The organism is Pseudomonas petroselini (genome assembly GCF_045037875.1).
GTDB lineage: Bacteria > Pseudomonadota > Gammaproteobacteria > Pseudomonadales > Pseudomonadaceae > Aquipseudomonas > Aquipseudomonas petroselini.
Map to the genome: position 1 here is coordinate 6,259,755 of NZ_CP173614.1, position 115,343 is coordinate 6,375,097.

The 115,343-nt window shown below is 60.4% G+C and carries 101 protein-coding genes, 2 tRNA genes and 1 pseudogene (2 of these 104 cut by a window edge); 51 read left to right on the forward strand and 53 right to left on the reverse strand.

All coding sequences use genetic code 11. From position 1 onward, the window contains the following. The 7 genes from ruvA to ACI512_RS28945 form a co-directional block, all read right to left on the reverse strand. Positions 1–278, reverse strand: the start of a protein-coding gene (ruvA, locus tag ACI512_RS28915; RefSeq protein ID WP_003175802.1) for a Holliday junction branch migration protein RuvA. It extends 334 nt beyond the left edge of the window; 278 of the gene's 612 nt are visible here — the first part of the coding sequence; it begins with the start codon at positions 276–278; its stop codon lies beyond the left edge, outside the window. 67 nt (positions 279–345) lie between these two features. After that, entirely contained in the window at positions 346–870 is a 525-nt protein-coding gene (gene ruvC, locus ACI512_RS28920) for a crossover junction endodeoxyribonuclease RuvC (protein WP_015885612.1), read from the reverse strand. 157 nt (positions 871–1,027) lie between these two features. Further along, positions 1,028–1,774 carry a YebC/PmpR family DNA-binding transcriptional regulator gene (locus ACI512_RS28925; RefSeq protein WP_064054616.1) on the reverse strand — a complete coding sequence of 249 codons (747 nt, stop codon included), beginning with the start codon at positions 1,772–1,774 and terminating at the stop codon, positions 1,028–1,030. A gap of 150 nt (positions 1,775–1,924) precedes the next feature. Then, positions 1,925–3,700 (reverse strand): aspartate--tRNA ligase, encoded by a 1,776-nt coding sequence (gene aspS, locus ACI512_RS28930; RefSeq protein WP_064054615.1) that lies wholly within the window; start codon positions 3,698–3,700, stop codon positions 1,925–1,927. A 107-nt stretch (positions 3,701–3,807) separates the two neighbouring features. Further along, a complete protein-coding gene (locus ACI512_RS28935) occupies positions 3,808–4,029 on the reverse strand; it encodes an FmdB family zinc ribbon protein (RefSeq protein ID WP_003193872.1) in 222 nt (73 codons plus the stop codon). A 316-nt stretch (positions 4,030–4,345) separates the two neighbouring features. Further along, entirely contained in the window at positions 4,346–4,690 is a 345-nt protein-coding gene (locus ACI512_RS28940; protein ID WP_064054614.1) for a ribbon-helix-helix domain-containing protein, read from the reverse strand. A 180-nt stretch (positions 4,691–4,870) separates the two neighbouring features. After that, positions 4,871–5,344: a Dps family protein gene (locus ACI512_RS28945; protein WP_003193874.1), complete on the reverse strand. Its 474-nt coding sequence runs from the start codon at positions 5,342–5,344 to the stop codon at positions 4,871–4,873. Positions 5,345–5,757: 413 nt separating this feature from the next. Between ACI512_RS28945 and ACI512_RS28950 the strand changes: the two genes are divergently transcribed. After that, positions 5,758–6,360, forward strand: coding sequence for a cold-shock protein (locus tag ACI512_RS28950; protein ID WP_025854767.1), 603 nt, complete (start codon positions 5,758–5,760; stop codon positions 6,358–6,360). Between the two features lie 70 nt (positions 6,361–6,430). On the opposite strand, the gene ACI512_RS28955 is transcribed toward ACI512_RS28950, so the two are convergent. Then, positions 6,431–6,637: a SlyX family protein gene (locus tag ACI512_RS28955; protein ID WP_015885618.1), complete on the reverse strand. Its 207-nt coding sequence runs from the start codon at positions 6,635–6,637 to the stop codon at positions 6,431–6,433. A 3-nt stretch (positions 6,638–6,640) separates the two neighbouring features. Beyond that, the gene (locus tag ACI512_RS28960; RefSeq protein WP_015885619.1) at positions 6,641–7,066 is read right to left on the reverse strand and encodes an HIT domain-containing protein; all 426 of its coding nucleotides are present in this window, start codon (positions 7,064–7,066) and stop codon (positions 6,641–6,643) included. An 872-nt stretch (positions 7,067–7,938) separates the two neighbouring features. Here ACI512_RS28960 and ACI512_RS28965 point away from each other — a divergent pair. Then, entirely contained in the window at positions 7,939–9,231 is a 1,293-nt protein-coding gene (locus tag ACI512_RS28965) for an OprD family porin (protein WP_236378979.1), read from the forward strand. Positions 9,232–9,423: 192 nt separating this feature from the next. Here the strand turns inward: ACI512_RS28965 and ACI512_RS28970 are convergent, their stop codons facing one another. Next, complete coding sequence (locus ACI512_RS28970) at positions 9,424–10,266, reverse strand: mechanosensitive ion channel family protein (RefSeq protein ID WP_064054612.1); 843 nt, start codon at positions 10,264–10,266, stop codon at positions 9,424–9,426. Between the two features lie 135 nt (positions 10,267–10,401). Continuing rightward, positions 10,402–10,887, reverse strand: a complete 486-nt coding sequence (locus ACI512_RS28975; RefSeq protein ID WP_003209785.1) for a YajQ family cyclic di-GMP-binding protein — start codon at positions 10,885–10,887, stop codon at positions 10,402–10,404. Between the two features lie 123 nt (positions 10,888–11,010). On the opposite strand from ACI512_RS28975, the gene ACI512_RS28980 reads away from it, so the two are divergent. Genes ACI512_RS28980 through ACI512_RS28990 form a run of 3 tightly spaced genes read left to right on the forward strand, consistent with a single transcriptional unit; the run spans position 11,011 to position 14,592 of the window. Continuing rightward, entirely contained in the window at positions 11,011–11,928 is a 918-nt protein-coding gene (locus ACI512_RS28980; RefSeq protein WP_236378982.1) for a putative 2-dehydropantoate 2-reductase, read from the forward strand. Positions 11,929–11,974: 46 nt separating this feature from the next. Then, a complete protein-coding gene (locus tag ACI512_RS28985) occupies positions 11,975–14,011 on the forward strand; it encodes an ATP-binding protein (protein WP_236378998.1) in 2,037 nt (678 codons plus the stop codon). Positions 14,012–14,013: 2 nt separating this feature from the next. Then, positions 14,014–14,592: a cob(I)yrinic acid a,c-diamide adenosyltransferase gene (locus ACI512_RS28990; RefSeq protein WP_015885624.1), complete on the forward strand. Its 579-nt coding sequence runs from the start codon at positions 14,014–14,016 to the stop codon at positions 14,590–14,592. A gap of 162 nt (positions 14,593–14,754) precedes the next feature. On the opposite strand, the gene ACI512_RS28995 is transcribed toward ACI512_RS28990, so the two are convergent. From ACI512_RS28995 to secA, 3 genes are all read right to left on the reverse strand, one after another. Next, positions 14,755–15,699: a Nudix family hydrolase gene (locus ACI512_RS28995; RefSeq protein WP_236378999.1), complete on the reverse strand. Its 945-nt coding sequence runs from the start codon at positions 15,697–15,699 to the stop codon at positions 14,755–14,757. 20 nt (positions 15,700–15,719) lie between these two features. Beyond that, positions 15,720–16,937, reverse strand: a complete 1,218-nt coding sequence (gene argJ / locus ACI512_RS29000; protein ID WP_064054609.1) for a bifunctional glutamate N-acetyltransferase/amino-acid acetyltransferase ArgJ — start codon at positions 16,935–16,937, stop codon at positions 15,720–15,722. A 123-nt stretch (positions 16,938–17,060) separates the two neighbouring features. Then, entirely contained in the window at positions 17,061–19,796 is a 2,736-nt protein-coding gene (gene secA, locus ACI512_RS29005) for a preprotein translocase subunit SecA (protein ID WP_043205822.1), read from the reverse strand. A gap of 305 nt (positions 19,797–20,101) precedes the next feature. Between secA and ACI512_RS29010 the strand changes: the two genes are divergently transcribed. Then, positions 20,102–20,557: a DUF721 domain-containing protein gene (locus ACI512_RS29010; protein ID WP_015885628.1), complete on the forward strand. Its 456-nt coding sequence runs from the start codon at positions 20,102–20,104 to the stop codon at positions 20,555–20,557. Between the two features lie 4 nt (positions 20,558–20,561). Here ACI512_RS29010 and ACI512_RS29015 read toward each other — a convergent pair whose 3' ends face one another. Beyond that, on the reverse strand, positions 20,562–22,040 hold the full coding sequence (locus ACI512_RS29015) for a helicase HerA-like domain-containing protein (RefSeq protein ID WP_015885629.1): 1,479 nt from the start codon (positions 22,038–22,040) through the stop codon (positions 20,562–20,564). A 204-nt stretch (positions 22,041–22,244) separates the two neighbouring features. On the opposite strand from ACI512_RS29015, the pseudogene ACI512_RS29020 reads away from it, so the two are divergent. Further along, positions 22,245–23,276, forward strand: a pseudogene (locus tag ACI512_RS29020) (cache domain-containing protein); the annotation flags it as partial. 93 nt (positions 23,277–23,369) lie between these two features. Further along, entirely contained in the window at positions 23,370–24,134 is a 765-nt protein-coding gene (locus ACI512_RS29025; RefSeq protein WP_370636119.1) for a methyl-accepting chemotaxis protein, read from the forward strand. A gap of 13 nt (positions 24,135–24,147) precedes the next feature. Here the strand turns inward: ACI512_RS29025 and ACI512_RS29030 are convergent, their stop codons facing one another. After that, on the reverse strand, positions 24,148–24,318 hold the full coding sequence (locus ACI512_RS29030) for a hypothetical protein (RefSeq protein ID WP_015885631.1): 171 nt from the start codon (positions 24,316–24,318) through the stop codon (positions 24,148–24,150). An 86-nt stretch (positions 24,319–24,404) separates the two neighbouring features. After that, complete coding sequence (purU, locus tag ACI512_RS29035; RefSeq protein ID WP_015885632.1) at positions 24,405–25,253, reverse strand: formyltetrahydrofolate deformylase; 849 nt, start codon at positions 25,251–25,253, stop codon at positions 24,405–24,407. 350 nt (positions 25,254–25,603) lie between these two features. Here purU and mvaT point away from each other — a divergent pair, with 350 nt between their 5' ends. Beyond that, positions 25,604–25,978, forward strand: coding sequence for a histone-like nucleoid-structuring protein MvaT (mvaT, locus tag ACI512_RS29040; protein ID WP_005790963.1), 375 nt, complete (start codon positions 25,604–25,606; stop codon positions 25,976–25,978). A 90-nt stretch (positions 25,979–26,068) separates the two neighbouring features. On the opposite strand, the gene sbcB is transcribed toward mvaT, so the two are convergent. Then, positions 26,069–27,496 (reverse strand): exodeoxyribonuclease I, encoded by a 1,428-nt coding sequence (gene sbcB / locus ACI512_RS29045; protein WP_064054608.1) that lies wholly within the window; start codon positions 27,494–27,496, stop codon positions 26,069–26,071. Positions 27,497–27,663: 167 nt separating this feature from the next. Here sbcB and ACI512_RS29050 point away from each other — a divergent pair, with 167 nt between their 5' ends. The 6 genes from ACI512_RS29050 to ACI512_RS29075 are packed head-to-tail and all read left to right on the forward strand — an operon-like array spanning position 27,664 to position 34,346. Further along, on the forward strand, positions 27,664–28,356 hold the full coding sequence (locus tag ACI512_RS29050; protein ID WP_043205827.1) for an RDD family protein: 693 nt from the start codon (positions 27,664–27,666) through the stop codon (positions 28,354–28,356). Continuing rightward, a complete protein-coding gene (locus ACI512_RS29055) occupies positions 28,353–29,333 on the forward strand; it encodes a stage II sporulation protein M (protein ID WP_015885635.1) in 981 nt (326 codons plus the stop codon). Before ACI512_RS29050 ends, ACI512_RS29055 begins: the two co-directional genes overlap by 4 nt. Then, positions 29,320–30,849, forward strand: a complete 1,530-nt coding sequence (locus tag ACI512_RS29060; RefSeq protein WP_236379001.1) for a DUF4129 domain-containing protein — start codon at positions 29,320–29,322, stop codon at positions 30,847–30,849. Before ACI512_RS29055 ends, ACI512_RS29060 begins: the two co-directional genes overlap by 14 nt. Next, positions 30,846–32,015: a DUF4350 domain-containing protein gene (locus ACI512_RS29065; protein ID WP_236379003.1), complete on the forward strand. Its 1,170-nt coding sequence runs from the start codon at positions 30,846–30,848 to the stop codon at positions 32,013–32,015. The genes ACI512_RS29060 and ACI512_RS29065 overlap by 4 nt, the downstream gene beginning before the upstream one ends. Then, positions 32,012–33,007 carry a MoxR family ATPase gene (locus tag ACI512_RS29070; RefSeq protein WP_236379005.1) on the forward strand — a complete coding sequence of 332 codons (996 nt, stop codon included), beginning with the start codon at positions 32,012–32,014 and terminating at the stop codon, positions 33,005–33,007. Before ACI512_RS29065 ends, ACI512_RS29070 begins: the two co-directional genes overlap by 4 nt. A gap of 7 nt (positions 33,008–33,014) precedes the next feature. After that, positions 33,015–34,346 (forward strand): DUF58 domain-containing protein, encoded by a 1,332-nt coding sequence (locus ACI512_RS29075; RefSeq protein WP_236379007.1) that lies wholly within the window; start codon positions 33,015–33,017, stop codon positions 34,344–34,346. A 77-nt stretch (positions 34,347–34,423) separates the two neighbouring features. Here ACI512_RS29075 and ACI512_RS29080 read toward each other — a convergent pair whose 3' ends face one another. Both ACI512_RS29080 and ACI512_RS29085 read right to left on the reverse strand, forming a co-directional pair. Beyond that, a complete protein-coding gene (locus ACI512_RS29080; RefSeq protein ID WP_015885640.1) occupies positions 34,424–34,783 on the reverse strand; it encodes a PilZ domain-containing protein in 360 nt (119 codons plus the stop codon). Positions 34,784–35,008: 225 nt separating this feature from the next. Beyond that, entirely contained in the window at positions 35,009–35,383 is a 375-nt protein-coding gene (locus ACI512_RS29085; RefSeq protein WP_015885641.1) for a hypothetical protein, read from the reverse strand. A gap of 173 nt (positions 35,384–35,556) precedes the next feature. Between ACI512_RS29085 and pyk the strand changes: the two genes are divergently transcribed. Continuing rightward, on the forward strand, positions 35,557–37,008 hold the full coding sequence (gene pyk, locus ACI512_RS29090) for a pyruvate kinase (RefSeq protein ID WP_015885642.1): 1,452 nt from the start codon (positions 35,557–35,559) through the stop codon (positions 37,006–37,008). A gap of 180 nt (positions 37,009–37,188) precedes the next feature. Here pyk and ACI512_RS29095 read toward each other — a convergent pair whose 3' ends face one another. Together ACI512_RS29095 and ACI512_RS29100 are read right to left on the reverse strand one after the other, a co-directional pair. Further along, entirely contained in the window at positions 37,189–37,938 is a 750-nt protein-coding gene (locus ACI512_RS29095) for an enoyl-CoA hydratase-related protein (protein ID WP_236379008.1), read from the reverse strand. A 30-nt stretch (positions 37,939–37,968) separates the two neighbouring features. Further along, a complete protein-coding gene (locus tag ACI512_RS29100) occupies positions 37,969–38,901 on the reverse strand; it encodes an iron-sulfur-binding ferredoxin reductase (RefSeq protein ID WP_236379010.1) in 933 nt (310 codons plus the stop codon). Positions 38,902–39,117: 216 nt separating this feature from the next. On the opposite strand from ACI512_RS29100, the gene ACI512_RS29105 reads away from it, so the two are divergent. The 4 genes from ACI512_RS29105 to ACI512_RS29120 all read left to right on the forward strand — a co-directional run bounded on the left by ACI512_RS29105 (position 39,118) and on the right by ACI512_RS29120 (position 45,601). Next, positions 39,118–40,641, forward strand: coding sequence for a fumarate hydratase (locus ACI512_RS29105; RefSeq protein WP_046035276.1), 1,524 nt, complete (start codon positions 39,118–39,120; stop codon positions 40,639–40,641). Between the two features lie 268 nt (positions 40,642–40,909). Beyond that, positions 40,910–42,676, forward strand: a complete 1,767-nt coding sequence (locus ACI512_RS29110) for an ATP-binding protein (protein WP_236379012.1) — start codon at positions 40,910–40,912, stop codon at positions 42,674–42,676. After that, a complete protein-coding gene (locus ACI512_RS29115; RefSeq protein ID WP_015885647.1) occupies positions 42,670–43,995 on the forward strand; it encodes a sigma-54 dependent transcriptional regulator in 1,326 nt (441 codons plus the stop codon). The genes ACI512_RS29110 and ACI512_RS29115 overlap by 7 nt, the downstream gene beginning before the upstream one ends. 286 nt (positions 43,996–44,281) lie before the next feature. Then, on the forward strand, positions 44,282–45,601 hold the full coding sequence (locus tag ACI512_RS29120; protein ID WP_015885648.1) for an MFS transporter: 1,320 nt from the start codon (positions 44,282–44,284) through the stop codon (positions 45,599–45,601). Positions 45,602–45,662: 61 nt separating this feature from the next. Here ACI512_RS29120 and ACI512_RS29125 read toward each other — a convergent pair whose 3' ends face one another. Then, entirely contained in the window at positions 45,663–46,418 is a 756-nt protein-coding gene (locus tag ACI512_RS29125; protein ID WP_093543218.1) for a hypothetical protein, read from the reverse strand. Positions 46,419–46,594: 176 nt separating this feature from the next. On the opposite strand from ACI512_RS29125, the gene ACI512_RS29130 reads away from it, so the two are divergent. Continuing rightward, positions 46,595–47,227 (forward strand): flavin reductase family protein, encoded by a 633-nt coding sequence (locus ACI512_RS29130; protein ID WP_015885650.1) that lies wholly within the window; start codon positions 46,595–46,597, stop codon positions 47,225–47,227. A 114-nt stretch (positions 47,228–47,341) separates the two neighbouring features. Here the strand turns inward: ACI512_RS29130 and ACI512_RS29135 are convergent, their stop codons facing one another. Both ACI512_RS29135 and ACI512_RS29140 read right to left on the reverse strand, forming a co-directional pair. Further along, a complete protein-coding gene (locus ACI512_RS29135) occupies positions 47,342–47,587 on the reverse strand; it encodes a hypothetical protein (RefSeq protein ID WP_043205829.1) in 246 nt (81 codons plus the stop codon). A gap of 44 nt (positions 47,588–47,631) precedes the next feature. Further along, positions 47,632–47,973: an antibiotic biosynthesis monooxygenase family protein gene (locus ACI512_RS29140; RefSeq protein ID WP_064054598.1), complete on the reverse strand. Its 342-nt coding sequence runs from the start codon at positions 47,971–47,973 to the stop codon at positions 47,632–47,634. A gap of 328 nt (positions 47,974–48,301) precedes the next feature. Here ACI512_RS29140 and ACI512_RS29145 point away from each other — a divergent pair, with 328 nt between their 5' ends. Next, positions 48,302–49,231 carry an AraC family transcriptional regulator gene (locus ACI512_RS29145; RefSeq protein WP_015885653.1) on the forward strand — a complete coding sequence of 310 codons (930 nt, stop codon included), beginning with the start codon at positions 48,302–48,304 and terminating at the stop codon, positions 49,229–49,231. 123 nt (positions 49,232–49,354) lie between these two features. Here ACI512_RS29145 and ACI512_RS29150 read toward each other — a convergent pair whose 3' ends face one another. From ACI512_RS29150 to edd, 4 genes are all read right to left on the reverse strand, one after another. Then, positions 49,355–50,782 (reverse strand): ATP-binding protein, encoded by a 1,428-nt coding sequence (locus ACI512_RS29150; protein ID WP_015885654.1) that lies wholly within the window; start codon positions 50,780–50,782, stop codon positions 49,355–49,357. Positions 50,783–50,813: 31 nt separating this feature from the next. Next, a complete protein-coding gene (locus ACI512_RS29155; protein ID WP_015885655.1) occupies positions 50,814–51,548 on the reverse strand; it encodes a response regulator in 735 nt (244 codons plus the stop codon). A gap of 126 nt (positions 51,549–51,674) precedes the next feature. After that, the gene (locus tag ACI512_RS29160; RefSeq protein ID WP_236382144.1) at positions 51,675–52,631 is read right to left on the reverse strand and encodes a glucokinase; all 957 of its coding nucleotides are present in this window, start codon (positions 52,629–52,631) and stop codon (positions 51,675–51,677) included. Then, a complete protein-coding gene (gene edd / locus ACI512_RS29165; protein WP_015885657.1) occupies positions 52,628–54,454 on the reverse strand; it encodes a phosphogluconate dehydratase in 1,827 nt (608 codons plus the stop codon). The genes ACI512_RS29160 and edd overlap by 4 nt, the downstream gene beginning before the upstream one ends. Before the next feature lie 221 nt (positions 54,455–54,675). Here edd and gap point away from each other — a divergent pair, with 221 nt between their 5' ends. From gap to ACI512_RS29200, 7 genes are all read left to right on the forward strand, one after another. Then, a complete protein-coding gene (gene gap, locus ACI512_RS29170; protein ID WP_015885658.1) occupies positions 54,676–55,677 on the forward strand; it encodes a type I glyceraldehyde-3-phosphate dehydrogenase in 1,002 nt (333 codons plus the stop codon). Positions 55,678–55,815: 138 nt separating this feature from the next. Continuing rightward, entirely contained in the window at positions 55,816–56,334 is a 519-nt protein-coding gene (locus ACI512_RS29175) for an RNA polymerase sigma factor (RefSeq protein ID WP_236382148.1), read from the forward strand. Positions 56,335–56,408: 74 nt separating this feature from the next. Then, a complete protein-coding gene (locus tag ACI512_RS29180) occupies positions 56,409–57,377 on the forward strand; it encodes a FecR domain-containing protein (protein WP_064054594.1) in 969 nt (322 codons plus the stop codon). A gap of 115 nt (positions 57,378–57,492) precedes the next feature. Beyond that, the gene (locus ACI512_RS29185) at positions 57,493–60,063 is read left to right on the forward strand and encodes a TonB-dependent receptor (protein WP_405121448.1); all 2,571 of its coding nucleotides are present in this window, start codon (positions 57,493–57,495) and stop codon (positions 60,061–60,063) included. 137 nt (positions 60,064–60,200) lie between these two features. Continuing rightward, on the forward strand, positions 60,201–60,809 hold the full coding sequence (locus tag ACI512_RS29190; RefSeq protein WP_231808075.1) for a biliverdin-producing heme oxygenase: 609 nt from the start codon (positions 60,201–60,203) through the stop codon (positions 60,807–60,809). Between the two features lie 86 nt (positions 60,810–60,895). Then, positions 60,896–61,297, forward strand: coding sequence for a YbaN family protein (locus ACI512_RS29195; RefSeq protein ID WP_015885663.1), 402 nt, complete (start codon positions 60,896–60,898; stop codon positions 61,295–61,297). A gap of 138 nt (positions 61,298–61,435) precedes the next feature. Next, positions 61,436–63,574 (forward strand): methyl-accepting chemotaxis protein, encoded by a 2,139-nt coding sequence (locus tag ACI512_RS29200; protein ID WP_405121922.1) that lies wholly within the window; start codon positions 61,436–61,438, stop codon positions 63,572–63,574. Between the two features lie 123 nt (positions 63,575–63,697). Here ACI512_RS29200 and ACI512_RS29205 read toward each other — a convergent pair whose 3' ends face one another. Next, positions 63,698–64,261: an NAD(P)H nitroreductase gene (locus ACI512_RS29205; protein WP_015885665.1), complete on the reverse strand. Its 564-nt coding sequence runs from the start codon at positions 64,259–64,261 to the stop codon at positions 63,698–63,700. Between the two features lie 139 nt (positions 64,262–64,400). On the opposite strand from ACI512_RS29205, the gene ACI512_RS29210 reads away from it, so the two are divergent. The 7 genes from ACI512_RS29210 to ACI512_RS29240 all read left to right on the forward strand — a co-directional run bounded on the left by ACI512_RS29210 (position 64,401) and on the right by ACI512_RS29240 (position 76,830). Beyond that, positions 64,401–65,828, forward strand: a complete 1,428-nt coding sequence (locus tag ACI512_RS29210; protein WP_236382154.1) for a di-heme oxidoredictase family protein — start codon at positions 64,401–64,403, stop codon at positions 65,826–65,828. Positions 65,829–65,859: 31 nt separating this feature from the next. Then, entirely contained in the window at positions 65,860–66,924 is a 1,065-nt protein-coding gene (locus ACI512_RS29215) for an imelysin family protein (RefSeq protein WP_064054588.1), read from the forward strand. A gap of 2 nt (positions 66,925–66,926) precedes the next feature. Beyond that, positions 66,927–68,024, forward strand: coding sequence for a DUF1513 domain-containing protein (locus ACI512_RS29220; protein ID WP_015885668.1), 1,098 nt, complete (start codon positions 66,927–66,929; stop codon positions 68,022–68,024). Between the two features lie 263 nt (positions 68,025–68,287). Further along, entirely contained in the window at positions 68,288–69,445 is a 1,158-nt protein-coding gene (locus ACI512_RS29225) for an efflux RND transporter periplasmic adaptor subunit (RefSeq protein ID WP_231808078.1), read from the forward strand. Beyond that, positions 69,442–72,501, forward strand: coding sequence for a multidrug efflux RND transporter permease subunit (locus ACI512_RS29230; RefSeq protein WP_405121449.1), 3,060 nt, complete (start codon positions 69,442–69,444; stop codon positions 72,499–72,501). The genes ACI512_RS29225 and ACI512_RS29230 overlap by 4 nt, the downstream gene beginning before the upstream one ends. A 168-nt stretch (positions 72,502–72,669) precedes the next feature. Next, complete coding sequence (locus tag ACI512_RS29235) at positions 72,670–73,800, forward strand: efflux RND transporter periplasmic adaptor subunit (RefSeq protein ID WP_046035263.1); 1,131 nt, start codon at positions 72,670–72,672, stop codon at positions 73,798–73,800. 3 nt (positions 73,801–73,803) lie between these two features. Then, positions 73,804–76,830: a multidrug efflux RND transporter permease subunit gene (locus ACI512_RS29240; RefSeq protein WP_405121450.1), complete on the forward strand. Its 3,027-nt coding sequence runs from the start codon at positions 73,804–73,806 to the stop codon at positions 76,828–76,830. A gap of 60 nt (positions 76,831–76,890) precedes the next feature. Here the strand turns inward: ACI512_RS29240 and ACI512_RS29245 are convergent, their stop codons facing one another. The 5 genes from ACI512_RS29245 to colR all read right to left on the reverse strand — a co-directional run bounded on the left by ACI512_RS29245 (position 76,891) and on the right by colR (position 80,660). Further along, a complete protein-coding gene (locus tag ACI512_RS29245; RefSeq protein ID WP_015885673.1) occupies positions 76,891–77,118 on the reverse strand; it encodes a hypothetical protein in 228 nt (75 codons plus the stop codon). Continuing rightward, positions 77,115–77,834, reverse strand: coding sequence for a lipopolysaccharide kinase InaA family protein (locus ACI512_RS29250; RefSeq protein WP_015885674.1), 720 nt, complete (start codon positions 77,832–77,834; stop codon positions 77,115–77,117). Before ACI512_RS29250 ends, ACI512_RS29245 begins: the two co-directional genes overlap by 4 nt. A gap of 4 nt (positions 77,835–77,838) precedes the next feature. Then, a complete protein-coding gene (locus ACI512_RS29255) occupies positions 77,839–78,519 on the reverse strand; it encodes a class I SAM-dependent methyltransferase (RefSeq protein WP_043205833.1) in 681 nt (226 codons plus the stop codon). Between the two features lie 187 nt (positions 78,520–78,706). Continuing rightward, positions 78,707–79,987: a HAMP domain-containing sensor histidine kinase gene (locus ACI512_RS29260; RefSeq protein ID WP_015885676.1), complete on the reverse strand. Its 1,281-nt coding sequence runs from the start codon at positions 79,985–79,987 to the stop codon at positions 78,707–78,709. After that, positions 79,977–80,660 carry a two-component system response regulator ColR gene (gene colR, locus ACI512_RS29265; protein WP_003175870.1) on the reverse strand — a complete coding sequence of 228 codons (684 nt, stop codon included), beginning with the start codon at positions 80,658–80,660 and terminating at the stop codon, positions 79,977–79,979. Before colR ends, ACI512_RS29260 begins: the two co-directional genes overlap by 11 nt. A 200-nt stretch (positions 80,661–80,860) precedes the next feature. On the opposite strand from colR, the gene ACI512_RS29270 reads away from it, so the two are divergent. Both ACI512_RS29270 and ACI512_RS29275 read left to right on the forward strand, forming a co-directional pair. Beyond that, positions 80,861–82,810: an LTA synthase family protein gene (locus ACI512_RS29270; RefSeq protein WP_236381945.1), complete on the forward strand. Its 1,950-nt coding sequence runs from the start codon at positions 80,861–80,863 to the stop codon at positions 82,808–82,810. A gap of 50 nt (positions 82,811–82,860) precedes the next feature. Next, positions 82,861–83,598, forward strand: coding sequence for a phosphatase PAP2 family protein (locus ACI512_RS29275; RefSeq protein WP_231808083.1), 738 nt, complete (start codon positions 82,861–82,863; stop codon positions 83,596–83,598). A gap of 102 nt (positions 83,599–83,700) precedes the next feature. On the opposite strand, the gene groL is transcribed toward ACI512_RS29275, so the two are convergent. The 5 genes from groL to ACI512_RS29300 form a co-directional block, all read right to left on the reverse strand. Beyond that, complete coding sequence (groL, locus tag ACI512_RS29280; RefSeq protein ID WP_015885679.1) at positions 83,701–85,347, reverse strand: chaperonin GroEL; 1,647 nt, start codon at positions 85,345–85,347, stop codon at positions 83,701–83,703. 50 nt (positions 85,348–85,397) lie between these two features. After that, entirely contained in the window at positions 85,398–85,694 is a 297-nt protein-coding gene (gene groES, locus ACI512_RS29285) for a co-chaperone GroES (protein WP_003175874.1), read from the reverse strand. Positions 85,695–85,941: 247 nt separating this feature from the next. Beyond that, a complete protein-coding gene (locus ACI512_RS29290; protein WP_064054580.1) occupies positions 85,942–86,418 on the reverse strand; it encodes an FxsA family protein in 477 nt (158 codons plus the stop codon). A gap of 66 nt (positions 86,419–86,484) precedes the next feature. Continuing rightward, a complete protein-coding gene (locus ACI512_RS29295) occupies positions 86,485–87,216 on the reverse strand; it encodes a HugZ family protein (protein ID WP_046035258.1) in 732 nt (243 codons plus the stop codon). A 117-nt stretch (positions 87,217–87,333) separates the two neighbouring features. Then, positions 87,334–88,341, reverse strand: a complete 1,008-nt coding sequence (locus ACI512_RS29300; protein ID WP_046035257.1) for a DUF481 domain-containing protein — start codon at positions 88,339–88,341, stop codon at positions 87,334–87,336. A gap of 201 nt (positions 88,342–88,542) precedes the next feature. Here ACI512_RS29300 and ACI512_RS29305 point away from each other — a divergent pair, with 201 nt between their 5' ends. From ACI512_RS29305 to ACI512_RS29320, 4 genes are all read left to right on the forward strand, one after another. Further along, complete coding sequence (locus tag ACI512_RS29305; protein WP_231808087.1) at positions 88,543–88,857, forward strand: MGMT family protein; 315 nt, start codon at positions 88,543–88,545, stop codon at positions 88,855–88,857. A gap of 43 nt (positions 88,858–88,900) precedes the next feature. Further along, positions 88,901–90,433, forward strand: coding sequence for an AmpG family muropeptide MFS transporter (locus tag ACI512_RS29310; protein WP_015885684.1), 1,533 nt, complete (start codon positions 88,901–88,903; stop codon positions 90,431–90,433). A 200-nt stretch (positions 90,434–90,633) separates the two neighbouring features. Beyond that, the gene (locus ACI512_RS29315) at positions 90,634–92,349 is read left to right on the forward strand and encodes a proline--tRNA ligase (RefSeq protein WP_064054578.1); all 1,716 of its coding nucleotides are present in this window, start codon (positions 90,634–90,636) and stop codon (positions 92,347–92,349) included. A 20-nt stretch (positions 92,350–92,369) separates the two neighbouring features. Beyond that, positions 92,370–93,323: a hypothetical protein gene (locus tag ACI512_RS29320; RefSeq protein ID WP_015885686.1), complete on the forward strand. Its 954-nt coding sequence runs from the start codon at positions 92,370–92,372 to the stop codon at positions 93,321–93,323. A gap of 68 nt (positions 93,324–93,391) precedes the next feature. Here the strand turns inward: ACI512_RS29320 and dinB are convergent, their stop codons facing one another. Beyond that, positions 93,392–94,450: a DNA polymerase IV gene (gene dinB / locus ACI512_RS29325; protein WP_064054577.1), complete on the reverse strand. Its 1,059-nt coding sequence runs from the start codon at positions 94,448–94,450 to the stop codon at positions 93,392–93,394. Between the two features lie 278 nt (positions 94,451–94,728). Here dinB and ACI512_RS29330 point away from each other — a divergent pair. The 4 genes from ACI512_RS29330 (at position 94,729) to ACI512_RS29345 (ending at position 99,490) form a co-directional block, all read left to right on the forward strand. Continuing rightward, a tRNA-Met gene (locus tag ACI512_RS29330) sits at positions 94,729–94,805 on the forward strand. A 400-nt stretch (positions 94,806–95,205) separates the two neighbouring features. Further along, positions 95,206–95,282 (forward strand) — tRNA-Met (locus tag ACI512_RS29335). A 279-nt stretch (positions 95,283–95,561) separates the two neighbouring features. After that, the gene (mprF, locus tag ACI512_RS29340) at positions 95,562–98,204 is read left to right on the forward strand and encodes a bifunctional lysylphosphatidylglycerol flippase/synthetase MprF (protein WP_064053734.1); all 2,643 of its coding nucleotides are present in this window, start codon (positions 95,562–95,564) and stop codon (positions 98,202–98,204) included. Continuing rightward, positions 98,204–99,490 carry a virulence factor family protein gene (locus ACI512_RS29345; protein WP_405121451.1) on the forward strand — a complete coding sequence of 429 codons (1,287 nt, stop codon included), beginning with the start codon at positions 98,204–98,206 and terminating at the stop codon, positions 99,488–99,490. The genes mprF and ACI512_RS29345 overlap by 1 nt, the downstream gene beginning before the upstream one ends. Positions 99,491–99,626: 136 nt before the next feature. On the opposite strand, the gene recJ is transcribed toward ACI512_RS29345, so the two are convergent. Both recJ and ACI512_RS29355 read right to left on the reverse strand, forming a co-directional pair. Further along, entirely contained in the window at positions 99,627–101,336 is a 1,710-nt protein-coding gene (gene recJ, locus ACI512_RS29350; protein WP_405121452.1) for a single-stranded-DNA-specific exonuclease RecJ, read from the reverse strand. Between the two features lie 157 nt (positions 101,337–101,493). Further along, positions 101,494–102,036, reverse strand: coding sequence for a YaeQ family protein (locus ACI512_RS29355; RefSeq protein WP_003193952.1), 543 nt, complete (start codon positions 102,034–102,036; stop codon positions 101,494–101,496). A 148-nt stretch (positions 102,037–102,184) separates the two neighbouring features. Between ACI512_RS29355 and ACI512_RS29360 the strand changes: the two genes are divergently transcribed. Both ACI512_RS29360 and ACI512_RS29365 read left to right on the forward strand, forming a co-directional pair. Further along, the gene (locus tag ACI512_RS29360; protein ID WP_015885691.1) at positions 102,185–103,384 is read left to right on the forward strand and encodes a CaiB/BaiF CoA-transferase family protein; all 1,200 of its coding nucleotides are present in this window, start codon (positions 102,185–102,187) and stop codon (positions 103,382–103,384) included. Further along, positions 103,384–104,256 carry a TIGR02285 family protein gene (locus tag ACI512_RS29365; RefSeq protein WP_405121453.1) on the forward strand — a complete coding sequence of 291 codons (873 nt, stop codon included), beginning with the start codon at positions 103,384–103,386 and terminating at the stop codon, positions 104,254–104,256. The genes ACI512_RS29360 and ACI512_RS29365 overlap by 1 nt, the downstream gene beginning before the upstream one ends. Before the next feature lie 170 nt (positions 104,257–104,426). Here ACI512_RS29365 and ACI512_RS29370 read toward each other — a convergent pair whose 3' ends face one another. Then, positions 104,427–104,711, reverse strand: a complete 285-nt coding sequence (locus ACI512_RS29370) for a DUF3509 domain-containing protein (RefSeq protein WP_043205838.1) — start codon at positions 104,709–104,711, stop codon at positions 104,427–104,429. 318 nt (positions 104,712–105,029) lie between these two features. Between ACI512_RS29370 and ACI512_RS29375 the strand changes: the two genes are divergently transcribed. Further along, positions 105,030–105,230 (forward strand): hypothetical protein, encoded by a 201-nt coding sequence (locus ACI512_RS29375; protein ID WP_043205840.1) that lies wholly within the window; start codon positions 105,030–105,032, stop codon positions 105,228–105,230. Positions 105,231–105,317: 87 nt separating this feature from the next. Here the strand turns inward: ACI512_RS29375 and thrC are convergent, their stop codons facing one another. From thrC to ffh, 9 genes are all read right to left on the reverse strand, one after another. Continuing rightward, positions 105,318–106,727, reverse strand: coding sequence for a threonine synthase (thrC, locus tag ACI512_RS29380; RefSeq protein ID WP_102060845.1), 1,410 nt, complete (start codon positions 106,725–106,727; stop codon positions 105,318–105,320). Between the two features lie 67 nt (positions 106,728–106,794). Then, positions 106,795–108,099, reverse strand: coding sequence for a homoserine dehydrogenase (locus ACI512_RS29385; RefSeq protein WP_025854832.1), 1,305 nt, complete (start codon positions 108,097–108,099; stop codon positions 106,795–106,797). A 129-nt stretch (positions 108,100–108,228) separates the two neighbouring features. Further along, a complete protein-coding gene (locus tag ACI512_RS29390; protein WP_064053737.1) occupies positions 108,229–108,960 on the reverse strand; it encodes a thioredoxin fold domain-containing protein in 732 nt (243 codons plus the stop codon). 141 nt (positions 108,961–109,101) lie between these two features. Next, positions 109,102–109,998, reverse strand: a complete 897-nt coding sequence (gene xerD, locus ACI512_RS29395; RefSeq protein ID WP_015885697.1) for a site-specific tyrosine recombinase XerD — start codon at positions 109,996–109,998, stop codon at positions 109,102–109,104. 373 nt (positions 109,999–110,371) lie between these two features. Continuing rightward, positions 110,372–110,722, reverse strand: coding sequence for a 50S ribosomal protein L19 (gene rplS, locus ACI512_RS29400; protein WP_003175895.1), 351 nt, complete (start codon positions 110,720–110,722; stop codon positions 110,372–110,374). 45 nt (positions 110,723–110,767) lie between these two features. Then, positions 110,768–111,541 carry a tRNA (guanosine(37)-N1)-methyltransferase TrmD gene (trmD, locus tag ACI512_RS29405; protein WP_173390389.1) on the reverse strand — a complete coding sequence of 258 codons (774 nt, stop codon included), beginning with the start codon at positions 111,539–111,541 and terminating at the stop codon, positions 110,768–110,770. Further along, complete coding sequence (gene rimM, locus ACI512_RS29410; RefSeq protein WP_015885699.1) at positions 111,523–112,059, reverse strand: ribosome maturation factor RimM; 537 nt, start codon at positions 112,057–112,059, stop codon at positions 111,523–111,525. Before rimM ends, trmD begins: the two co-directional genes overlap by 19 nt. Before the next feature lie 5 nt (positions 112,060–112,064). Beyond that, a complete protein-coding gene (gene rpsP / locus ACI512_RS29415; RefSeq protein WP_003175899.1) occupies positions 112,065–112,316 on the reverse strand; it encodes a 30S ribosomal protein S16 in 252 nt (83 codons plus the stop codon). 251 nt (positions 112,317–112,567) lie between these two features. Beyond that, positions 112,568–113,944 carry a signal recognition particle protein gene (gene ffh, locus ACI512_RS29420; RefSeq protein WP_010207982.1) on the reverse strand — a complete coding sequence of 459 codons (1,377 nt, stop codon included), beginning with the start codon at positions 113,942–113,944 and terminating at the stop codon, positions 112,568–112,570. A 234-nt stretch (positions 113,945–114,178) separates the two neighbouring features. Here ffh and ACI512_RS29425 point away from each other — a divergent pair, with 234 nt between their 5' ends. Both ACI512_RS29425 and ACI512_RS29430 read left to right on the forward strand, forming a co-directional pair. Beyond that, positions 114,179–114,991 (forward strand): inner membrane protein YpjD, encoded by an 813-nt coding sequence (locus ACI512_RS29425; protein WP_405121454.1) that lies wholly within the window; start codon positions 114,179–114,181, stop codon positions 114,989–114,991. Positions 114,992–115,003: 12 nt separating this feature from the next. Beyond that, positions 115,004–115,343 carry the 5' end (the start) of a transporter associated domain-containing protein gene (locus ACI512_RS29430; protein ID WP_015885701.1) on the forward strand. 899 nt of this gene lie beyond the right edge of the window, so only the first 340 of its 1,239 coding nucleotides appear in the window; the start codon lies at positions 115,004–115,006; the stop codon falls past the right edge of the window.

The window sequence follows — 115,343 nt, forward strand, 5'->3', positions numbered from 1 at the left end:
AGGCTCGACATCAACGCCAGGGCCAATTTCGGACCCACGCCATTGAGGCGGATCAGCTCGCGAAAGAAGTCGCGGTCGCGCTTGCCAATGAAACCATAGAGGAGTTGCGCATCCTCGCGCACCACCAAGTGCGTGTGCAGCGTTATCGGCTCACCGACCGACGGTAGGCGATACAGGGTGGTCATGGGCACTTCCAGCTCATACCCCAGCCCGTTCACATCCAGAATCAGGTGCGGCGGCTGTTTCTCAGCCAGAGTGCCGCGCAAACGTCCAATCACGGTTCAGATCCTTAAAGCTTGGGGTCAGATCAAGGCCTGACCGGAAATAACGATTGCGCTGATGCTATCAGAGACGCAGGCGCCCGCCACGACTGCGTGCCGCCCCCAGGCCATGCGGCAGCAGGCTGGAGCGGGTGTGCGCATGGCAAATGGCAATGGCCAGGGCGTCGGACGCATCGATCTGCGGTTTTGAGGTGAGCTTGAGCATGTGCATGACCATCATCTGCACTTGCTCTTTGTTGGCGGCACCGGTGCCAACCACGGCCTGCTTAACCTGGGTCGCAGTGTATTCGGCGATTTCCATGCCCTCTTCGGCGCCGGCAACGATGGCGGCACCACGGGCCTGACCCAGCTTCAGGGCGGAGTCCGCGTTCTTCGCCATAAACACCTTTTCGATGCCCATAGTGACCGGCCCGTACGTCTGGATCACTTCACGCACGCCGCGATAGACGATCTGCAGGCGCTCGGCCAACTCGCCCGCACCCGTGCGGATGCAGCCCGAGGCGACGTAGACACAGCCGCGCGGGGTCTGTTGCACCACGCCAAAACCGGTGATGCGCGAACCGGGGTCGATACCTAGGATTAAAGTCATAACGCCTGCGGGTTGGGTAAAAACAATTTTTGATACAGAGAAGACCCCATGTGGGAGGGGGCTTGCCCCCGATAGCGGTGAATCAGTCGATTTATACGTAACTGACACACTGTCATCGGGGGCAAGCCCCCTCCCACTTTTTGATCTACATCGCCCTTCAGCCTAGCTGTTCGGCTACTGACTCAGGGATGTCGGCGTTGGAATACACGTTCTGAACATCATCCAGGTCTTCAAGCATGTCCAGCATCTTCAGCACTTTCTGCGCGCCGTCCAGGTCCAGCTCGGCACTGGTGGTCGGCAGCATGACGATTTCTGCATCGGTGCCCTTGAAACCGGCGGCTTCCAACGCATTGCGCACGGCATAGAACCCGGCAAACGACGTGAATACATCAATGGAGCCATCTTCATTGGTCACCACGTCGTCGGCATCGGCCTCCATTGCGGCTTCCATCAGTGCATCCTCATCCGTGCCCGGCGCGAAGGAGATCTGCCCCTTGCGCTCGAACAAGTAGGCCACCGAACCATCAGTACCGAGGTTACCGCCGCACTTGCTGAACGCATGGCGCACGGCTGCCGCGGTGCGGTTACGGTTGTCGGTCATGCACTCGACCATCACCGCTACCCCACCCGGGCCGTAGCCTTCGTAGGTCAGTTCGACCATGTCGTCGGTGTCGGCGGCACCGGCGCCACGGGCCACGGCGCGATCAATGATGTCGCGGCTCATGTTGGCGCCAAGGGCCTTGTCCAGTGCCAGGCGCAGACGCGGGTTGGAGCCTGGGTCACCGCCACCTTGGCGTGCGGCGACGGTCAGTTCGCGGATCCACTTGGTAAAGATCTTGCCTTTCTTGGCATCCTGACGCTCTTTGCGGTGCTTGATGTTCGCCCACTTGGAATGGCCAGCCATAACACAACTCCGAAATTCTGTAGAAACCTTATCAATCCCGCCCCAGGCAGGACTTCTCTCTTTAAAACACAACCCTTGTAACGCAAAGGCGCATCCGAAGATGCGCCTTTTTAGACTGCGTAAACCTCAGTGCGCTTTCACGCAGCAGCCTTACTCAGCCTTCGGCGTCTCGCGCAGGCGGATGTGCAGCTCGCGCAGCGCCTTGGCATCCACCACACCCGGAGCCTGGGTCATGACGTCCGCAGCGCTCTGGGTTTTCGGGAAGGCAATCACTTCACGGATCGACTGGGCGCCGGTCATCAACATCACCAGGCGGTCCAGGCCGAACGCCAAGCCACCGTGCGGCGGCGCGCCGTATTTCAGGGCGTCGAGCAGGAAGCCGAACTTCTCTTCCTGTTCCGCTTCGTTGATGCCCAACAGGCGGAAGACCGCTTGCTGCATCTCTTTGCGGTGGATACGGATCGAACCGCCACCCAGCTCGGTGCCGTTGAGCACCATGTCGTAGGCGCGGGACAGGGCGCCGGCCGGGTTGGCTTCCAGCTCGGCCGGCGAGCACTTCGGCGCGGTGAACGGGTGGTGCAAGGCGCTGAAGCTGCCGTCGTCGTTCTCTTCGAACATCGGGAAGTCAACGACCCACATCGGGGCCCATTCGCAGGTCAGCAGGTTCAGGTCGTGACCCAGCTTGATCCGCAGCGCGCCCAAGGCTTCGCTGACGATCTTGGCCTTGTCGGCGCCGAAGAACACGATGTCGCCGTCGACTGCACCGACGCGGTCGAGGATCGCGTTCAGGTTGTCCAACGGAATGTTTTTCACGATCGGCGATTGCAGGCCATCAACACCGTTGGCGCGCTCGTTGACCTTGATGTACGCCAGGCCCTTGGCACCGTAGATACCGACGAACTTGGTGTAGTCGTCGATCTGCTTGCGCGGCATGCTCGCGCCGCCAGGCACGCGCAGGGCGGCGATGCGGCATTTCGGGTCGTTGGCCGGGCCGCTGAACACCTTGAAGTCGACGTCCTTGAGCTGGTCGGCCACGTCCACCAGTTCCAGCGGGTTACGCAGGTCTGGCTTGTCGGAACCGTAGCGGCGCATGGCTTCTTCGAAGGTCATGTGCGGGAAGTCGCCGAATTCCAAGTCCAGCACTTCCTTGAACAGGTTGCGGATCATTTGTTCGGTGAGGCCCATGATCTCTTTTTCATCGAGGAAACTGGTCTCGATGTCGATCTGGGTGAATTCCGGCTGGCGGTCAGCGCGCAGGTCTTCGTCGCGGAAGCACTTGGCGATCTGGTAGTAACGGTCGAAGCCGGCCACCATCAGCAATTGCTTGAACAGTTGCGGCGATTGCGGCAGGGCAAAGAAAGAACCGGGGTGGGTACGGCTAGGCACCAGGTAGTCACGCGCGCCTTCCGGGGTGGCCCGGGTCAGGATCGGGGTTTCGACATCCAGGAAGCCGTTCTCGTCGAGGAAACGACGGATGCTGGTGGTCATGCGCGAACGCAGACGCAGCTTCTCGGCCATTTCCGGACGACGCAGGTCCAGGAAGCGATAGCGCAGGCGGGTTTCTTCGCCCACGTCGGAGTATTCGTTGAGTGGGAACGGCGGGGTTTCCGATTCGTTCAGCACTTCCAGCTCATAACCCAGCACTTCGATGCCGCCGGACGCCATGTTCTTGTTCACGGCACCCGCCGGACGCAGGCGAACCTTACCGGTGATCTTCACGACGTACTCGCTGCGCACGCGGTCAGCGGCGGCGAAGCTCTCGGCGCGGTCAGGGTCGAACACCACTTGGGCCAGACCATCACGATCACGGATATCGAGGAAGATCACCCCGCCGTGGTCGCGGCGACGGTGAACCCATCCGCAAAGGGTGATTTCCTGACCTTCCAGGGTCTCGTTCAGTTGGCCGCAATAATGGCTGCGCATCATGGTAGTGGTTTCACTTCTCGTAATTCGAAATTCGGTGGAGGCCTGCCTCGTCACCGTACATTAAAGCAGGGGACGGATAATGCAGGAGCCTGCGCGTAGAGTTCAACTCAGTCTGCTTTGTCGCCGCCGGCGAGGTTCTTCTTGGCGCCGGTCTTGAAGTCGGTCTCATACCAGCCGCTGCCGCTCAGGCGGAAGCCCGGCATGGACAACATCTTCTTGAGCTCCGGTGCCTGGCAGGCAGGGCAATCGACCAGCGGCGCGGCGCTGATCTTCTGAATGGCTTCCAACTGATGACCACAGGAAGCACATTGATAGTCGTACATGGGCATGGAGATGTCTCGGCGATCAGATCGTTACTGCGCCACGCCTGCCCTAGGGGTTCCGCAGCATGCGTAGCAAAGCGCGGGATTATATCTGGTAAATCGAGGCAGCGCAGCCGGCTTTCTGCCGGAGCCTTGCCCATCTCGACCATGTAGTGAGCGGGCTTGCCCCGCGTTGGGTGGCGAAGCCGCGCCAATGAAGCCACCCCAATAAGGACACTGTGAGGTCCAGGATAGGCCTGGGTCGCCTGGTTTTGGGGCCGCTACGCAGCCCAGCGCGGGGCAAGCCCGCTCACTACAAGGGCCGGCGCCGTTGCTCAATGCACTATTCCGGTGAACAGGATGGCTCAACACCCCCTTTCAAGGCGTGAACCACACAGACCACCCTGACCAACCCACTGAAGTTTTTCACACCGCCATAACGCAAGTGCACTTCCCGGTCGACATAGGACAGCAACGCACTGACTGAACAGGCGTTGATCCTGGCTATCTCCGTGAGGATATTCCAGTAGATCTGCTCCAATCGCAGGCAGGTGGAAAACCCGTTGAGCCTTACCGACCGGGACAATGGCTTGGCCAGCCCCATATCGAACCCTTTCGCAAAAGGGTCGATCTTTATCCTATGAAAACCAGCGGTTTCCATCACTCCATTACCCACTCCGCGTGACATACACCTGACACTCCATTGCCAAACAGCAGCCCATGGGTTGTCCCATTGGGCGATGGCCTTATAAAACCGCAGGCAGAGGCAGGCAGCCAGAAGACGGGGAGTTGATAGACGTAGGACAACGCCAGGAAACGCGCGGAAACAAGCGAGCGGCGCCAGGAAGGCGCCACTCAGGGCAGGTGTCTACTGATTTTCGAGCAGGGAGCGCAGCATCCACGCGGTTTTCTCGTGAACCTGCATACGCTGGGTCAGCAGGTCGGCCGTCGGCTCATCGCTGACCTTGTCGAGCAGCGGGAAGATGCCACGTGCGGTGCGAGTGACCGCTTCCTGGCCTGCCACCAACTGCTTGATCATCTCTTCTGCGCTGGGCACGCCTTCTTCTTCCTTGATGGAAGACAGACGGGCATAGATGGAATAGGCACCCGGTGCCGGGAAACCCAGGGCACGGATACGCTCGGCAATGGAGTCCACTGCCAGCGCCAGCTCGTTGTACTGCTCCTCGAACATCAAGTGCAGCGTACGGAACATGGGGCCCGTGACGTTCCAATGGAAGTTGTGGGTCTTCAGATACAGTACATAGGTATCGGAAAGCAGCCGTGAAAGCCCGTCGACGATGGATTTACGATCTTCTTCACTGATACCGATATCGATTGCCATGTTTATCCCCTTCAATTGACAAGCATTCATTGATCAGGTGCACGACCACTCTAGCAAGAGTGCCGGTGATGCGCAGCCCGGCGCGGCAATTCGCCCCGGCGTGGCCGTTCAAACGGTGCGGCCGGGCCTCTGGCCCAAGTAGGAAATATCCCTGCAACCCGTTTGAAAAGCCTGCACGTGTCTAGGACAAGCGTTTGACACAGAAATGCCGTCATCCTTGCAACACCCCGAAATGCTTGATTTGAGTAGGCACAGCCTTTGCTGTTAAATAGGCGGCGTGTCGTCGCCGTTACTTTCTGCGGCAGCGGCATAGGCTGATACCCCGCGCACGTGCCCAACGCCTCCCATTGTTCAGAAGCGAACCGTGCCAGTCAGCTCTTCCTCGTGATCCGTCTTAAAGTGAGTTAATCAAAATGTTGAAAATCGTCCACCTGCTAACGGGCGTTGCAGCGTTGCTGCTGTCCTTTATACCGAGCTTGCAACAGGGAAGCCCTCCCTACCTGGAACAACACGACGCTCTGTACCTGGCCTTGTTCGGCCTTCTTAACCTGACGCTGGCACCGGTGATCCCTTACTGGAACAAAGGCACACGTCATCAACTGCAAAACCTGGTCAGCGCGCTGCTGGTACTGACCGTGGTCGTACAAACCCTCACCCTCCTGGCACCTATGCCTGAAGTCGGCGGCCACCCGGCCATCCTGCTCAGCCTGGTGATTGCTGTGGTCGCCATCGTTCTTCACCTGGCCATCAGCTTCTACCGTTCCTCCCCTGCGGCCTCGTCGCAAACCTACGACATGACCAATCGGGATACCGGTACCGTCAAGTGGTTCAACACCTCCAAAGGCTTCGGCTTTATTTCCCGTGATTCGGGCGACGACATTTTCGTCCACTTCCGGGCCATTCGCGGCGAAGGCCATCGCGTCCTGGTGGAAGGCCAGCGCGTGGAATTCTCCGTCATGAATCGCGACAAAGGCCTGCAGGCCGAAGACGTGATCGCTGCACTGCCGCGTCGCTGATACCTGCGCTCGCAGCAAAAAAAAACCGCGATCCAGCTTGGCTGGGTCGCGGTTTTTTTATGCACGCCTGTTAATAATGAGGCGGCGGCGCTTCTTCTTCGGAGGTTTCGAATTGGCCGCCCATTTCTTCCTGGCGTTTAAGTAGCGCGGTCATCTGCAATTGCAGGCGCTCGACAGCACGCTGCTGGGTGACGAGGATGTCATTGAGGGTCTCAATGGTGTCGTCCTGGAAGGCCAGGCGGCTTTCCAGGTCGGTGACGCGGTCTTGCAGATCCATGATTCAACCCTGGGTAAAGATGAAGTCGGCGGGCAACAACTCGCGCAGACGGCCGCGGATGGCTGCCACTTGCGCATCGGTGTAAGGCTGCGCCGGATGTTTGCCCCATACCGGCGCCGGCCAGGCGGCATCGTCACGCTTGCGCACGATCACATGCACGTGCAGCTGGCTGACCACATTGCCCAGGGCGCCGATGTTCATTTTGTCGGCGCAGAAACCGCCATTCAGCGACTGGGCCAGGGCCGTCGTCTCTTGCCACAACCTCTGCTGATCGGCGACATCCAGCTGAAACACTTCGCTGATAGCGTTGATACGCGGCACCAGAATGAACCAAGGGTAATTCGAGTCATTGGACAGCAGCAGGCGGCACAGGGGGAAATCCCCCATGACCAGCGTGTCTTGTTGAAGGCGTTGATCTAAAGCGAACACCGCAGGCACTCCGTTCGGCAGGTCAGGTTCAAGGCCCCCAGCATACCTGCGAATCGCCCACGCTTCACGCCAGCGCCTGGGCGCATGAACATGGCGCAATGAAAAAAAATGCACCATTTAGAGACAGACGAATATTTCAACTACGCTGAATGACCCATCCTGCTGCGATTGGCCAAACACTGATCAAAAGATTATGGCGAGACCCGCGACACAGAGGCCTCAAGAAACAAGGCATTGAGCCATCACCGCAATCAAGCGATATCTGGGGGCCTGCACCAAAATGACCCATTTATGCCTCAAAGAGATCCGCCGTCTACCCACCGACTGGGGTGAATGGGTAACGTTTTCTCCAGATTCAGGATGTGCGCACCTTTACACAGAGGCGGAACATGGGCGTCCGGGCCAAACCAATCGGCGTAAAAACCCCGTGCTTATGCGGTTTTCACGGAGCGACGACGTTTTTCACGAAAAAATGACATTCGGTTTGCGGTTTGGGCACGCTTGCTGCATTCATCCTCTTATCGTCGGCAACGGCACCAGAAGGGAATCAGGTGTTTCGCGATGAAAACAACAGCGGTTCAATGCGCGACAAGGACGATTTCAAACTTTTAAATTAACGTTTTTTACGCTCTTTTAACGGTTTAGAAACAGTATTGAAGTTGTCAGTCTCGTTACAGTGAGGCTGTGAATTTGCGACATGGATATAGCAATCTACGACAAGCTCGTAAAGAAGCTGAAAGGAAAGTTGGGCAAGTATCGCCAATATTGTCAGCGTGATATAACTTTGCGCCGACACAAAAAGAAAGAGCCGCCCAGACAAAAATACAGGTGGGACGGCAGTACTCTTCCTAAAACCAAAGGAGCAAATCACGATGCGCGTGATGAAGTGGAGCATGATCGCCCTGGCTGTTTCAGCAGGCACCTCGCAGTTCGCAATGGCGTCCGCCCAGGACGATTCCAAGGGCTTTATCGAAGACAGTACCGCCAGCATTCTGACGCGTGCCTTGTACTTCAGCCGTGACCGCCGTAACCAAGGTGCGGAGCAAAGCCGTATCGAAGAAACCGGTCTGGGCTTCCACGGTCTCTTCAGCTCGGGCTACACCCAAGGCACCATCGGTGTCGGTGTCGATGTCATCGGCCTGCTGGGCGTCAAACTCGACAGCGGCAAGGGCCGCGCCGGTACCGGTCTGTTCCCAGAGGGTTCCGACGGCCGTTCGCAGGACGACTATTCCAAAGCAGGCGCTGCCGTGAAGTTCCGTATTTCCAATACGGTCCTCAAGGTCGGTGATCAATACACTACCGCTCCAGTGTTCGCCTCCGATGACAGCCGCTTGCTGCCGGAACTGCCGCAAGGCGTTTCCATCACCAGCAACGAAATCAAAAACCTGAAACTGGAAGCCGGTCACTTCACCTCGATCGTTGCCCAGGATCAAACCTACCGCGACAGTATCGGCAGCTCCGAACCAGGCTCGAAACGTGGCCTGCGTGACGCCAACTTCGTGGGCGGCGTTTACAGCTGGACGCCAGAGATCACCACCAGCCTCTACTACTCCAAAGTGGAAGACTACTGGAAGAAGCTCTACGCCAACGTGAACTGGACCCACGCACTTAGCGATGACCAATCCGTGGCTGTCGACTTCAACATCTACGACACCAAGAGCGACGGCGCCGGCCTGGTACGTGCTGACAAAGACAGCACGACCAAACTCGACAACCGTGCGTTCAGCTTGCAAGGTGCGTACACCATTGGCGCTCACACCTTCACCCTGGCGGCGCAGAAAGTCAGCGGCGACGGCCAATACGGTTATGGCGTAGACGGCGGCGGCACGATTTTCCTGGCCAACTCCATCGCTCGTTCCGACTTCAACGCTGAAGACGAGAAGTCCTACCAGGCTCGCTATGACCTGAACATGGCAACCTTTGGCATTCCGGGCCTGAGCTTCATGACTCGTTATGTGAAAGGTACCGGCGCCAACACCTCTACCACTAACAACGGTAAAGAGTGGGAGCGCGATATCGAAGCCAAATACGTGATCCAGAGCGGCCCAGCCAAAGACCTGAGCTTGCGCGTACGTCAAGCGACCTATCGCTCGTCTGATCAGGTTTACTCGGGTTCTCTCGACGAACTGCGTCTGATCGCGCAATACCCGCTGAACATCTTGTAATTGACGGTTTGATTACAACGATGACTTGAGGCCTCGGCCTTAAATAAAAAGCCGCTCCTTTGTTTAACAAGGGAGCGGCTTTTTTATGGCTGTATTGTTTCAGCGGCAAAATAACTAGCAAGCTAACTAACGAGATTAACCTGTGCACCTTGAACCTGACCTAACGGCCAAGTTCAAGACTATGACTTCCCATTACTTGGCGACTGTTTCCTGCATCACACGAATAACCCGCTGCGGAAATGGAATATCAATCCCCGCCGCTTTTAAACGATCACGTGCAAGTTCGTTCAGCATAAACACCACGTCCCAATAATCCGACGTCTTGGTCCAGCAACGCAGGGATACGGTGATCGAACTGTCGCCCAAGGTCGACACCACCGCCACAGCGGCCGGGTCTGCCAACACACGCGGGTCTTTCGACAGTTCCAGCAACACCTCACGGGCTTTCTGCAGGTCGGCCTCGTAGTCCACACCCACGTCAAACACCACCTTGCGAGTCGGCTGGCGGTTGGTGTTGGTGATAATGCCGTTGGACAGGATGCCGTTCGGCACGATCACGGTCTTGTTGTCGCCGGTACGCAGCACGGTGTGGAAGATCTGGATGCTATCGACGGTACCCGAAGTGCCCTGGGCTTCGATCCAGTCACCAAGGCGGAACGGGCGGAACAACAGAATCAGCACGCCACCGGCGAAGTTCGCCAGGCTGCCTTGCAATGCCATGCCGATGGCCAGGGTGGCGGCACCGATCGCCGCAATGAACGAGGTGGTTGCCACACCGATCATCGAAGCCACGTTGACCACCAGCATGATTTTGAGCGCAATGTTCGCAAGTCTGGTAATGAAATGTTGCAGCGCCATGTCGGCATTACGCAGTGCAAGCAAGCGCCCTACCCGGTGGGTCAACACGTTGATCAGCCACCAACCGATGACCAGGGTGACCATGGCCAGCAAAAACCGGCTGCCGTATTCCATGATCATCGGGAGCCACGATTCTGAGGTCTTGATCAGGTGATCCATTTCAGCGTTCAAATCCATCTACATTCTCCTGTTTACCGGATGTTCGGTGTATTGAGTGGCCATAAATGCAATTGAGCCCCGTAGGGCTCAATCGTGGGAGCAGGTGCTGGGGCGTGGGACGTCGAAAACACCCCCAGGTTCCCCAAAGTGCCATCAGTCGCGGAAGTTATTGAACTGCAGCGGCATGTCGAACGTCTTGGCGCGCAGGGCCGCAATGGCCTCTTGCAGGTCGTCACGTTTCTTGCCCGTGATACGCACCTGTTCACCCTGGATGGCGGCCTGGACTTTGAGCTTGGCATCCTTGACGTGGGCAACGATCTTCTTCGCCAGCTCCTTGTCGATACCTTCCTTGAGCACGGCTTCCTGCTTCATCAGCTTGCCGGAGGCGTAGGCGTCCTTGATTTCAAGGCACTGCGCGTCGATCTTGCGCTTGACCAGCGACAGCTTGAGGATCTCGATCATCGCTTCCAGCTGGAAATCGGCTTCAGCGGTCAGGTTGACGGTCAGTTCCTTTTCCTTGAATTCGAAGCTGCCCTTGCCTTTCAAGTCATAGCGACGGTCCAGTTCCTTGACGGCGTTCTCGACGGCGTTGGTGACTTCGTGTTTGTCCAGTTCGGATACCACGTCGAACGAAGGCATGTCATTTCTCCAATATAAGGGGCGGGCTCAGTAGAGATGGAGCGCGCCCGAGCTAAAATGCCGGGGCATTATAGCGGTTCTTTCGCCCCATTCACTGTGAGCGACCCCACGGAGCACAAACTGATGTCGACCACCTGGCATATTCTCGGCGCCGGCAGCCTGGGCACACTCTGGGCCACGCGCCTGGCGCGCGCGGGCGTCCCTGTCAGGTTGATCCTGCGTGATAAGGCGCGTCTGGCCAACTACCAGACCACCCAGGGTCTGACCTTGGTAGAGCACGGTGTAGCACAGACCTACCCGGTGATCGCAGAAACGCCTGACAGCCCCGAGCCGATTCATCGCCTGCTGGTGGCGTGCAAGGCCTACGACGCCCAAAGCGCCGTCGCACAGTTACAACGGCGACTGGCGCACGACGCGGAACTGATTCTGCTGCAGAACGGCCTCGGCAGCCAGGACGCGGTCGCTGCACAAATGCCCCAGGCCCGTTGCATCTTTGCCTCCAGCACCGAGGGCGCGTTTCGCGACGGCGACTGGCGCGTGGTGTTTGCCGGCCATGGCTACACCTGGCTGGGGGATGCGAGCCACCCTACCCCGCCACTCTGGCTGGATGACTTGCAGGCGGCTGGCATTCCCCACGATTGGAGCGCCGATATCCTCACGCGGTTGTGGCGCAAGCTGGCGCTCAACTGCGCCATCAACCCACTGACCGTGCTGTATCAGTGCCGTAATGGCGAGCTGCAAGCCCATCACTGCGAAGTCGCCACCCTGTGCGCTGAACTCGGTGAACTGCTGGAATGCTGCGGCCAGCCCGCCGCCGCGCTGGATCTGCAGCACGAAGTGGAACGGGTGATCCTGGCCACGGCGGCCAATTACTCTTCCATGTACCAGGATGTGGCCGCTGGCCGCCGCACCGAAATCAGCTACCTATTGGGCTATGCTTGCCAGGCGGCCGCCCGTCATCAGCTGAACCTGCCGCATTTAAACCAACTGCAAGTACGCTTGGTCGAACAGCTGCTCGCACGCGGATTGCCCCGCGACTGAGCCACGCGCTACCCTGCCCGCCTGTCTATCACCTGGGAAAACCCTGATGCCGCTGCGCCAGCGTCTTGAAAACCTACCCGTCGGGCAGAAATTGCTGGCCGCCCTGCTGGTGCTGTTGACCACTGTATTGCTGGTGGCCAACCTGACTTTTATCAGCGCCGCCTACTGGATCTCCCAGGAAAGCATGGCCCCCCAGGCCTTGCAGGCCATTGGTCGCCTGGTGTCCAACCCCGCGCTCGCCGCCGAGGCCCTCGAATCACCCGCCAAGGCTGACGCCCTGCTCAATGAGCTGACCAGCTATTCACCCTTGCGCGCCGCCGCCCTGTACGACGGCGAAGGCAACCGCCTGGCGCAGATGCAACACGGTGACCGCCTGCACCTGCCCGACAACTACCGGCATATCGAAGCGTGGCGCGTGACCGAGTTTCGCAGCAACCAGGTCATCACCCTGCCCCGTGCGGGCCAGCCGTCCGGTCATCTGCTGCTGGTGGCCAGCAGCGAGCTGCCGGTGGCGTTCTACACCGGCACGCTGACCGCCAGCCTGGGCATCCTGATTTTCAGCGTGTTGCTGTGGCTGATCATCGCCCGCCAGATCAAACGCCTGATCACCCGGCCGATCCATGAACTGGAAGAGCTGTCGCGCCAAGTCACCCGTGAAGAGAACTACGCCCTGCGCGCCGGTCGTGGCAACCACGATGAAATCGGCAGCCTGGCAGAAGCCTTCAACACCATGCTGTCGCGCATCGAAGCCCGCGAGCAGCAGCTCAAGCGTGCACGTGACGACTCCCAGGCCGCCTACGATCAGGCCCAAGGCTTGGCCGAAGAGACACGCCACACCAACCGCAAGCTGGAACTGGAAGTCCAGGTCCGCAGCAAGATCGAGAAAAAACTCACCGGCTTTCAGAATTACCTGAACAGCATCATCGACTCGATGCCCTCGGCACTGATCGCCCTGGATGAACAGCTCTACGTCACGCAGTGGAACCAGGAGGCCAGCGCGCTTTCCGGCACGCGACTGGATGAAGCCCTGAACCAGCCGATCTACCTCGCCTTCCTGCCACTCAAGCCGTATCTGCCGCAGATCAGGGCGGCGGTCGAGCAACACACCGTGGAGCGCATCGAACGTGTCACGTGGTTCAAGGAAGATGAACCCAAGCATTACGCCCTGACGTTCTACCCACTGATGGGCGGCGCCGGGCGTGGCGTGGTGATCCGTATCGATGACATCACTCAACGGCTGTCCCTGGAAGAAATGATGGTGCAGTCGGAGAAGATGCTCTCCGTGGGTGGCTTGGCCGCCGGCATGGCCCATGAGATCAACAACCCGCTGGGGGCAATCCTGCATAACGTGCAGAACATCCGTCGCCGGTTGTCTCCCGACCTGCCCAAGAACCTGGAACACGCCGAACAGGCGGGCATCGAGCTGGAAACCGTCAACCGCTACCTGCAAAGTCGTGAAGTGCCGCAACTGCTCGATGGTATCCAGCAGGCCGGGGCACGGGCGGCGAAGATCGTCACCCATATGCTCAGCTTCAGCCGCCGCAGCAACCGGCAGATGGCACCGTGCGACTTGCCGGCGCTGATTGACCAGGCGGTGGAAATCGCCGGTAACGACTTCGACCTGGCCATCGGCTTTGACTTCAAGGGCCAGGCAATCATCCGCCAATTCGACCCGCAGCTGGGCCCGGTACCCGGCACCGCCAACGAACTGGAACAGGTGCTGCTCAACCTGCTTAAAAATGCCGCCCAGGCCATCCACCTGCGCGAAGACGACAGCGAGCCGGGGCGCATTATCCTGCGCACCCGCCTCAACCCGCCGTGGGCGGAGATCCAGGTGGAAGACAATGGCATCGGCATGAGCGAGAACGTGCGTAAACGTACGTTCGAGCCCTTCTTCACCACCAAGGAAATCGGCCAGGGCACCGGGCTTGGGCTGTCGGTGTCGTATTTCATCATCACCAATAACCACAAGGGCCAGATGGAAGTGCACTCCACCCTCGGCCAAGGCACTTGCTTTACCTTGCGCCTGCCCTTGGCCGGCAGCCAACTGCCGCCTTACGAACTTACCCAACTGGAGCAATGACCATGGGCTTTCGCCTGTCGAAAATCTACACGCGCACCGGCGACAAGGGCGAAACCGGCCTGGGCGACGGCCGCCGCGTGCCCAAGGACCACCCACGTGTGGAAGCCATTGGCGAAGTGGATACGCTGAACAGTCAGCTCGGCTTGCTGCTGGCCTATCTCGAAGCACTCGGCGGACAGCATCCGGGCTTGCAGGATGTGATCGAGGTACTGACGCCTTGCCAGCATCGATTGTTCGATCTGGGCGGCGAGCTGGCGATGCCAGAGTACAAAGCCTTGAATGCGGCGGAAGTGGATCGGCTGGAAGCGGCGATTGATCGCTGGAATGAAGAAGTGGGGCCGCTGGAGAACTTCATCCTGCCGGGTGGCTCGGCGCTGATCGCCCAAGCCCATGTGTGCCGTAGCCTGGCGCGCAGTGCGGAGCGTCGGTGTCAGCAGTTGAATGCGCTGGAGCCGCTGGAAGGCGTGGGGTTGGCGTATATCAATCGGTTGTCGGATTTACTCTTTGTGGCCGCCAGGGTGATCGCCAAGCGCCAGGGTGTAGCCGAAGTGTTGTGGCAGGCAGCAGCGAAGCCCCACTAACCCAATAAAAACGCCAAACCTGTAGTGAGCGGGCTTGCCCCGCGCTGGGCTGCAAAGCAGCCCCCAACAGGCCGCCGCGTAGGCTCAGACACAACACGCCGTCTGGTTTTGGGGCTGCTTCGCAGCCCAGCGCGGGGCAAGCCCGCTCACTACAGGTCCGCGTTAAGTTTGCGGCCAGAACGCGCGAATGCCCGCCACACCTTGAGCGCCAGCTTCCCAAGCCTGTTCCCGCTCGGCAGGTCCTACCCCGCCCAACAGAAACACCGGCTTGCTGAACCCACGGATCAACTCCGCCGCCTGCGCCCAACCCAACGGCTGCGCGTCAGGATGGGTCTGAGTCGGCTGCACCGGCGACAGCGTGACAAAATCCACGTCCATCATTTGCGCCAACGCCAGCTCTTCAGCGTTGTGGCACGAAGCCGCCAGCCAGCGATCCTTCGGCAGTGGGCGGCCCTTACTCGCGTATTTACGCAGTTGCGCCGCCGTCATGTGCCAGCCGGCTGCAGGAAAGTCCCCCAACCATTCAAACGGTCCCTTGAGCATCAGCTGGGCCTTGCCCGCGCACAGGCCCACCGCGTCGACCGCAAGGTCGCGGTATTTGGGGTCGTAGCCGTTGGGCGCGCGCAGCTGCACCAGCTTGATGCCACCCGCGATGGCTTTCTGGATGCCACGCAACAACGCCGGGGTTTCCAGCTCGCCTGGCGTGATCAGGTACTCGGCAGGCAAGCGCGCCGCCGCAACGATCGGTGCATTGGCCGCCGGAAACGCATAGTTGATCAGGTCCCGAGGGGCAACCCACTCCAGCGGTTGTCCTTCGACACCCTGCGGTTCGCCGGTAAACGCCGAAACCTCCCAGACATCCAGCAACACCTGCTTGTCCGGGTAGTCATGCTGCACCTTGATCAGCGGCCGTGCCGTGGTGACCTGGATACCCAGCTCTTCCTGCAGTTCGCGGGACAGAGCGCTGGCGACCGATTCATCGGCCTCCACCTTGCCACCGGGAAACTCCCAGAGACCGCCCTGGTGCTGGGTATCGGCGCGGCGCGCCAGCAGAATCCTGCCGTCGACACCGCGGATCACCGCTGCTGCTACATGCACTCGTTTCACCGCGATTTTCCTCTTGTCTGTCAGGTACGGTATTCCGCGTTGATCTTCACGTACTCGTGGGACAGGTCGGTGGTCCAGATGGTTTCGCTGCACTCGCCGCGACCCAGCTCGATGCGGATGGTGATTTCTTCCTGCTGCATCACCGCCGAGCCCTGCACTTCGGTGTAGGTCTCAGCACGGGCGCCACGGCTGGCGATGCACACATCACCTAGGAACACATCGATCTTGCTCACGTCCAGGTCCGGCACGCCGGCACGGCCGACGGCTGCCAGGATACGGCCCCAGTTCGGGTCAGAGGCGAACAGCGCAGTCTTGATCAGCGGCGAGTGAGCCACGGTGTAACCCACGTCCAGGCATTCCTGATGGTTGCCGCCACCGTTGACTTCAACCGTCACAAATTTGGTCGCGCCCTCGCCGTCACGCACGATGGCCTGGGCCACATCCATGCACACTTCGAACACGGCCTGCTTCAACGCCGCGAACAGCGGGCCGCTGGAGGAGGTAATTTCCGGCAGGTTGGCCTGGCCGGTGGCGATCAGCATGCAGCAGTCATTGGTCGAGGTGTCGCCATCGATGGTGATGCGGTTGAACGACTTGTTGGCGCCGTCCAGGATCAGGCTGTGCAGCACATCGCGGGAGACTTTGGCGTCGGTGGCGATGTAACCGAGCATGGTGGCCATGTTCGGGCGGATCATGCCCGCGCCCTTGCTGATGCCGGTGACCGTGACGGTCACGCCATCGTGCACGAACTGGCGGCTCGCGCCTTTTGGCAGGGTGTCGGTGGTCATGATGCCGGTGGCGGCCGCTGCCCAGTTATCCACAGACAGGTCGTCCAGCGCGGCTTGCAGTGCGCCTTCGATTTTTTCCACAGGCAGCGGCTCACCGATGACACCGGTGGAGTACGGCAGCACTTGGCTAGCGTCGACGCCGGTCAACTGGGCCAACTTGGCGCAGGTGCGCGCGGCGGCCACCAGGCCCGGCTCGCCGGTGCCGGCGTTGGCATTGCCGGTGTTGGTCAGCAGGTAACGGATCGTGCCGGCCACGCGTTGCTTGGCCAGGATCACCGGCGCGGCGCAGAACGCGTTGAGGGTGAACACACCGGCGACGGTCGAGCCTTCGGCACAGCGCATCACCACCACATCCTTGCGCCCCGGGCGTTTGATGCCGGCCGAAGCGATACCGAGTTCAAAACCGGCAACCGGGTGCAACGTGGGCAAAGGACCAAGACCAACAGCCATGAATGCGCTCCTTAAAAATAGGTGATGTCTGTGCCGTCGTGAACGACGGTGAAATTAATGGCAAAACGCCGCGACGGCAGAGGCCGGTCGCGGCGCGGGGTGTTACAGCGTCAGGCGGAAATCTTATTCGATCTGGCCGTGGCAGTGCTTGAACTTCTTGCCCGAACCGCAATAGCACAGCTCGTTACGGCCCAGCTTCTGATCGTTGCGAACCGGGGTTTGAGCCAAGGCCACATCGATCTCTTCGCCCAATACTTCAGGAGCGTCCAGACCCGGTGCTTCATCGTGCTGGAACTGCATGCGCGCAGCCAGTGCCTCGGCTTCCTGGCGCAGGCGGGCTTCTTCCTCGATCGGGTCTTCGCGACGCACCTGAACGTGGGACAGCACGCGAATCGAATCGCGCTTGATCGAATCCAGCAGTTCGGAGAACAGCGTGAACGACTCGCGCTTGTACTCCTGCTTCGGGTTCTTCTGGGCGTAGCCACGCAGGTGGATGCCGTGACGCAGGTGATCCATGGTCGACAGGTGGTCTTTCCACAGGTCGTCCAGCACGCGCAGTACGATTTGCTTCTCGAAGGTGCGCAGTGCTTCGGCACTCGCCTGCTCTTCTTTTTCGTTGTACGCCGCCAGCAGCTCGGTCATGAGCTTCTCGCGCAGGGTCTCTTCGTAGAGGTGATCGTCCTCGTCCAGCCACTGCTGAACCGGCAACTCGACACCGAAGTCGTTCTTCAACGCGGCTTCCAGGCCGGCAACATCCCACTGCTCAGGCAGGGACTGTGGCGGAATGTGCGCGCTGACGGTGGCGTTGAGCACGTCCTGACGGAAATCGGCGATGGTTTCGCCAATGTTGTCAGCGGCCAGCAACGTGTTACGCATGTGATAGATCACTTTACGCTGTTCGTTGTTGACGTCATCGAACTCGAGCAGTTGCTTACGGATGTCGAAGTTGCGGCCTTCAACCTTGCGCTGCGCCTTCTCGATGGCGTTGGTCACCATGCGGTGCTCGATCGCTTCACCGGACTGCATCCCCAGGGCCTTCATGAAGTTCTTCACGCGGTCCGAGGCGAAGATACGCATCAGGCTGTCTTCCAGCGACAGGTAGAAGCGGCTGGAACCGGCGTCACCCTGACGACCGGCACGACCCCGCAGCTGGTTGTCGATACGGCGCGATTCGTGACGCTCGGAAGCGATCACCTGCAGGCCACCGGATTCCAGCACGGCCTGGTGGCGTTTCTGCCAATCAGCCTTGATCTGAGCGATCTGCTCAGGCGTCGGGTTGTCCAGGGAGGCCACTTCCACTTCCCAGTTACCGCCCAGCAGGATGTCGGTACCACGACCGGCCATGTTGGTGGCGATGGTCAGTGCGCCTGGGCGACCGGCCTGGGCGATGATTTCGGCTTCTTTTTCGTGGAACTTGGCGTTGAGGACCTTGTGCTCGATGCCTTCCTTATTGAGCAGGTTGGACACGTGCTCGGACGTTTCGATAGTGGCGGTACCTACCAGGATCGGGCGCCCCTGGGCCATGCCATCCTTGATGTCGTTTATGATCGCCGCGTATTTCTCTTCGGCGGTCAGGAACACCAGGTCGTTGAAGTCTTTACGCGCCAGCGGTTTGTTCGGTGGGATAACCACGACCGACAGACCGTAGATCTGGTGGAATTCGAACGCTTCGGTGTCGGCCGTACCGGTCATGCCGGACAGTTTGTTGTACAGACGGAAGTAGTTCTGGAAGGTGGTGGAGGCCAACGTCTGACTTTCAGCCTGGATGTTGAGCACTTCCTTGGCTTCGATGGCCTGGTGCAGGCCTTCGGACAAGCGACGACCCGGCATGGTACGGCCGGTGTGCTCGTCAACCAGCACCACCTGCCCGTCCTGCACGATGTACTCGACGTTGCGATGGAACAGCTTGTGCGCACGCAGGCCGGCATACACGTGGGTCAGCAGGCCCAGGTTGTGGGCCGAGTACAGGCTTTCGCCTTCAGCCAGCAGGCCGATCTGGGTCAGCATGTCTTCGACGAACTGGTGACCGGCTTCGTTGAGCTCGACCTGGCGGGTCTTCTCGTCGATGGTGAAGTGACCTTCTTTGGTCACCACGCCTTCCACTTCCTCGATGTGCTGCTCAAGACGCGGGATCAACTTGTTGATCTCGGTGTACAGGCGCGAGCTGTCTTCAGCCTGGCCGGAGATGATCAGCGGGGTACGGGCTTCGTCGATGAGGATGGAGTCGACTTCGTCGATCACGGCAAAGTTGAGTTCGCGCTGGAATTTTTCTTCCATGCTGAACGCCATGTTGTCGCGCAGGTAGTCGAAACCGAATTCGTTGTTGGTACCGTAGGTGATGTCGGCAGCGTAGGCAGCGCGCTTCTCTTCCGGCGGCTGGAACGGCGTTACCACGCCGACGGTCAGGCCGAGGAATTCATACAGCGGGCGCATCCAGTTGGCATCCCGGCGAGCCAGGTAGTCGTTCACCGTCACAACGTGCACGCCCTTGCCGGACAGTGCGTTGAGGTAAACACCCAAGGTTGCTACCAGGGTCTTGCCTTCACCGGTACGCATTTCGGCAATCATGCCTTCATGCAAGGTCATGCCGCCGATCAACTGGACGTCGAAGTGGCGCATGCCCATGACACGCTTACCGGCTTCACGGGCGACCGCAAAGGCTTCGGGAAGCAGCTTGTCGAGGGTCTCACCTTTAGCTATGCGGGCCTTGAACTCTTCGGTCTTGGCGCGCAATTGCTCGTCCGAAAGGGCAACCATCTGCTCTTCGAAGGCATTGACCAGCTGCACCGTCTTGAGCATGCGTTTGACTTCGCGCTCATTCTTGCTTCCAAAAAGTTTCTTTAACAAAGGCGCAAACATATCGGCAGGTTCTTCCACACATAGGGATGGAGGGCGCACCGTCAGTGGCCCGAGCAGCCCTCACGGCCGCATGCGAACGCGCATTCTACCCGGAATCGTGGGTGAGGAAAGTGGCGTTATTCCCTGATGCTGGCATGAGGCGGTGAGAGGGCTTGTTTAAAATAAGGGCTTTTGCTGGAACTTCAACCCATGGAGGGCAGAAGTTACCAATTGATTTCACGAACAAAACCCCAGAAAGGCATGGCCTGGGGGCGTAGAGGTGCTTTCTGCTAAGATGGCCGCTCTGTTACTTTAGGTGTCCAATAATGGCATTTCGCCCCCTGACAGCCCGCGCTCCTGCCGTGTTGCTTCGCGATGCCAAGCCGTTGAAAGCCATCTTTGGCCATGCGCAACGCTTGGGCCATCTGCAACGCCTGCTCGAAAGCCAGCTGCAACCGGCTGCGCGCGAACATTGCCGCGTGGCGTCCTGGCGCGAAGGCAACCTGCTGCTAATTGTCACAGATGGCCACTGGGCAACGCGTTTGCGCTATCAGCAAAAACGCCTGCAACGTCAATTGATGGCGTTTGATGAATTTGCCGGCCTGACCCGGGTCCAGTTCAAAGTACAACCGCCCACTACGCTGCCGGCGGTGGCTGAGCATACTCACGATCTATCGACGAATGCGGCCGAAACCATTCAGGCAACGGCCGAGGGCATCAGCAACCCGGGCTTGCGCGCGGCGCTTGAAAGGCTCGCAGCCCACGCCAAGCCCAAGCCCTGACGCGCTATTTGCGCTTGCTACCGCCCAACAGCGACCCCAACAAACCCCGCACCAGTTGCCGCCCCATCTGGTTGGCGGCTTGTTGCATCGCTGACTTCAGCGCCTTGCCGGCCGTGGTGCCCAGAAACGCTCCCGCCTTGTCGGTGAAACTCGGCTCGTCGCTGGCCGACTTGGCGTCCTCGGTCGGCCCCAGTTCCTTGCGTGACATCAGCACTTCATAGGCGGATTCGCGATCGATCGGCTTGTCATAACGCCCTTGCAACGGTGAACGGGCCACCAACGCGGCACGTTCGGCGTCGCTGAGCGGCCCGATCCGCGATTGCGGCGGTGCGACCAATACACGCTGCACGACTTCCGGCGTGCCCTTTTCCTGCAAAGTGCCCACCAAGGCCTCACCCGTGCCCAATTCGGTCAATACCGACAACGCATCAAATGCCGGGTTTGGTCGAAAACCCTCAGCCACGGCGCGCAGGGATTTTTGCTCTTTGGTGGTGAACGCCCGCAGGCCATGCTGGATACGCAGGCCGAGTTGGGCCAGTACGCTGTCCGGCAGGTCGCCGGGCGATTGAGTGACAAAATACACACCCACGCCTTTGGAACGAATCAGCCGCACTACCTGTTCAAGACGATCCTGCAACGCCTTGGGCGTGTCGGCGAACAGCAAATGCGCCTCATCGAAAAACAGCGCCAGCAGCGGTTTGTCGGCGTCACCGCGCTCGGGCAGTTGCTCGAACAATTCCGCCAACAACCACAGCAGGAACGTCGCGTACACCTTGGGTGCCTCGTGCACCAGGCGGCTGGCGTCCAACAGATGAATGCGCCCGCGCCCGTCACCGGTGGGCTGCAAGATATCTTCCAACTGCAAGGCTGGTTCGCCAAACAACGCTTCGGCGCCCTGCTGTTCCAGCACCGCCAGGCGGCGCAACAGTGCCTGGCTGGAACCGGTGGTCATCAGTGCCGCGTCTTCCCCCAACAACTCCGGGTGATAGCGCAGGTGGTTGAGCAGTGCCTTGAGGTCCTTGAGGTCCAGCAGCAACAGGCCTTCGCGATCCGCCACCTTGAACGCGGCATAAAGGGCCGACTGCTGGCTGTCGGTGAGTTCCAGCAGGCTGCCGAGCAACAACGGGCCCATTTCGCTGATGGTGGTACGCAGTGGATGACCGGATTGCCCGTGAATATCCCACAGCGTGACCGGATAAGCCTTGGCGGTGTAATTGAGGAACGGCATGCCGGCGATACGTTCGGCAACCTTGCCTTGAGGGTTCGCCGCAGCACCCAGGCCGCACAGGTCACCCTTGATGTCCGCGGCAAACACCGCCACGCCCGCATCACTGAAGGCCTCTGCCAGGCGTTGCAACGTGACGGTCTTGCCCGTGCCGGTGGCGCCGGCGATCAACCCGTGACGGTTGGCCAGGCGCATGGCCTGGGCGATGGGCTGGCCGGAAAGGTCTGCACCGATAAGGAGTTGCGTGGAGTCAGGCATTTCGTCACCCATGGTTAATCTTTAGTGTCGCCAAGTCGATACAGGCTTATGTGAGACCCACAAAGTCCAAAAATAGGTCAGGTAGTTCCTACAGGGACCCACAGAACTATCACAAGAAGTATCACACCTTTTTTGACGCTGCCATTTTGCGCATCCCATAAGGACGCGCTTCGGATATTAAGACCTTAGCGGACCCTACAAGCCATGAATAAAAATCTGCGCTTCAGCCATAAAATCCTGCTTGCAGCCTCCCTTATCGTCATCGCCGCATTCGCGCTGTTTACCCTCTATAACGACTACCTGCAACGCAATGCCATTCGCGACGACCTCAACAACTACCTGCATGAAATGGGTGATGTCACCGCCAGCAACATTCAAACCTGGCTGACAGGGCGCATTGCCCTGGTGGAAAACGCCGCGCAAAACATCGCCATCAACCCCGAGCCTTCCGTGGTTGCCGGCCTGCTGGAACAGAAAGCGCTGACCTCTGCCTTCATGGCGACCTACGTCGGCGACAGCAAAGGCGCCTTCACCATCCGCCCTGATACCAAAATGCCAGACGGCTTCGACCCGCGCGTCCGCCCCTGGTACAAGGGCGCCCAGAGCAGCAACGGCTCAACCCTGACAGAACCCTATATCGATGCCGCCACCGGCAAGCTGATCATTTCCGTTGCCACTCCCAGCACCCAAGGCACCCAGAGCATCGGCGTGGTCGGTGGCGACCTGAGCCTGCAAACCCTGGTGGATAACATCGGCGCGCTGAATTTCGGCGGCATGGGCTATGCGTTCCTGGTCAGTGCCGATGGCAAAGTATTGGTACACCCGGACAAAAACCTGGTGATGAAGACCCTGGCCGACGTGTATCCAAAAAACACCCCGAAGATCAGCCCGGACTTCAGCGAAGTCGAGGCCAACGGCAAGGACACTATCGTGACCTTTATACCGATCAAGGGCCTGCCTTCCGTGAACTGGTACCTCGGCATTGCAGTGGATAAAGACAAATCCTTCGCCATGCTCAGCGAATTCCGCACTTCGGCGGTCATCGCCACGCTCATTGCCGTGGTGATCATCATCGCCCTGCTCGGCATGCTGATCCGCATCCTGTTGCAACCACTGCATGTGATGACCCGCGCCATGCAGGACATCGCCGACGGCGAAGGCGACCTGACCCGACGCCTGACGATCCAGAATCACGATGAATTCGGCACGCTGGGTAACGCCTTCAACCGCTTCGTGGAGCGGATTCATACGTCGATCCGCGAAGTATCCTCGGCCACTGAACAGGTCAATGAGGTGGCACTGCGCGTGGTCAGTGCCTCCAACTCGTCGATGGTCAACTCCGACGAGCAGGCCAACCGCACCAGCAGCGTCGCCGCTGCCATCAACGAATTGGGGGCTGCGGCCCAGGAAATCGCGCGCAATGCCGCGCAAGCCTCCCATCAAGCCAGCGATGCACGGCATCTGGCTGAAGACGGCCAGCACGTGGTCGAGCGCAATATCCAGGCGATGAACCAGCTGTCAGCGATGATCAGTGCTTCCAGCAGCAACATCGAAGCGCTCAATAGCAAAACCGTGAACATCGGACAGATTCTTGAGGTGATCACCAGTATTTCCCAACAGACCAACCTGCTGGCGCTGAACGCAGCCATTGAAGCGGCTCGCGCAGGCGAAGCCGGACGTGGGTTTGCGGTGGTCGCGGACGAAGTGCGCAACTTGGCGCATCGCACTCAGGAATCAGCGCAACAAGTGCAAAAGATGATCGAGGAACTGCAAGTCGGTGCCCGGGAGTCGGTCAGCACCATGAGTGAAAGCCAGCGTCACAGCCTCGACAGTGTGGACATCGCCAACCTGGCCGGTGAACGCCTGAACAGTGTGACCCAGCGCATCGGCGAGATCGATGGCATGAACCAGTCAGTCGCCACCGCCACTGAAGAGCAAACCTCGGTGGTCGAGTCGATCAACATGGACATCACCGAGATCAACACCCTTAATCAGGAAGGCGTGGAAAACCTGCAGTCCACGCTGCGCGCCTGTGCCGACCTCGAGCAACAGGCCGCGCGATTGAAGCAATTGGTCGGTAGCTTCCGAATCTGATCCTGGCGGGCAGTTACTCGCCCTCGGGCTCGGGTTTACGCTGCTCCCGCTCCCACAATTGGGCGGCACCGGGAAAATCGGTGCCGTCCTCACTGTCCAGGTCATCCGGATCAAATCGACTCAAACACCCCTCGCCCACCGTCGCTGGGGCTTTTGATGTGGCTTTGTCCAGCGGATCACTCATTGCTCACTCCTCAACGGCACGCAAAGAAAAAGGGCCTGGGACGATTTAACGCCCAGGCCCTTCATTCTTCAATCACAACGCGTCGGTCAGAACACCACCGTCTTGTTGCCGTGCACCAGCACGCGGTCTTCCAAGTGGTAACGCAGGCCACGGGCCAGCACCATCTTCTCGACGTCACGGCCGAAACGCACCATGTCTTCAATGCTGTCGCTGTGGCTGACACGCACCACGTCCTGCTCGATGATCGGGCCGGCGTCCAGCTCCTCGGTGACGTAGTGGCACGTCGCGCCGATCAGCTTCACGCCACGCAGGGAAGCCTGATGGTAAGGCTTGGCGCCCACGAACGACGGCAAGAAGCTGTGGTGAATGTTGATCACCTTGCCGGCGTATTCGCGGCACAGCTCCGGCGGCAGGATTTGCATGTAGCGCGCAAGCACCACGACATCGGCTTCGTGCTGCTTGACCAGGCGGGAGACTTCGGCGAAGGCCGGCTCCTTGTCCTGCGGGTTGACCGGCACGTGGTAATACGGGATGCCATGCCACTCAACCATGCTGCGCAAGTCGTCGTGGTTGGAAATCACGCAAGCGATCTCGCAATCCAGTTCATCACTGTGCCAGCGGTGCAGCAGGTCAGCCAGGCAGTGGGATTCACGACTGGCCATCAACACCACGCGTTTTTTCTGCTCGGTGTCGGTGATGTGCCAGGTCATCGAAAACTCTTCGGCGATCGGCGCAAATGCCTCGCGGAAAGCCTCAAGGCCGAAGGGCAGCGTATCGGCACGGATCTCATGACGCATGAAGAACCAACCACTGAGATTGTCCGAGTGATGACTCGCCTCGGTGATCCAACCGTTGTGGGACGCCAGAAAGTTACTGACTTTGGCAACGATGCCGACCCGGTCCGGGCAAGCAATCACCAGCCGAAAAGTGCGCATTAGGGGGAAACTCCAGAACTTCGCAAAGGCCGCCATTCTAGCGATTGCGCAGGAAAACTGCAGTATCCGTTAACGCTTATTCTGATCGCCGGCCCACGCCTTGCCCCTTAAGACGCTAAGGTTTTACCACCTTTATATGAATCTATTTTGCCACCCTACGGTTGTTCCGCGCATTTCAGGAGAATTGTCTTTAGGTCTACGCCCTTGTAATTAACTCGAATGCATAGCATTGCTACAAACATTTAAAGTAATTCACATAAATGCGACCTTAAATGTTTACTTGGGCATACCGCCTGACTATTATTGGGCCACTATCCCTGTCAATCAGCGCTCTACATAAGGTAGTCCACATGTCTCTGATCAACGAATACCGTGCCACCGAAGAAGCTATCAAAGAGCTGCAAGCCCGTTTGAAGAACCTGTCCCAAGACGACAAACTGCAAACCGAGCTGGAATTCGAAGGCAAACTGCGCACCCTGATGGGTGAATACTCCAAATCCCTGCGTGACATCATCGCGCTGCTGGATCCAGAGTCGAAAGTTAAAGCACCGCGCGGCGCTGTGAAAACTACCGGCACCAAGCGTGCTCGCAAGGTCAAACAATACAAGAACCCGCACAACGGCGAAGTGATTGAAACCAAAGGTGGCAACCACAAAACGCTGAAAGAGTGGAAAGCCAAGTGGGGCGGTGACGTGGTTGAAGGTTGGGCTACCCTGCTGGGCTAAGCCTCGCCAGGCTTGCGCCTGATACGCGACACATAAAAAAACGCCAGCCTGCTGGCGTTTTTTATTGCCTGTCTATTCTGTGAACCCCGATTACAGATTCATCCTCGCGGCGAGAGTGTCCGCATATTCCTGCCATTGCTCCAGCACCCCATGCTGAAACGACGTCGCACTAACGGCAAACTCCTGCCGAGCCTGATTAAATGCGTCAAGGGTATTCGGTGCGCCCCATTCCGGGCTGGACAAACGTTGCTGACAAAAAAGTTTCCAGCGTTGTTGCTCCTCGCTGTTCAAGGTATCGGGGAAGTTACGTGCACGGTAGCGAAATAATAATTCAGGCAAACGGTGATCATCAAATGGCCACTGCTGGCGTGCTAATTGCGCAGGCTCGGCCGTGCGGACTTGTTCACATAAACGCCGATCCCGGTCCCCGATAAAACCGTCGTAAAGCTGTTGTTCCGGGTCAGCACTCGCCGCGAAATCCTCTTCGGCGTAAATGGCCGCTAACTTATCGCGCCAAACTTCCTGTGCGTCAGTTAGCCGCAGCGCTCGCTCCTGATAAATATTCATGTCCAAGTGCAGGCGTTCACGATCTTCTGCCCGTAGCACATTCAGGGGAGCAACCACCGGGCAGCGATTGATATGCACCAGTTTGAGCGGTACCGGCAGTTCGCCCTCCGACAGCGCTTCACGGCGGGTATAAAGACGTTGGCGCAGCGTGTCGGCATCAAGGTCCAGCAACCCTTGCGGGTCGAGCCCAAGGTCGCAGACGATCAAGGCATTGCGATTGCGCGGGTGCCATGCCAGCGGCAGCACAACCCCCAGGTAATGACGCTCGGCGGAAAAGCGCCCGGAGATGTGCACCATCGGTTGCAGCAAGCGCACCTGGTCCATCACCCGTTGCTTGCTGCGCAGCTGAAACAACCATTCATACAGCTTGGGTTGTTTCTCACGAACCCGTCGAGCCAGGGCAATCGTGGCGCGTACGTCGGACAACGCATCGTGCGCCTGACCATGGTCGATACCGTTGGCTTCGGTCAGGCGTTCCAACTTGAGCGTGACGCGCCCATCCTGCTGTGGCCATTCAATCCCCTCGGGGCGCAGGGCGTAGGCCGTGCGGACGACATCGATCAAATCCCAGCGACTGTTACCGCCCTGCCATTCCCGTGCGTAAGGATCAAAGAAATTGCGATACAGGCTGTAGCGCGTCATTTCATCGTCGAACCGCAAGGTGTTGTAACCCGCGCCGCAGGTCCCCGGGGCGGCCAGTTCAGTGTGCACCCGCGTCATGAAGTCGGCCTCGGCCAAGCCTTTTTCCGCGAGTATCGCGGGGGTGATACCGGTAATCGCACAGGCGACAGGATGGGGCAGGATATCGTCGCTGGGCTGGCAATAAAGATTGACCGGCGCGCCGATCTCGTTGAGTTCGAGGTCCGTACGAATGCCGGCTACCTGAAGTGGGCGGTCGCTGCGCGGGTTGATACCGGTGGTTTCATAGTCGTACCAGAAAATGGAGGTCACGGGCTTTTCCTGTACTGAAGATCGTCAAAGTCTAGGCGTTGAACAACCCCCGCGACCAGCACCAAATGCACTGTACAAACATCCAGCAAAACCTTGAATGGTTGCTTCCATCGCCGACACTGCTAGCATCCGTGTCTTCCAGCCACTCTGCACTGCCAAGGATCGCGATGCCGTCAGCCCCATTGGACACCCGCTACCAGATCGAGACCCCGGAGGGCATCGACCTGCCACTGCGCCCGGCCGGCCTGGTGCCACGCGTGCTGGCCTTCGCCTTTGACTTGGGTTTGCGCGGAGTCATCATGGGTATTCTGTTGGTACCGCTGGCCTTGCTGGGCAACGTCGGTATCGGCCTGGGCTCGCTGCTGCTGTTCCTGATCAGTTGGTGGTACATGGTGCTGTTCGAGGTGCTTAACCAGGGATGCTCGCCCGGCAAACAGGTCATGGGGTTACGTGTCGTACAAGATGACGGCACCCCGATTAGCTGGTCCGCGTCACTGATCCGTAACCTGCTGCGATTTGTCGACATGCTGCCATTCGGCTATTTCCTCGGCGCTATCAGTTGCCTGCAGCATGTCCACTTCAAGCGCCTGGGCGACCTGGCCGCCGGCACACTGGTGATTTACCGAGAGCAGCCGTTGGAGCGCCCCCAGATACCTCAAGCTGCAGCCTTGCGCCTGCCCTTTGCCCTGGACTTGAGCGAACAACGGGCCATCCTTGCCTTCGCGGAACGCCAGACTGAACTGTCCACCGAGCGCGTTCACGAGCTGGCTTCGATTCTCGCCACCCCTTTGCAGGTATCCCCGGCTCGCGCTGTTGAGCAACTCAACGGCGTGGCCCGTGGCCTGTTGGGGCCAACATGAAGCAGAGCCTTTTCGAAAGCCGCCACCAGCCCCAGTGGCAGGCCTTTGCCGAACACCTGAAACAGTTGGAGCAAGGTAAGGCCAAGCCCGGCGACGTGGCTGACTTCCCCCATCAGTACCGACGCCTGTGCCAGCACCTGGCCCTGGCCCAGGAGCGTGGCTACAGCAGCTACCTGGTAGACCCACTGCAGCAATTGGCCCTGCGCGGCCATCAACAACTTTACCGCCATCGCAGCCAATTGGCGGCCAATGTACTGGGGTTCGTACTCGCCGATTTTCCTCGGTTAGTGCGGGAACAGTGGCGTTTCGTGCTGATAGCAAGCCTGCTGTTCTTTGGCAGCCTGATCGGTATCGCGCTGCTGGTGTACCTGTTTCCGGACCTGATCTACAGCATCGTCAGCCCCCAGCAAGTGGCCGAGATGCAGGGCATGTATGACCCCGACGCCAGCCGCCTGGGCCGCGCCGCCGAGCGAGCATCGAGCGAAGACTGGATGATGTTCGGCTACTACGTGATGCACAACATCGGTATCGCGTTCCAGACATTTGCCGCCGGCTTATTGTTCGGCCTGGGCAGCGTGTTCTTTCTGATTTTCAACGGTCTGGTCATCGGTGCAGTCTCCGGGCACCTGACCGAAATCGGCTATGGCCAGACCTTCTGGTCATTCGTCATCGGCCATGGCGCATTCGAACTGACCGCGATCGCCCTCGCCGGTGCCGCCGGTTTGCAGTTGGGCTGGGCGCTGATCGCTCCACGACAGTTGACCCGTGGTGAATCCTTACGGCTGGCGGCGCGCAAAAGCGTGCAAATGTTGTGCGGCGTCATGATCTTCCTACTGATCGCTGCCTTCATCGAGGCCTACTGGTCATCCACCACTGCGATAACCCCTTGGGTCAAATACCTGGTGGGCGCTGTCCTGTGGCTGCTGGTGATCGTTTACCTGAGCGTTGCCGGAAGGACCCACCATGCGCCTGAGTGATGCCAGCGTGGTAATCCGCCCCCGTACTGCCTGGGAGGCCATGGACCTTGGCGTACTAATGGCACGGGAACACCGCCTGCTATTGATGAGCAGTTGGGCGTTGGTCACTCTGCCAGTGTTTGCCTTACTCACTGCCCTGCTGTGGCAGTACCCGTCTACTGCGATATTCCTGTTCTGGTGGCTCAAGCCCGCCTTTGACCGCTTGCCGCTGTACATCCTGTCCAAGGCCTTGTTTGGCGAAACGCCCAGCGTCAAGCAGGCGGTGCGCCAGTGGCCAAGCCTGCTCAAAGGCCAGCTGCTGGCCAGCCTGACCTGGCGACGGCTCAGCCTGAGCCGAAGCTTTTTAATGCCTGTGAGCCAACTCGAAGGCCTGGATGGCCCAGCACGCCAAAAACGCCTGGGCGTACTGCAGCAACGCAACGCCGGCGCCGCACGTTGGCTGACCACCGTCGGGGTGCACCTGGAAATCGGCCTGTGGTTTGGTTGCATGGCGCTGTTCTATTTCTTTATTCCCCAAAACATCGAGACGGATTGGGACTGGCAACGCCTGGCACTGGCGACAAGCGCGGAAGGGCTTTGGTTGGAACACCTGGGCAACGCCTTCTATGCCTTGATCCTGGTGTTTTGGGAGCCGATCTACGTCGCCTGCGGTTTCAGCCTCTACCTTAACCGCCGCACCGCACTGGAAGCCTGGGACTTGGAGTTGGTCTTCCGACGTCTTCGCCAACGCCTGAGCAGTGTGGTGCCGTTGCTATTACTGATGATCGGGTTAACGTTGCTGCCATTCAGTCAGCCCGTCATGGCCGATCCTTCCAGTCCCCCCAAGCCGCTGAGCACCCAGAGTGCGAGCCAGTCCGTAAAGGTGATACTGGACAAGCCGCCCTTCAAAAACCCGGAAACCGTCACCCGCTATCGCTTCGGCGAAGAACAACCCGCCACTAAAAACAAGGCTCACAGTGATGGCAGACTTCCGGCCTGGCTGAAGGCGCTGCTGGACAACCTCAACAGCAATACCTTCAAACACATCGCCCAGGGTTTGGAAGTCCTGTTGTGGGGGCTTCTGATCGGTAGCCTGATCATGCTCGCGTGGCGGTATCGCGAATGGTTGCGCACCTTCGTCACTCGGCGGGGGCCTCGCAAACCGAAAACCGTCGCCCCCCTACCTGCGCAACTGTTCGGCCTTGAACTGGGCGTCGAGACCTTGCCCGACGATGTCGCCAGCACTGCGGAACAGCTGTGGGCCACCCAACCCAGGGAAGCCCTCGGCCTGCTGTATCGGGGCCTTCTCAGCCGACTGCTGCATGACTTCAGCCTGCCGCTGAAAAGCGCTGACACCGAAGGTCAGGTCCTGGCACGTGTAAACCAATTGCAGCAGCCGCAATTGCTGGCTTTCAGCGATGAGCTGACTCGGCACTGGCAAAACCTCGCCTATGGCCATCGCCTTCCCCCCCTCACCGCCCAGCAAAAACTGTGCAGTGACTGGCGCACCCTGTTCAACTCAGGGAGCCAGCCATGAACCGGCCATTACTGTGGGTTGGGTTATTGCTGGCGTGCCTGCTTGGAGCGGGTGGTTACTACGCCTGGAGCAAGGCGATTCCCTACGATGAAGTCGTGGACCGTGGCCCTTCCCCGGAAGCCTTGGCCAACCCCTACCTGGCGGCCGAACACTTTCTGCGCCAACAAGGCCTGACAGTTGAACAGGCCAATAGCCTGGAACGGCTGACGGCCCTGCCGGCCAAGGGCAACAGCCTATTGCTGCTCGGCGAACGCAGTAACATGTCGCCGCGCCAGGTGGAGCAACTGCTGGGATGGGCAAAATCCGGCGGCCACCTGCTACTGGTGGCCGAAGCACTCTGGGATGAAGAGACCGGCAAAAGCGGCGACCTGCTGCTCGATCGTCTGCCTATCCACCAGACCTTGAGTGACGAGCCTGACGAGCTCGCCCCCACCCGTGAAAAGCCGCCTAAAAAGAAAGCCCCGGACCTGACCAAGCTCTATGTCGACAATGAAACCGCACCGGCGTATTTCAGTTTCGACACGGACTTCAACCTCACCGACCCCAAGCATCTGGCGCAATTTTCCGCCAATAGCGCAAAGTCGACTCACCTGATGCAACTCCACCTCGGGGAAGGCAGCGTCACGGTCATCACCGACAGCGACCTGTGGAAAACCCCGGACATAGGCAAGCACGATAATGCCTGGCTGCTGTGGTACCTGAACCAGGGCACCGCCGTGACCTTGCTGTTCAACAGTGACTTCGACGACCTGTTCACCTTATTGCTACGGTATTTCCCCCAAGCCCTGGTGGCACTCATTGCCTTGGTCGCCCTGGCACTTTGGCGGGCCGGTATGCGTCATGGCCCGATCCAGCCACCCGCCTCCAACGCCCGTCGCCAATTGCAGGAACACCTGAAAGCCAGCGCCGACTTCCTGTTGCGCCGTAGCGGCCATGGCACGCTGCTGCATGCCCTACAGCGCGATATCTTGCGCACCGCACGGCGCCGTCACCCAGGTTTTGAACACCTCGACAACGCAGAACAGTGGCGGGTGCTTGAACACCTGACGCGTCAACCTTCTCACGTGATCAGCCAGGCCCTTGGCCCACTCCCGGCAAAACGGCTCTCCAGCGCCGATTTCAGCCGGCAGGTGGCATGCCTGCAAACCCTCAGGAATGCCCTATGAGCGAATTTCCAAGCGCCACCGCCTTGCCCCGCGAAACCTTGCAACGCGCCAGCGGACAAGCCCAGGCCCTACGCACTGAGTTACGCAAGGCGGTGATTGGCCAGGACGCGGTGATCGACGATGTCTTGACCGCACTGATCGCCGGCGGCCATGTGCTGCTGGAAGGTGTGCCAGGGCTGGGCAAAACCTTGTTGGTACGAGCCCTGGCGCGTTGCTTTGATGGCGATTTCGCGCGTATCCAGTTCACCCCGGACCTGATGCCCAGCGATGTCACCGGCCACGCCGTGTACGACCTTCACACCGAACAGTTCAAGCTACGCAAGGGACCGGTGTTCACCCACTTGTTGCTGGCCGACGAAATCAACCGCGCGCCGGCGAAGACCCAGGCAGCCTTGCTCGAGGCCATGCAGGAGCGGCAGGTCACCCTCGAAGGCGAGCCGCTGCCCATCGGCCAACCGTTCATGGTACTGGCGACCCAGAACCCCATCGAACAGGAAGGCACCTACCCCCTGCCGGAAGCGGAACTGGATCGTTTCATGCTCAAGGTGCGCATGGATTACCCCGACGCACAGCAGGAATTGGACATGGTGCGCGAAGTCACGCGCTCGTCGCGGGCCGACATGCTGGATGTACACCCATTGCGCACGGTGTTGCAGGCCGGGGACGTGCTGCAGTTGCAGCAGATTGCCAGTGACCTGGCCCTGGACGAACACGTGCTCGATTATGCCGTACGCCTGGCACGGGCCACCCGTAGCTGGCCGGGGCTGGCGATCGGCGCCGGGCCTCGTGCCTCGATCGACCTGGTACGCGGCGCCCGCGCCCGCGCGTTGTTGCGCGGTGGTGAATTCGTCACCCCGGACGATATCAAGGGATGTGCCCTGGCAGTACTGCGCCATCGGGTGCGTATCGCGCCCGAGCTGGATATAGAGGGGCTGGAGGTCGATCAGGTGCTCAAGCAACTGCTCGATCAGATCCCGGCTCCCCGGCAATGACTCGCCCATGAAACCGACCCGTCTGCTGTTGAACTGGCTCGGCGTATTGCTGGCCCTGGGCATCCTGCTGGGCACTGCAGCAGCATTGCAGTTCAAAGTGCCCGACACCTTGCACTCCGTGACGTGGGGATTGCTCCTGGCGCTGTTGCTGCTGGCCATGCTGGATGCGATGCGCCTGCGTCGCCGCCCATCTCCCCGCGTACACCGACAGATGCCCGCAAGCCTGGCACTTGGACGGTGGGGCGAGGTACGCCTGGCCTTGGAGCATGACTTCCCACAGCCGCTGACAGTGCAGGTATTCGATCATGTCCCCGACGGGTTGACCGTGGAAAACATGCCCCAGTCCATAAACCTGCGCCCCGGTGAACGCAGTGAGCTGGGTTATCGTCTGCGCCCACTGCGGCGGGGACACTTCAGTTTCAGCCGCTGTGAAATTCTGCTGCCCAGCCCAATGGGGCTGTGGTCAGCGCGGCGCTTTATCGAGGTGAGCGATGCCACCCGCGTCTACCCGGATTTCGCCCGACTCTACGGCGCACAGCTGCTGGGCGTGGACAACTGGCTGAGCCAACTGGGTGTGCGTCAACGTCAACGCCGAGGGTTGGGGCTGGAGTTTCATCAGTTGCGCGAGTTTCGCGACGGCGACAGCCTGCGGCAAATCGACTGGAAGGCCACCGCGCGGCAGCGCACCCCCATCGCCCGTGAATACCAGGATGAACGCGACCAACAGATCGTGTTCATGCTTGATTGCGGCCGACGCATGCGCAGCCAGGATGACGAGCTGTCGCATTTTGACCATGCCCTCAATGCCTGCCTGTTGCTCAGCTACGTCGCCTTGCGTGAGGGTGATGCGGTGGGACTGTGCACCTTTGCCAGTGACCAGCCGCGCTACCTCGCGCCAGTGAAGGGCAGTAGCCAGTTGAACCTGTTGCTCAACGCGGTATACGACCTGGACACCACTCGACGGACTGCCGATTATCAGGCTGCGGCCAGCCAACTGCTGGCTCGGCAAAAGCGCCGTGCATTGGTGGTCGTGGTGACTAACCTGCGGGATGAGGACGATGAGGCGCTGCTGACGGCCGTCAAGCGCATCAGCCGACAGCATAGGGTGATGGTGGCCAGTTTACGCGAGGAAGTGCTCGATCAATTGCGCCAGGCTCCCGTGCAAACCTTGTCCGAAGCCTTGGCCTACAGCGGCACCATCGACTACCTCAATACCCGCGATGAGCTGCACGACCGCCTAGGCGCCCAAGGGTTATCCGTATTGGACACCTTGCCATCTGAACTGGGACCGGCCCTGGTGACACGTTACCTGGGCTGGAAGAAAGCCGGGGTTTTCTGACAAAAGCCCCCTTGAAACAGCGCACGGCCACAACAGGGGCTGCACTACCCCGGAACGGCTCGACCAGGCGCTGTGATTCAGGCCGAAGCCTGTAAGGGATCAAAACTGAAGTAGTGCAATAAGACGCTGATCAACTGCCCATATTCCTCGGAGGCCTTGAGCACGCTGAACCCGGAATCATAATGCTGCGGGTTGATATCTTCGTGGCTCCACAAACAGGTTGCCGTGAGATCAATCGGATGGAAGGTGCCGTCAGCACCGGGAATTTTCAGGCGCAGCTCGAAATCCACGTCGACCATCATGGGCAATTGGCTGATTAACATCAGTCCGTCTTCCGAGACATTGCCTAGAAAACCGATGGGCTTATCGGTGAGGCGGTTAAACACTTGCAGAAAATAAGGTAGCTGATGCCGCTCGATCCGTCGGTCGGTAAACATGGTGAGATCGCCATCCAATGGCCATTACTGCGGCCGTGCCAGTGATTCGGAACAGGCCAAAACGCCCGCTCTCCCTGGATCTCGGTGTGATAACAGGCAATATTTTGCCGCCAAACAACCACCAAGTCCGGGCCCCACATCGTTTGCGCTTGAAACTTGTACAAACGAACGTCTAAAGAATAGCCCAAGACTGGCAACGGGCCAGTTATGAAATGACGAATATCATCATAACGAGGCTGGACGCGGCCGAGCGACGCTTGCGCCAGGGTAATGCCCCAGTTGTTGCAGGGTGTCGAGCCGCGCACGCGCACGATAGGCGTACTCACTCGAGGGGTACTGATTGATGATGAATTGGTAGGTCTGCACCGCATCGACGAACAGCTTTTGCCGCTCCAGGCATTGCCCGCGCAACATCGAAACCTCTGGCTGCACATAACGTCGGGTGCGACTTTCGCGGTCGACCTGGGACAATTCCAGGGTGACACGCTCACAATCACCGACCTTGTAGGCGCGGTAGGCGTTGTTCAAATGGTGGTCCATCGACCAACGGGTGCAGCCGACAACACTGACGGCCAGGGCAGCAATGAGCAAAATTCGCATGAGGGTTCTCCTGTCTTGTGCAGTGTATCGACCCCTCGTCGAAAATCTTCAAGGATGTTCGTATTCCACCGCAGCGAAAACAAGTCAATCATCGATAAGTAGTGCAAACGAACAATGACTACAACGAAAGAGCATAGTAGCCTTCCTCAGCGCTTGAACTCAGGAGTCTGTGCATGTCCGTCCGTCGTACCAAAATCGTCGCCACCCTTGGCCCGGCCAGCAACTCGCCGGAAGTCCTCGAACAGCTGATTCTGGCTGGTTTGGACGTTGCCCGTCTGAACTTCTCCCACGGCACCCCGGACGAGCACAAGGCTCGCGCCAAGCTGGTGCGTGAACTGGCTGCCAAGCACGGCCGCTTCGTGGCCCTGCTGGGTGACCTGCAAGGCCCGAAGATCCGTATCGCCAAATTCGCCAACAAGCGGATCGAGCTGAAAATCGGTGACACCTTCACCTTTTCCACCAGCCACCCGCTGACCGAGGGCAACCAGCACGTCGTGGGTATCGACTACCCGGACCTGGTCAAGGACTGCGGCGTCGGTGACGAGTTGCTGCTGGACGATGGCCGCGTGGTCATGCGCGTCGACACCGCCACCGGCACCGAGCTGATCTGCACCGTGACCATCGGCGGCCCACTGTCCGACCACAAAGGCATCAACCGTCGTGGCGGCGGCCTGACGGCCCCGGCATTGACGGAAAAAGACAAGGCTGACATCAAGCTCGCCGCCGAAATGGAAGTGGACTACCTCGCCGTGTCCTTCCCGCGCGACGCCGCCGACATGGAATACGCCCGTAAACTGCGCGACGAAGCCGGCGGCACCGCCTGGCTGGTCGCGAAGATCGAACGCGCCGAAGCCGTGGCCGACGACGAAACCCTCGACGGCCTGATCAAGGCTTCCGACGCGGTGATGGTTGCCCGTGGCGACCTCGGCGTGGAAATCGGTGATGCCGAGCTGATCGGTATCCAGAAGAAGATCATCCTGCACGCACGCCGCCACAACAAAGCGGTGATCGTGGCGACCCAGATGATGGAGTCGATGATCCAGAACCCGATGCCGACCCGTGCCGAAGTGTCCGACGTGGCCAACGCCGTGCTCGACTACACCGACGCCGTGATGCTCTCGGCTGAAAGTGCCGCCGGCCCGTATCCGCTGGAAGCCGTGCAAGCCATGGCGCGTATCTGCATCGGCGCTGAAAAGCACCCGACCAGCAAGACCTCCAGCCACCGTATCGGCAAAGAGTTCGAAAGCTGCGACCAGAGTATCGCCCTGGCGGCCATGTACACCGCCAACCACTTCCCAGGTGTGAAGGCGATCATTGCGTTGACCGAAAGTGGCTACACGCCATTGATCATGTCGCGCATCCGTTCGTCGGTGCCGATCTACGCGTTCTCCCCGCACCGCGAAACCCAGGCCCGCGCGGCCATGTTCCGTGGTGTGTACACCGTCCCGTTCGACCCGGCCTCGTTGCCGCCGCACGAAGTCAGCCAGGCTGCCATTGATGAGCTGATCAAGCGTGGCGTTGTAGAGAAAGGCGACTGGGTCATCCTGACCAAGGGCGACAGCTACCACACCATCGGCGGTACCAACGGCATGAAGATTCTGCACGTTGGCGACCCAATGGTCTGAGTGACACGCTGAAAAACAAAAGCCCCGCCCTGTGAATGGCGGGGCTTTTTGCATTTCAGATCAGAGTGACCTGCTGGCTCTCAGGGCCTCATCGCGGGCAAGCCCGGCTCCCACATTGGAACGCGGTCAACTGTGGGAGCCGGGCTTGCCCGCGATGAGGCCAGACCAATCGACTTACCTTCAGCGACTGCTGATAAACCCCGACAACGCCGCAATCGCCTCAGGCGACCTCAACCGCTGGGTAAACAATGCCCCCTCCTCCTCGATCACCTGCCGCAACTGTTCGCGGTCCACGCTTTTCATCAACTGCTTGGTCACCTGCACCGCCCCCGGCGCCAGGGTTTCAAAACGCTCGGCCACTTCCCGCGCCTTGGCCAGCGCCGCCTCACCACTGCCCAACGCCTCGGTGGCAATGCCCCAGGCAGCCGCCTGTTCACCGGTGAACCCCTCACCCAGCAATAGCAACTCAGCCGCCTTGGCATGCCCCAACAAGCGCGGCAGGATCAAACTCGAGCCAAATTCGGGACACAGTCCCAAATTGACGAACGGCATGCGCAACCGCGCATCGTGGCTGACATACACCAGGTCGCAATGCAGCAACAGGGTCGTGCCGATGCCCACCGCCGCACCCGCCACCGCAGCAATCACTGGTTTTCGACAGTTGAGCAGGCTCTTCATGAAGTGGAACGGCGGGGCATCAAGATCGCTGGGCGGATGGTCGAGAAAATCGCTAATGTCGTTGCCGGCAGTGAAGCACTCACTGCTGCCCTGGATCAGTACGCAGCGAATCTCCCCGTCCGCATCGGCCTGCTCCAACGCCTCGGCCAGTTGTGTGTACATGGCGCGGGTCAGGGCGTTCTTTTTGTCAGGGCGATTGAGCTGCAGGGTCAGCAGCCCACGTTCGCGCTGCTGTTGGATGGCGTCAGTCATGGTCAATCTCGCGACTGTAGAGTTCAGCGCTCAACCACGGGGCAGGAACACATCGGCCAGCAGTTGATTGCGCGGCAGTCCCGCCAGGAACAAACGCTTGGAAAACGCTTCCACGCTGGCAGGGTGCCCGCAGAGTAAGGCCAGAGTTTGCCGCGAAACAAGCCGCAGTTGCGCCAATGCCTGGGCCGACTCGGCCGCCGTCCATAGCTCCACCGACAGGTTGGGGTACTGCGCGGCCAGCGCCGCCAAGGGTTCGGCCAGATAATGGCCATCGGCATCATGGGCCAGGTGAATCACACGGATGGCCCCCTGATGATCCTGGCGCAGCGCTTCACGCAACACGCCCCACAACGGCCCCAACCCGGTACCGGATGCCAGCAGCCACAACGGCCGGGATTGCCAGTCAGGATCATATTGCAGTGCGCCACCGCGTAATTCGCCCAAACGCAATCGGTCACCCACCGACAGCGCCCGCGCCGCATCGCTGAATTCGCCCGGTTGACGGCAATCGATATGAAACTCCAGAAAGGCATCCTCCTGGGGCAAGCTCGCCAGGGAATACGGGCGCGCCACCGACCCCGCCCACAGCACCAGGTGCTGCCCGGCACGGTAGCGCAGACTGCGCTCCGGTTGCAGGCGCAGGCGCAATACCGTCGAGTTCAACCACTCGATGCCCACCACCTCGGCCGGCAAACCGTCACGCAGCGGGTCAAACGTTTCGACACGCAGATCCCCACGGACCTGGCACTGGCACGCCAAGCGCCAACCCTCCTGGCGTTGCGCCGCGCTCAAAGCCTCGGGCTGCTTATCTTCGACCTCGCCCTGGCACCGCACCAGGCACGCGTGGCAACTGCCGGCGCGGCAACTGTAAGGCACGGCCACACCCGCCTGGTTCAAGGCATCCAGCAGATTACTGCCGGCCGTTACCGACCAATGGCGTTCGCCGACGTACAGTTCAGGCATATAAGGACTCAATCACAAAGGGCGCGCACAGGGAATCATGCCTGCGACAGTTTGACCATAGTCGGGTGTATCGGCCACCGCGCCGGGTTATACTGCCGCGCCTTTTTAGCGTCGCGCCTGCACCACTTTGGCGTGCCTTGGAAAGGTGAGCTCAGCCGACCGATGCAACACTGGGCTCACCTTTATTGAATGTTCCCTTATAGAGGAGCGCGACTCATGACCGTGATCAAGCAAGACGACCTGATTCAGAGCGTTGCCGACGCCCTGCAATTCATTTCCTACTACCACCCCGTTGATTTCATCCAGGCCATGCACGAAGCCTACCTGCGCGAAGAATCGCCAGCGGCGCGTGATTCCATCGCCCAGATCCTGATCAACTCGCGCATGTGCGCCACCGGCCATCGCCCGATCTGCCAGGACACCGGTATCGTTACCGTGTTCGTGCGCGTGGGCATGGACGTGCGTTGGGATGGCGCCACCATGGGCCTGGACGACATGATCAACGAAGGCGTGCGTCGCGCCTACAACCTGCCGGAAAACGTCCTGCGTGCCTCCATCCTCGCCGACCCGGCAGGCGCGCGTAAAAACACCAAGGACAACACCCCAGCGGTCATCCACTACTCCATCGTCCCGGGTAACACCGTGGAAGTGGACGTGGCGGCCAAGGGCGGCGGTTCCGAGAACAAGTCGAAAATGGCCATGCTCAACCCGTCCGACTCGATCGTTGACTGGGTGCTCAAGACCGTTCCGACCATGGGCGCCGGCTGGTGCCCACCGGGCATGCTCGGCATCGGCATCGGCGGCACCGCCGAGAAAGCCGCGGTGATGGCCAAGGAAGTGTTGATGGAGTCCATCGACATCCACGAGCTGAAAAAGCGCGGCCCGCAGAACCGTATCGAAGAGATGCGCCTGGAGCTGTTCGAGAAGGTCAACCAACTGGGCATCGGCGCCCAGGGCCTGGGTGGCCTGACCACCGTGCTCGACGTGAAGATCATGGACTACCCGACCCACGCCGCCTCGCTGCCGGTGTGCATGATCCCCAACTGCGCCGCCACCCGTCACGCGCACTTTGTGCTCGACGGCTCGGGCCCGGCGTCGCTGGAAGCGCCACCGCTGGACGCCTACCCGGAAATCGTCTGGGAAGCCGGCCCTTCGGCCCGCCGCGTCAACCTCGACACCCTCACCCCGGAAGAAGTGCAGAGCTGGAAGCCGGGCGAAACCGTGTTGCTCAACGGCAAGATGCTCACCGGTCGCGACGCCGCGCACAAGCGCATGGTCGAGATGCTGAACAAGGGCGAAAGCCTGCCGGTGGACCTCAAGGGCCGCTTCATCTACTACGTCGGCCCGGTTGATCCGGTGCGCGAAGAAGTGGTTGGCCCAGCGGGCCCGACCACCGCGACGCGGATGGACAAGTTCACCCGTCAGATCCTCGAGCAGACCGGCCTGTTGGGCATGATCGGCAAATCCGAGCGCGGTCCGACCGCCATCGAAGCGATCAAGGACCACAAAGCCGTGTACCTGATGGCCGTCGGTGGTGCCGCTTACCTGGTGGCGCAAGCCATCAAGAAGTCGCGCGTTGTCGCCTTCGCCGAACTGGGCATGGAAGCGATCTACGAGTTCGATGTGAAAGACATGCCGGTCACCGTGGCGGTGGACAGCAAGGGCGAATCCGTCCACATCACCGGTCCTGCCATCTGGCAGAAAAAGATCAGTGACAGCCTGGCGGTAGAAGTGCAGTAAGCATTTCCCCTGCAAGGATAGGCGACTGCGGCCTTGGGCCTAGTCGCCTTTTTATTGCCTGCTGGTTTCTCTGTAGTGAGCGGGCTTGCCCCGCGCTGCGCGGCGAAGCCGCCCCATCATTTTGCCAAACAGAACGCGGTGTCAGGTTTTAGGGCGGCTTCGCCACCCAGCGCGGGGCAAGCCCGCTCACTACACAACCCCGCTCGCCACAACGATAACGTCGTGCATGCTATGGTGCACTCCCCTTTCTGCGCCTGCCCATCACCGTATGATCGTGATCCCTCGCCCCCTGCGCTTGACGTTCTACTCCCTGCTGATCATCGCCGGTGCCGTGCTGGCTGCCGCCTTGGCCACGCGCCATGCCGAACGCCAAGCCCTGGTGGACGATGCCGCCCGCGCCAATCAGCAGCTTGCGTTGTATGCCAACTCGCTGCACACCCTGATCGAACGCTACCGCGCCCTGCCCGCCGTGCTGGCGCTGGACTCGGAGATGATCAACGCCTTAAAGGGCCCGCTGGATCCCTCCACCCAGGACCTGCTCAACCGCAAGCTCGAACGCATCAACGGGGCTGCGCAGTCTTCCACGCTGGAGTTGATGGACCGCACCGGCCTGGCCGTGGCCGCCAGCAACTGGAACCTGCCGAGCAGTTACGTGGGGCATAACTATGCGTTCCGACCGTACTTCAGCCAGACGTTGAGCCAGGGCACCGGGCGCTTTTATGCGGTGGGCGTAACCACCGGGATCCCCGGTTACTTCCTCTCCAGCGCGGTGCTGGATGAACACGAGCAGTTCCTCGGCGCCATGGTGGTCAAGCTGGAGTTCCCCGAGCTTGAGCGCGAGTGGGCCCAAGGCAATGACTTACTGCTGGTCAGTGATGCGCGTGGCATCGTGTTTATCGCCAATCAACCCGGCTGGCGTTATCGCAACCTGCGGCCGCTGTCGGCCAGCGACCTTGCCGAACTCAAGGCCACCCGCCAATACGACAAAAAACAACTGCTGCCGCTGGATGCCCAGTCACTGCAGCGCTTTGGCGAAAACAGCCATTTGATGCGCGTCAACGGCCCGGAGGGCAGCGCCAACTACATCTGGGAGTCCTTGCCGCTGAAAGCCGAAGGCTGGACCCTGCACCTGCTGCGCAAGCCCCAGTTCGCCTTTGAGGATCAACGCAACGCCGGGCTGGCCGCCGCCGGTTCCTGGCTGGCGCTGGTGTTCCTGGTGTTGTTTCTGACCCAACGCTGGCGCCTGGCCCGTTTGCGCCAGCGCAGTCGCGAGGAGCTTGAACAACTGGTGGAAGAACGCACCCAGGCGCTGCGCACCGCCCAAGATGGCCTGGTGCAATCGGCCAAGTTGGCAGCGCTGGGGCAGATGTCCGCCGCCCTCGCCCACGAAATCAATCAGCCACTGACGGCCCAGCGCATGCAGTTGGCCACGTTGCGCCTACTGCTCGATCACGGCCGCGTCGACGACGCCTACAAGGCGCTCACCCCGCTGGACGACATGCTCACGCGCATGGCCGCGCTCACCGGTCACCTCAAGACCTTCGCGCGCAAAAGCCCGAGCGGCCTGCGTGAACGCCTGGACTTGGCCACGGTGGTGGACCAGTCCCTGCATCTTCTGGATGCACGCCTGCGCGATGAAGCCATCGGCGTAGTGCTGGACCTGACCCGCCCCGCCTGGGTCCGCGGCGATGCAATTCGCCTGGAGCAGGTGCTGATCAACCTGCTGCGCAACGCCTTGGACGCCATGGCCGATAAGCCGCGCAAACGCCTGGAAATCCGCCTGCAGGCCGATCAACAGCTGTGGCAGCTGACCGTCAGCGACTCCGGCGGCGGGATTGCCGACGACCACCTGAACAGTGTGTTCGACCCGTTCTTCACCACCAAGCCCGTGGGTGACGGGCTCGGCTTGGGGTTGGCGGTTTCCTACGCTATCGTGCACGAACTGGGCGGACGCCTGAGCGCCGGCAACCGGGGCGACGGCGCGGTATTCACCCTGACCTTGCCTATCGCGCTGGAGACGCCCGAACCATGCTGAACGCGGTGATTGTGGTCGATGACGAAGCCAGTATTCGCACAGCCGTCGAGCAATGGTTGAGCCTGTCGGGGTTTGAGGTGCAATTGTTCAGCCGCGCCGACGAATGCCTGGCGCGACTGCCTAAGGACTTCCCCGGGGTGATCCTGAGCGACGTGCGCATGCCCGGCCTCAGCGGCCTGGAACTGTTGGCCGAGGTGCAGCGCCGCGACGCGGATTTGCCGGTCATCCTGCTCACCGGCCACGGCGATGTGCCGATGGCCGTTGAGGCCATGCGTGACGGTGCCTACGACTTCCTGGAAAAACCCTTCAGCCCCGATGCCTTGCTCAACAGCCTGCGCCGTGCCTTGGACAAGCGTGGCTTGATTCTCGAAAACCGACGCCTGCATCAACAGGCCGATCATCGGGCGCAGTTGGAATCGACGCTGCTGGGCGTGTCCCGGGGTTTGCAAACCTTGCGCCGCCAGGTGCTGGACCTGGCGAGCCTGCCGGTCAACGTGCTGATCCGTGGCGAGACCGGCAGCGGCAAGGAGCTGGTCGCCCGCTGCCTGCATGATTTTGGCCCGCGCGCGAAAAAGCCGTTTGTGGCACTCAATTGCGCCGCGATTCCCGAGCAATTGTTCGAGGCCGAACTGTTTGGCCACGAAAGCGGCGCGTTCACCGGGGCCCAGGGCAAGCGCATCGGCAAGCTGGAGTACGCCCACGGTGGCACGCTGTTCCTCGATGAAATCGAAAGCATGCCGCTGGCCCAGCAGGTGAAACTGCTGCGCGTGCTGCAGGAGCAGAAGCTGGAACGGCTGGGCTCCAACCACAGTATTCACGTGGACCTGCGCATCATCGCCGCCACCAAGCCGGACCTGCTGGAAGAGGCCCGCGCCGGGCGTTTTCGCGAAGACTTGGCCTACCGCTTGAACGTCGCGCAATTGCGCCTGCCGCCTTTGCGTGAGCGCCGCGAGGATATCCCGTTGCTGTTCGACCACTTCACCCACAGTGCCGCCGATCGCCTGGGCCGCACCGTCGAACCGCTGAGCGGCGCGCAATTGGGACGCCTGCTCAGTCACGACTGGCCGGGCAATGTGCGTGAGCTGGCTAACGTCGCCGAGCGCCAGGTGCTGGGGCTTGGCGACCCGGAACCGGAAGGCGTCGAGGCCGGGCAATCCCTGGCGGCGCAGCAGGAGGCGTTCGAGGCTCATTGCTTGAAGGCCGCGTTGACCCGGCATAAAGGCGATATCAAGGCGGTGCTGGCGGAGTTGCAACTGCCGCGCAGAACCTTGAATGAAAAGATGCAGCGGCATGGGTTGGTGCGGGAGATGTTTCTCTAGGCCCATCGTTGTGTTGACTGGCAGGCCGCTATCGGGGGCAAGCCCCCTCCCACATTTTGATTTGTGAACACGCTCAAGTGTGGGAGGGGGCTTGCTCCCGATGAGGACAGCAGCCATAAGCGGATTTCCGCTCATCACCTGAAAATCATCAGCAACTTTCCGCTCAATAAAATCTTGTAACCCTTCTATTCCGGGCCTTCACCCACCTGGCACAGCTCCTGCTATAGCCCCAGCCAGGCAGTGCTCAAGCACGCTCCATAAAAACAACTAGATGAAGGATCCTTCAATGGATAACTCCAACTCCCTGCCTCTGGGGTCGGCGGCTGCGCCGGCGAAAGAGCGCACCACGTCCAGCCGGATCAAATCGATTTTCAGCGGATCGGTCGGCAACATGGTCGAGTGGTACGACTGGTACGTCTACGCCGCTTTCTCGCTGTACTTCGCCAAAGCCTTCTTCCCGAAAGGCGACACCACCGCCCAACTGCTCAACACCGCCGCGATCTTCGCCGTGGGCTTCCTGATGCGCCCGATCGGTGGCTGGCTGATGGGCCTGTATGCCGACAAAGTCGGACGTAAAAAGGCCTTGATGGCCTCCGTCTACCTGATGTGCTTCGGCTCGCTGCTGATTGCCCTGAGCCCAGGCTATGAAATTATCGGTATCGGTGCGCCGATCCTGCTGGTATTTGCCCGTTTGCTGCAGGGCCTGTCGGTCGGCGGCGAATACGGCACCTCCGCCACTTACCTCAGCGAGATGGCGACCAAGGAACGTCGCGGTTTCTACTCCAGCTTCCAGTACGTGACCCTGATCTCCGGCCAGCTCATCGCCCTGGCGGTACTGATCGTGCTGCAACAAGTGCTGACCACCGAGCAACTGTATGCCTGGGGCTGGCGTATCCCGTTCGCCATCGGCGCCCTGTGTGCGGTGGTCGCGCTGTACCTGCGTCGCGGCATGGAAGAAACCGAGTCGTTCACCAAAAAGGAAAAAGCCAAGGAAAGCGCCATGCGCACCTTGATGCGCCACCCCAAGGAACTGCTGACCGTGGTCGGCCTGACCATGGGCGGTACGCTGGCGTTCTACACCTACACCACCTACATGCAGAAATACCTGGTGAACACCGTCGGCATGAGCATTTCCGACTCCACCACCATCTCGGCGGCGACGCTGTTCCTGTTCATGTGCCTGCAACCGATCGTCGGTGGGCTGTCGGACAAGGTAGGCCGTCGGCCGATCCTGATCGCCTTCGGTATCCTCGGCACGCTGTTCACCGTGCCGATCCTCACCACCCTGCACACCATCCAGTCCTGGTGGGGCGCGTTCTTCCTGATCATGGCTGCGCTGATCATCGTCAGCGGCTACACCTCGATCAACGCCGTGGTGAAAGCCGAACTGTTCCCGACCGAAATCCGCGCCCTGGGCGTGGGCCTGCCGTATGCGCTGACGGTGTCGATCTTCGGCGGTACCGCTGAATACATCGCGCTGTGGTTCAAGAGCATCGGCATGGAGACCGGCTACTACTGGTATGTGACCGCATGCATCGCGGTGTCGCTGGTGGTCTACGTGACCATGAAGGACACGCGCAAGCATTCACGTATCACCACTGACTAACGCTTCGCCAGTCCTGCAAAAAGGGCTGTGTCAGCAGATGACACAGCCCTTTTTTGTGAGATCAGGACAGTTCCGCAACCTCACGCTGCCCATACCGCCGCTGCGCATACGATGCAGCCACAATCATCACCAGCAACACACCCGCCAACACCGCCGACGACCCCACCGTGCCAAAGTCCAATCCGCCCTTTTCATGGGGCTTGGTGAGAAAGTCCCCCAGTGTTGCGCCGAATGGCCGCGTCAACACAAACGCCACCCAGAACAACAGCACCGACGAGATCCGGGTGAAGTACTTGAGCGCCACCACCGCGGCGATGGTCGAGCCGATCAACAAGGCGCCACCGGCAAAACCAAGCCCCGAATCGTCCGCGAGGAAATCGCCCAAGGCCGTGCCCAAGGTGTTGGAGAACAGGATCGCCATCCAGTAGAACAACTCACCTCGGAAGGTCTGCACCTTGTTCACGTTCAGCGAGTCACCACTGAGGTGCCACACGGCAAAGATGATCATCAGGATCACAATCAGGATCATCGACCCCGTGGCGTAGCCCAGGCCGAGGGTGCGGTCCATGAAGTCCGACATCGTAGTGCCGGCGGTGCTGGTAGACAGGATCACGATCCAGTAGAGCACGGGGTTGTAGGTTTTGGACCAGAGTTGCGTCACCAAGGTGACCAGGAACACGCTGATCAGGATCATTGAGCTGATGGCATAACCGACATTCAGCGTCATCGACAGCAAATCCCCGGCGGTTTCGCCCAGGGTGGTTGCGCAGATTTTCATGACCCAGAACGCGAGGGTGATCTGAGGAAGTTTGTTCATGCGGTAGAAGGCTCCAAGGTTCAGTCTTATGGGGGTGTCGACCTTGGGCGCAGACTGAACGGGGAACTGTGAAAAATAGGTGGGCGAGGAATGAAAATTCCATATCGCCGATGGAAATTAGCCGCCTTGGGTTGCAGTATGGCCACCTCAACGAAGCCAACAGCAGGAACCCGGCCATGTCCGACGATATCCACTTCTACGAACCCGCCAACGGCCACGGCCTGCCCCATGACCCGTTCAATGCCATCGTCGGGCCACGGCCGATCGGCTGGATTTCGTCACACGACAGTGAAGGCCGCCTGAACCTGGCGCCCTACAGCTTCTTCAATGCGTTCAACTACATTCCGCCGATCATCGGGTTTTCCAGTGTCGGGCGCAAAGACAGCCTGAACAACATCGAACAGACCGGCGAGTTTGTGTGGAACCTGGCGACCCGCCCGCTGGCCGAGCAGATGAACCAGAGTTGCGCCGCCGTTTCCCCCGAGGTCAACGAGTTCGAGTTGTCCGGCCTGACGCCGGTGGCTTCCAAGATCGTTGGCGTGCCACGGGTGGGCGAGAGCCCGGTGTCGTTCGAGTGCAAGGTGACGCAGATCATCCAGTTGCAACGTGCGGACAAGGCGTTGGTGCCGAGTTGGCTGGTGCTGGGCGAGGTGGTCGCGGTGCACATCGCCAAGTGGCTGCTCAAGGATGGGGTCTACGACACCGCCGCCGCCGAGCCGATTTTGCGCGGTGGTGGCCCGGCGGATTACTTCCAGTTGGGGCCGGAGGCGCTGTTCAAGATGTACCGGCCAGGCGCCACCAAACCCTGACTGAAAATGCCGTCAACACTGTGGGAGGGGGCTTGCTCCCGATAGCAGGGGGTCAATCAGCAAACCTTTAGCTGATACACCGCTATCGGGAGCAAGCCCCCTCCCACGTGTGGTTTAGTTTGCGGCGGCTGCCCAGGTCAGTTGACCGTCTTCGTCCACATCGACCAATCGCTCCAATTGCACCGTCGCTGCATCGTCGGCGTCGGAAGCGGTCTTGAACGTCTGTCCATCAAGGATCTTGTGAAACTTCGGTGCGCCCATGCCATCCAGTGCCTTGACGGCGACGGCGGCGCTGTAGCCACCTTCACCCGGTACTACGGCGGATACGGCTTCGTGGTGGGCAAATTGTTTACGTGCCATGTTGCAGGTCCTGGCCAATGGAAAGTCGGCCATTCTAAACCTGATCAGCCGGCGAGTTGCAGGTACTCGCCGTAGGCATTCGCGGCGGATGCATCGGTGAAGGTCTGGAAGTCCATGCTGCGCACGACCATGTCGTTCAACAGCTCGGTAAAGATCATCAGGGCCGGAGAGTCGAAGTAGGCGCTCATCGCCTGCTCGCTGCTCCAGAAACCGGAGATCAGCCAGACATCAGGGTCGACCTGGGAATGCTGCAACGAGAATTGCAGGCAACCCTGAGCCTGGCGGCCCGGTTCGATCAAACTGCTCAAGCGTGCACCGAGTTCGGTGCTGCACCCGGTGCGGGCGCGGATAAAGGCCATATGGCTCGCGGGAATGGGGGTGGACATGTTCGACTCTCCCGTTGAGAAGTGATGCTCGGCAAGCACTGTGAGGGTGTGTTGCCACAGGATCAAAGATAACGGCGCGGGTGAGCACGCGGTTAGTCGATTCCTGCCGGCTTATTGCACAATCCTGCGAGAAGCGTAGAGAGGACGTTCGGCCCAGGGCTTTATTCCACGGACAAACGCCGTGTTTCAGGGAGATGACAGGCCCGCTGCTTGCCTGATTCACGATATGGCGCAGGATCAGGCAAGGATTGTGCAGAATCGACGTAACACTGTTTGAACCGTCGCCGCTAAGCTTGCCCCCATCACCGCAGCCTGTAGAGGACGCCCCATGCCGTCGCCCGAATCCAAATCCATCCCCCTCGATGCCGAGATGGAAAAACAGCGCGCCGAGCTGGCCAGTATCGTGCACCGGCATACCTGGGAAGAAGGCTCCTACGGCACGGCCATCACGACGCTGTACCTGAACCGCCACAACACGCCGCGCGACTTCATGCCGGTACTGGTCGAGCCGGCCCTGTGCATTCTGGCCAGCGGCAGCAAGGAAGTGCGCCTGGCTGACGAAATCTTCGCCTACGACCCGCTCAACTATTTAGTCTTTTCGGTGGCCATGCCAGTGGCCGGGCGGATCATTGATGCCACCCCGCAAGACCCGAACCTGTCGGTACGCATCAACATCGACCCGGCCCAGCTCACCGCCTTGATTGCCGAAGCCGGCCCGATGGGCGTGCCGACGCGTCCAACCTCCCGTGGCATGTACGTGGACCGTATCGACACCCAATTGCTCGACGCCGTGCTGCGCCTGGCGCGCCTACTCGATACGCCCAAAGACATCGCCATGCTCGCGCCATTGATCAACCGGGAAATTCTCTATCGCCTGTTGCGGGGCCCGCAGGGTTATCGGCTGTATGAAATTGCCGTGGCCAACAGTCAGAGCCATCGCGTCAGCCAGGCGATCAAGTGGTTGAATGGCAACTACGAACAACCGCTGCGCATCGATGACCTGGCCAAGGAAGTGAACCTGAGCGTCTCGACCTTGCACCACCGCTTCAAAGCAATCACCGCCATGAGTCCGCTGCAATATCAGAAGCAACTGCGCTTGCAGGAGGCCCGGCGATTGATGATTGCCGAAGGGTTGGAAGCGTCGGCGGCGGGGTATCGCGTGGGGTATGAAAGCCCGTCGCAGTTCAGCCGGGAATACAGCCGATTGTTTGGGGCGCCGCCGTTGCGTGACCTGGCGCGGTTGCGCCAGAGCATCTGACCCAATGAAGATCAAAATGTGGGAGGGGGCTTGCCCTCGATTGCGGTGGGTCAGCTACAGACTAAGCTGACTGACATACTGTCATCGGGGGCAAGCCCCCTCCCACACGTTGACCGCTTGTGTTCAGTCTAAGCCGCGCGGTAGTTGCAGGGTCACCCGCAACCCACCCTCGCGCAGATTCTGCAAACTCACTTCGCCGCCATGGCTATGCGCAATGTTGCGCGCTATCCCCAAGCCCAAGCCGTAACCCTGCTGCTGCCCGGCCAGGCGGAAGTGCGGTTCGAACACCTGCTCCAACCGCTGCTCCGGCACGCCGGGGCCTTCGTCATCCACGTGCAGGATGAACTCCGCGCCATCGTCCTCGATGTGCAAATGCGCGTTCTGCCCGTACTTCAAGGCGTTGTCGATCAAGTTGCCGATGCAACGCTTGAGCGCCAGCGGCTTGCCCGGATAAGTGGTCAGGGCGCGGCCATGTTGAGTCACGCGGCCATTTCCGTTAGGCGCCAGATACGGCTCCACCAGGCAGTCGAGCACGTGGTTGAGGTCGACCGGCTCGATGTTTTCGTGGATATCGGTGTCTTTCACACATTGCAGCGCGCCCTTCACCAGCAACTCCAACTCATCCAGGTCGCGGCCAAACTTGGCTTGCAGGTTTTCGTCTTCAAGCAATTCCACGCGCAGGCGCAGGCGGGTGATCGGCGTGCGCAAGTCGTGGGAGATCGCACTGAACAATTGGCTGCGTTCGGTCAGGTAGCGGCTGATGCGCTCGCGCATGGCATTGAACGCACGCCCTACTTCCACCACTTCGCTGCCGCCGCCTTCGGCCACCGGCTCAACATCGGCCCCCAGGGACATGTCCCGCGCCGCCCGCGCCAGGCGCTTGAGCGGCCGGCTCTGCCAGTGCACCAGCAACCCGATAAACAGCAGCAGGAAACCGCTGGTCAGCACGATAAACCACACTTGCTGGGACGGCAGGCCTTGTTCTTCAAGGCTGGTGTAGGGCTCGGGCAACAGCGAGGCGATGTACAGCCATTCGCCCTGGGCGAGTTGGATCTGGGTGACCAGCACCGGCGGGTTCACCGGTTCCAGGGTCAGGGCGTAGTGCGCCCAGGAGCGCGGCAGTTCATCGAGTTTCAGGCCGGCGTTGAAGATACGCAGGTCTTCGGCGCTGACGAACTCCACCGACATGTGCACATCGGCGCCGAGGGTTTGTTTCAACACCTCGTCCACCGCCTCGAGCACCGCCTGTTTACGCGGGGTCTGCGGCAGGATGGCCATGTCCAGCGGACGATCATTGAGGGTCACCACAAAACGCGTGCCGCCCATGCTGCGCAATTGGTCCAGCACCAACGGCCGATACGCCACCGGCAACGAACGGAAGTAACTCACGCTGGCGGTCATCGAATGCGCCAGGCTGCGGGCGCTGGTGACCAGCCCTTCGAGCTGGGTGGCACGCAACTGCGACACCCAGATCACACTGGACAGCGCCTGGGCAAACAACACGGCCAGCAGCGTCAGCAGCAGCATGCGCCCCAACAGCGAGCGCGGCACCGGGAAGCGCCGACGGCGCTCGGTCAATGGTTCAGTGGGCATTGCCGGCAACCACGCTGGCTGCCAGTTGATACCCACTGCCGCGCACCGTACGGATCAGCCTCGGCGGTTTTTCGGTATCGCGCAGGCGTTGGCGCAGGCGGCTGACGGCCATGTCGACGATACGGTCCAGCGGCATCAGGTCGCGGCCACGGGTGGCGTTGCCGATGGTGTCGCGGTCGAGGATCTGTTGCGGGTGGTCGAGAAATAATTTGAGCAGGGCAAAGTCGGCGCCGGAGAGGATCACCTCTTCGCCATCCACGTGGAACAGGCGGTGGCTGATCATATCCAGGCGCCACTCATCAAACACCAGCACATCGCCGCCACTGCTGCGCTCCTGGCCGAACTGGCAACGGCGCAACAAGGCCTTGATCCGCGCCTGCAGCTCGCGGGGGCTGAAAGGCTTGCCGATGTAGTCATCGGCGCCCAGCTCCAGGCCGATCACGCGGTCGGCCTCGTCGGAACTGGCGGTGAGCATGATGATCGGCACCTGCGCCTGGCGCGGGTGCTGGCGGATCCAGCGGCAGAGGCTGAAACCGTCTTCGTCCGGCAACATCACATCAAGGATGACCAGGTCGCAGGGCGCCTCGTTCATCGCCTGGCGGAACCCCGCGCCATCCGGCACGCCACGCACCTGGAAGCCGGCGCGACTGAGGTAGGTCTGCAGCAATTCGCGGATTTCCTGGTCGTCGTCGACGAGGAGAATCGATTTACTGATTACGCTCACGGGGTCCTCCTTGTTGTTATCGGTGTACTTGATGGCCTCATCGAGGGCAAGCCCCCTCCCACACTTTGAATGTATTCACACATCAAAATGTGGGACGGGGCTTGCCCCCGACAGGGCCATCACTGCCTATGCAAAAGCCTGTTCGAGCGCCACACCCGCCCCGGTCAACCCGGAATACGGCGCCGTCACCAACCACACCGGAATGCCCTTGAAGTAGTCGCTCATGCAGCCTTTGTCACTGAAGCTCTTGGCAAAGCCACTGTGGATAAAGAAGTCGGCAAACCTCGGTATCACCCCGCCCACGATATACACACCTGCGCGTCCACCGGTGGTCAGCACATTGTTGCCTGCGACGCGGCCCAGCCAGATGCTGAACTGGTCCAATACTTCCATCGCCACCGGGTCACCGGCCAGGCCGGCGGCCGTGATGGCCTCGGGCGTTTCCAGGACCGGTGCGTGGCCATCAACCGCACAAATCGCCCGGTACAGACGCGGCAACCCGGCACCGCTCAACGCGGTTTCCGCACTGACGTGGCCGATCTCGCTGTAGATGTGCTGCCACAACTGGGTTTCCCGTGGGCTGCTCAGCGGCAAATCGACATGCCCGCCCTCCCCCGGCAACGCCGCAAAGCGGCCAGCGCCGAGGTCCAGCAACGTACCGACACCCAGGCCGGTGCCCGGGCCGATCACCACCGCCGGGCGCAACGGCTCCGGCGTGCCTGCGCAGACCACGCGGAATTCGTCGGGCTTGAGACGGGTCATGCCCAGGGCCATGGCCGAGAAGTCATTGACCAGCAGCAGTTCATCCACTTGCAGGGTTTTGCAGAAGGCAGTCTTGCTCAGGCGCCAGTGATTGTTGGTGAATTTAAATTCATCCCCGCTCACTGGCCCGGCGACTGACAGGCACACCGCGCCGATGTCCCCGATTTCCAGGCCTTCCTCGTTGAGGTAGACCTTGATCGCCTCTTCAGGACTCGTGTGATCCGCGGTGGCATGCACACGGATCGAATGCAGTTCCTGATCCCGCCACAACGCAAAACGGGCATTGGTGCCCCCGATGTCACCGACCAGCGCTAACTTCACTTAAGCGTCTCCAAGGCAGAGGTAAAGGCGCTGGCGCCCTGCTCTGCGGAGCTTGCGGCCATGCGCATAAATGCAAACAGCTCGCGACCGGCCCCCACGTTATTGCCCAACAGGCCCGTGGCAGGCGCGCGCGCTGCAAACTCTTCGGCGTCCACCTTAAGCTCCAAGGTGCCCTTCACGCCATCCACGCGAATGATATCGCCATCGCGCACGCGCGCCAGTGGCCCGCCGCTCTGGGCTTCGGGGTTGACGTGAATCGCGGCGGGGATCTTACCCGACGCGCCGGACATCCGCCCGTCTGTTACCAGCGCGACCTTGAAGCCGCGGTCCTGCAGCACGCCAAGGAACGGCGTCATCTTGTGCAATTCGGGCATGCCGTTGGACCGTGGGCCCTGGAAGCGCATGACCGCGACAAAGTCTTTTTCCAGTTGCCCGGCCTTGAAGGCGTCAGCCAGGTCCTGCTGATCCTGGAACACCACGGCAGGAGCTTCGACGATCTGGTGCTCCGGCGCCACGGCCGAGACTTTCATCACGCCACGGCCAAGGTTGCCTTCCATCACGCGCAAGCCGCCTTCGGGCGAGAACGCACGGGCCACGGGGCGCAGGATGGTTTCGTCGAGGCTTTCGATGGGGCCGTCGCGCCAGATCAGCTCGCCGTCGACCAGGAACGGTTCCTGGGTGTAACGGCTCAGGCCCTTGCCGGCCACGGTGTTGACGTCTTCATGGAGCAGGCCGGCTTCGAGCAATTCGCGGATCAGGAACGACATGCCGCCCGCCGCCTGGAAGTGGTTGATGTCGGCCTTGCCGTTTGGATACACGTGGGACAGGGTCGGCACCACCTCGGAGAGGTCGGCCATGTCGTCCCAGGTGAGGATGATGCCTGCCGACATCGCGATGGCCGGCATGTGCAGGGTGTGGTTGGTGGACCCGCCGGTGGCATTGAGCGCGATGATCGAGTTGACGATGGATTTCTCGTCGACGATCTCGCCGATCGGCGTGAAGTTGCCGTTGGCCTTGGTCAGGCGCGTGACCTGGTGTGCGGCTTCGCGGGTCAGCGCATCACGCAGCGGTGTGTACGGGTTGACGAACGAGGCGCCCGGCAAGTGCAGGCCCATCACTTCCATCAACAGCTGGTTGGTGTTGGCAGTGCCGTAGAAGGTGCAGGTGCCGGGGCTGTGGTAGGACTTCATCTCCGATTCCAGCAGCTCTTCGCGGGTGGCCTTGCCTTCGGCGTAGCGCTGGCGCACGTCGGCCTTCTGTTTGTTGGAAATACCCGACGGCATTGGCCCGCCCGGTACGAAGATCATCGGCAGGTGGCCGTAGCGCAGCGCCCCCATCATCAGGCCGGGGACGATCTTGTCGCAGATGCCCAGCATCAGCGCGGCGTCGAACATGTTGTGGGACAGCGCTACCGCCGTGGACATGGCAATCACTTCGCGGCTGAGCAGGCTCAGCTCCATGCCGGGCTCGCCCTGGGTCACGCCGTCGCACATCGCCGGGGTGCCGCCGGCGAACTGGCCGACCGAGCCGACTTCGCGCAGGGCTTTCTTGATCTGTTCCGGGAAATGTTCGTACGGCTGGTGCGCCGAGAGCATGTCGTTATATGAAGAAACAATTGCCACGTTGGCGGCATTCATCATGCGCAGGCTGTTTTTGTCTTCGGTGCCGCAACCGGCCACGCCATGGGCGAAGTTGGCGCATTGCAGCTTGCCGCGCATCGGACCGTCGCTGGCTGCGCCGCGAATGAGCGCAAGGTAAGCCTCGCGGGTGGCGCGGCTGCGGGCGATAAGCCGTTCGGTGACCTCAAGGACGCGGGGATGCATGTGTAGAACTCCAGGCTAACGGATGTGGCGACCTGAGTGTCTATGCTGATCAAACGCCCGCAGCGCATGGGATGGCAGGGAGTCGTTTGGATCATCGGACCAGTTGATTCAGGTCACTCGTTGTAGATTGAACAAAATATTGCCACTAAAAAGGCTTGTTTTCTATTTTTATGCGAATAATCTTGTAATTCTTACAACAAATCGACGACAGGCACTTTCCAATGACTCTTCGTATCGCAATCAATGGTTTTGGCCGTATCGGCCGTAATGTCCTGCGCGCACTGTATACCCAAGGCTACCGCCAGGATTTGCAGATCGTCGCCATCAATGATCTGGGCGACAGTTCGATCAATGCCCATCTCCTCAAATACGACACCGTACATGGCACTTTCGAAGCAGAGGTCGCCCACGATCAGGAAAGCCTGACCGTCAATGGTGACCGGATTGCCGTGAGTGCCATCCGCAACCCGGCCGACCTGCCGTGGGCCGCGCACAAGATCGACGTGGTGTTTGAATGCACCGGCCTGTTCACCGACCGTGACAAGGCTGCCGCCCATATTACCGCCGGCGCACGCAAGGTGATCATCTCGGCACCGGCCAAGGGCGCGGACGCCACGGTGGTCTACGGCGTCAACCATGACATTTTGCGTCAATCGCACCAGATCATCTCCAACGCCTCGTGCACCACCAACTGCCTGGCGCCGGTCGCCCAGGTGCTGCACCGCGAGTTGGGCATCGAAAGCGGTTTGATGACCACGATTCACGCCTACACCAACGACCAGAACCTCACCGATGTCTACCACACCGACCCGTACCGCGCGCGTTCGGCCACCCAGAACATGATCCCGAGCAAGACCGGCGCCGCCGAAGCGGTCGGCCTGGTGCTGCCGGAACTGGCGGGCAAGCTGACCGGCATGGCCGTGCGGGTACCGGTGATCAACGTGTCGCTGGTGGACCTCACCGTGCAGTTGAAGAAAGAAGCCACTGCCGAAGAAGTCAACGCGCTGCTGAAAGAAGCCAGCCAACACTCGAAGATCCTCGGCTACAACACCCTGCCGCTGGTTTCCAGTGACTTCAACCACAACCCGCTGTCGTCGATCTTCGATGCCAATCACACCAAAGTCAGCGGCAAATTGCTGAAAGTGCTGGCCTGGTATGACAACGAGTGGGGCTTCTCGAACCGTATGCTGGATAACTGCCTGGCGCTGTGCAACGCGGAATAATTTGAGTTGTGCAGGGCTTGTGTGGGAGGGGGCTTGCCTCCTCTCACATTTGATCGATACAGGCTCACAGCAATAGCCACTTGCCATTTGAGTTTATGATAAGCATTATCATTAACTGCAAACCGGTCTGGTATCACTGTGAGCCAATCTCGCTTCAACCACGTCTTTATCACCCAACGGGTGATTCTGCTTCGCACCTTGCAGCGGATGGTGAATAACCACAGCACCGCCGAGGACCTGTTGCAGGAAACCTACCTGCGCGTCACCCGGGCCCTCAGTGAGCGGCCGATCGATCACCTTGAGCCCTTCGTCTATCAAACTGCGCGCAACCTCGCGCTGGATCATCTGCGCGCGCGTAGGATCCAGGCCCGTACGCTGCAGGAAGATGTTCCGCTGGACGTCCTGCAAAGCGTCGCCGCGCCCATCAGCCCCCCCGAAGACGCCACTCAGGCCGAGCAGATGCTTGAAGCCCTGAGCGTCAGCCTCGGCCAGTTGAGCGCCCGCCAACAGCAGATTTTCATCCTCAGCCGCCTGCACGGTTGCAGTTACCAGGAGATCGCCGATCAGTTGGAAGTGTCCTTGAGCACCGTGCAAAAGGAACTGAAATTGATCATGGCCATCTGTGTAGGTGTGGCCGAACGGCTGGATCGGCCTTAAGCTTCTCCCGACAGAAACGTCGACCCAAGCTGTAGGAAAGTTGAATAGAACGTGACGAAGACCCGAGGAACACCGTGACGGACCCGAATAAACTGCGCCCCCATGAGCTGGCTCATGAGGTGTTGCAAGACACGGCTATGGACCAAGCCCTCGACTGGCTGATCGCCCTGCAGTGCCCGCTGCCTGGGCAGCAGGCTGAATTCGAAGCCTGGCTGGCCAGCGACCCCGCGCATGTCCACGCGTTCGGCAAGGCCCAAGCCGCCTGGGGTGGCGCGCCGGTCCACAGCGCTGCTGTCGCACTGGCCGCGCCGCGCAAACCCAGCGCCTGGCGCCGGGTCAAGCCGCATTGGAAACCGCTGGCCACTGCCGCCGTGTTGTTGATCGGCCTGTTCAGCTTCAGCAACCTGCCGATACGCCTGCAAGCCGACCACCTCACCGTGGTGGGCGAACGCCAGCGCCTGCAATTGGACGATGGCTCCAAAGTGCTGCTCAACACCAACTCGGCGTTTTCCAGCCGCATCAAGGACCACCAGCGCATCGCCCGCCTGTACCAGGGCGAAGCGTTTTTCGACGTCGTGCCCAGCCATGGCCTGCCCCTGGAGATCGACGCCGGCCCCGTACGCGCCAGCGTGCGCGATACCGCCTTCGCCGTGCGCTACCTCAATGGCGAAGCGCAGGTGCAAGTGCAACGCGGCGATGTGGACCTGAGCAATACCTTCGACGATGCCCGTGTGCGCCTGAGCGCCGGTGAAAGTATCCGCATCGGGCCCAAGGGCTTTGGCCAACCCGCCAAACTGGACGCCAACAAGGACTTGGCCTGGGTGCAAGGCCGGCTGATCTTCGAAAACTGCCCGATGAGCGAAGTGCTCGCCGAGCTGCGTCGCTATTACCCCGGCTGGATCGTCAACACCAACGACCAACTCGCCAGCGTCGCCGTCACCGGCAATTACCGCCTCGACCAGCCCCTGGACGTGGTGCGTTCGCTGGCGCACATCACCTCGGCCAAGCTGTCGGAATACCCGGCGCTGGTGATCTTGAACTAAATGAGAATTATTTTTACTCGATAGCTGTCGGTGGTACGTCTCGTCTTAGCCAATGCAACTGATTCCTATTTGTCTCAGTTCGCAACTATAAGACTCGTACCCCGGAGCGCTCTCGATGTCCTCTTGTTTCAACCGCCGGTCCTCTTCGCCCGTCCTGTCCTTGCTGGCGGCAGCCATCCTGCTGGCCGCTGCGCCAGTGATGACCGCCACCGCCGCCGAACCTGCCCCGCGCAGCCACGGCAATTACACCTTCAGTATCGAGCAGCAGCCGCTGGTTTCGGCACTGAACGCCTTTACCGCCGTGACCGGCTGGCAAGTCGGCCTGCCGGCGGAACTGGGCCAGGGTGTATCGTCCCCTGGCGTAAGCGGCCCGTTGTCGCCGGAAAAAGCCCTGGACCGGCTGTTGGTGGGGACCAACCTGAGCTACCGCAAACTGGGCAGCAACAGCATCGTCCTGGAAAAGCGCGCAGCGGGCGGCGCCCTCAACCTGCAACAGGTGACCATCAGCGCCACCCGTAACGAGCAGGATGTGAGCAGCGTGCCGAGCACCGTCAGCGTGCATGAGCGCGAAGCGCTGGACCGCCAGAACGTCAACACCATTCGCGAACTGGTGCGCTACGAGCCTGGCGTTTCAGTCGGCGGCGCCGGCACCCGTGCGGGTAACGCCGGTTTCAACATTCGCGGCATCGACGGCGACCGCATCCTCACCCAGGTGGACGGCGTGGAAGTGCCGGACAACTTCTTCAACGGCCCCTACGCCAAGACCCGTCGCAACTACGTCGACCCGGAAATCGTCAAGCGCGTGGAGATCCTGCGCGGCCCGGCGTCGGCCCTGTACGGCAGCAGCGCGATTGGTGGCGCGGTGAGTTACTTCACCCTCGATCCGGACGACATCATCAAGCCCGGCCAGGACGTCGGCGCGCGCCTGAAGACCGGCTACAGCTCCGCCGACGAAAGCTGGCTGACCTCCGGCACCGTCGCCGGCCGTGTGCAGGACGTCGACGGCTTGCTGCACCTGAGCCAGCGCAATGGCCACGAGATGGAGTCCTACGACGGCAACAACGCCACCGGCCTGGCCCGCACCGGCGCCAACCCGGAAGACGCACGTACGACCAATATCCTGGCCAAGCTCGGTTGGAACTACGGCGATGACAACCGCCTGGGCCTGACGTATGAAAAGTACAAGGATGATCGCGACACCAATCTCAAGAACGCCGTGGGCGGCCCGTTCAACGCCGGCCCCTTCGTCTCGAACTGGTACCGTGCCCGTACCGGCAACGACACCATTACCCGTGAACGCTTCGGCCTGGAAAACAGCATTGCCCTCGAGTCGCCGATTGCCGACCGCATCAAGACCAGCCTCAACTACCAGATTGCCAAGACCGACCAGACGACGGCCGAAATCTACCAGCCAAGTCGCCGCGTCTTACGTACCCGCGAGACCTTGTACCAAGAACGGCAATGGGTGTTCGACGCACAGCTGGACAAGGCGTTCAGCCTCGGCGAAACCGATCACCACGTCACGTACGGCACCACCCTCAAGCAGCAGAAAGTCACCGGTTCGCGCGAAGGCGCCGCCACCTGCCTGGCCGTCGGCAGCGGTTGCACGGCCATCGGCGCACCCAGCCCCTCGGCCGGTGACAGCGTGCGCAAGGCCAGCGACTTCCCGGACCCGACCATCAACACCTACTCGCTGTTTGCCCAGGACCAGATCGCCTGGAACAACTGGACCTTCCTGCCCAGCGTTCGCTACGACTACACCCAGCTCAAGCCCAAGCTGACCGAGGACTTCCTCAACGCTACCGACCCGACCCGCATTTACCCCCACGACGACAGCACCAAGACCTGGCACCGGGTCTCGCCGAAATTCGGCCTGACCTACGCGCTGACCGATCACTACACCTGGTTCGGCCAATACGCCGAAGGCTTCCGCACGCCGTCGGCCAAGGCGTTGTACGGTCGCTTTGAAAACCTCCAGCAAGGTTACGTGGTCGAGCCCAACGCGGACCTTAAGCCGGAAACCAGCAAAGGCATCGAGACCGGGATTCGCGGCAACTTCGACGCGGGCAACTTCGATGTCGCGGTGTTCTACAACAAGTACAAGGACTTCATCGACGAGGACAACACCTCGGTAAGTCCGACCGGCACGATCTTCCGACCCTTCAACATCAAACGCGCCACCATCAAGGGCATTGAAGCCAAGGGCCGCATGAACCTGGACGCCTTCGGCGCACCACAGGGTCTGTATACACAGGGCGCCGTGGCCTACGCCTACGGCCGTAACGACGAAACCGGCCAGCCGCTCAACAGTGTCAACCCACTCAAGGGCGTGTTCGGCCTGGGTTATGACCAGGAGCAATATGGCGCCCTGGTCAGTTGGACCCTGGTCAAGAAACAGAACCGCGTCGACAAAAATACGTTCTTCTCGCCCGACGGCAACACCACCAGTGCCCCGTTCAAGACCCCAGGCTTCGGCATCGTCGACCTGACCGGTTTCTACAAGGTCACCCACGACGTGACCGTCAACGGCGGCCTCTACAACCTGACCGACAAGAAGTACTGGAACTGGGACGACGTGCGCAGCTACGACGGCGTCGGCGAAGCCGGTGTGACCTCCCCGGCCAACCTCGACCGCCTGACCCAGCCAGGTCGCAACTTTGCGATCAACGTGATCTGGGACATCTGATGAAACCCGCCTCACCCCGGCGTAATTATTCAGCGCCGGGGTGAGGATTTTTTACTGTGCCGCGTCTTCTTGTTCGTCTAGTTGATAACAGCTCTCTTTCGGGCACCCAGGCGCTTCCCTTCTCAAGGACTTTTTTCATGACCGCTTCCCCTACCGCTGAACGCCCAAGCCTGCGCTCCCAGCGCCTGAACCAGATCACCCACGAGCCACACACCAAGCTCGACGCACTGGTGAAGGCTCATGCCCCGTTTGAAACCCAAGCCAACTTCGCCCGTTTCGTGGTGGCGCAATACCTGTTCCAATCGGAACTGGTGGCCCTGTACAACGATGCCGAACTGATCAATATCGTGCCGGACCTGGCCGAGCGCTGCCGCGCCGAAGCCGCCAAGCTGGACCTGGGCGACCTGGACACCGACGTGCCTGCACCGGTCGCCGGCGCCGTGAAAAACCCGAGCAAGGCCGAAGCCCTGGGCTGGCTGTTTGTGTCAGAAGGTTCCAAGCTGGGCGCCGCGTTCCTGATCAAGCGCGCCGTGGGCCTGGGCCTGAGTGAAACCTTCGGTGCCCGCCACCTGGGTGAGCCGGCCGGTGGTCGTGCCGAAGGCTGGAAAAGCTTCACGCGCACCCTCGACGCCCTGCCATTCACCGCCGAAGAAGAAGCTGCTGTGGAAAAAGGCGCGATCGACGCGTTTGTACGCTTCACCGTATTGCTGGAACAGGCGTACGCTAGCGCCCCTGAATTGGCCTGACCTCCAGATTGAAATGCCATCAACTGTGGGAGGGGGCTTGCCCCCTCCCACAGTTGGCGCTCACTTCGCGACGTTACAAATAAACCATGACCCGCAAAACCCCATCCACCTCGAAAATCGCCCGGATCCTCTTCGGCCTGCTGGCCTACGTCAGCCTGGGCATCGGGTTGGTGGCGATTGTCATACCGGGTTTGCCCACCACCGAATTCATCCTGCTGGCCGCCTGGGCCGCCACCAAAAGCTCGCCGCGCCTCAGCGCCTGGCTGGAAAACCATCGGCTGTTCGGGCCGATCCTGTCCAACTGGCGCAACGGCAAGATCATCGCCCGGCGGGCCAAGGTCAGCGCCACCGTGAGCATGCTGCTCTGCGCCACGCTGATGCTGGTGATGCTCGACCACGGCTGGCCGATCTACCTGGCGATTGCCGGGATGAGCTTGGGCAACCTGTGGATCTGGTCACGCCCCGAACGGCTCGCACAGCCCGTATAACGGCGCGTACAGGCGCTTGCGCGCCGTTCATCGCCTGCCTCTCATGTATTGATTTATGACGCCGATGTTTCAGACATAGCGCTGAATGGACTTGGCTCTGGTGCTTGCATACCCATGAGTCCATTCGTGAGTGAACCTATGTTCAACACCCTCTCCATCCGCTTGAAAATTGTGCTGCTGTCCGGTCTTTGCCTGTTGGGGGTGATCGCGCTGGTCGTCAGCATCAATATCTACAACACCACCCAGAATGATCAGTTGGTCAGCGACTCAAGCTCGCGCATGCTCACTGCCAGCGTCGAACAACTGCTGCAAGCCAGGGCGGCCGAACAGGCGGTGCAGTTGCAGAAAACCTTCGGTGACAGCCTGATGGCGCTGACCGCACTGGCCGACCAAATCAAGGATTTGCGCATCATGGCCAGCAAGCGTGGCCTGGAAGCCGGCGCGCTGCGCGAAGAAATCAACCAGAGCTTGAAAACCACGTTTGATCGCAACAGCAAAGTGCTGGGTTTCTGGCTGTCATTCGAACCCAACGGCCTCGACGGCAAGGACAGCGAATTCGTCGATGACAAGGCGCGCGTCTCCAACGAAAAAGGGCGCTTCTCCAGCTACTGGAGCCGTGCCGGCGGCGAAGGCGTGAACACCATCATGGTCGAAGAAGACCTGAACAAGACCACCCTCACCCTCAACGGTACGCCCTACAACATCTGGTACACCTGCCCACGGGACACCCGCAATACCTGCCTGCTGGACCCGTATGAAGACACGGTGGCCGGCAAAAAGGTATTGATGACCACCATCGCCTCGCCGCTGATCGTGGAGGGCAAACTCATCGGCGTCGTCGGTGTCGACATCGCCCTCACCGCCCTGCAAGCAACCGCCGACGCTGCACAGAAGGACCTGTTCAACGGCGCAGCACACTTGGAGATTCTCTCCAGCACCGGTTTAATTGCCGCCTACAGCGGCGAGCCGGCGAAGGTCGGCAAGAACCTGATCGACACCCTCGGCGCCGAAGGCAAGGAAATCGTGCAACTGTTGGCGAGCGACAACCGCATGATCCGCGAACAGGACGGCACCATTCGCGCCGTGTACCCGGTCAAGCCGATTGCCGAGGCCAAATCCTGGGGCGTGGTGATCAAGCTGCCAAAAGCCGTGATGCTGGCCGATAACGTCGCGTTGCAAGGGGTACTCGATAAAGCCCAGGCGGCCGGCACCCTCAAGGCACTGCTGGTGGCCGCTGCCGCCGGCCTGCTAGGCCTGCTGCTGATCTGGCTGACCGCCACCGGCGTGACCCGCCCGATCAACGGCGTGGCGGCCATGCTCAAGGACATCGCCAGCGGCGAAGGCGACCTCACCCAACGCCTGGCGTACGCAAAGAAAGATGAACTGGGCGAACTGGTGAACTGGTTCAACCGCTTCCTCGACAAGCTGCAACCGACCATCGCCCAGATCAAGCAGAGCATCACCGAAGCCCGGGGCACGGCGGACCAGTCTTCCGCCATCGCGCGCCAGACCAGTGAAGGCATGCAGGTGCAGTTCCGCGAAATCGACCAAGTGGCCACCGCGTCCAATGAAATGAGCGCCACCGCCCACGACGTCGCCAACAGCGCCTCGAATGCTGCCAACGCGGCACGCGGTGCCGATCAATCGGCACGCGAAGGCATGCAAATCATTGAACAGAGCACACGGGATATCACGACCCTGGCCGAGGAAGTCAGCAAGGCGGTGACGGAAGTCGAAGCCCTGGCGGTCAATAGCGAGCAGATCGGCTCAGTGCTGGAAGTGATCCGCAGCATTGCCGAGCAGACCAACCTGCTGGCCCTCAACGCCGCCATCGAAGCGGCGCGCGCCGGGGAAAGTGGCCGTGGGTTTGCGGTGGTGGCCGACGAAGTGCGCAACCTGGCCAAGCGCACCCAGGATTCGGTGGAGGAAATCCGCCTGGTGATCGAACGCATCCAGAGCGGCACCCGTGGCGTGGTGGCCACCATGCATTCGAGCCAAAGCCAGGCCCAGAGCAATGCAGGGCAGATCCATCAAGCGGTGCAGGCGCTGGGCAAGATCAGCGATGCCGTCACCGTGATCAGCGACATGAACCTGCAGATCGCCAGCGCCGCCGAACAACAAAGCGCGGTGGCCGAAGAGGTCAACCGCAATGTCTCGGCGATCCGCACCGTGACCGAAACCCTGACCGGGCAGGCGACTGAGTCGGCGGCCATCAGCAGCCAACTCAATGCCTTGGCCAGCCAGCAGATGAAACTCATGGATCAGTTCAAGGTTTAAATAACACCAAAGGAGCAATGTGGGAGGGGGCTTGCTCCCGATGGCAGAGTATCAGTCTACTTATCTGTAGCTGACACACCGCTATCGGGGGCAAGCCCCCTCCCACATTAGGTCCACGAACGGCTAAAGACCCTGCCAGGCCTGGACGAACGCCGCCACATCTTCCTTAGCCGCCGTGCGCGGCGGGTTTTGTGGTGTACCCAAATAGAGGAAGCCAATCACTTCCTCATCCGCCGTCAGCCCAAGGCCTTTGGCGACGTGGGCCGAGTAGGACAGTTCGCCGGTGCGCCACACCGCACCAATGCCCTGGGCATACGCGGCCAGCAGGATGCCGTGCGCCGCGCAGGCGGCGGCCAGCCGTTGTTCGGACTTGGGCACCTTGAAGTGTTCCTGCAGACGGGCAATCACCACCACCACCAGCGGCGCACGCAGCGGGCCGTTCTGGGCCTTGTCGATGGCGGCTTGCGGTGCGTCCGCGTCTTGCAGGCGCGCAGCCTCGGCCAGCAACGTGCCCATCTGCTCACGGGCAGCCCCTTCAACCGTCAGGAAACGCCAAGGGCGCAGCTGGCCGTGATCGGGTGCACGCATGGCGGCGGCGAACAGCACGTCGCGCTGCTCCTGGGTCGGTGCCGGTTCCAGCAGGCGCGGCACGGAAACACGGTTGAGCAAAGCGTCGAGAGCCTGCATTGGCCACCTCCAGAAAAAAATGTGCGGTCATTCTAGCGGGAATGAATCGGATACCACCAAACGATAATTGCTCTTATTCATTGCGCCCCGCCCTGTTAGACTTTGCGCCCCTATTTTGCGCCTTCACTCAGGAAACCCGATGTTCCGTTCGCTTTTTCGCCTGTCCGCGGGGTTGCTGGCCTTGAGCCTGACTGCCTGCGATGACGCGCCCAGGTTTACCAAGGCCGAGCCGGGTGAATCACGGGCGGGCGGCGCTGCGACGGTGAACAAGCGCGACCAGAACGCGTTTTCCTTGCCCTCGGCGAACCTGTCGCCCACGCGGCGCCTGGACTTCAGCGTCGGCAACAGCTTCTTTCGCAGCCCGTGGGTGATCGCCCCGTCCACCACCACGGCGCGTGATGGCCTGGGCCCGTTGTTTAACACCAACGCCTGCCAGAACTGCCATATCAAGGACGGCCGTGGGCATCCGCCGTTGCCCGACGCACCCAATGCGGTGTCGATGCTGGTGCGCCTGTCGATTCCGGACGCTGCGCCCTATGCCACACTCATCGAACAGATCGGCGTAGTGCCCGAGCCGGTCTACGGCGGGCAACTGCAGGACATGGCGGTGCCGGGCGTAGTGCCCGAAGGCAAGGTGCGCATGGACTACACACCGGTCAACGTGACGTTCAAGGACGGCACCGTGGTCGAGTTACGCAAGCCGGACCTGCAAATCACCCAACTCGGCTACGGCCCGATGCATCCGGACACACGCTTCTCCGCGCGCATCGCCCCGCCGATGATCGGCCTGGGCCTGCTCGAAGCCATCAGCGACGCCGATATCCTGCGCAACACCGCCCCGAAGACCGCCGACAAGGAAGCCATCGTCGGCCGCGCCAACTGGGTCTGGGACGACGCCCAGCAAAAAACCGTGCTCGGGCGTTTTGGCTGGAAAGCCGGGCAACCCAACCTCAATCAACAAAATGTTCACGCGTTCTCTGGTGATATGGGCCTCACGACTTCCCTGAGACCGTTCGATGACTGCACTGATGCCCAAGTCGCCTGCAAACAAGCCCCTAACGGCAATGGCCCCGACGGCGAGCCGGAGGTCAGCGACAATATCCTGCGCCTGGTGCTGTTCTACACCCGTAACCTGGCCGTACCGGCGCGCCGAGGCGTCAACACGCCACAGGTGCTGGCCGGTAAAAACCTGTTCTATCAAGCTGGCTGCCAGGGTTGCCACACGCCCGCGTTCACCACGGCCGCCAACGCCGCCGAACCTGAGCTGGCCAACCAAGTGATCCGCCCCTACAGCGACCTGCTGTTGCACGACATGGGCGATGGCCTCGCCGACAACCGCAGCGAATTCAAGGCCGGCGGCCGCGACTGGCGCACGCCGCCGTTGTGGGGTATCGGCTTGACGCAAACCGTGAGTGGCCACACCCAGTTCCTGCATGACGGCCGCGCTCGCAACCTGCTGGAAGCCGTGCTGTGGCACGGCGGCGAAGCACAAGCGGCGCAGCAGCATGTGTTGTCTTTTAATGCCGAGCAGCGCGCTGCGTTGCTGGCGTTCCTGAATTCTTTATAAGCTTTGCCCCAATTACAGAAGGGAGCTCGACATGTTCCGTCCCAAGTTGTTGTTCACCAGCCTTGCCGCCCTCGCCCTCGGTGCCTGCTCGCCGCAAGACCCGCAAGCCGTGACCTCGGCGGCCATCGCCAAGCAAGTGATTCTGCCCACCTACAGCCGCTGGGTTGAAGCCGACCGTCAACTGGCCGTCAGCGCCCTGGCCTACTGCCAGGGTAAAGAGAGCCTGGACACCGCGCGTGCCGATTTCCTCCACGCACAAAAGGCCTGGGCCGAGCTGCAACCGCTGTTGATCGGCCCGCTGGCTGAAGGCAACCGTGCGTGGCAGGTGCAATTCTGGCCGGACAAGAAAAACCTGGTCGGCCGCCAGGTCGAGCAACTGGTCGCCAGCCAGCCGCAGATCGACGGTGCCGCCCTGGCCAAGTCCAGCGTGGTGGTGCAAGGCCTGTCGGCCTACGAATACATCCTCTACGACGCCAAGACCGATATCGCCGACGACGCCCAAAAGGCCCGTTACTGCCCATTGCTGGTGGCCATCGGTGATCGCCAGAAGGCGCTCGCCGAAGAGATCCTGGCCAGCTGGAACAGCACCGACGGCATGCTCGCGCAGATGACCAAGTTCCCGAACCAGCGCTACGCCGATTCCCACGAAGCCATTGCCGATCTGCTGCGCGTCCAAGTGACCGCACTGGACACCCTGAAGAAAAAGCTCGGCACGCCGATGGGCCGCCAGACCAAGGGTATCCCGCAGCCTTTCCAGGCCGATGCGTGGCGTAGCCAGTCGTCCCTGCAAAGCCTGCAAGCCAGCCTCGCGGCGGCCCAGACCGTGTGGGTCGGCGTCGACAACAAAGGCCTGCGCGGCCTGCTGCCGTCCGAGCAGAAACCGTTGGCTGACAAGATCGACGCCGCCTACGCCGCGTCCCTGAAACTGTTCGACAGCAACCCGCGCACCCTCAACGAGCTGCTGGCCGACGATGCCGGGCGCCAGCAACTCAACGATATCTATGACAGCCTCAACGTCGTCCACCGCCTGCACGAAGGCGAATTGGCCAAGGCGCTGGGCATCCAACTGGGCTTCAATGCCAACGACGGTGACTGATGATGCTCAGGCGACAGGCTTTGGCCGTTGGCAGCGTGCTGCTCAGCGCACTCACGTTGGGTGGCTGGACGCTGTTCAAAAGTAAAGACAAGGGCCCGCTGCTGCTCTCGGCGCGGGATGATGCGGACGGCAAGCACTACGCCGTGGGCTATCGCCTGGACGGCAAGCCGGTGTTTGCCACCCAGGTCGGCCAGCGCTGCCACGACATCATCAACCACCCGACGTTGCCGATTGCGCTGTTTGTCGCCCGTCGCCCCGGCACCGAGAGTTACCTGATCGACCTGCGAGATGGCGCGTTGCTGCAAACCATCACCTCGAAGGCCAACCGCCACTTCTATGGCCACGCGGTCATTCACAAGAGCGGCGACTGGCTGTATGCCACCGAAAACGATACGTCCGACCCTGGCCGTGGCCTGCTCGGCGTGTACAGGTTCGAAGGCGAACGGCTGGTGCACACTGGCGAAATCTCCACCCACGGTATCGGTCCGCACCAGGTGTCGTGGATGCCCGACGGCGAAACCCTGGTGGTGGCCAACGGCGGCATTCGCACCGAAGCCGAAAGCCGCGTGGAGATGAACCTCAACGCCATGGAACCGAGCCTGGTGCTGATGCAGCGTGACGGTACGCTGATCAGCAAGGAAACCCTCGGCCAGCAGATGAACAGCGTGCGCCATATGGGGATCGCCAGCGACGGCACCATTCTCACCGGGCAGCAGTTCATGGGGCCGTCCCAGGAACGCTCCGAGTTGTTGGCGATCAAGCGTCCAGGGCAGCCCTTCGTGGCATTCCCGGTGGCCGATGAACAGCTGCAGGCCATGGGGCACTACACCGCCAGCGTTGCAGTGCACAGCGAGCTGCGCCTGGTGGCGTTGACCGCACCGCGTGGCAACCGCTTCTTTATCTGGGACATGGACAGCGGCGAACTGCGGCTTGATGGGCCGCTGCCCGACTGTGCCGGTGTCGGTGCCGTAGACGATGGGTTTGTCGTGACGTCGGGACAAGGGCGTTGCCGGTTCTACGACTGCCGCCAGAACCCACTGCTTGCAAAACCGTTGGAGCTGCCGGCGGGGCTCTGGGATAACCATCTGCATCTGATCTAACGCCGGGACTCTCTTCAGCGCCTTAGCGCCTGGGCTGACGCCCTGGCGCATGCCCCTCCCTCAGCAACACTCCGCACTTTTCCTACAACAAATATGAAAACACCTTTCATTTAGAGATCTGTATTCCTACAGAAACTCGCGAATTTACTGCTTATTGCCCCCGCCTTTCTCGTGAAAACTTCGGCGCTCAGCGTGTCGTCGGATGGTCCTGCCTGCGCGTCCTTCATGCAACACCTCACTCGCCTCACTACAAGGAATCAGCTATGCCGGGCCGTCGGATGCTTACCATGCTCAGTATCGTCCTGTTAGTCGTACTGATGCTTGCCAGCTACAAGGCGTTTTGGGTTTACCAACAGCTGCAAATCCTGCATGCGCCAAAGCCGCCCGTGAGCGTGGCGGTCTCCAACGCATTCGAAAAGCGCTGGCAGCGCCAGTTGCCGGCGGCTGGCACGTTCAAGGCATTGCAAGGTATCAATTTAAGTATCGAAGTCCCCGGCGTGGTCACCCAGCTGCACTTCGAGTCAGGGCAAAGGGTCGATGCGGGCCAACCGTTGTTGCAACTTGAGCACCAGACCGAACAGGCCGAATTGGACATGGCACGGGCCGACCAACGTTTGGCCCGGCAGAATTTCGAACGCGGCAAGGAGCTGGTGACGATCAACGCCATTTCCCGAGGTGAGTACGATCGACTGAGTGCAGAGCTCACGCGGCACAATGCCCTCGTTGCGCAACGCAGCGAAGCACTGAAAAAGAAATCTATCGTCGCCCCTTTCAGCGGCATCATCGGTATTCGCCAAGTGGATCTGGGTGACTTTCTGCAAAGCGGTACGGTGATCGCCAGCCTGCAGGACACCAGCAGTCTTTACGTTGATTTCCATGTCCCCGAGCAAGCCGCCCAATTGATCACGATCGGCCAGTCGGTTCAGGTTGAAGTCTCTGCGCGCCCCGGTGTTTTCAGCCTCGCCAGCGTCAGCGCCATCAACCCGATCGTTGATGACAGCACGCGAAATGTATTGGTGCGGGCGACCCTGGCAGACCCGCCCAAAAATGTGCTGCCAGGCATGTTCGCTGACCTGCGGATACAGCTGGCCGACCCGCAATTGCACACGGTGGTTGCGGAAAGCGCGATCACGTTCAGCCCCTACGGCCAGTACGTGTACGTTGTGGCCCCCCCCGATGACACCCAGGAGCATGGGCTGCAGGAAGACGGCACGCCGGTGCTGATCGCCGAGCGGCGCTTGATCCAAAGCAGCGAGCGACGCGATGGCCTTGTCGTGGTCGACAAGGGCCTGCACAAGGGTGAACAAGTCGTCACTGCTGGTCAGAACAAGCTGGTGCACGGTACGCCGGTGCATATCAGCATCGACAGGAATCAACCGGACGACCTGCCCCAGGCGACCTATCGGGAAAACCAAGAATGACGATCACCGACCTGTTCATTCGCCGCCCCGTACTTGCGCTGGTGGTGAGTCTGTTAATTGTGTTGCTGGGCTGGCAGGCGTACGCAAAACTGCCGTTGCGCCAGTTCCCACAGATGGAAAGTGCGCTGATCACGGTGACCACGGTCTCTCCAGGCTCAAGTGCCGAGAGTGTTCAAAGCTACATCACCCAACCGTTGCAGAAGAGCCTGGCCAGCGCGCAAGGCATCGATTACATGAAGTCTTCCAGTCGCCAGAACATCTCGATCATCTCGATCTACGGGCGAGTCGGCGCCGACAGCGACCGCTTGTTCACGGAGCTGCTGGCCAAGACCAATGAAGTCAGGAACCAGCTACCGCGCGAGATTGACGACCCGATACTGAGCAAGGTCGCGGCTGACAATACCGCGTTGATGTACCTGAGCTTTTCCAGCGAAACCATGAACAACGCCCAGATCACTGACTACCTGAGTCGTGTGATTCAACCTCGGCTGGTGACCCTGCCGGGCATGGCCGAAGCGCAGATCATCGGCAACCAGAGCTTTGCCATGCGCCTGTGGCTGGACCCTATAAAACTCGCTGGTTTTGGTTTGAGCGCCAGTGAGGTGACGCAGGCGATCAAGCGCTACAACGTGCAGCCCACCGCAGGTGATGTGACAGGTGAATATGTCGTCACCAGCATCCAGACCAACACCGAACTCCATTCGGTAGAGGGGTTTAATGCGATCCCCCTGAAAACCAAGGGCGACAGCCAGGTGCGCCTGGGTGACGTGGCACGCGTGGAATTGGGTTCACAGAACTACGACAGTTTCAGTACGTTCAATGGCATTCCTGCACTCTACATCAGCATCAAACCGGCCCCCGACGCCAACCCCCTGGAGTTGGCCAAGCACGTTCGCGACCTGCTGCCGCAGCTGCAATCACAGATCCCACCTGGCCTGGACGTGGACATCGCCTACGACTCGACGCTGTACATCAACGCCTCTATCGACCAGGTGCTGTCCAGCCTGGTGGAGGCCATCGTGATCGTGGTGTTGGTGGTTTTTTTGTTCCTGGGTTCGCTGCGCTCAGCGGTAATTCCAGTCGTCACTATTCCGCTGTCACTGATTGGCACGCTGTTTTTCATGCAAATGATGGGGTACTCCATCAACGTTCTGACCCTGCTGGCCATGGTTCTGGCGATCGGCCTGGTCGTCGATGACGCCATCGTGGTGATGGAAAACATTCACCGGCACATCGAAAGGGGTAAATCCCCTCTTGAAGCGGCTATCAGAGGTGCGAGAGAGATATGTGTGCCGGTGCTGTCCATGACCATCACACTGGCTGCGGTGTATACCCCTATCGGTTTCCTGCAAGGCCTTACGGGCGCCTTGTTCAAGGAGTTCGCCCTGACGCTCGCAGGTGCCGTGGTGATTTCCGGTATCGTCGCGCTGACCCTGTCACCGATGATGTGCGCGGTGTTGCTACGCCCCGAGGAACAGCCCAAGGGCCTGTTCCTGATCCTGGACCGCTTCTTTAATGCGTTGAGAAAAAGCTATCAGCAACGCCTGCATCAGATCATGAAAGCGCAGTCGGTGGTCTTGGTGTTTGCCCTGGTCGTGCTCGGCCTGATTCCCGTAATGCTCATGTTCACCCTTTCGGAACTGGCACCCGATGAGGACAAGGGCCTGATATTCATCCTTTCCAGTGCGCCGCAGCCGACCAACCTGGCCTACCTGAATACGTATACCCAGGCATTTATCGAGCCGTTCAAGACGCTGCCCGAATACCAGGCTTCGTTCCAGATCAACGGCCTGGAAGGTGTTCATTCAGGTGTCGGCGGGTTTCTACTCAAACCCTGGAAAGATCGCGACCGCACACAGATGCAGGTACTCGCCCCCCTGCGCGAAAAACTGGACCGTATCCCCGGCCTGCAGGTCTTCGCGTTTAACCTGCCGTCCCTGCCAGGAGGGGGTGAGGGCCTGCCCTTCGGCTTCGTGCTCAGTTCCCAGCAAGACTATGAGTCGATGATGAGCGTGGCCGAACGCATCAAGCAACGTGCAATAGACTCAGGAAAATTTGCCTACGTGGATATCGACCTGGCGTTCGACCGCCCCGAAGTGGTGATCGACATCGACCGGACCAAAGCCGCGCAAATGGGGGTATCCATGGAAGAGCTGAGCCTGACCCTCGCGACCCTGCTGGCTGAAACGGAAATCAACCGATTCAGCATTGATGGCCACCTCTACAAGGTGATTGCCCAGGTCGAGCGCACCTACCGAGACAATCCGCAATGGCTGAGCCACTACGCAGTCAAAAACGCCGACGGTCAATTGCTCCCCCTTTCGACATTAATCAAAGTATCCAGCCAACAGGTGCGACCACGGCAGTTGAATCAGTTCCAACAGCTCAATTCAGTCATCGTTTCAGGATTTCCGATTGTCGGCATGAGTCATGCGCTCGAAACCCTGCAAGCAATCGCCCAAGAAGAGGCGCCACCGGGCTACACCTTCGATTACAGCAATGCTACCCGCCAGTTTGTTCAGGAGGGGAACGCGCTGTGGGGCACCTTCGGCCTGGCGCTGGCGATCATCGGCCTGGTATTGGCCGCACAGTTCGAAAGCCTGCGCGATTCCTTGGTGATACTGGTGACGGTGCCACTGTCGATAGCCGGGGCGTTGATCGCGCTGTTCCTGGGCTGGTCCACCCTGAACATCTATACGCAAATCGGTTTGGTCACGTTAATAGGCCTGATCAGTAAGCACGGTATTCTCATCGTCGAATTTGCTAACCAACTGCGCAAGGAACAGGGCCTGTCACCGCGTGCCGCCGTCGAGGAGGCAGCAGCAATCCGTCTGCGACCTATTCTGATGACCACCCTGGCAACCGTGCTGGGGGTGATCCCGCTGATTTTGTCCAGCGGCGCAGGCGCCGTCAGCCGATTTGATATTGGCCTGGTGATCGCCACCGGCATGTCGATCGGGACATTATTTACCTTGTTCGTCCTGCCATCGGTGTACGCGGCATTGACCAAAGCCGACCCTGCGGCTCGAACGGTTGGCAGCACATCCCCGCACTGATTCACTGGAAAGGGCTGACAGCCCTTTCTCACCTTTTACAACTGACAATCGGTGAGTTCCAGCCTGCAACCGACGGTAAAACTTACCCGCTGGAATACCTCCGACACTCGGAGTATGTTCCGGATGTGCCTGTCTTCGTCTGCCCCAGTTTTTCCAAGGAACCGGAATATGCTGCGCCGTCGCCTGCTGATCATGTTGGGTGTTGTCCTGTTAATTGTCCTGCTGCTGGCGGGCTATAAAGCCTTTTCCATCTATCAGCAAATCCAGGTCTTCTCCAAACCCAAGCCGCCGGTGAGTGTGGCCGTCGCCACGGCGACCGAGCAGCCCTGGCAACTGCGCCTGCCCTCGGTGGGCACGCTCAAAGCCTTGCAAGGGGTCAACCTGAGCCTGGAGGTTGCCGGCACAGTCAAGGATGTGCAGTTCGCGTCCGGGCAGAAGGTCAAGGCCGGGCAGCCGCTGGTGCAACTCGACAGCGCAGTGGAAAGCGCCCTGCTGGAAACCGCCCAGGCCGACCTCGGCCTGGCCCAGCTGGACTACGGTCGCGGCAGTCAACTGGTCGGCAGCCAAGCCATCTCCAAAGGCGAGTTCGACCGCCTCTCCGCGCAACTGCAAAAGAACAAGGCCACGGTCAATCAGCTCAAGGCGTCGTTGGCGAAAAAGCACATCGTCGCGCCATTCAGCGGCACCATCGGCATTCGCCAAGTGGACGTAGGCGACTACCTGGCCAGCGGCACGGTGATCGCCACTTTGCAGGACATCAGCAGCCTCTACGTCGACTTCTATATCCCCGAGCACTCCGTGCCCAAAGTCGCCCTTGGGCAGGCCGTGCAGGTCGCCGTCTCGGCTTACCCGGGCGAACCATTCCCCGGCAGCGTCAGTGCGATCAACCCCAAGGTCGAGAACAGCACGCGCAATGTGCTGGTGCGCGCCACCCTGGCCAACCCGGAGGGCAAGCTGCTGCCCGGCATGTTCACCAGCCTGGACGTGCTGCTGCCCAATCCCGCGGCGCAGATCGTGGTGCCGGAAGGCGCGATTACCTACACCCTCTACGGCAACTCGGTGTACGCCGTGGCCGAGAAAAAAACCGAGGGCGGCGAGGTGGAAAAGGATGCCGATGGCAAGCCGCTGCTGATCGCCGAACGACGGTTCGTCGAGACCGGTGAGCGGCGCGGCGGCCTGGTGCTGGTGAGCAAGGGCCTGAAAGCCGGCGAGCAGGTGGTCAGCGCCGGCCAGCTGAAGCTGGACAACGGCACGCCCATTGCCATCAGCCCGGACAAAAACCTGCCGGCAGGGCACTGAGCCATGAAGTTCACCGACGTCTTTATTCGCCGGCCGGTGCTGGCCATGGTGGTCAGCCTGCTGATCGTGCTGCTGGGTTTCCAGGCTTACAGCAAGCTGCCGCTGCGCCAGTATCCAAGCATGGAGAACGCCCTGATCACGGTGACCACCGCCTACCCCGGTGCGAACGCCGAGACCATCCAGGGCTATATCACCCAACCCCTGCAACAAAGCCTGGCCAGCGCCGAAGGCATCGACTACATGACCTCGGTGAGTCGCCAGAACTTCTCGGTGATCTCGATCTACGCGCGCATCGGCGCCAACAGCGACCGCCTGTTTACCGAATTGCTGGCCAAGGCCAACGAGGTCAAGAACAAGCTGCCCCAGGATGCCGAGGACCCGGTGCTGAGCAAAGAAGCCGCCGACGCCTCGGCGCTGATGTACATCAGCTTCTCCAGCGGGCAACTGAGCAATCCGCAGATCACCGACTACCTGTCTCGGGTGATCCAGCCCAAGCTCGCCACCCTGCCCGGCATGGCCGAAGCGGAGATCCTCGGCAACCAGGTATTCGCCATGCGCATCTGGCTCGACCCGGTGAAACTCGCTGGTTTCGGCCTCAGCGCCAGCGACATCACCGACGCCGTGCGCCGCTACAACTTCCTGTCCGCCGCCGGCGAGGTGAAGGGCGAGTTCGTGGTCACCAGTATCAACGCCAACACCGATCTCAAGTCCGCCGACGCGTTTGGCGCGATCACGGTGAAAACCGACGGCGACAGCCGTGTACTGCTGCGGGACGTGGCCCGGGTGGAAATGGGCGCGGAAAACTACAACGCCATCAGCTCATTTGGCGGCACGCCGTCGGTGTACATCGGTATCAAGGCCACGCCCAGCGCCAACCCGTTGGATGTGATCAAGGAAGTGCGCAAGATCATGCCGGAGCTGGAATCCCAGCTGCCGCCCACCCTCAAGGCCGAAATCGCCTACGACGCCACGCTGTTTATCCAGGCGTCCATCAACGAAGTCGTCAAGACGCTGTTTGAAGCGGTACTGATCGTGATTGTGGTGGTGTTCCTGTTCCTCGGTGCCCTGCGGGCGGTGGTGATCCCGGTCATCACGATCCCGCTGTCGATGATCGGCGTGCTGTTTTTCATGCAGTTGATGGGCTATTCGATCAACCTGCTGACGCTGCTGGCGATGGTCCTGGCCATCGGCCTGGTGGTGGACGATGCCATCGTGGTGGTGGAAAACATCCACCGGCATATCGAAGACGGCAAGACGCCTCTGGATGCAGCGCTGGAAGGCGCACGGGAAATCGCGCTGCCGGTGGTGTCGATGACCGTCACCCTGGCGGCGGTGTATGCGCCGATTGGTTTTCTCGAAGGGCTCACGGGTGCGCTGTTCAAGGAATTCGCCCTCACCCTCGCCGGTGCAGTGATCATTTCCGGCATCGTCGCCCTGACGCTGTCGCCGATGATGTGCGCGCTGTTGTTGCGTCACGATGAAAACCCTTCGGGCCTGGCTCACCGCCTCGACCGGATCTTCGACAGCCTCAAGCGCCGCTACCAGAGCATGCTGCACGGCACGTTGAACACGCGGCCGGTGGTGATCGTGTTTGCGTTGATCGTGCTGTGCCTGATCCCGGTGTTCCTCAAGTTCACCCAGTCGCAACTGGCGCCTGACGAAGACCAAGGCATCATCTTCATGATGGCCAGCGCGCCGCAGCCGACCAACCTGGACTACCTCAACACCTACACAGACGAGTTCATCAAAATCTTCAAGGAGTTCCCGGAGTACTACTCGTCGTTCCAGATCAACGGCTTCAACGGTGTGCAATCGGGCATCGGCGGTTTTCTGCTCAAGCCGTGGAACGAGCGCGACCGCACCCAGATGCAAATCCTGCCCGAGGTACAAAAGCGCCTCGAGCAGATTCCCGGCCTGCAAGTGTTCGGCTTCAACCTGCCCTCTTTGCCGGGCACGGGCGAAGGCTTGCCGTTCGGCTTTGTGATCAACACGGCCAACGACTATGAGTCGTTGCTCGATGTGGCCAACCGGGTGAAAAAGCGCGCGATGGCGTCGGGCAAGTTTGCTTTCGTCGATATTGACCTGGCGTTCGACAAACCCGAAGTGGTGGTGGATATCGACCGTGCCAAGGCGGCACAGATGGGCGTGTCGATGCAGGACCTCGGCGGCACCCTGGCGACGTTGCTCGCGGAGGCGGAAATCAACCGGTTCACCCTGGATGGACGCAGTTACAAAGTGATTGCCCAGGTCGAGCGTGCCTACCGCGACAACCCCGACTGGCTGAACAACTACTACGTGAAAAACGCCCAGGGCGAGTTGCTGCCACTCTCGACCCTGATCACGCTGACGGACCGCGCCCGCCCCCGGCAGCTGAACCAGTTCCAGCAACTCAACTCGGCGCTAATCTCGGGTTTTCCCATCGTCAGCATGGGCGAGGCCATCGACACCGTGCGCCAGATCGCCCTTGAAGAAACCCCGCCCGGCTATGCGTTCGACTACAGCGGCGCGTCCCGGCAATTTATCCAGGAAGGCAAGGCGCTGTGGGTCACCTTTGGCCTGGCCCTGGCGATCATCTTCCTAGTGCTGGCGGCGCAGTTCGAGAGTTTCCGTGACCCGTTGGTGATTCTGGTGACGGTGCCGTTGTCGATCTGCGGGGCGCTGATTCCGCTGTTCCTGGGTTGGTCGAGCATGAACATCTACACCCAGGTCGGTTTGGTGACGCTGATCGGTTTGATCAGCAAGCACGGGATCCTGATCGTGGAGTTCGCCAACCAATTGCGCAAAGACAAGGGCCTGACGCCACGCCAGGCGGTGGAAGAAGCCGCAGCGATTCGCCTGCGACCGGTGTTGATGACCACCGCGGCGATGGTGTTCGGCATGGTGCCGCTGATTTTCGCCACGGGTGCGGGCGCGGTCAGCCGGTTTGATATCGGTATGGTGATTGCGACAGGGATGTCGATCGGCACGCTGTTTACATTGTTTGTGCTGCCTTGCGTGTATACCTTGCTGGCCAAACCGGATAAGGCCTGACCTGCAGGCAAAAAAAAGGGCCTCGCATCGCAAGGCCCTTTTTCGGGGGTTTGAATCGTTTCAACTCTGCGGCCTCATCCCTTGAGACATTCCAAACATGAACAGCAACAACTCATGATCAGGCTTGACCGCCACACTGGTCTTGGCGACGCGCGGCAACAGGCATTGCCCGCCACCCTGCGTCGCACTGAGCACCTGTGTGCGGGGCTGTTCCCACGCCGCCAGCGCCAAGGCTGCAACACCCAGCGCCCCGACCAGGAACAAACCTCGTGCTATTTCTAGCTTCATCTGGTTAAACCCTTGATAGCGCTGCCAAACGCCGTCTCATAAAAATAGCTGAGTTTCTTCCAGTCGGTATCGTTCCACGACGAATGGCGGCGCAATTGCAGCATGTCATGGGAGGCCGCCCGATAAGCGGTCAAACGCTGGCGGCATTTCTCGAAATCCAGCAGCGCCACTTCCACGTTGGCCGAGTCACCTTCGCCCGTCACCCGCACGAAAATATGCTTGATGTACAGGCAGCCATGCTGCCAGCGGCCCTTGTGCATACGCGCCAGGGTGCCGGCCAATTCCTTGAGCAGACGCTCGTGAACCAACTCGCCGTACTGTTCGCGGCCACCGGCGGCGTACCAGTTTTCGATTTCGTCGAAACCGTCGAGAGAGGCGGTAACCAATAACGCCTTCCATTGGTGCTCGGGGTCGCGGCGCGCCTCGCAAAACACCATCTCCGGCACTCGCACATCCAACAGGCGCAGGCCCTTGATGGCATCGCGCTCGCGCAACACCGTGGGGCGGCCGAACGGGTGCAACCAGCTGCGGTAGATATGCCCAGTCTGGCGTTTGCTGTAGAGCAAGCGTCCATTGGGGCCCATGACCCGTTGCACGCCACTTTCACCGCCACGCCGACGGTTAGGCTCCTCGACCCACTCGCCCTGCTGGCGCCAGAAATAATCGAATCGCTCTTCGGGAGCTACGTGACTGCCCGCTACGCACTCAACTGCCATCCTGTTACCTCTTGCGCAATACATAGACTCGCCACATGGCGTAGAGCGGTATGAAGTCCAGGGACTCCTGGACACGGAAACCCGCTTCCTCAAATTCTGCTTCAACAGTAGCAGCCGGTAACACAAACCGGTTTTGGTAACCTTCCTGCTCACCCTTGTTGCGACGTTTTACTTCGGCGCGCTTGCGTTTCCAGGCCTTGAAATTGCCATCCACCCACAGCGAAATGATCACGCTGTCGCGGGTAACACGCTGAAATTCCCGCAGTATCGCTAGCCTGTGCGCCGGATCACCAATATGGTGCATCAGGCGCATGCAGAAGATGCTGTCGACTGAGTTATCTGGCAAATCGATATCAAAGGCAGATGTCTGCAAGGGGCGTACCCGTTTCACCACGTCCGCCGGTTGGGCGATTGTGGCGACCTTCAACATCGACGCTGAATTGTCGGCACCGATAATCACACGGTTGGGCTTTTCAGCCAGCAACGGCCAGAACCGCCCGGCCCCGCATGGCAGGTCCAGCACCAGCCCAGGCTCACCGGCCATGGCCAGCGCACCGCGCGCTAATTGCTCGTCGCGTTTGTGGGACAGCCGGCGAGCCAGATTGTCCTGATGCTTGAGCAAATAATTCTGCGCGTGCTCGTCGTCGTACTTTTCGGAAAATTCGAGTTTGATCGGGGTAGACATCACTGATCTCCAGTTACTGATGCCTACAACCTTAAGCAGTGAACTGTGATCAACAGGTCAACCAGTTGTGAAAAACTTGTCCTGTCCAATCCCATACATTTCAAGACTTTACAGACACAAGCAATGGCATGGGGCCATCTTCGCCGAATAGCGGGGATCTCTGGCAGGATTGCGGCAGAGGGTAGAGTCAGGCGTTGACCTGACTCAATTGCACATGAAAGCGGCAGCCGTTGGGCTCCATGGTGCTGAGGCTGACGCTCCAGCCCTGGTTTTCGCAGATCCGCTGGACCAGCGACAAGCCCAAGCCCAATCCTTCACCGCGTTTCTCGTTGCCGCGCACGAAGGGCTCGAACATCGCTTCGCGCTTGTCTTCCGGAATGCCCACTCCGGAGTCTTCCACCACAAAACCGCTCGGCTCCAACGTGAGGCGGATAAAGCCGTGTTCGGTGTAGTGCAAGGCGTTGCGTAACAGGTTGCCCATTACCGCATGCAGGAAGGTGGTGTTGTAGCGCGTGTCCAGGGGGTTACCCGGCTGGTAGATCAGTTCCAGGCCTTTACGCTCGATTTGTTCACGCCAGATGCCGAGTAAGTCGTCGGCGACCTGCGGCAACGTCACCTGTGGCGACATCGACGCATTGTCGTGTTCGGCGCGGGCAAGCATCAGGAAGGTTTGCACCAGCTCACGCATCTCTTCACACGCCCGGGCAATACGCTGTACCTGGTTACGCCCACGCTGATCGATGGCCGGGTTTTCCAGCAACAGTTCGCAGGAGCTGGCCAATACCATCAACGGCGTGCGTAATTCGTGGCTTACATCGCTGGTAAACATCTGCTCGCGGGACAGCGCCTGACGCAGCCTTCCCAGCGTGGCATCAAAGGCCACGGCCAGCTCGCCCACTTCATCCGCCGCATAGTCAGGCGCCAGGGGCGGTGCCAGGCCCAGCAACTGGTCACGGTGACGTACCTGGCGGGCCAGACGCACGACCGGTGCCATCACTTTGCGCGCCAGCACCCAACCCAGGAACACCGCCAGGGCCAGGCTGAGGACGAAGCCCACCAGCACGACCGCAAACAGCACCCGCTCGCGTTCTTCGAAATCGCTTTGATCCTGCAGCAGCACGTAGCGCCTGCCGTCAATGACTTCGACCATGGCGTGGTACGACAGCGTCTCGCGGAATACTTCATGGAACCCGGGCTCAAGGTGCCGCAAATCCTTGGGCAACTCAAAGTCGCCAGGCCCACCGCTGAAGTAAAACAATTGGTCCGGCTCGGGCCGGTGCCGCCAGTCCTCGACCGTGTCCATCAGCAGCAGACGCTGCAAGTCACCGCCCAGGCCCGCCGAGATCAACTTTTCTTCGACCAAGTGCACAGTCGCCACGATGCCCATGGCAAAGGCGCCCGCCACCAACGCACTCATCAAGGCAAAGGCGATGATGATCCGTTGGGAAAGGCTTTGCTTAAACTCCATCACGACCCTCGGCCAGGCGATAACCCACGCCGTGCACCGTTTGCAGCAACGGTTTGGCGAACGGCTTATCGATCACTTGGCGCAATTGATGAACGTGGCTGCGCAGGCTGTCGCTGTCCGGGCAGTCATCGCCCCACAGGGCTTCTTCGAGAATTTCGCGGCGCAGCACGTGCGGGCTTTTCTGCATCAGTACCGCCAGCAGTTTCAGGCCGACCGGGTTGAGCTTGAGCAGGCGCCCCTCGCGGGTGACTTCCAGGGTGTCGAGGTCGTAGCTCAGGTCACCCACCTGCAGGGCGCGGCGACCGCCGCCCTGGGCACGGCGCAGCACGGCTTCGATACGCGCGGCCAGTTCCGACAGGGCAAACGGCTTGAGCAGGTAGTCATCGGCACCGGACTTGAAGCCCTGTAGCCGGTCGTCGAGTTGGTCGCGGGCGGTGAGCATGATCACCGGCGTGTCACGGCGGGCGTCTTCACGCAGGCGCTTGCACAGGGTGTAGCCGTCGATGCCGGGCAGCATGATGTCGAGCACGATCAGGTCGTAATGCTCGGTGGCGGCCAGGTGCAGGCCTGACAAACCGTCCTGCGCACAGTCCACGGTATAGCCCTTCAAACCCAGATAATCCGCCAGGTTGGCGAGGATATCGCGGTTGTCTTCAACCAATAAAATTCGCATGGGCAGTGTCTCCGTACGCGGTAACGGCCGTGTTGGCTCGCGCAGCTTAAGGCCAAGTGGGGCTCAGGGATAGAGCTGAAAGGCCCGTCGATAAAGCTTTTCAACTGATTGTATTGTCGAACGAGTTTTTCACTATAGCTTCACAAACTGACTACAGTGTCAGGGCGAAGATCGCCCCCATTGATATAAGGAACATAGACATGGGTTTGTTCAAAACAGCGCCAATGCGCTATTTGCTGTTGGTAACCGGTGCCTGGCTGGTTATTTTCTTGCTCACACGCAGCGTACTGCTCATCACTCACCTGGACGAGGTCGGAGGCAACTTACTGCCGGTGTTTGGTGTGGGTGTGCTCTACGACTTGGGTTTTCTAGCCTACGCGGCCCTGCCACTGGGGCTGTACCTGCTGCTATGCCCACCCGCCCTGTGGCGCCGCCGTGGGCACCGTTGGTTCCTGCAGGCAGTGCTGACTGTCAGCCTGTTCGCCATGTTGTTTACCTCGGTTGCCGAATGGTTGTTCTGGGATGAATTCGGCGTGCGCTTCAACTTTATCGCCGTCGATTACCTGGTGTATTCCGATGAGGTGTTGAACAACCTGTTGGAGTCCTACCCGATCGGCAAACTGCTCAGCCTGCTGGCGATGCTGGCCATTGTGCTGAGCCTGGCCCTGCGCAAGCCATTCAACGCAGCGATGAGTGCCCCGCTGCCGGCGATGCGTGGTCGTCTGCTGAACGCCCTGGCCCTGCTGGTCGTCACCGGCCTGAGCCTGCAACTGATCAGCCAGGACAGCCCGCGCACGCAGGGCGGCAATGCCTACAAGAACGAGTTGGCGAGCAATGGCCCGTATCAGTTCTTTGCCGCCTTCCGTAATAACGAGCTGGATTACCCGCAGTTCTACAAAACCCTGCCTACGGACATCGTGGCCCGACAACTGCGCGCTGAACTCAGCGAACCCAACGCGCGCTTCATCGGCCAGGACCCGCTGGATATCCGCCGCGCCATCACCAACCCAGGCACGCTACGTAAACCCAACATCGTGCTGGTGACCATCGAAAGCTTCAGCGCCAAGTACCTGGGCAGTAATGGCGATGGCCGCAACCTTACGCCTAACCTGGATGCGCTGCGCAAACAGAGCCTGTATTTCAATAACTTCTACGCCACCGGCACCCGCACCGATCGCGGTCTGGAGGCGATCACCCTGGCAATTCCCCCCACGCCTGGGCGCTCGATCGTCAAGCGCATCGGCCGGGAAAGCGGCTTCGCCAGCCTCGGCCAACACCTCAGCGCCATTGGCTATGACAGTGTGTTCGTCTACGGCGGGCGTGGTTACTTCGACAATATGAACGCGTTCTTCAGCGGCAACGGTTATCGGGTCGTCGATCAGAGCAGCGTACCTGAATCGGAGATCTCGTTTAAAAACGCCTGGGGCATGGCCGACGAGGATCTGTATAAACAGACCCTCAAGCTGGCCGATGCCGACTACGCCAAGCAGCAGCCGTTTTTGTTGCAACTGATGACCACGTCCAACCATCGCCCCTACACCTACCCGGACGGGCGCATCGATATCAAATCCGGCAACGGCCGTGATGGCGCGGTGAAATACACCGACCATGCCATCGGCGAGTTCCTGGAGGCAGCGCGCCAGAAGCCGTGGTTCGATAACACGATTTTCGTGTTCGTCGCCGACCACACGGCCGGCAGCGCGGGCAAGGAAGACTTGCCTATCACCAACTACCAGATTCCACTGTTCATCTATGCGCCCAAGCTGATCGATGCTCGGGAAACCGCGCAACTGGCCAGCCAGATCGACCTGGCGCCAACCTTGCTGGGCCTGATCAACCTGAGCTACGAATCAACCTTCTTCGGCCGCAACCTGTTGCAGGACAACCCGCTGCCACCGCGCGTAGTGGTCGGTAACTATCAACACCTGGGTTTGTTTGACGGCACTGACCTGGCGATCCTGAGCCCACGCCTGGGTCTGCGTCGCCACGATCAAGCCTTGGGCGAGAGCCAGGAGCTGCGGGTCGGCAGCGAGGACGCGTTGATCCAACGGGCGATCACCTACTACCAAGCCGCCAGTTACGGGTTCAAGCAGCAATTACTTGGATGGCGAGCCCCCAAGGACGAGGTTCCGGTACTTAGCAAGCGTTAACGAACACGTCCCGTGCCGTTCGGTACGGGATTCTTCAAGCAGGGTTCGTCATGCAGTCCACACTCGCGGCGCCGGCTTCCAAGCCACTCAATCTTTGGCTGTGCCTGGGCATACCCGCCGGTGGCGCGCTCCTGATGCTGTTGCTGGAGCTGACATCGCTGGACATGGACCTCGCCAAGCGTTTCTACAATGCGGCGGATGGCGGCTTCATCGGGCGTTACAGTTTCTTCCTTGAAGACATCCTGCATGACCGTGCCAAGCAATTGGTCATCCTGTTTTCGGTTCTAGCGATTCTAGGGCTTGTCGGCACCTTTATCCTGCAACGGCTCAAGCCTTATCGCCGCGAACTCGTCTGCCTGGTCCTGTCCCTCGGCCTGGCGACGGCCTTCGTCTCGCCGTTGAAAACCATCACCGCCGTGCAGTGCCCCTGGAGCCTCAAGGAATTCGGCGGCCAGGAAACCTACAGCGCACTGCTGAGCCCGCGCCCGCCCACGGATAAACCTGGGCGCTGCTGGCCCGGCGGTCATGCGGCAACCGGGTTTGCCTTGTTTGCCTGGTTCTTTGCGCTACGCGATCGCCGGCCACGCCTGGCGCGCAAGGCATTCATCTTTGCCATCGGCCTGGGCAGCGCTTTTTCAGTGAGCCGCATGCTGCAAGGCGCCCACTTCTTCTCCCACAATGTATGGACGGCGATTTTCTGTTGGCTGATCTGCCTGGGCCTGTACTGCCTGTTGCTCTACCGGCCCTCGAGGGTTGAGGTGCCGCAGGTGCGGGAACTCCACACGTAGACGGGCAACCTGTTCAACCACTGCCGATGCCCATACAGGTACAAAAAAGCCCCGCCTGCATCACTGCAGGCGGGGCTTATTCAGAGCGGGGGTAAGGCTGGCTTACATCATGCCGCCCATGCCACCCATGCCGCCCATGTCTGGCATACCGCCACCGCCAGCGCCTTCAGCCTTAGGCTTGTCAGCGATTGCAGCTTCGGTGGTCAGGATCAGGCCGCCGATGGAGGCTGCAGCTTGCAGCGCGGAACGAGTCACCTTGGTAGGGTCCAGGATGCCCATTTCGATCATGTCGCCGTAGACGCCAGTCGCAGCGTTGTAACCGTAGTTACCTTTGCCGTTCTTGACTTCGTTGACCACAACGCTTGGCTCGTCGCCGGAGTTGGCAGCGATCTGGCGCAGCGGCGCTTCAACAGCACGACGCAGTACAGCGATACCGACGTTCTGGTCAGCGTTGTCGCCGGTCAGGTTGGTCAGGGCTTCCAGAGCACGGATCAGCGCAACGCCACCGCCAGGTACCACGCCTTCTTCAACGGCTGCGCGGGTTGCGTGCAGGGCGTCTTCAACGCGGGCTTTCTTCTCTTTCATTTCGACTTCGGAACCGGCGCCAACCTTGATCACTGCAACGCCGCCGGACAGCTTGGCAAGACGCTCTTGCAGTTTTTCACGGTCGTAGTCGGACGAAGTTTCGGCAACCTGGGCACGGATCTGGGTGATGCGAGCCTGGATGTCCTGCTCTACGCCAGCACCGTCAACGATGATGGTGTTTTCTTTGGAGATGGTCACGCGCTTGGCGCTGCCCAGGTTTTCCAGGGTGGCGCTTTCCAGGCTCAGGCCGATCTCTTCGGAGATAACGGTACCGCCGGTCAGAACGGCGATGTCCTGCAGCATGGCCTTGCGACGGTCGCCGAAGCCTGGAGCCTTGACGGCTGCGACTTTAACGATGCCACGCATGTTGTTCACAACCAGCGTCGCCAGGGCTTCGCCTTCAACGTCTTCGGAAACGATCAGCAGTGGGCGGCCGGCTTTGGCAACGGCTTCCAGCACTGGCAGCATTTCGCGGATGTTGGAGATTTTCTTGTCGACCAGCAGGATCAGCGGGCTGTCCAGCTCGGCAACCATGGTTTCCGGCTTGTTGACGAAGTACGGGGACAGGTAGCCACGGTCGAACTGCATGCCTTCTACAACCGACAGTTCGTTTTCCAGGCCAGTGCCTTCTTCAACGGTGATCACGCCTTCTTTACCGACTTTTTCCATGGCTTCGGCAATGATGTCGCCGATGGAGCTGTCGGAGTTGGCGGAGATGGTGCCTACCTGAGCGATAGCCTTGGTGTCAGCGCATGGCTTGGACAGGTTTTTCAGCTCGGCAACGATGGCGATGGTCGCCTTGTCGATGCCGCGCTTGAGGTCCATCGGGTTCATGCCGGCAGCGACGGCTTTGTAGCCTTCGTTGACGATCGCCTGGGCCAGGACGGTAGCAGTGGTGGTGCCGTCGCCTGCGTCATCGTTGGCACGGGAGGCAACGTCTTTGACCAGCTGCGCGCCCATGTTTTCGAAACGGTCTTCCAGTTCGATTTCTTTGGCGACGGAAACGCCGTCCTTGGTGATGGTCGGAGCGCCGAAGCTCTTCTCGATGATCACGTTACGGCCTTTCGGGCCCAGGGTCGCTTTTACTGCGTCAGCCAGGACGTTGACACCGGTGAGCATTTTCTTGCGGGCGGAATCGCCGAATTTAACTTCTTTAGCAGCCATGATCGATATTCCTTAAATACTTTGTAGTAACGGGAAAATGAGCGGGGAAATCAGTCTTCCAGAACGGCGAGAATCTCGTTCTCAGCCATAACCAGCAGGTCTTCGCCGTCGACTTTCACAGTGTTGCTGCCGGAGTAAGGGCCGAATACAACCTTGTCACCGACTTTAACGGCCAGCGCACGTACATCACCGTTTTCCAGGGTCTTGCCTGGGCCAGCAGCGACGATCACACCGTGGTTGGCTTTTTCAGCAGCCGAACCTGGCAGAACGATCCCGCCGGCGGTTTTCTTTTCTTCTTCGCTGCGACGGATTACGACGCGGTCGTGCAGAGGACGAAGCTTGCTCATTGTCGATCTCTCCTAATTGTGTTTTTCATCGGCCGGTGTGTGTACCGGCGGGTTGTCTTCCGGCTGTGCCGGTCGCGCCTCGCCAAGCAAGACGCGGAAGTCTGTCTGGTGTCGCCACCAGAAACCTTGCGGTGACCGTTACATAAGGGCGCATAAGCTTATTACAAGGGGCCGCGGCGGAAATTTTTTACCTGTGCCGACGGCTGAAAGCAACACGGCACCCGAAGGTGCCGTGCCAATGAAGCGGTTATTTGCTGTCGCGGTGTTCGAACTCACCTTCGATCACATCGCCTTCACGCCCCAGGGGCTGGCGCGGAGCCGGGCCACCACGGGGTTGCAGGTCTTCGGCGAAGGCACGCTGGCGAATCGCAGCCTCTTCAGCCCGCTGGCGCATCTTGCCGGCCAGCAGCTTACGGGTGACCGGCAGCAACATCACCAGGCCCACCACATCGCTGATAAAGCCTGGCAGGATCAACAGGCCACCCGCCAGGGCCATCATCAGGCCTTCAAGCATGGTCTGCGCGGGCAGTTCGCCACGGTTGAGGCTTTCACGGGCACGTAGCGCCGTGGCCAGGCCGGCGACGCGCAGCACCAGGACGCCGAGCATCGAGCCAAGAATGATCAGCAACAGGGCCGGGAAAAACCCGATCGCACCGCTGACTTGAACGAATACGAACAGCTCCAACACCGGGAACAGCAGAAAGAGCAATAAAAAAGGGCGCATCAAATGGTTCCTCAACGCAAGAATGCCTTGCCAGTCCACCTTAGATGACGTCGCCATTTCGTGAATTCAAGCGTCAGCGGCCTCTTTTTTCGGCCAGACCTCAGCGTGGGCCAATGAAACCAGCGCTTCGCGGACTTGTGTCGGCGTGTTGCAAGGCGCTGCAAAAGGCAACCAATGCAACGACTGGCCAATACGCAAATGCATGCCTTCGCTGTCGATGCCCGCCAACTGCGCAGGTTCGGTGGCAGGCAGGCCTGCCAGTTCAACGTAGTGGGCAATGGCCTTGGTGTGATCGCTGTTCATGTGTTCGATCATGCTGCGCTCAGCCTGGCCGGCGAACGGGTTGGCGAGGGTCAGTTGGTCGACCCAGTGAATCGCGCCAAAGCCGCCGATGTAGCGGTGGCGCACCGGCTTGAGTACCCAGAAGTCGAAGTCGTGGGCCTTGTGGTAGTTGGCCGAATCGGGGAAGTACCGATAGTAGCGTTCGGCCGCCGCTTCAATCGCGGCGCCCTCTTCCAGTTTTTCGGCTTCGGCCAGGTAGGTAAGGCGCCCGACCGCCTGCACGTCATCCGCCTCACGTTCACCCACCAGCAATGAGCACTTGGGGTCTTTTTGCAGGTTATGGGTGTGCTGGGCAATCCGGCTGATCAGGATCAGTGGGCGGCCCTGCTCGTCCAGGCAATACGGCACGACCGACCCGAAAGGGAAACCGGGCATGGCCTTGGACAATGTGGAGAGGGCCCCACGGTATTCCTTGAGCAACAGCTCTCGGGCGTTCTTGGCAACCTGTGCGCTCAACGTTTGACTCCTCGGGTATTCCGCCGCCCATGGCATATGGGAATGGATCTCAACACAAGGTAATCAATCTACGCACCAGTTGCCAGAGGCTCTCCTGCCGGGATGTGTCGAAGGCTGTTACCAGGCCACACCGAAGCCTGCGGTGTAACGGGTCTTGCTCAGGCTGCTTTCCGAGTCGCCACTGATGACATCGCGTTCAGCCTTGAGGTTGAGCGAGGCCCATTCGGTGACTTTGTAGCGCAGGCCCATTTCCGCATCCAGGGAATACTCCGCCGGACCACCGATGGGTTTGCCGAGTTCGCCGCTGGTGAAGAACTCAACGGTCTTGCCTACCAGATAGCGGTTGTAGTTCCACTTCATGGCCAGGGAATAGAAGTTGTCCTTGCCGCCGTCGGAATATTCGTAATCGGTGCGGTTAACCAGCGAACCCAGGGAGAATGCCCCCAGCTCATCGTCCCAGAACTGGTAGCCCGGGCCGGTACCGACCGTACGCTGGCGGGCGAGGTCTTCAACCTTGTCACGCTTGTAGGTCAAGCGACCTTGCCAGAACCAATGTTCGGTCAGGAAGCGGTCGAGGTCGTATTCCAACGCCCAGTTGTCGGTGGTGGTCACGTCGTCCTGGAACTCGCGGTTGTACTCGCCCTGCCCGGTATGGCGCCATTGGCCATGCCGCGCGGTGGTCTTGAAGTCGACGTCGTAGTCGTTGGTGTCCTTCTCGGCGCGCTTGTAGTCCAGCGCCATGTCGACATTGCCCTTCCACACCAAGTCTTCGATCACCGGCTTGGGCTTGATGATCTGCTGGATACTGGCCAGGTCGACGGTCTTGGGCGCCTCGCCATTGGCCAGCACCACTTTGCCATCATCCGCCGCTTGCAATGATTTGGCCTTCTCGCCCGTGTAGGCATCCTGCTTGACCAGCAACTCCTGGTCGCTTTGCAGGGTCTTGACCTGCTTCCAGTCCACCGGGATGGCGCCCGCGTAGTCGGTCTGGATCAGCAACTTACCGCCGTCGAAGACCTTGATCTTGCCGGTCAGGCGGTCACCGTTCTTTAACCACACGGTATCTGCGAGCAAGGGCGTTGAGGCGCTGACAACAGCGAGGCACAGCAGGGTTCTGGACAACATAAGCGGATTCGAGGCTCGGGCTTGGCGAAAAGAGGGCATTATCGTGTTAGATAACGTCTTAGCAAGGACTGACTCAAGGATCGGGGTTGAGTTCAATGCTCATCGCCATGTTTACAGACGTTTCTTACACAAATGACGACGATTTCAACGGATAGACTCACAGTGAATAAATCTGCCGAGCCCCCGCAAAGCCCCGCCGAGATGCGCCGCACCGCGCTGTACCTGACCCTGGCGCAAGTGCCTGAAGGTTGCGTGGTCAGTTACGGCGAGCTGGCACACCTGGCCGGGCTCGGACGCGCGGCGCGCTGGGTGGGCCGCACCTTGAGCCAGCTTCCCGAAGACACCAAGCTGCCTTGGCACCGTGTATTGGGTGCCTGTGGTCGGATAAGTCTGCCGGCGGGCAGTGCGTCAGGTGACGAACAGCGCGCGCGTTTACGCGATGAAGGTGTCACTGTCCGCAACAATCGCGTGGATATTCAGCGCCATGGCTGGCGCCCGGTAGAGCACAGCGGTTAGAGTGCGCGCTTTGTTTCCGCAAACCTGAGGCAGACTCCAGCCCATGCCCCGTAAAACCTGGCGCGCCGCGCTCGCCGCCTATGCCAGCCCCTCGACGTTAGTCCTGTTGTTGCTCGGCTTTGCCGCCGGCTTGCCTTACATGTTGGTGTTCTCGACGCTTTCAGTGTGGTTGCGTGAGGCCGGTGTGGCCCGCGAAACCATCGGTTACGCGAGCCTGATCGGTCTGGCGTATGCCTTTAAATGGGTCTGGTCGCCGCTGCTCGACCAATGGCGCCTGCCGTTGCTCGGCAAACTCGGACGCCGCCGCTCCTGGCTGGTGTTGGCCCAATCGCTGGTGATCCTCGGATTGATCGGCATGGGCTTTTGCGACCCGCAGAAACACTTGTCCTGGCTGATCGCTATCGCCGTCGTCGTGGCCTTCGCGTCGGCGACCCAGGACATCGCCGTCGACGCCTACCGCCTGGAAATCGCCGACGACAGCCGCCAGGCTGCCCTGGCCGCCAGCTACATGTCCGGTTATCGCATCGCCGCGCTGCTGGCCACGGCGGGTGCACTGTTCTTTGCCGAAGGCTTCGGTTCCACCGGCTTCAACTATAAACACTCGGCCTGGACCGGCACCTATGTGCTGTTCGGCGTGTTGATGATTCCTGCGCTGCTGACCACCCTGTTCATGCGCGAACCCAATGTGCCACTGCGCACCCAGTTGCAGGCCGGGCGCTACAGCTTCGTGCATCAATTGGTCTCGGTGTTTGTGCTGATCGTGTTGCTGGTGTCGGTGCCGGCGATGTTCACCCAACTGTTCAACACGGATTTCGCAAGCGTGCTGTTCCACGGCATGAGCCTGTGGGACTTGCTGATGGAAGACCGTGCCTTCCTGCGCGCCATCCTCTATATCACCCTGACCGCCCTGTGCCTCTCGGCCATGGGTCGACGCGGCCTGGCCCCTGTGCTGACGCCGGTCAATGACTTCATCCTGCGCTACCGCTGGCAAGCATTACTGCTGCTGGGGCTGATCGCCACCTATCGCATGTCCGACACGGTGATGGGCGTAATGGCCAACGTGTTCTACATCGACCAGGGCTTCACCAAGGACCAGATCGCCGGGGTCAGCAAGATCTTCGGCCTGATCATGACGTTGGTGGGTGCCGGCATGGGCGGCCTGCTGATCGTGCGCTTCGGCATCCTGCCGATCCTGTTTATCGGCGGTATCGCGTCGGCCGGCACCAACCTGCTGTTCGTGATGCTGGCGGACATGGGCCCGGACCTGCAGATGCTGATCTTCACCATCTCGCTGGACAACTTCAGCTCGGGGCTGGCGACCTCGGCGTTCGTCGCCTACCTTTCAAGCCTGACCAACCTGAAGTTCTCCGCCACCCAATACGCCCTGCTCAGCTCGATCATGCTGCTGCTGCCGCGCCTGATCGGTGGGTATTCGGGGGTGATGGTCGAAAAGTTCGGGTATCACAATTTCTTCCTGATCACCTGCATGTTGGGTGTGCCGACGTTGTTGCTGATTGCGCTGCATTGGTATCAGGAGAATCGGCGGATTCGGTTGAATCCACCGGTAGACGACTGACACACATGCTTGTGTAGTGAGGGAGCTTGCTCCCGCTGGGGTGCGAAGCGCCCCTATAAAAGCCGGCTCCAGCTGCGCTGTCGAACGGGAGCAAGCGCCCTCACTACAAACAGCCCTGTATTCTGATGCCTGTACGGCGGCAGCTTGCGCCCGTACAATCCCAAGTCATTTCAAGTCCAAGCAACCGACAACGGCCTACCATGCGTACCAGTCAATATTTGCTCGCCACACAGAAAGAAACGCCTTCCGACGCGGTCGTGATCAGCCATCAGCTGATGCTGCGCGCCGGTATGATCCGCAAACTGGCCTCCGGCCTGTACACCTGGCTGCCCATGGGCTTGAAGGTGATGCGCAAGGTCGAAGCCATCGTGCGTGAAGAGATGAACGCCGCCGGCTCTCTGGAAGTGTTGATGCCGAGCACCCAACCGGCTGAGCTGTGGCAGGAATCCGGGCGCTGGGAAGAGTACGGCCCTGAACTGCTTCGCTTCAAGGACCGTCATGGCCGCGACTTCTGCGCCGGCCCGACCCACGAAGAAGTGATCACCGACCTGATGCGCAACGAGCTGAGCAGCTACAAGCAGCTGCCGCTGAACCTGTATCAGATCCAGACCAAATTCCGTGACGAAATCCGCCCACGCTTCGGTTTGATGCGCGGCCGCGAATTCATCATGAAGGACGCCTATTCGTTCCACGCTGACCAGGCGTCCCTGCAGGTCACCTACGACCGCATGCACCAGGCCTACTGCAACGTGTTTACGCGCCTGGGCCTGAAATTCCGCCCGGTTGAAGCGGACAACGGCTCCATCGGCGGTGCCGGCTCCCACGAATTCCACGTGCTGGCCGAGTCCGGCGAAGACGATATCGTATTCAGCAACGGTTCCGACTACGCCGCGAACATCGAGAAAGCCGAAGCCGTGCCACGGGAAACTTCCCGTCCAGCGCCGGCTGAAGAGCTGCGCCTGGTGGATACGCCAGAGACCAAGACCATCGCGGCCCTGGTGGAGAAATTCAATCTGCCGATTGAAAAGACCATCAAGACCCTGATCGTGCACGCCGAAGAAGAAGGCAAGCTGATCGCCCTGGTGATTCGTGGCGACCACGAGCTCAACGAAATCAAGGCCGCCCAGCAACCTGGCGTGGCCAGCCCGCTGGTCATGGCCTCCGACGCCGAACTGCGCGACGCCATTGGCGCCGGTGCCGGCTCCCTCGGCCCGTTGAACCTGCCGCTGCCGATCATCATCGACCGCTCGGTCGAGCTGATGAGCGACTTCGGGATCGGCGCCAACATCGACGACAAGCACTACTTCGGCGTGAACTGGGAACGTGACCTGCCGGTGCCAACCGTGGCCGACCTGCGTAACGTGGTGGCCGGCGACCCAAGCCCGGATGGCAAGGGCACCCTGGAAATCAAGCGCGGCATCGAAGTCGGGCACATCTTCCAGCTGGGCAACAAGTACAGCAAGGCGATGAAGTGCGAAGTGCTGGGCGAGAACGGCAAGCCGATCACCCTGGAAATGGGCTGCTACGGCATTGGCGTATCGCGCGTGGTGGCCGCTGCCATCGAGCAGAACAACGACGAGAAAGGCATCATCTGGAGTGACGCGCTGGCGCCGTTCCAGGTTGCCCTGGTACCGCTGCGTTATGAAACCGAGCAAGTGCGCGAAGCCACCGACAAACTGTATGCCGAACTGACGGCCGCCGGTTTTGAAGTGTTGCTGGATGACCGGGACAAGAAAACCAGCCCGGGCATCAAGTTCGCCGACATGGAACTGATTGGCATCCCGCACCGGATCGTGGTCAGTGACCGCGGCCTGGCCGATGGCAATCTGGAATACAAGAGCCGGACCGAAGCCGAAGCCCAACCGTTGCCGGTGGCTGACGTGCTGTCTTTCCTTCAGGCGCGTATTCGTCGCTGAAAACCAGATCAAGAGAAGTCATGTTCAAGCGAAACACCAGAGCCCTGGGGGGCGCCGCCTTGTGCGGCGCCCTGCTGGTCAGCGGCTGCGCCAACCAGATGTCGCAACGCAGTGAGCACGAGGAGCGGGTCGAGCGTAAGTTGCTCGACCACAGCCTGCAGATCGATGTAGGCGAACCCAAAGTGCTGGAGCTGCCGCAACGCCGGGTACGCATTCACGAGCAAAAGACCTTCGAGGTCACCGAGTTCGAAGTCACCCGTCGCTACGATCGCTACACCCCTTACCAACCCTGGCGCAAACTCTATGAGATGCCCTTGGGCGCGGTCGCTTTGGTGGCGGGCGCGGGCGCCAACGTGGTGAACATCTTCGCCCTCGGCAACCTGCCGACCAGCATGACCCACGACTGGCTGACCTACGGTGTGGACGGTCTCAACCCGTTCATGAACGTGCAATCCCACGGCCGTGCGCAACAGAACCTGGCGGGCATCGATGAAGTCCAGCGCGACAAGCGTGTGGAGTATTCGAGCCTGCCCTGGAGCGAACGCCCGGTGCAGGTCACTGCCGGCAAGCAAGTGCATGAGCTGACCACCGACCGCAACGGCGTGCTGCGCCTGAACCTGTTGGACAGCCCGTTTGCCGAGCAGGACTTGAACCGCGTCACGACCTTGAAGATCAGCGTGGAAGATGGCCAGGACGATGTGCATTCGGACTCGACCCTGGCGATCAGCAACACCCTGCGCGGCAAGTTGCTGGAAGCCCATGGCCTGATCTACGACGATCTGGAAGACGACGAAGTCAGCCAGTGGGTGCACCGCGTCAAGCGCCTGTCGGAGCTGGGCCTGGAAGAGGAAGCCAGCGAGCTGGAACAAAGCCTGATCGAACTGACCCGCAATGATCCCGAGTTGCAGCAGGAATTCCTGCAGGCACTGACCAAGGATGCGGGGCGGCTAGTCGCAGACCCTGGAGCACGCTGAGACGCTCGAAGTGTTGCAGATCAAATGTGGGAGGGGCTTGCCCCCTCCCACATTTTGGTTCCGGGTTCCTACCAAGAGAACTCGAGCTGCTCGTTGCCGTTGCTCAGGTCCAGCAACCGCACACCAATCCCCAACAACCGCACCGGCTTCCCGCCACGATTGAACGCCTGGGTCAGCAGTTGCTGATAACTCTCCAGGTCCCGCCCGGCCCCCGCCTGTTCCAGCGTCGTCTGGGTAAAGTCATGAAACTTCACCTTAACGAACGGCTTGCCCGCACGGTAACTGCTGTCGATGCGCGCCATGCGTCCGGCCAGGGTTTCCATCAATTCGGGGAGTTTGGCCAGGCAGCTTGAGAGGTCCGGCAGGTCAACGTCGTAGGTATTTTCTACACTGATCGACTGCCGGCGACTGTCGTTCTGCACCACACGATCATCGATCCCACGGGCCAGGCTCCACAGCCGCTCGCCAAAACTGCCGAATTCGCGCACCAGCGCCAGCTTGTTCCATTCACGCAACTGCAAGCAGTCTTCTATGCCCAGGCGCGCGAGCTTGTCGGCGGTGACCTTGCCCACACCGTGCAACTTGCTCACTCGCAACTGCGAGACAAAGTCTTCGACCTGGTCCGGGGTGATCACGAACAACCCGTTGGGTTTCTTCCAGTCACTGGCGATCTTGGCCAGGAACTTGTTCGGCGCCACGCCTGCGGACACGGTGATGTGCAATTGGTTGGAGACGCGGCGGCGAATGTCCTGGGCGATACGCGTGGCGCTGCCGCCAAAATGCGGGCTGTCGGACACGTCCAGGTAGGCTTCATCCAGCGACAGCGGTTCGATCAGGTCGGTGTAATCGCGAAAGATCGTCTGGATTTCCTTCGACGCTTCCTTATAGGCATCCATGCGCGGCTTGACGATGGTCAGGTCCGGACACAGCTTCAAGGCATGGCGTGACGACATCGCTGAGCGCACCCCGTAGGCGCGTGCCTCGTAGTTACAGGTAGCGATCACCCCGCGCCGGTCCGCCGAGCCGCCCACCGCCAACGGCTTTTGCGCCAGGCTCGGGTCATCGCGCATCTCGATGGCGGCGTAGAAGCAATCACAGTCGACGTGGATGATTTTGCGCTGCGTCATATAAACGGGGTGTGAACCTACGGGGCGCCAGTATCGCATTCACACCTGTATATAGCACCAGTAGTTTTAATCTTCCGCTTGAGCGGTAGGAAAATTCCAAGATGAATTTATTTTCTCAATCGAATTTCGCATCCCAATAGAGCTGAAACCCTCGGCCCGACTGGCCCAGAGCCTCATCAGGCGTCAGCTTGGAGAGCTAACCACTTGAACCACAAGCGCTTTTCTTCAATTCACAGGTTGACACACACGCGTTCCTCTGTAGAATGCCGACACACAGACGCGGGATGGAGCAGTCTGGTAGCTCGTCGGGCTCATAACCCGAAGGTCGTCGGTTCAAATCCGGCTCCCGCAACCAAACATCAAAAAAGGCTACTCGAAAGAGTGGCCTTTTTTGTGTCTGCTTTTTTTGTGTCTGCTTTTTTTGTGCGTGCTTTTTTGTGCCCGTTTTTTTTGTAGTGAGCGGGCTTGCCCCGCGCTGGGTGGCGAAGCCGCCCCAAACCAGGCGACTTGGTTTATCAGGCGCTCGGCGGTGTCTTTGTTGGGGCGGCTTCGCCACCCAGCGCGGGGCAAGCCCGCTCACCACAACAACCCTGCTCACCACAACACCCCCACTCCACCACAACTCCCCCGCTCACTACAAAAGCGTTTTCTATCGCGTACTTAGGGTGACTGGCAGGTCAAATTACACTTATTTGACCCATCGGCCCATTAACGGTTGACACCTCGCCGCTGGGCTGTAGAATGCCGCCCACAGACGCGGGATGGAGCAGTCTGGTAGCTCGTCGGGCTCATAACCCGAAGGTCGTCGGTTCAAATCCGGCTCCCGCAACCAAACATCAAAAAAGGCTACTCGAAAGAGTGGCCTTTTTTGTATCCGGTAAAAAAGTTCTTCTGAAACAATGGCATGGCATCTTTCATGAAACCCCACACGGGTTGTAGAGTCCATGTCATTGCAAGCTATGCTGAATGCTCAAGCACTACCCTCTACGACCAATGGCCGCTGTCGCCGACCCCGGTGATACGCGTTAATATTTGTAATTATTTTGTCCATAGGGATTGGTAACTTGGCTGGATACCTCCATCCTGTCGCGCACAATCCACGAGGTGATTGATGCGCGCCAACTCGTCTGAACCACAAGACACCGTCACAGCAGAACAACCGATCCCGCCAACGCGTTTGCGTTGGCTGGACCTGGTGAGCAAGTACCGGCAACCCATCGGGCTGGCCGTCACGCTGCTGCTGTTCGCCATCGCCCTGATCGCTTGCCGACACCTGCTGCTGGAGCTGGACCTTTACGCCCTCCACGACTCGATCCTGGAAGTGCCCAAGCCCGCCCTGCTCGGCGCATTTGCCGCGGCCGTCGCCGGCTTTGTGATCCTATTGGGCTACGAGTTTTCCGGTGCGCGCTATGCCGGGGTGAAGCTACCCGCCAAGACCCTGGCCCTGGGCGGCTTTACCGCTTTCGCCATTGGCAATGCGATTGGCCTGTCGATGCTCTCGGGCGGCTCGGTGCGTTACCGTTTATATGCACGCCATGGTATCGGGGCGTCGGAAGTTGCCCACATGACGGTGTTCGCCAGCCTGGCCCTGGGCTGCGCACTGCCGCCCCTGGCTGCACTGGCCACCTTGAGCAACCTGCCCGCGGCATCCACCTATCTGCATCTGCCGCAAACCCTGCTCGGCGGCATCGCCGGCGCGGTGCTGCTGTTGTCGGTGGTGTTGTGCATCGGCATTTATCGCCGTCGCCTGCCTGAACAGCCCTACCCGGACAACCTGCTGGTCAAAGCCGGCCGTCGTACCCTGCGCCTGCCGGGTCGCCGCCTGACCTTCCTGCAACTGATCATCACCGCACTGGACGTCGCCGCTGCCGCCACCGTCCTTTATATGCTGCTGCCGGAAGCGCCGCCCTTCGGGCCCTTCCTGCTCGTGTACCTGCTGGCCCTGGCTGCCGGCGTACTCAGCCATGTACCGGGCGGCGTGGGGGTATTCGAAGCGATCCTGCTGGCGGCCTTCGCCGATAAACTCGGTGCGGCGCCATTGGCTGCTGCCCTGCTGCTGTACCGCATGATCTATGTGGTGCTGCCGCTGCTGATTGCCTGCGTGTTCCTGCTGGTCAACGAAGCCCAGCGCCTGTTCCAGACCCAGCAAAGCCTGCGGGTCGCCTCGGGGCTGGCGGCGCCAGTACTGGCCGTACTGGTTTTTTTGTCCGGCGTGGTCCTGCTGTTTTCCGGCGCCACGCCCGAAATCGACTCACGCCTGGAAAACATCGGCTTCCTGATTCCCCACCGCCTGATTGACGCCTCGCACTTCGGCGCCAGCCTGATCGGCGTGCTCTGCCTGCTGCTGGCCCAGGGCCTGCGTCGACGCTTGTCAGCCGCCTGGATGCTGACCATGGTGCTGCTGCTGGTGGGCGCCCTGCTCTCGCTGCTCAAAGGCTTCGATTGGGAAGAAGCCAGCCTGATGACCATGACCGCCATCCTGCTGGCAATCTTCCGCCGCTCGTTCTACCGCGCCAGCCGCCTCACCGAGCTGCCCTTCTCGCCGCTGTACCTGGTCGCCAGTGTCTGCGTGCTGGGAGCCTCGATCTGGCTGTTGCTGTTCGCTTACCAAGACGTCCCTTACAGTCACCAACTGTGGTGGCAGTTCACCCTGGACGCCAACGCCCCACGCGGCTTGCGCTCGCTGCTGGGCGCCGCCGTGCTGCTGGTGATCGTGTCGCTCACCTGGCTGCTGCGCACCGCGCGCCCGGTGATCCACCTGCCGACCCCCGATGAACTGGAGCGCGCCAGCAAGATCCTGATGGCCTCGTCCCAGCCCGACGGCGGCCTGGCGCTGACCGGTGACAAGGCGCTGCTGTTCCATCCCAATGATGAAGCTTTTCTCATGTACGCCCGTCGCGGGCGCAGCCTGGTAGCCTTGTACGACCCAATCGGCCCGACCCAGCCACGCGCCGAAATGATCTGGCAGTTCCGCGACCTGTGCGACATCCACCACGCGCGCCCGGTGTTCTACCAGGTCCGCGCGGAGAACCTGCCGTACTACATGGACATCGGCCTCACCGCGATCAAGCTGGGCGAAGAAGCCCGCGTCGACCTGAAACGCTTTGACCTGGAAGCCAAGGGCAAAGAGATGAAGGACCTGCGCTACACCTGGAACCGCGGCACCCGCGACGGTCTGTCCCTGGAGATCTTTGAACCAGGCACGGCGCCGATGGATGAACTCAAGGTCATCTCCGATGCCTGGCTGACCGGCAAGAACGTACGGGAAAAAGGCTTTTCCCTGGGACGTTTCAGCGACGACTACCTCAAGCACTTCCGCATTGCGATCATTCGCTTCGAAGGGCGCCCGGTGGCCTTCGCCAACCTGCTCGAGACCTACAACCACGACCTGGCCAGTCTCGACCTGATGCGCGCCCATCCGGACGCGCCCAAGCTGACCATGGAGTTCATGATGGTCGGCCTGATTCAACACTATAAGAGTCACGGCTACGCCCGCTTCAGCCTCGGCATGGTGCCGTTGTCGGGCCTGCAACCACGCCGCGGCGCCCCGCTGACCCAACGCCTGGGCTCGATGGTGTTCCGACGTGGCGAGCAACTGTATAACTTCCAAGGTTTGCGCCGCTTCAAAGACAAGTTCCAGCCTGACTGGGAACCCCGTTACATGGCCGTGCCCGCAGGACTTGATCCGCTGGTGGCACTGGCCGATACCGCCGCCCTGATCGCGGGCGGCTTGACTGGATTGGTGAAACGCTGATGATTCGACGTTCCTGGCGGTATGTATTGGCCTTTGTAGTGCTGCTCGCCCTGGTCCTGGGTGGCGGCTATTGGTACTGGAACCGCCCTGCCCCGCAGCCGACCCTGGAGCAACTACCCCAGGCCGACGGTTCGGTCATGACCCGCGTGACCCCGTACGGCACGCCCAAGGCCCGTGTGGCCGTGGCCGTGATGGCCGATGAAACCCTGACGGACAGCCAACTGATTGCCTTGAGCCAAGGCGGCAAGGCGCAGATTGTCCAAGTGATCCTGCCCAAGGACGACTGCAAGCTGCAGGAAAAAGCCCTGCAAAACGCCCTGGGCCAGCTCAAGGGCCCCGCGACGCTGGTCAGCGGCATCGGCCCTGGCGCAAGCCTGGCCTGGCGCTGGCTGGCGGCACAAAGCGACGACAAGGCCAACGCCATCTCCGTCGGTTTCGCCATGACCCAGCCAGGCTGCAACGACCCTTTGCCAAAAACCTCAGCCCACGGCAATTGGCTGGTGGCCTGGAACGACAACCCTGAGGATGATGCCGCCAGTTTCGTACGCGATACCCCACGTGCCACGACCAGCATCAGCGACTACGACATTCATTACCCGCAAGTGCTGAACAACGAGCTGCGCAAGCAACTGGTGGGCTCGGACAACGGCGGCCTGGCAATTCCAGTGGTTGAAGTACCGGCGGGCCAAGCCAAGGACACCGTCACCCTGTTCCTCTCCGGCGACGGCGGCTGGCGCGACCTGGACCGCGACGTGGCCGGTGAAATGGCCAAGATCGGCTACCCGGTGGTGGGCATCGACACCCTGCGCTACTACTGGCAGCACAAGAGCCCGGAACAAAGCGCCAAGGACCTCACCGAGCTGATGCAGCACTACCGGCAGAAGTGGGGCACCAAGCGCTTCGTGCTGACCGGTTACTCGTTCGGCGCCGATGTACTGCCGGCCATCTACAACCGCCTGCCGGAAAACGAGCAACAGCGCGTGGACGCGATCATCCTGCTGGCATTTGCGCGCACTGGCAGCTTCGAGATTGAAGTGGAAGGTTGGCTGGGCAACGCAGGCAAAGAAGCCGCCACCGGCCCGGAAATGGCCAAGCTGCCGCCTGAGAAAGTGGTGTGCATCTACGGTGCGGAAGAAGTCGACGAGAGCGGCTGCACGGACAAGACCGCCGTGGGTGAAGCCTTGAAGTTACCAGGTGGGCATCACTTCGACGAGAACTACCCGGCGCTGGCCAAACGGTTGGTGGATATCATCGTGAAGCACCAGGCCAAGGACAAAGCCGAGTAATTTCTGCCATACGCAAAACCAAATGTGGGAGGGGGCTTGCTCCCGATAGCGGTGGGTCAGCCAAAGATCAGTTGGCTGGTCTACTGCCATCGGGAGCAAGCCCCCTCCCACATTGGTTTTGTGGTGTTGCTTAGATCTAGCGTGGCTCGATGTGCGCGATCATCAGTTGCACGGTTTCATTCCCGCGAAACTCGTTCACATCCAGCTTGTAGGCCAGCTCCACCCAACGCACCGTCGGGTTCGGCCAGACCTCACGGTCCACCCCAAACGCAATGCCGTCGAGCTTCACGGACCCGCATTCGCTCTTGAGCACCACTTTCAGGTGCCGCTCGCCCACCACGCGCTGTTCCACCAACTGAAACACCCCGTGAAACAACGGCTCGGGAAAGTGTTGCCCCCAAGGGCCCGCGTGCCGCAATGCGCGGGCCAGTTCCAAGTGAAACTCTTCCACTGCCAGAGTACCGTCGGACAGCAGGCGCCCGGTCAGGTCTTCTTCGCGCAGCTGCCGGCGCACTTCGGCATCAAAGGCCTCGGCAAACAGCGGGAAGTTTTCTTCGGGCAGCGTCAAACCAGCCGCCATGGCGTGGCCGCCGTATTTGGCGATCAGGTGGGGATGCTGGCTGGCGACCACCGCCAGCGCATCGCGGATATGAAACCCCGGCACAGAGCGCCCTGAGCCCTTGAGCAGGCCATCACCGGCATCAGCGAAGGCGATGGTCGGGCGGAAATAGCGCTCTTTCATGCGCGAGGCGAGAATGCCGATCACGCCTTGGTGCCATTTCGGGTCGAACAGGCACAGCCCGTAGGGCATCGACTCCACCGGCAAGTCCTTGAGCTGGGCCAGGGCCTCGCGCTGCATGCCTTGCTCGATGGATTTACGGTCCTGGTTCATGCCGTCCAGTTGCGCGGCCATTTCACGCGCGGCGGCAACGTCGGTGGTGAGCAGGCATTCGATGCCCAGGCTCATGTCATCCAGGCGCCCGGCGGCATTCAGGCGCGGCCCGAGGATAAAACCCAGGTCGGTGGAGGTGATACGTGCCGCGTCGCGCTTGGCCACTTCAAGGATCGCCTTGATCCCCGGCCGTGCGCGACCGGCGCGGATGCGCTCCAGGCCCTGATGCACCAGGATGCGGTTGTTGGCGTCCAAGGGCACTACGTCGGCCACACTGCCCAGGGCCACCAGGTCGAGCAGTTCGCCGATGTTGGGTTGAGGCTTATGCTCGTACCAGCCCAAGCTGCGCAGGCGCGCCCGCAGGGCCATCAGCACGTAGAAGATCACGCCCACACCGGCCAGGGCCTTGCTCGGGAACTCACAGCCCGGCTGGTTCGGGTTGACAATGGCATCCGCCGCCGGCAATTCATCGCCGGGCAAATGGTGGTCAGTCACCAGCACCTTCAGCCCGGCCGCTTTCGCCGCCGCCACGCCTTCGACGCTGGAGATACCGTTGTCCACGGTGATCAGCAACTGCGGCTCGCGCTGCAGCGCGACCGCAACGATTTCCGGGGTCAGGCCGTAGCCATACTCGAAGCGGTTGGGCACCAGGTAATCGACATGGGCGGCGCCGAGCAAGCGCAGGCCCAAGGTGCCCACGGTGCTGGCCGTGGCGCCGTCGGCGTCGAAGTCACCGACGATGAGGATACGCTGGCGCTGTTCCAACGCGGTCACCAGCAAGTCCACCGCTGCGTCGATGCCCTTGAGCTGCTGATAGGGAATCAACCGCGCCAGGCTTTTGTCCAGCTCGGCTTCGGACTGCACCCCGCGCGCGGCGTAGAGACGGGTCAACAGCGGTGGCAAGTCACCGAGAAACGGCAGGACGGCAGGCAACGGGCGAGGATCGATACGCATGGGGCGACGGGAGCTTCTCTTTGATAAAACGGTTAAACAACAAGGCTACAAACGACACAGGTCATTGTGGGAGGGGGCTTGCTCCCGATTACGGTGTATCAGTCGATGGGGTGCTGACTGAACCGCCGCGATCGGGAGCAAGCCCCCTCCCACCGTTTCAACCGCGTTCGCCGACCAGCCATTGCAGTTGGACTTCATGCTGGCCACGGTCGTCAGTGACGAAAATCGTGCCTTCGCTGATCATCACGTCCCACTTGATAACGCGGGGCATGTCCTTGGCCAGCGTCTCGAGGACTTCCTGGGGCACGGCGGCGATGTGCACGTTTTTCAGGTTATTCGCCACCGGCACCACCTTGCCTTCCCACACCCGCAGGCTGCCGTAGGCCAGCAGGCTGGTGCGTTCGGTGCGGCGCGAGCACCAGGTGAGGCGGTCGGCATCCGGCTGGCCGACTTCAATCCAGTGCAAAACCCGGTCATCCAGGCTTTTTTCCCACAGGGCTGGCTCGTCTACATCTGACAGGCCACGACCGAATGCCAACTGCTCGTTGTACCAGAGGGCGTAGGCCAGCAGACGTACGGTCATGCGCTCTTCGGTTTCCGAAGGGTGGCGGGCGATGGTCTGTTTAACGCTCTCGTACACCGAGCGGTCAAGGTCGGTGAGGTTGAGTTCGAATTTGTAGGTCGTGGACGGCTGGGCCATGAACGGACTTCTAGAGACAGGGAAAGGCGGCCAGTCTAACCGATGGCGAGGCCATTCAACGAATCCTGCGCTGCATCATCCTTATCCCTGGGCCGCTCGCCTATGTTAAAAGGCATCACACCCCCGCCCCGCGCAGACAAGGATCCTCATGTCGTTTAATGCCAAACCGCTTGCCGGCCTGAAAGTCATCGAACTCGGCACCCTGATCGCCGGCCCGTTCGCCTCACGTATCTGCGCGGAATTCGGCGCCGAGGTGATCAAGGTCGAATCGCCGGACGGCGGCGACCCGCTGCGCAAATGGCGCAAGCTGTACGAAGGCACGTCGCTGTGGTGGTTTGTGCAGGCGCGCAACAAGCAATCGCTGACGCTGAACCTTAAGCATCCGGACGGCCTGGCCATCCTCAAACAGCTGTTGGCCAACGCCGACATCCTGATCGAGAACTTCCGCCCCGGCGTGCTGGAGAAACTCGGCCTGAGTTGGGAAACCCTGCACGCCCTCAACCCCAAGCTGGTGATGGTGCGCCTCTCCGGCTTTGGCCAGACCGGGCCAATGAAAGACCAGCCAGGGTTTGGTGCGGTGGGTGAATCCATGGGTGGCTTGCGCTATATCACCGGGTTCGAAGACCGCCCGCCGGTGCGTACCGGCATTTCCATCGGCGATTCGATTGCCGCGTTGTGGGCGGTGATCGGCGCGCTGATGGCGCTGCGTCACCGCGAAGTCAACGGCGGCCTGGGCCAGGTGGTCGATGTGGCGCTGTATGAAGCCATCTTCGCCATGATGGAAAGCATGATCCCGGAGTTCGACGTGTTCGGCTTTATTCGCGAACGCACCGGCAACATCATGCCCGGTATTACGCCCTCCTCGATCCACACCAGCGCCGACGGCAAGCATGTGCAGATTGGCGCCAACGGGGACGCGATCTTCAAGCGCTTCATGTCAGCCATTGGCCGTGAGGACTTGGCCAACGATCCCTCGCTTGCCAGCAATGACGGACGCGACAGCCGTCGCGATGAGCTGTATGGGGTGATTGATCGCTGGGTGAACTCACTGCCGCTGGATCAGGTGGTGGAGCGGCTGAATAAAGCCGAAGTGCCTGCCAGCCGGATCTACAGTGCCGAGGACATGCTGGGCGACCCGCAATTCCTTGCCAGGGAGATGTTCCTCAAGGCCCAACTTCCCGACGGCAAGGCGTTCAAGATGCCGGGCATCGTGCCCAAGCTGTCGGACACGCCGGGCAGCTGTGAATGGGTGGGGCCACAGTTGGGTGAACATAACAGCACGGTGCTGGGCAGCCTGGGTTATGACGCGGCCGCGATTGTGCGTTTACGCGAGGACGGCGCGATCTGATGGCTCGTCGGCTTATTCAGCTAGGCCTCAGCGTCATGCTCGCCTGCGGCTGGCCCCTGCCGGCCAGCGCTGAAGACACGCTGATCTGGCTAGTGCGTGACTTGCCACCTTTGACCATTTTCGAAGGCCCGCGCAAGGGCCAGGGCGCACTGGATCAACTATTGCCGATACTGATCGAGCGCCTGCCGGAATACCGGCATCAGGTGCTGCACGTCAACCGCGCTCGGGGCACGCAAATGTTGAGTGACCCCTCGTTCACCTGCGATCCATCGCTGCTGTGGACGCCGGAACGGGCCAAGTACGTGGTGTTTTCTCGCCAGGCGTTCGTTACCCCCAGCAATGGCATCGCGATACGGCGCAGCCAACAGGACGCCATGGCGCCGTTCATCGTGGACGGCCAGTTCGACCTGCAGGCTTTTCTCGACGCCCGTGGAACGCGGGTGGGTGCCACGGCGGAGCGCAGCTACGGCCCGGTGATCGATGAGCAGCTTAAACACGCCGATGCACACACAGTGGCGCTTCATTACGGCAACGACGCCCTTGGCAGCTTGTTGCAAATGCAGCGCCGGGGACGGCTGGAAGCGGTGTTGGGGTATTGGCCGGAAATCCGCTATCACGCGCTGCAACAGAGGATTGCTTCGGACGACCTGAGCTTTTATCCGATCAAAGGCTCAATGCCCTACCAACGTACGCATATCGCCTGTTCGGATACCGCCCAGGGGCGTCGTGCCATTGAACGAATCGACCAGGTGCTGCGCGACATCCCACAGGAACAGGTGCAGCAGTCCTATGCTGCTTGGCTGGATCCGGTCATGCGCGAACAATACCTGCGCGACAACTCGCGCTTTTTCCAGGACTCACCCGAACCGTGACAAATCGCAGGCAAAAAGAAACCCCGAAGGGTGGGGAGACACCTCGGGGTTAAACGTGGCCTACAAAGACCAGTACAGCAAGGCACAAACACCGGAGCACAATGTTTGCTCTTGCTGTTACGAAATCTGACCGGCGACGTTGTAGGAAGTTTCCACAGTTAAACAATTCTTCATGCGACGGCGGGGCTGCGCGTCTGGGCAGCATTGCGCAAGGCTGCAATGACCGACGGTTCCAGTCGCCCTTCGGCAATCTTGAGGTCGCGCAACAGGCAATCCACCACATCCACCAGCACGCGCTTGTCCATCAGTTGCGCACGATCGACTTCACGCTCGACCACGATAGCGCCAGCAGGATTCTTCACCGTCACCAGGCACTCGCCCTGCACACCAGAGGTGGTCAGCGTAACCTGATAAGGGCTCAGTGCTTCTTCGAGCAATAGGCTGATACTTTCCATCTCGATCACCACTCAATAGTTCGGGAACAATCGTTTCAACGGGAGCTGCATCTATCCTAAGTGACTGTTTGTGACGTAGGAAAGTTCGCTTTATCGTCTTTATGGGGCCGTCAGGGGGTGACGGATTCCAGCATGCGCTTGCAACATGACAACCAAAAAACGGACGCACACAAGTGCTTACGCAATGGTGGGCCGTTTTGAGGTTTGCCGAAGGCTCGGACCAGAGGTGAATCCTATACTCGGTGAGCGCCGGTGGCTCCGCCACGCAGATAAACGCGCAGGTCAGAAGGCCCTTGTTGATTGCGAAGGATAAAGACGATGCTGGAACACGATAAAGAGCAAGCTGCGTTAGAGAAGATTCACGCCGACATATCACGCATTTATGCGGAGCAACGCAAACTCACTGCTGAGACACACAAGATAACCCGTGAGAATTTCTGGTATCCCTTAGGGGTCGTCATGGCCATGTTTACAGCGTTCAGCACCGTATTGGCCATCGTGCAGAAACTGCTCACCTAGTCGCTTGCGCCAAGTGGGGCCTGCCAAAACAAAAAACGCCGCTGACCCAAGGAAGGGAAAGCGGCGTTTTTGTCTACGCGGTGTGCCTTACAGCGGCTTACCCCGGTTGCCGTGCTGGCTCACAAACGCCTGCACAGCCTTCAGGTCATTGGCCAATACGGTGCAACGCTCTTCACGCTCGAACAGGTTTGCCAGGTGCACCGGCAATTCCAGTGCCTTGGCAACCCCGGCCTTCTCCACCGCTTCCGGGAATTTCACCGGGTGCGCAGTGCCGAGTATCACCATCGGGATGTCCAGGCTGCGACGGCATTCGCGCGCGGCCTTCACACCGATGGCGGTGTGCGGGTCGAGCAGCTCGCCGGTCTGGGCGTAGACTTCAGCGATGGTTTCGCAGGTCTGTGCGTCGTCCACGGCCAGCGAGTCGAACAGCTTGCGGGTTTCTGTCCAGCGCTCTTCGTCAACGCTGAAACCGCCACCGCTCTTGAAGGTGTCCATCAAGCCGGCAATCGCCGCGCCGTTGCGACCGTGCATGTCGAACAGCAGGCGCTCAAAGTTCGAAGAAACCATGATGTCCATCGACGGCGAAAGGGTCGCGTGCAGGGTTTCCTTGACGTACTGGTTGCCGCTCATGAAGCGGTGCAGGATGTCATTGCGGTTGGTGGCGACGATCAACTGGTTGATCGGCAGGCCCATGTTGCGCGCCAGGTAACCCGCGAAGATGTCGCCGAAGTTGCCGGTTGGCACCGAGAACGACACCGAACGCGCCGGCCCGCCCAACTGCAGGGAGGCATGGAAGTAGTAGACGATCTGGGCCATGATCCGCGCCCAGTTGATCGAGTTCACCGCCACCAGGCGCGTGCCTTTCAGGAAGCTCTGGTCGGCGAAGCTGTTCTTGACCATTTCCTGGCAGTCATCGAAGTTGCCTTCGATGGCGATGTTGTGGATGTTCTCGCCAAAAATGGTGGTCATCTGGCGACGCTGCACTTCCGACACGCGCTTGTGCGGGTGCAGGATGAAGATGTCGACGTTTTCGCAGTGCTTGCAGCCTTCGATGGCGGCCGAACCGGTGTCACCGGAGGTGGCGCCAATGATCACCACGCGCTCACCGCGCTTCTCCAGCACATAATCCAGCAAACGACCGAGCAGTTGCAGGGCGAAGTCCTTGAACGCCAGGGTCGGGCCGTGGAACAGTTCAAGCACCCACTCGTTGCCATTCAGCTGGCGCAGAGGCGCGATGGCGCTGTGGGAAAACACGCCGTAGGTCTCTTCCAGAATCTTTTTAAAGTCCGCATCGGGAATGCTGCCGGTGACGAACGGGCGCATCACCCGGAAGGCCAGCTCGTGGTACGGCAGGCCGGCCCACGAAGCGATTTCTTCTTGGGTGAAGCGTGGCAGGTTTTCCGGCACATACAGGCCGCCGTCAGTGGCAAGGCCTGCCAGCAAGACGTCTTCGAAATTCAGGGCCGGTGCCTGGCCGCGGGTGCTGATATAACGCATGACTGGCTCCTCTAGAGCATTCTTGAACAAGGGCCGCCGAACCTGCGGGGCCCTTGCAGCAAAACCATTAGTTCAGGTGTTCGACGCGAATCCGCACCACCGGCCCGACGACGCCCTGCAGGGCTTCCAGCGCGGCGATGGCATCGTTGATGTGCTGTTCGAGCACGCGGTGAGTCAGCAGGATCATCGGCACCTGGCCGTTTTGCTCCTCGACTTCCTTCTGCATGATCGACTCGATGTTGATGCCGCGCTCCGACAGGATGCTGGCGACCTGGGCCAACACGCCCGGATGGTCTTGGGCCTGGATGCGCAGGTAGTAGGCGCTTTCGCAGGCTTCGATCGGCAGGATCGGGTGGGCCGACAGCGAATCCGGCTGGAAGGCCAGGTGCGGCACGCGGTTTTCCGGGTCGCTGGTCATGGCGCGGACCACGTCCACCAGGTCGGCGATCACCGACGAAGCGGTCGGCTCCATGCCGGCACCGGCGCCGTAGAACAGCGTCGAACCCGCGGCATCACCGTTGACCATCACCGCGTTCATCACGCCATTGACGTTGGCGATCAGGCGGTCGGCCGGGATCAGCGTCGGGTGCACACGCAACTCGATACCGGCCGGTGTGCTGCGCGCCACGCCCAGGTGCTTGATGCGATAACCCAAGGCTTCGGCGTAGTTCACGTCGGCGGTGGTCAGCTTGGTGATGCCTTCGGTGTAGGCCTTGTCGAACTGCAGCGGGATACCAAAGGCAATGGACGCCAGGATGGTCAGTTTGTGCGCCGCGTCGATGCCTTCCACGTCAAACGTCGGGTCGGCTTCGGCATAACCCAGGGCCTGGGCTTCGGCCAGCACGTCTTCGAAGGTACGGCCCTTCTCGCGCATTTCGGTGAGGATGAAGTTACCGGTGCCGTTGATGATGCCGGCGACCCAGTTGATACGGTTGGCGGACAGGCCTTCACGGATCGCCTTGATCACCGGGATGCCACCGGCCACGGCGGCTTCGAACGCCACGATCACGCCCTTCTCGCGCGCCTTGGCGAAGATCTCGTTGCCGTGCACGGCGATCAGCGCCTTGTTGGCGGTGACCACGTGCTTGCCGTTCTCGATGGCCTTGAGCACCAGCTCGCGGGCCACGGTGTAGCCACCGACCAGCTCGATGACGATATCGATTTCAGGGTTGGTGGCAACAGCGAAGACATCGTTGGTAATCGCAATACCGGTCGTTTGGAACTGAGGCTTTGGCGAACGCGTGGCAATTTGCGCCACTTCAATCCCGCGGCCTGCGCGACGGGAAATTTCTTCAGCATTACGCTGAAGTACGTTGAAGGTGCCGCCACCGACGGTCCCTAACCCACAGATGCCTACTTTGACCGGTTTCACTGAAGAACTCCCCATGAAACGGCCGACGCTAGGTCGGCCGTGGAAAACAGCCGCACAACTGCGGCTTTCAATTAATGGCCCGTCGACTTAGCCACGGGCCATGATCGTCAAAGGTTCGACGATGCTGGTTTATTTGGCACTCAGCGCCAGTTTGGCAACTTGTGGTGCCGGCTGGTAGCCCGGAATCACCTGGCCGTCAGCCAAAACGATGGCCGGTGTACCGTTCACGCCAATGGACTGGCCCAGGGCGAACTGCTTGGAAACCGGGTTGGCGCATTTGGCCGCCTTGATTTCCTTGCCGTCGACCATCTTGTCCATGGCCGCCTTCTTGTCGGCTGAGCACCATACGGCTTGCAACTGCTCGTCACCCGGCGAACCCAGGCCCTGACGCGGGAACGCTACATAGCGTACTTCCACGCCCAGCTTGTTCAGCGCAGGCACTTCGGCGTGAAGCTTGTGGCAGTACGGGCAGGTGGTGTCGGTGAACACGGTGATGTGCGTCTTGGTCTCGCCGATGGCCGGGTACACCACGGTTTCAGCCACCGGGATGCCGTTGATCAGCTTGGACACGCCCAGGCGCTCGGCCTTCTCGGTCAGGTTGACCGGCTTGCCGTCCTTCAACTGGAACAGGTAGCCCTGCACGATGTACTGGCCGTCGGCACTGGCGTACAGCACGCGGCTGCCCTTGAGCTTGACTTCGTAAAGGCCGGCCATCGGGCTGGCGCTGATGCTTTCGATCGGCGTGTCGAGCTGCAGGTTGGCCAGGCTCTTGCGAATGGTCTGCTCGGCCGCGTCATCGGCGACAACAAAGGTGGAAACCAACGCAATGGCTGCGGCGGCAATAATCTGGGTCAAGCGCATGGGAACTCCTGAAGGCAGATGCAAGGACGGGTGCAGGTACGCCGATATGAAACCCGGGTGTGGGCCGTCCCCTTTGCTAACCGGCAAAGCCTACCACAGTTGGGCCACAGGGCAGCCCGTGGCGGGATAAAATGGCGGTTTTCACCCCCGTGGGTGGTGCTTGGCGTGCATATCCTGCAAGCGCGCGCGTGCCACGTGGGTGTAGATCTGGGTTGTGGATAAGTCGCTGTGCCCGAGGAGCATTTGCACCACCCGCAAATCGGCGCCGTGGTTGAGCAAATGGGTGGCGAATGCATGTCGCAGGGTATGGGGCGACAGGGCCTTGCCGATCCCGGCGACCTTGGCCTGGTGCTTGATGCGATGCCAGAAGGTCTGGCGGGTCATCTGCTCGCCGCGCAAGCTGGGGAACAGCACATCACTGGGGCGCCCACCCAGCAGTTCGCCACGCGCATCGCGCATATAGCGCTCCACCCACACAATCGCCTCCTCACCCATCGGCACCAGCCGCTCCTTGCTGCCCTTGCCCATTACTCGCAGCACGCCCTGGCGCAGGTTCACTTGCTCCAGGGTCAGGCTGATCAGCTCGGTCACCCGCAGCCCGCAGGCATACAACACTTCGAGCATGGCGCGGTCACGCTGGCCGATGGCTTCGCTCAGGTCAGGGGCGGCGAGCAAGGCATCCACGTCGGCTTCCGACAGGGACTTGGGCAATGGCCTACCGAGTTGCGGCATCTCGACTTGCAGGGTGGGGTCGAGGGCGATCAGTTTTTCTCGCAGCAGATAGCGATAAAACCCACGCACACCCGAGAGGAATCGCGCCGTGGAGCGTGGCTTGTAGTTCTGCTCCAGGCGCCAGGCCAGGTGATCGAGGATCAGCTCGCGGCCGGCGTTGATCAGTTCGAGGTTTTTCTCCTGCAACCAGCCATTGAACAGCGCCAGGTCGCTGCGATAAGCCTGGCGAGTGTTGTCCGACAGGCCTTTTTCCAGCCAGAGGGCGTCGAGGAAGCGGTCGATCAGGGGGTGGTCAATGGCGGGCATGGGGGCTCAGGCAAAATTATGTGGCGTCTGTCAGATCCTATCGCAGGCAAGCTCGTTCCCACAGTGGATCATCGTCGGTCACAACATGGGGGCAGGCAACACAGCCTGCGATAGCCGTAGGTATATACACAACACTGTAGTGAGCGGGCTTGCCCCGCGCTGGGCTGCGAAGCGGCCCCAAACCAGGCGAATTGGCTCTATCTGGAACTCGGCAGTGCTTTTATTGGGGCCGCTTCGCAGCCCAGCGCGGGGCAAGCCCGCTCACTACAAAGATGTGTAGCCATCCAGGCTGTGTTAGCGGCGAACAGTTAACAAATTTCAGGCACAAAAAAGCAGCCCGTAGGCTGCTTTTTTCTGCATCGGGAAGCTGGACTTAAGCCAGTTTTTCCTTGATGCGAGCTGCTTTACCGGACAGGTCACGCAGGTAGTACAGCTTGGCTTTACGTACGTCACCGCGACGCTTGACGGCCATGCTGTCGATTTGCGGGCTGTAGGTCTGGAAAGTACGCTCTACACCAACACCGTTGGAGATTTTACGAACAGTGAAAGCACTGTTCACACCACGGTTACGCTTGGCGATTACCACGCCTTCGAACGCTTGCAGACGCGAACGGTCGCCTTCCTTCACTTTCACCTGAACGACAATAGTGTCGCCCGGGGCAAAGGTAGGGATCTCTTTGGTCATCTGCTCTGCTTCGAGTGCAAGGATGATTTTGTTAGTCATGCTGTGCTCCTAAGGTAAGTCAATGGACCTACCATCGATACGTTGTTAACTATCGTCCCGCGCGAGGATGTATTCCTCGAGCAGCTTCTTCTCTTCTCCAGAAAGCGAGCGGCTTTCCAGAAGATCGGCGCGTCGTTCATAGGTCCGACCAAGGGACTGCTGTAAACGCCAACGCCGGATGTGTGCGTGATTGCCACTTAGCAATACGTCGGGAACACGCTGATCCGCATACACCTCCGGACGGGTGTAGTGCGGGCAATCCAGCAAACCATCCGTGAAGGAATCTTCCTCCGCGGAGTCCGCATGCCCTAAAGCTCCAGGCAGCAGTCGTGTAACCGCATCTATCAGGACCATCGCCGGCAGCTCACCGCCAGACAGGACATAGTCCCCAATCGACCACTCTTCATCGACATGAGCCTCAATAAAGCGCTCGTCAATGCCTTCATAGCGACCGGCAATCAGGATCAGTGCTTCCTCATTCGCCAGTTCGCGTACCCCAGCCTGTTTCAGCTGGCGGCCTTGAGGGGACAGGTAAATTACCTTCGCCTTCTCCCCGGCGGCGGCCTTGGCCTGAGCCAACGCGTCTTCCAGGGGCTTGATCTTCATCACCATGCCCGGGCCACCGCCAAATGGGCGATCGTCCACAGTGTGATGTCGATCCGTCGTGTAGTCTCGCGGGTTCCAACAGGTAAGCTGCAACAGCCCCTGTTTCACCGCCCGACTGGTGATGCCGTACTCGCTGATGGCGGAGAACATCTCGGGAAACAAACTGATCACTTCAATGCGCAAATTAGCCACGCTTAGAAGTCCGCGTCCCATTCCACCTTCATCTCGCCTGCTTCCAGGTCGACAGCCAACACGCATTGCTTCGTATAAGGCAACAGGCGTTCGCGATCATCCAGGCTGCCAGCGCAAGGCTTGACCACCATTACATCATTGGCGCCGGTTTCCAGAAGATGATCGATTTTCCCGAACAATTGCCCGAGTTGATCAATAACCTTCAGACCTTCCAGCTGGTACCAGTAGTACTCGCCGTCGGTCAATTCAGGGAACAGGTTGCGCGGCACACAGATCTCATAACCGGCCAGAAGACGAGCTTCTTCACGGTCATCAAGACCCTTGAGCTTTGCGACCAGGAACTTATCGCTCCCGCGTCCACTGACCAGCTCGACCTGTTTCACACTACCTTCGCGCTTGAGCGTCCAGGTCTTGTACTGCAACAGGTTTTCAGTCGGATCAGTAAAGGAATACACCTTCACTTCGCCGCGAACGCCATGAACAGAGTAAATCTTGCCGATAACGATCAAATCATCAGCAACAGCTGGCGTCGCGTTCATATTGCTCAGGCTGCGGCCTTAGCCGAGTCCTTCAACAGTTTTGCAACGCGCTCGGATGGCTGTGCACCCACGCTCAGCCAGTAGGCTACGCGCTCTTGGTTCACGGACAGACGAACTTCTTGACCACGAGCAACAGGGTTGAAGAAACCAACCTGTTCCTTGTGCGAACCGTCGCGCGGGTTGCGGCTGTCGGTTACGGTCAAGTGGTAAAACGGGCGCTTTTTGGAGCCGCCAAGGGCAAGACGGATTGTTAGCATGTGAACATCGTTCCTGTAGTCGGTGCTGCAAATCTAAATGCACAGCGGGCATAGGTGCCCGAAAGGCCGCATATTCTAAGGAATATCCGGACTTTTGCAAATGTCTTTTTCTGGCGCCTATCAGCGTGCCATTCAGATCTGCTATAGAGCCGTCGGTAAAAACGGCGAGTCAGCGCCCGCCAACGGCGGGTTTGCTGGAGATCCCACATCCCTGTGGGTCGGAGCAGGAGCTGGGCTCCCGCTCGAATACTTTACATTTTAGGCATGCCACCGCCGGGCAACATACCGCCCATGCCGCGCATCATCTTGGCCATTCCGCCTTTTGCGGAGAACTTCTTCATCATCTTCTGCATCTGCTTGTGCTGCTTGATCAAGCGACCGATGTCCTGCACCTGGGTGCCGGAACCCATGGCGATCCGACGTTTGCGCGAACCGCTGATCAACTCAGGGTCGCGGCGCTCGGCCGGGGTCATGGAGTTGATGATGGCTTCCATCTGCTTGAACTGCTTCTCTGCCGCGCCCTGGGCATTGCCCATTTGCGCCAGGTTCACACCGCCGATGTTCGGCAGCTTGTCCATCAAGCCGCCGAGGCCGCCCATGTTCTTCATTTGCTGCAGCTGGTCGCGGAAGTCTTCGAGGTCGAAGCCCTTGCCCTTCTTCAGCTTCTTGGCCAGCTTATCGGCCTTGTCCTTGTCGAGGGTCGCTTCGGCCTGTTCGATCAGGCTGAGCACGTCGCCCATGCCGAGGATGCGCGAGGCGATACGCTCCGGGTGGAACGGCTCGAGCGCGTCGCTCTTCTCGCCCATACCGATGAACTTGATCGGCTTGCCGGTGATGGCACGCACCGACAGCGCGGCACCGCCACGGGCATCGCCGTCGACCTTGGTCAGGATCACGCCGGTCAGTGGCAGTGCGTCGCCGAAGGCCTTGGCGGTGTTGGCCGCATCCTGGCCGGTCATGGCGTCGACCACGAACAGCGTCTCGACCGGGTTGATCGCGGCATGCAGCGCCTTGATCTCGCCCATCATCTCTTCGTCGATGTGCAGGCGACCGGCGGTATCGACGATGACCACGTCGATGAATTTGAGCTTGGCCTCTTTAATAGCGGCGTTGGCGATGTCGACCGGCTTCTGGCTCAGGTCGGACGGGAAGAAGGTCACGCCCACTTCGCCCGCGAGCATTTCCAACTGCTTGATGGCCGCCGGACGGTAGACGTCGGCCGACACCACCATCACGGACTTTTTCTTGCGCTCTTTAAGGAAGCGCGCCAGCTTGCCGGCGGTGGTGGTCTTACCCGCACCCTGCAGACCCGCCATCAGCACGACGGCCGGTGGCACGGCGCTGAGGTTCAAGTCTTCGTTGGCCGCGCCCATCAGGCTTTCGAGTTCGGCCTGGACGATCTTCACAAACGCCTGGCCCGGGGTCAGGCTGCGGGACACTTCGGTGCCCACTGCGCGCTCTTTGACCGAGTTGACGAAGTCCTTTACCACCGGCAAGGCGACGTCGGCTTCCAGCAACGCCATGCGCACTTCGCGCAGGGTGTCTTTAATATTGTCCTCGGTCAGCTTGGCCTTGCCGGTTACGTGGCGCAGCGTCTGCGAGAGACGGTCAGTCAAGTTTTCAAACATGCGCGATCCTTTCAGGCCCTATTCATCGAAATGCATTGGTAGACCGAGGTAATGGCGGCCCAGGCTGTGGTAAATCGCTATTAAAAACAGCGCTCGGCGAGCCTGCGGCGTGGGCAGGTCGCGGATTATAGCGAAGACTGCGCCCATGCACACCCGCTGTCTGGTCCGGGAGTCTTTCGTGTTACGCAGGGGTATGCCAAACTCAGCGCCTTTCGGGCCTGCTTAACAGGATTTATGCTCCCTTTGTCACCCAGTTTGCTACCCAGCCTCGCCGCCGCCATTTTGTATGCCGCTGCGACTTTCTATCAGGGCACTCGTCTGACCCAAGGCACCAAGGCGGACAAACGCCTGCTGGTGGGCCTTGGCGTCCTCGCCCTGCTGGCTCACGCTGCCAGTTTGTTTACTCACCTGATGACGCCCGTCGGCCTGGGCCTGGATTTTTTCAGCGCCGCCAGCCTGATTGCCGCCGCCGTCATCGCACTGACCCTGATGGCCTGCTATCGGATTCCCGTCGAGAACCTGCTGGTGCTGTTATTCCCGCTGGGCGTGCTGACGGTGCTGCTGGCGCAATTCGCGCCCACCGGCACGGTGCAGGTGATTGATGAAGAACCGGGCATCCTCGCGCACATCCTGCTATCGATCCTGGCCTACGGCATGTTCACCATCGCGGTGTTCCAGGCCCTGCTCCTGCTGTTGCAGGACCACCAGCTCAAGCACAAGCACCCCTCAGGGCTGATCAAGAACTTCCCGCCATTGCAAACCATGGAAAGCCTGCTGTTCGGCTTCCTGTGGGCCGGCTGGACGCTGCTGTCGCTGTCGCTGATCTCCGGCTGGCTGTTTGTCGAAAACCTCTTCGCTCAGCACCTTGTGCACAAAACCCTGCTGGCGTGCCTGGCCTGGGTGGTGTTCAGCGTCTTGCTGTGGGGGCGCAACCGCCTCGGCTGGCGCGGGCACAAGGCGATCCGCTGGACGCTGGCCGGTTTCTGCCTGCTGATGCTGGCCTATTTCGGCAGCAAGCTGGTTCGCGAATACATCCTGCATATCTGACGGGCAGCAAAAATGGACAACTTGCCCCTGGGGCCGATGCTCGCGGTAATTGCCTTGCTGCTGTTATGGGCGGCACTGTTTACCGCCATCGAGGCCGCGCAACAACACCTGCTGGCCCTGCGCCCCGGAACGCGCCAGGGCGACAAGGCCGCCGCCCGCCTGAACTTCCCGCGCCATAGCCTGATCCTGTGCAACAGCCTGTGCCGCGCGGCGGTGGTGATCCTCTGCACGCTGCTGGCGATCTACGCCTGGGCGCAGAATGGCCCATGGCTCGGCTGGCTGATCTCCTGTGCCCTGCTGCTGATCCTCGCCGACTACTTGCCGCGCACTCTGGCCACTCGCCACCCTCAAG

Bases quoted from the DNA above. Each gene is read 5' to 3' on its own strand.
- ACI512_RS29195 (WP_015885663.1), top strand. From the start codon at position 60,896: ATGACCCGCAAAACCCCATCCACCTCGAAAATCGCCCGGATCCTCTTC.
- ACI512_RS29210 (WP_236382154.1), top strand. From the start codon at position 64,401: ATGTTCCGTTCGCTTTTTCGCCTGTCCGCGGGGTTGCTGGCCTTGAGC.
- ACI512_RS29320 (WP_015885686.1), top strand. From the start codon at position 92,370: ATGTTCAAGCGAAACACCAGAGCCCTGGGGGGCGCCGCCTTGTGCGGC.
- ACI512_RS29060 (WP_236379001.1), top strand. From the start codon at position 29,320: ATGCGCCTGAGTGATGCCAGCGTGGTAATCCGCCCCCGTACTGCCTGG.
- ACI512_RS29230 (WP_405121449.1), top strand. From the start codon at position 69,442: ATGACGATCACCGACCTGTTCATTCGCCGCCCCGTACTTGCGCTGGTG.
- ACI512_RS29375 (WP_043205840.1), top strand. From the start codon at position 105,030: ATGCTGGAACACGATAAAGAGCAAGCTGCGTTAGAGAAGATTCACGCC.
- ACI512_RS29220 (WP_015885668.1), top strand. From the start codon at position 66,927: ATGCTCAGGCGACAGGCTTTGGCCGTTGGCAGCGTGCTGCTCAGCGCA.
- edd (WP_015885657.1), bottom strand. From the start codon at position 54,454: ATGCATCCCCGCGTCCTTGAGGTCACCGAACGGCTTATCGCCCGCAGC.
- ACI512_RS29140 (WP_064054598.1), bottom strand. From the start codon at position 47,973: ATGTCCACCCCCATTCCCGCGAGCCATATGGCCTTTATCCGCGCCCGC.
- ACI512_RS29260 (WP_015885676.1), bottom strand. From the start codon at position 79,987: ATGGAGTTTAAGCAAAGCCTTTCCCAACGGATCATCATCGCCTTTGCC.
- ACI512_RS29100 (WP_236379010.1), bottom strand. From the start codon at position 38,901: ATGCCTGAACTGTACGTCGGCGAACGCCATTGGTCGGTAACGGCCGGC.
- ACI512_RS29215 (WP_064054588.1), top strand. From the start codon at position 65,860: ATGTTCCGTCCCAAGTTGTTGTTCACCAGCCTTGCCGCCCTCGCCCTC.
- ACI512_RS28980 (WP_236378982.1), top strand. From the start codon at position 11,011: ATGTCGACCACCTGGCATATTCTCGGCGCCGGCAGCCTGGGCACACTC.
- ACI512_RS28955 (WP_015885618.1), bottom strand. From the start codon at position 6,637: ATGGATCTGCAAGACCGCGTCACCGACCTGGAAAGCCGCCTGGCCTTC.
- ACI512_RS29305 (WP_231808087.1), top strand. From the start codon at position 88,543: ATGCGCCGCACCGCGCTGTACCTGACCCTGGCGCAAGTGCCTGAAGGT.
- ACI512_RS29290 (WP_064054580.1), bottom strand. From the start codon at position 86,418: ATGCGCCCTTTTTTATTGCTCTTTCTGCTGTTCCCGGTGTTGGAGCTG.
- groES (WP_003175874.1), bottom strand. From the start codon at position 85,694: ATGAGCAAGCTTCGTCCTCTGCACGACCGCGTCGTAATCCGTCGCAGC.
- ACI512_RS29125 (WP_093543218.1), bottom strand. From the start codon at position 46,418: ATGAACAAACTTCCTCAGATCACCCTCGCGTTCTGGGTCATGAAAATC.
- ACI512_RS29130 (WP_015885650.1), top strand. From the start codon at position 46,595: ATGTCCGACGATATCCACTTCTACGAACCCGCCAACGGCCACGGCCTG.
- ACI512_RS29135 (WP_043205829.1), bottom strand. From the start codon at position 47,587: ATGGCACGTAAACAATTTGCCCACCACGAAGCCGTATCCGCCGTAGTA.
- rpsP (WP_003175899.1), bottom strand. From the start codon at position 112,316: ATGCTAACAATCCGTCTTGCCCTTGGCGGCTCCAAAAAGCGCCCGTTT.
- ACI512_RS29080 (WP_015885640.1), bottom strand. From the start codon at position 34,783: ATGTTTACCGACCGACGGATCGAGCGGCATCAGCTACCTTATTTTCTG.
- ACI512_RS29070 (WP_236379005.1), top strand. From the start codon at position 32,012: ATGAGCGAATTTCCAAGCGCCACCGCCTTGCCCCGCGAAACCTTGCAA.
- ACI512_RS29235 (WP_046035263.1), top strand. From the start codon at position 72,670: ATGCTGCGCCGTCGCCTGCTGATCATGTTGGGTGTTGTCCTGTTAATT.
- ACI512_RS29095 (WP_236379008.1), bottom strand. From the start codon at position 37,938: ATGACTGACGCCATCCAACAGCAGCGCGAACGTGGGCTGCTGACCCTG.
- ACI512_RS29370 (WP_043205838.1), bottom strand. From the start codon at position 104,711: ATGGAAAGTATCAGCCTATTGCTCGAAGAAGCACTGAGCCCTTATCAG.
- ACI512_RS29250 (WP_015885674.1), bottom strand. From the start codon at position 77,834: ATGGCAGTTGAGTGCGTAGCGGGCAGTCACGTAGCTCCCGAAGAGCGA.
- ACI512_RS28935 (WP_003193872.1), bottom strand. From the start codon at position 4,029: ATGCCCATGTACGACTATCAATGTGCTTCCTGTGGTCATCAGTTGGAA.
- ruvC (WP_015885612.1), bottom strand. From the start codon at position 870: ATGACTTTAATCCTAGGTATCGACCCCGGTTCGCGCATCACCGGTTTT.
- ACI512_RS29025 (WP_370636119.1), top strand. From the start codon at position 23,370: ATGGTCAACTCCGACGAGCAGGCCAACCGCACCAGCAGCGTCGCCGCT.
- ACI512_RS29225 (WP_231808078.1), top strand. From the start codon at position 68,288: ATGCCGGGCCGTCGGATGCTTACCATGCTCAGTATCGTCCTGTTAGTC.
- ACI512_RS28985 (WP_236378998.1), top strand. From the start codon at position 11,975: ATGCCGCTGCGCCAGCGTCTTGAAAACCTACCCGTCGGGCAGAAATTG.
- ACI512_RS28925 (WP_064054616.1), bottom strand. From the start codon at position 1,774: ATGGCTGGCCATTCCAAGTGGGCGAACATCAAGCACCGCAAAGAGCGT.
- colR (WP_003175870.1), bottom strand. From the start codon at position 80,660: ATGCGAATTTTATTGGTTGAAGACAACCGCGATATCCTCGCCAACCTG.
- ACI512_RS28945 (WP_003193874.1), bottom strand. From the start codon at position 5,344: ATGGCAATCGATATCGGTATCAGTGAAGAAGATCGTAAATCCATCGTC.
- ACI512_RS29255 (WP_043205833.1), bottom strand. From the start codon at position 78,519: ATGTCTACCCCGATCAAACTCGAATTTTCCGAAAAGTACGACGACGAG.
- ACI512_RS29390 (WP_064053737.1), bottom strand. From the start codon at position 108,960: ATGCGCTTGACCCAGATTATTGCCGCCGCAGCCATTGCGTTGGTTTCC.
- recJ (WP_405121452.1), bottom strand. From the start codon at position 101,336: ATGCGTATCGATCCTCGCCCGTTGCCTGCCGTCCTGCCGTTTCTCGGT.
- ACI512_RS29115 (WP_015885647.1), top strand. From the start codon at position 42,670: ATGCTGAACGCGGTGATTGTGGTCGATGACGAAGCCAGTATTCGCACA.
- mprF (WP_064053734.1), top strand. From the start codon at position 95,562: ATGCGCGCCAACTCGTCTGAACCACAAGACACCGTCACAGCAGAACAA.
- ACI512_RS29065 (WP_236379003.1), top strand. From the start codon at position 30,846: ATGAACCGGCCATTACTGTGGGTTGGGTTATTGCTGGCGTGCCTGCTT.
- ACI512_RS29360 (WP_015885691.1), top strand. From the start codon at position 102,185: ATGTCGTTTAATGCCAAACCGCTTGCCGGCCTGAAAGTCATCGAACTC.
- ACI512_RS29010 (WP_015885628.1), top strand. From the start codon at position 20,102: ATGGCATTTCGCCCCCTGACAGCCCGCGCTCCTGCCGTGTTGCTTCGC.
- ffh (WP_010207982.1), bottom strand. From the start codon at position 113,944: ATGTTTGAAAACTTGACTGACCGTCTCTCGCAGACGCTGCGCCACGTA.
- groL (WP_015885679.1), bottom strand. From the start codon at position 85,347: ATGGCTGCTAAAGAAGTTAAATTCGGCGATTCCGCCCGCAAGAAAATG.
- argJ (WP_064054609.1), bottom strand. From the start codon at position 16,937: ATGGCTGTTGGTCTTGGTCCTTTGCCCACGTTGCACCCGGTTGCCGGT.
- ACI512_RS29205 (WP_015885665.1), bottom strand. From the start codon at position 64,261: ATGCAGGCTCTCGACGCTTTGCTCAACCGTGTTTCCGTGCCGCGCCTG.
- ACI512_RS29030 (WP_015885631.1), bottom strand. From the start codon at position 24,318: ATGAGTGATCCGCTGGACAAAGCCACATCAAAAGCCCCAGCGACGGTG.
- aspS (WP_064054615.1), bottom strand. From the start codon at position 3,700: ATGATGCGCAGCCATTATTGCGGCCAACTGAACGAGACCCTGGAAGGT.
- ACI512_RS28950 (WP_025854767.1), top strand. From the start codon at position 5,758: ATGTTGAAAATCGTCCACCTGCTAACGGGCGTTGCAGCGTTGCTGCTG.
- ACI512_RS29190 (WP_231808075.1), top strand. From the start codon at position 60,201: ATGACCGCTTCCCCTACCGCTGAACGCCCAAGCCTGCGCTCCCAGCGC.
- dinB (WP_064054577.1), bottom strand. From the start codon at position 94,450: ATGACGCAGCGCAAAATCATCCACGTCGACTGTGATTGCTTCTACGCC.
- rimM (WP_015885699.1), bottom strand. From the start codon at position 112,059: ATGAACGCGACGCCAGCTGTTGCTGATGATTTGATCGTTATCGGCAAG.
- secA (WP_043205822.1), bottom strand. From the start codon at position 19,796: ATGTTTGCGCCTTTGTTAAAGAAACTTTTTGGAAGCAAGAATGAGCGC.
- purU (WP_015885632.1), bottom strand. From the start codon at position 25,253: ATGCGCACTTTTCGGCTGGTGATTGCTTGCCCGGACCGGGTCGGCATC.
- ACI512_RS29015 (WP_015885629.1), bottom strand. From the start codon at position 22,040: ATGCCTGACTCCACGCAACTCCTTATCGGTGCAGACCTTTCCGGCCAG.
- ACI512_RS29345 (WP_405121451.1), top strand. From the start codon at position 98,204: ATGATTCGACGTTCCTGGCGGTATGTATTGGCCTTTGTAGTGCTGCTC.
- ACI512_RS28990 (WP_015885624.1), top strand. From the start codon at position 14,014: ATGGGCTTTCGCCTGTCGAAAATCTACACGCGCACCGGCGACAAGGGC.
- ACI512_RS28970 (WP_064054612.1), bottom strand. From the start codon at position 10,266: ATGGATTTGAACGCTGAAATGGATCACCTGATCAAGACCTCAGAATCG.
- ACI512_RS29120 (WP_015885648.1), top strand. From the start codon at position 44,282: ATGGATAACTCCAACTCCCTGCCTCTGGGGTCGGCGGCTGCGCCGGCG.
- ACI512_RS29110 (WP_236379012.1), top strand. From the start codon at position 40,910: ATGATCGTGATCCCTCGCCCCCTGCGCTTGACGTTCTACTCCCTGCTG.
- trmD (WP_173390389.1), bottom strand. From the start codon at position 111,541: ATGGGACGCGGACTTCTAAGCGTGGCTAATTTGCGCATTGAAGTGATC.
- ACI512_RS29425 (WP_405121454.1), top strand. From the start codon at position 114,179: ATGCTCCCTTTGTCACCCAGTTTGCTACCCAGCCTCGCCGCCGCCATT.
- ACI512_RS29300 (WP_046035257.1), bottom strand. From the start codon at position 88,341: ATGTTGTCCAGAACCCTGCTGTGCCTCGCTGTTGTCAGCGCCTCAACG.
- ACI512_RS29075 (WP_236379007.1), top strand. From the start codon at position 33,015: ATGAAACCGACCCGTCTGCTGTTGAACTGGCTCGGCGTATTGCTGGCC.
- ACI512_RS29055 (WP_015885635.1), top strand. From the start codon at position 28,353: ATGAAGCAGAGCCTTTTCGAAAGCCGCCACCAGCCCCAGTGGCAGGCC.
- ACI512_RS29050 (WP_043205827.1), top strand. From the start codon at position 27,664: ATGCCGTCAGCCCCATTGGACACCCGCTACCAGATCGAGACCCCGGAG.
- ACI512_RS28965 (WP_236378979.1), top strand. From the start codon at position 7,939: ATGCGCGTGATGAAGTGGAGCATGATCGCCCTGGCTGTTTCAGCAGGC.
- ACI512_RS29085 (WP_015885641.1), bottom strand. From the start codon at position 35,383: ATGCGAATTTTGCTCATTGCTGCCCTGGCCGTCAGTGTTGTCGGCTGC.
- ACI512_RS29270 (WP_236381945.1), top strand. From the start codon at position 80,861: ATGGGTTTGTTCAAAACAGCGCCAATGCGCTATTTGCTGTTGGTAACC.
- ACI512_RS29105 (WP_046035276.1), top strand. From the start codon at position 39,118: ATGACCGTGATCAAGCAAGACGACCTGATTCAGAGCGTTGCCGACGCC.
- ACI512_RS29315 (WP_064054578.1), top strand. From the start codon at position 90,634: ATGCGTACCAGTCAATATTTGCTCGCCACACAGAAAGAAACGCCTTCC.
- ACI512_RS29365 (WP_405121453.1), top strand. From the start codon at position 103,384: ATGGCTCGTCGGCTTATTCAGCTAGGCCTCAGCGTCATGCTCGCCTGC.
- ACI512_RS29145 (WP_015885653.1), top strand. From the start codon at position 48,302: ATGCCGTCGCCCGAATCCAAATCCATCCCCCTCGATGCCGAGATGGAA.
- ACI512_RS29275 (WP_231808083.1), top strand. From the start codon at position 82,861: ATGCAGTCCACACTCGCGGCGCCGGCTTCCAAGCCACTCAATCTTTGG.
- thrC (WP_102060845.1), bottom strand. From the start codon at position 106,727: ATGCGTTATATCAGCACCCGCGGCCAGGCACCGGCCCTGAATTTCGAA.
- ACI512_RS29310 (WP_015885684.1), top strand. From the start codon at position 88,901: ATGCCCCGTAAAACCTGGCGCGCCGCGCTCGCCGCCTATGCCAGCCCC.
- ACI512_RS29200 (WP_405121922.1), top strand. From the start codon at position 61,436: ATGTTCAACACCCTCTCCATCCGCTTGAAAATTGTGCTGCTGTCCGGT.
- rplS (WP_003175895.1), bottom strand. From the start codon at position 110,722: ATGACTAACAAAATCATCCTTGCACTCGAAGCAGAGCAGATGACCAAA.
- ACI512_RS28975 (WP_003209785.1), bottom strand. From the start codon at position 10,887: ATGCCTTCGTTCGACGTGGTATCCGAACTGGACAAACACGAAGTCACC.
- ACI512_RS28940 (WP_064054614.1), bottom strand. From the start codon at position 4,690: ATGTCACGCGGAGTGGGTAATGGAGTGATGGAAACCGCTGGTTTTCAT.
- ACI512_RS29355 (WP_003193952.1), bottom strand. From the start codon at position 102,036: ATGGCCCAGCCGTCCACGACCTACAAATTCGAACTCAACCTCACCGAC.
- pyk (WP_015885642.1), top strand. From the start codon at position 35,557: ATGTCCGTCCGTCGTACCAAAATCGTCGCCACCCTTGGCCCGGCCAGC.
- ACI512_RS29185 (WP_405121448.1), top strand. From the start codon at position 57,493: ATGTCCTCTTGTTTCAACCGCCGGTCCTCTTCGCCCGTCCTGTCCTTG.
- gap (WP_015885658.1), top strand. From the start codon at position 54,676: ATGACTCTTCGTATCGCAATCAATGGTTTTGGCCGTATCGGCCGTAAT.
- xerD (WP_015885697.1), bottom strand. From the start codon at position 109,998: ATGCCCGCCATTGACCACCCCCTGATCGACCGCTTCCTCGACGCCCTC.
- ACI512_RS29245 (WP_015885673.1), bottom strand. From the start codon at position 77,118: ATGAAGCTAGAAATAGCACGAGGTTTGTTCCTGGTCGGGGCGCTGGGT.
- ACI512_RS29240 (WP_405121450.1), top strand. From the start codon at position 73,804: ATGAAGTTCACCGACGTCTTTATTCGCCGGCCGGTGCTGGCCATGGTG.
- mvaT (WP_005790963.1), top strand. From the start codon at position 25,604: ATGTCTCTGATCAACGAATACCGTGCCACCGAAGAAGCTATCAAAGAG.